This is a genomic window from Pedobacter steynii (assembly GCF_001721645.1).
GTDB lineage: Bacteria > Bacteroidota > Bacteroidia > Sphingobacteriales > Sphingobacteriaceae > Pedobacter > Pedobacter steynii_A.
Genome location: NZ_CP017141.1, coordinates 519044 through 634386 on the forward strand (window position 1 = coordinate 519044; position 115343 = coordinate 634386).

At 41.8% G+C, this 115343-nt stretch carries 89 protein-coding genes (1 of these 89 cut by a window edge); 30 read left to right on the forward strand and 59 right to left on the reverse strand.

The window, feature by feature from the left end; all coding sequences use genetic code 11:
• Together BFS30_RS02275 and BFS30_RS02280 are read right to left on the reverse strand one after the other, a co-directional pair.
• Positions 1–171: the 5' end (the start) of a glycoside hydrolase family 25 protein gene (locus tag BFS30_RS02275; RefSeq protein WP_069377793.1), read on the reverse strand. 750 nt of this gene lie to the left of the window's left edge; only the first 171 of its 921 coding nucleotides appear in the window; its start codon is at positions 169–171; the stop codon falls past the left edge of the window.
• Between the two features lie 77 nt (positions 172–248).
• Positions 249–1619, reverse strand: coding sequence for a dipeptidase (locus BFS30_RS02280; protein ID WP_069377794.1), 1371 nt, complete (start codon positions 1617–1619; stop codon positions 249–251).
• A 173-nt stretch (positions 1620–1792) separates the two neighbouring features.
• On the opposite strand from BFS30_RS02280, the gene BFS30_RS02285 reads away from it, so the two are divergent.
• The 5 genes from BFS30_RS02285 (at position 1793) to murA (ending at position 8468) form a co-directional block, all read left to right on the forward strand.
• Positions 1793–2308, forward strand: a complete 516-nt coding sequence (locus BFS30_RS02285; RefSeq protein ID WP_069377795.1) for a PH domain-containing protein — start codon at positions 1793–1795, stop codon at positions 2306–2308.
• A gap of 1 nt (position 2309) precedes the next feature.
• Positions 2310–3815, forward strand: a complete 1506-nt coding sequence (locus tag BFS30_RS02290; RefSeq protein WP_069377796.1) for a PH domain-containing protein — start codon at positions 2310–2312, stop codon at positions 3813–3815.
• A 119-nt stretch (positions 3816–3934) separates the two neighbouring features.
• Complete coding sequence (locus BFS30_RS02295; protein ID WP_069377797.1) at positions 3935–6244, forward strand: ATP-dependent helicase; 2310 nt, start codon at positions 3935–3937, stop codon at positions 6242–6244.
• Positions 6245–6426: 182 nt separating this feature from the next.
• A complete protein-coding gene (locus tag BFS30_RS02300) occupies positions 6427–7104 on the forward strand; it encodes a DUF4290 domain-containing protein (protein ID WP_069377798.1) in 678 nt (225 codons plus the stop codon).
• A gap of 38 nt (positions 7105–7142) precedes the next feature.
• Positions 7143–8468 (forward strand): UDP-N-acetylglucosamine 1-carboxyvinyltransferase, encoded by a 1326-nt coding sequence (gene murA / locus BFS30_RS02305; RefSeq protein ID WP_069377799.1) that lies wholly within the window; start codon positions 7143–7145, stop codon positions 8466–8468.
• Between the two features lie 71 nt (positions 8469–8539).
• Here murA and BFS30_RS02310 read toward each other — a convergent pair whose 3' ends face one another.
• The 4 genes from BFS30_RS02310 to BFS30_RS02325 form a co-directional block, all read right to left on the reverse strand.
• Complete coding sequence (locus BFS30_RS02310) at positions 8540–9901, reverse strand: pyridoxal-phosphate dependent enzyme (RefSeq protein WP_069377800.1); 1362 nt, start codon at positions 9899–9901, stop codon at positions 8540–8542.
• 125 nt (positions 9902–10026) lie between these two features.
• On the reverse strand, positions 10027–11115 hold the full coding sequence (gene dprA / locus BFS30_RS02315) for a DNA-processing protein DprA (RefSeq protein WP_335645352.1): 1089 nt from the start codon (positions 11113–11115) through the stop codon (positions 10027–10029).
• Positions 11116–11593: 478 nt separating this feature from the next.
• Positions 11594–12226 (reverse strand): 16S rRNA (guanine(527)-N(7))-methyltransferase RsmG, encoded by a 633-nt coding sequence (gene rsmG / locus BFS30_RS02320; RefSeq protein ID WP_069377802.1) that lies wholly within the window; start codon positions 12224–12226, stop codon positions 11594–11596.
• Positions 12217–13338 carry a glycosyltransferase gene (locus tag BFS30_RS02325; protein WP_069377803.1) on the reverse strand — a complete coding sequence of 374 codons (1122 nt, stop codon included), beginning with the start codon at positions 13336–13338 and terminating at the stop codon, positions 12217–12219. The genes rsmG and BFS30_RS02325 overlap by 10 nt, the downstream gene beginning before the upstream one ends.
• A 130-nt stretch (positions 13339–13468) precedes the next feature.
• On the opposite strand from BFS30_RS02325, the gene tgt reads away from it, so the two are divergent.
• The 5 genes from tgt to BFS30_RS02350 all read left to right on the forward strand — a co-directional run bounded on the left by tgt (position 13469) and on the right by BFS30_RS02350 (position 20407).
• Positions 13469–14599, forward strand: a complete 1131-nt coding sequence (gene tgt, locus BFS30_RS02330) for a tRNA guanosine(34) transglycosylase Tgt (protein WP_069382244.1) — start codon at positions 13469–13471, stop codon at positions 14597–14599.
• Positions 14600–15703: an LptF/LptG family permease gene (locus tag BFS30_RS02335; RefSeq protein WP_083251914.1), complete on the forward strand. Its 1104-nt coding sequence runs from the start codon at positions 14600–14602 to the stop codon at positions 15701–15703. It begins immediately after the preceding gene.
• A complete protein-coding gene (locus BFS30_RS02340; RefSeq protein WP_069377804.1) occupies positions 15704–16597 on the forward strand; it encodes a DMT family transporter in 894 nt (297 codons plus the stop codon).
• A 909-nt stretch (positions 16598–17506) separates the two neighbouring features.
• On the forward strand, positions 17507–20122 hold the full coding sequence (locus tag BFS30_RS02345; protein ID WP_237028698.1) for a TolB family protein: 2616 nt from the start codon (positions 17507–17509) through the stop codon (positions 20120–20122).
• 3 nt (positions 20123–20125) lie between these two features.
• Positions 20126–20407, forward strand: coding sequence for a LapA family protein (locus BFS30_RS02350; protein WP_069377806.1), 282 nt, complete (start codon positions 20126–20128; stop codon positions 20405–20407).
• 104 nt (positions 20408–20511) lie between these two features.
• On the opposite strand, the gene BFS30_RS02355 is transcribed toward BFS30_RS02350, so the two are convergent.
• The 4 genes from BFS30_RS02355 to BFS30_RS02370 form a co-directional block, all read right to left on the reverse strand.
• Complete coding sequence (locus BFS30_RS02355; RefSeq protein WP_069377807.1) at positions 20512–20928, reverse strand: OsmC family protein; 417 nt, start codon at positions 20926–20928, stop codon at positions 20512–20514.
• A 7-nt stretch (positions 20929–20935) separates the two neighbouring features.
• Positions 20936–21739, reverse strand: coding sequence for a 4-(cytidine 5'-diphospho)-2-C-methyl-D-erythritol kinase (ispE, locus tag BFS30_RS02360; protein WP_069377808.1), 804 nt, complete (start codon positions 21737–21739; stop codon positions 20936–20938).
• A gap of 412 nt (positions 21740–22151) precedes the next feature.
• Positions 22152–23054: an IS3 family transposase gene (locus BFS30_RS02365; protein ID WP_157262844.1), complete on the reverse strand. Its 903-nt coding sequence runs from the start codon at positions 23052–23054 to the stop codon at positions 22152–22154.
• Positions 23051–23416 carry a helix-turn-helix domain-containing protein gene (locus BFS30_RS02370; RefSeq protein WP_069377809.1) on the reverse strand — a complete coding sequence of 122 codons (366 nt, stop codon included), beginning with the start codon at positions 23414–23416 and terminating at the stop codon, positions 23051–23053. Before BFS30_RS02370 ends, BFS30_RS02365 begins: the two co-directional genes overlap by 4 nt.
• Before the next feature lie 219 nt (positions 23417–23635).
• Between BFS30_RS02370 and BFS30_RS02375 the strand changes: the two genes are divergently transcribed.
• The 5 genes from BFS30_RS02375 (at position 23636) to BFS30_RS02395 (ending at position 30215) form a co-directional block, all read left to right on the forward strand.
• On the forward strand, positions 23636–24430 hold the full coding sequence (locus BFS30_RS02375) for a thymidylate synthase (RefSeq protein WP_069377810.1): 795 nt from the start codon (positions 23636–23638) through the stop codon (positions 24428–24430).
• Positions 24427–24912 carry a dihydrofolate reductase gene (locus BFS30_RS02380; protein ID WP_069377811.1) on the forward strand — a complete coding sequence of 162 codons (486 nt, stop codon included), beginning with the start codon at positions 24427–24429 and terminating at the stop codon, positions 24910–24912. Before BFS30_RS02375 ends, BFS30_RS02380 begins: the two co-directional genes overlap by 4 nt.
• 114 nt (positions 24913–25026) lie before the next feature.
• A complete protein-coding gene (gene secDF / locus BFS30_RS02385) occupies positions 25027–27987 on the forward strand; it encodes a protein translocase subunit SecDF (RefSeq protein WP_069377812.1) in 2961 nt (986 codons plus the stop codon).
• An 82-nt stretch (positions 27988–28069) separates the two neighbouring features.
• Positions 28070–29374, forward strand: a complete 1305-nt coding sequence (locus tag BFS30_RS02390; RefSeq protein WP_069377813.1) for an NAD(P)/FAD-dependent oxidoreductase — start codon at positions 28070–28072, stop codon at positions 29372–29374.
• Complete coding sequence (locus BFS30_RS02395) at positions 29352–30215, forward strand: hydroxymethylglutaryl-CoA lyase (protein ID WP_069377814.1); 864 nt, start codon at positions 29352–29354, stop codon at positions 30213–30215. The genes BFS30_RS02390 and BFS30_RS02395 overlap by 23 nt, the downstream gene beginning before the upstream one ends.
• A gap of 28 nt (positions 30216–30243) precedes the next feature.
• On the opposite strand, the gene BFS30_RS02400 is transcribed toward BFS30_RS02395, so the two are convergent.
• Positions 30244–30669: a GNAT family N-acetyltransferase gene (locus BFS30_RS02400; RefSeq protein ID WP_069377815.1), complete on the reverse strand. Its 426-nt coding sequence runs from the start codon at positions 30667–30669 to the stop codon at positions 30244–30246.
• 319 nt (positions 30670–30988) lie between these two features.
• On the opposite strand from BFS30_RS02400, the gene BFS30_RS02405 reads away from it, so the two are divergent.
• The gene (locus tag BFS30_RS02405; protein WP_069377816.1) at positions 30989–32899 is read left to right on the forward strand and encodes a gliding motility-associated C-terminal domain-containing protein; all 1911 of its coding nucleotides are present in this window, start codon (positions 30989–30991) and stop codon (positions 32897–32899) included.
• Positions 32900–32960: 61 nt separating this feature from the next.
• Here BFS30_RS02405 and fbaA read toward each other — a convergent pair whose 3' ends face one another.
• Positions 32961–34040, reverse strand: a complete 1080-nt coding sequence (gene fbaA / locus BFS30_RS02410; RefSeq protein ID WP_069377817.1) for a class II fructose-bisphosphate aldolase — start codon at positions 34038–34040, stop codon at positions 32961–32963.
• Positions 34041–34148: 108 nt separating this feature from the next.
• Here fbaA and BFS30_RS02415 point away from each other — a divergent pair, with 108 nt between their 5' ends.
• On the forward strand, positions 34149–34412 hold the full coding sequence (locus BFS30_RS02415; RefSeq protein ID WP_069377818.1) for a CBU_0592 family membrane protein: 264 nt from the start codon (positions 34149–34151) through the stop codon (positions 34410–34412).
• On the opposite strand, the gene BFS30_RS02420 is transcribed toward BFS30_RS02415, so the two are convergent.
• Positions 34402–35007, reverse strand: a complete 606-nt coding sequence (locus BFS30_RS02420; RefSeq protein WP_069377819.1) for a TetR family transcriptional regulator — start codon at positions 35005–35007, stop codon at positions 34402–34404. The two genes, BFS30_RS02415 and BFS30_RS02420, sit on opposite strands and share 11 nt — an antisense overlap.
• Positions 35008–35201: 194 nt before the next feature.
• On the opposite strand from BFS30_RS02420, the gene BFS30_RS02425 reads away from it, so the two are divergent.
• The 3 genes from BFS30_RS02425 to accD all read left to right on the forward strand — a co-directional run bounded on the left by BFS30_RS02425 (position 35202) and on the right by accD (position 41244).
• Complete coding sequence (locus BFS30_RS02425; RefSeq protein ID WP_237028699.1) at positions 35202–38465, forward strand: SusC/RagA family TonB-linked outer membrane protein; 3264 nt, start codon at positions 35202–35204, stop codon at positions 38463–38465.
• Between the two features lie 34 nt (positions 38466–38499).
• Positions 38500–40290, forward strand: a complete 1791-nt coding sequence (locus BFS30_RS02430) for a RagB/SusD family nutrient uptake outer membrane protein (RefSeq protein WP_069377820.1) — start codon at positions 38500–38502, stop codon at positions 40288–40290.
• Between the two features lie 108 nt (positions 40291–40398).
• A complete protein-coding gene (accD, locus tag BFS30_RS02435; protein WP_069377821.1) occupies positions 40399–41244 on the forward strand; it encodes an acetyl-CoA carboxylase, carboxyltransferase subunit beta in 846 nt (281 codons plus the stop codon).
• A 63-nt stretch (positions 41245–41307) separates the two neighbouring features.
• Here the strand turns inward: accD and BFS30_RS02440 are convergent, their stop codons facing one another.
• The 4 genes from BFS30_RS02440 to glmM form a co-directional block, all read right to left on the reverse strand.
• Positions 41308–43605 carry a GH92 family glycosyl hydrolase gene (locus BFS30_RS02440; RefSeq protein ID WP_069382247.1) on the reverse strand — a complete coding sequence of 766 codons (2298 nt, stop codon included), beginning with the start codon at positions 43603–43605 and terminating at the stop codon, positions 41308–41310.
• A gap of 281 nt (positions 43606–43886) precedes the next feature.
• Positions 43887–44420: a GNAT family N-acetyltransferase gene (locus BFS30_RS02445; RefSeq protein ID WP_069377822.1), complete on the reverse strand. Its 534-nt coding sequence runs from the start codon at positions 44418–44420 to the stop codon at positions 43887–43889.
• 12 nt (positions 44421–44432) lie between these two features.
• On the reverse strand, positions 44433–45581 hold the full coding sequence (locus tag BFS30_RS02450; protein WP_069382248.1) for a cysteine desulfurase family protein: 1149 nt from the start codon (positions 45579–45581) through the stop codon (positions 44433–44435).
• Positions 45582–45586: 5 nt separating this feature from the next.
• On the reverse strand, positions 45587–46975 hold the full coding sequence (gene glmM / locus BFS30_RS02455; RefSeq protein ID WP_069382249.1) for a phosphoglucosamine mutase: 1389 nt from the start codon (positions 46973–46975) through the stop codon (positions 45587–45589).
• Positions 46976–47150: 175 nt separating this feature from the next.
• Between glmM and BFS30_RS02460 the strand changes: the two genes are divergently transcribed.
• Genes BFS30_RS02460 through BFS30_RS02470 form a run of 3 tightly spaced genes read left to right on the forward strand, consistent with a single transcriptional unit; the run spans position 47151 to position 49170 of the window.
• Positions 47151–47882 carry a class I SAM-dependent methyltransferase gene (locus BFS30_RS02460; protein ID WP_069382250.1) on the forward strand — a complete coding sequence of 244 codons (732 nt, stop codon included), beginning with the start codon at positions 47151–47153 and terminating at the stop codon, positions 47880–47882.
• Positions 47879–48442, forward strand: a complete 564-nt coding sequence (locus BFS30_RS02465; protein WP_069377823.1) for a phosphatase PAP2 family protein — start codon at positions 47879–47881, stop codon at positions 48440–48442. Before BFS30_RS02460 ends, BFS30_RS02465 begins: the two co-directional genes overlap by 4 nt.
• Positions 48442–49170, forward strand: coding sequence for a ZIP family metal transporter (locus tag BFS30_RS02470; protein WP_069377824.1), 729 nt, complete (start codon positions 48442–48444; stop codon positions 49168–49170). Before BFS30_RS02465 ends, BFS30_RS02470 begins: the two co-directional genes overlap by 1 nt.
• A 5-nt stretch (positions 49171–49175) precedes the next feature.
• Here the strand turns inward: BFS30_RS02470 and BFS30_RS02475 are convergent, their stop codons facing one another.
• The 9 genes from BFS30_RS02475 to BFS30_RS02510 form a co-directional block, all read right to left on the reverse strand.
• Positions 49176–49625, reverse strand: coding sequence for a MarR family winged helix-turn-helix transcriptional regulator (locus BFS30_RS02475; RefSeq protein ID WP_069377825.1), 450 nt, complete (start codon positions 49623–49625; stop codon positions 49176–49178).
• 14 nt (positions 49626–49639) lie between these two features.
• Positions 49640–49801, reverse strand: a complete 162-nt coding sequence (locus tag BFS30_RS27910) for a DUF5522 domain-containing protein (protein ID WP_167353116.1) — start codon at positions 49799–49801, stop codon at positions 49640–49642.
• Position 49802: 1 nt separating this feature from the next.
• Positions 49803–50744 carry an exonuclease gene (locus tag BFS30_RS02480; protein WP_069377826.1) on the reverse strand — a complete coding sequence of 314 codons (942 nt, stop codon included), beginning with the start codon at positions 50742–50744 and terminating at the stop codon, positions 49803–49805.
• Positions 50745–51341, reverse strand: coding sequence for a dephospho-CoA kinase (gene coaE / locus BFS30_RS02485; protein WP_069377827.1), 597 nt, complete (start codon positions 51339–51341; stop codon positions 50745–50747).
• The gene (locus BFS30_RS02490) at positions 51341–52288 is read right to left on the reverse strand and encodes a CdaR family protein (RefSeq protein WP_069377828.1); all 948 of its coding nucleotides are present in this window, start codon (positions 52286–52288) and stop codon (positions 51341–51343) included. Before BFS30_RS02490 ends, coaE begins: the two co-directional genes overlap by 1 nt.
• Before the next feature lie 81 nt (positions 52289–52369).
• On the reverse strand, positions 52370–52711 hold the full coding sequence (gene yajC, locus BFS30_RS02495; RefSeq protein WP_069377829.1) for a preprotein translocase subunit YajC: 342 nt from the start codon (positions 52709–52711) through the stop codon (positions 52370–52372).
• Between the two features lie 28 nt (positions 52712–52739).
• Positions 52740–53198, reverse strand: coding sequence for a DUF1573 domain-containing protein (locus tag BFS30_RS02500; RefSeq protein ID WP_069377830.1), 459 nt, complete (start codon positions 53196–53198; stop codon positions 52740–52742).
• Between the two features lie 5 nt (positions 53199–53203).
• A complete protein-coding gene (gene nusB, locus BFS30_RS02505) occupies positions 53204–54097 on the reverse strand; it encodes a transcription antitermination factor NusB (protein WP_237028700.1) in 894 nt (297 codons plus the stop codon).
• A gap of 103 nt (positions 54098–54200) precedes the next feature.
• A complete protein-coding gene (locus BFS30_RS02510) occupies positions 54201–55289 on the reverse strand; it encodes a Glu/Leu/Phe/Val family dehydrogenase (RefSeq protein ID WP_069377832.1) in 1089 nt (362 codons plus the stop codon).
• Positions 55290–55402: 113 nt separating this feature from the next.
• Here BFS30_RS02510 and BFS30_RS02515 point away from each other — a divergent pair, with 113 nt between their 5' ends.
• Both BFS30_RS02515 and BFS30_RS02520 read left to right on the forward strand, forming a co-directional pair.
• On the forward strand, positions 55403–57205 hold the full coding sequence (locus BFS30_RS02515; protein WP_069377833.1) for an ABC transporter ATP-binding protein: 1803 nt from the start codon (positions 55403–55405) through the stop codon (positions 57203–57205).
• A 177-nt stretch (positions 57206–57382) separates the two neighbouring features.
• Complete coding sequence (locus BFS30_RS02520) at positions 57383–57712, forward strand: DUF3276 family protein (RefSeq protein ID WP_069377834.1); 330 nt, start codon at positions 57383–57385, stop codon at positions 57710–57712.
• A gap of 91 nt (positions 57713–57803) precedes the next feature.
• On the opposite strand, the gene BFS30_RS02525 is transcribed toward BFS30_RS02520, so the two are convergent.
• From BFS30_RS02525 to BFS30_RS02545, 5 genes are read right to left on the reverse strand one after another with little or no spacing between them, the layout of a single operon-like run.
• The gene (locus tag BFS30_RS02525; protein WP_069377835.1) at positions 57804–58931 is read right to left on the reverse strand and encodes a TlpA disulfide reductase family protein; all 1128 of its coding nucleotides are present in this window, start codon (positions 58929–58931) and stop codon (positions 57804–57806) included.
• A 15-nt stretch (positions 58932–58946) separates the two neighbouring features.
• Positions 58947–60131 (reverse strand): thioredoxin family protein, encoded by a 1185-nt coding sequence (locus tag BFS30_RS02530; RefSeq protein WP_167353117.1) that lies wholly within the window; start codon positions 60129–60131, stop codon positions 58947–58949.
• Positions 60132–60170: 39 nt separating this feature from the next.
• Positions 60171–60350 (reverse strand): hypothetical protein, encoded by a 180-nt coding sequence (locus BFS30_RS27915; RefSeq protein WP_069377837.1) that lies wholly within the window; start codon positions 60348–60350, stop codon positions 60171–60173.
• Between the two features lie 22 nt (positions 60351–60372).
• Positions 60373–61818 (reverse strand): RagB/SusD family nutrient uptake outer membrane protein, encoded by a 1446-nt coding sequence (locus BFS30_RS02540; protein WP_069377838.1) that lies wholly within the window; start codon positions 61816–61818, stop codon positions 60373–60375.
• Between the two features lie 11 nt (positions 61819–61829).
• Complete coding sequence (locus BFS30_RS02545; RefSeq protein WP_083251915.1) at positions 61830–65444, reverse strand: SusC/RagA family TonB-linked outer membrane protein; 3615 nt, start codon at positions 65442–65444, stop codon at positions 61830–61832.
• A 41-nt stretch (positions 65445–65485) separates the two neighbouring features.
• On the opposite strand from BFS30_RS02545, the gene BFS30_RS02550 reads away from it, so the two are divergent.
• On the forward strand, positions 65486–65686 hold the full coding sequence (locus tag BFS30_RS02550; RefSeq protein WP_069377839.1) for a hypothetical protein: 201 nt from the start codon (positions 65486–65488) through the stop codon (positions 65684–65686).
• Here the strand turns inward: BFS30_RS02550 and BFS30_RS02555 are convergent, their stop codons facing one another.
• The 17 genes from BFS30_RS02555 to BFS30_RS02635 all read right to left on the reverse strand — a co-directional run bounded on the left by BFS30_RS02555 (position 65687) and on the right by BFS30_RS02635 (position 94945).
• Positions 65687–66850, reverse strand: coding sequence for a FecR family protein (locus tag BFS30_RS02555; protein WP_069377840.1), 1164 nt, complete (start codon positions 66848–66850; stop codon positions 65687–65689).
• An 81-nt stretch (positions 66851–66931) separates the two neighbouring features.
• On the reverse strand, positions 66932–67510 hold the full coding sequence (locus BFS30_RS02560) for an RNA polymerase sigma factor (RefSeq protein ID WP_069377841.1): 579 nt from the start codon (positions 67508–67510) through the stop codon (positions 66932–66934).
• Positions 67511–67622: 112 nt separating this feature from the next.
• Positions 67623–68750 (reverse strand): TlpA disulfide reductase family protein, encoded by a 1128-nt coding sequence (locus tag BFS30_RS02565; RefSeq protein ID WP_069377842.1) that lies wholly within the window; start codon positions 68748–68750, stop codon positions 67623–67625.
• Positions 68751–68788: 38 nt separating this feature from the next.
• A complete protein-coding gene (locus tag BFS30_RS02570; RefSeq protein WP_069377843.1) occupies positions 68789–69718 on the reverse strand; it encodes a hypothetical protein in 930 nt (309 codons plus the stop codon).
• A 21-nt stretch (positions 69719–69739) separates the two neighbouring features.
• Positions 69740–71194 (reverse strand): RagB/SusD family nutrient uptake outer membrane protein, encoded by a 1455-nt coding sequence (locus BFS30_RS02575; protein ID WP_069377844.1) that lies wholly within the window; start codon positions 71192–71194, stop codon positions 69740–69742.
• Positions 71195–71205: 11 nt separating this feature from the next.
• Positions 71206–74715, reverse strand: a complete 3510-nt coding sequence (locus BFS30_RS02580; RefSeq protein WP_069377845.1) for a SusC/RagA family TonB-linked outer membrane protein — start codon at positions 74713–74715, stop codon at positions 71206–71208.
• A gap of 205 nt (positions 74716–74920) precedes the next feature.
• Positions 74921–76099 (reverse strand): FecR family protein, encoded by a 1179-nt coding sequence (locus BFS30_RS02585; RefSeq protein WP_069377846.1) that lies wholly within the window; start codon positions 76097–76099, stop codon positions 74921–74923.
• 58 nt (positions 76100–76157) lie between these two features.
• Positions 76158–76751 carry an RNA polymerase sigma factor gene (locus BFS30_RS02590; protein ID WP_069382252.1) on the reverse strand — a complete coding sequence of 198 codons (594 nt, stop codon included), beginning with the start codon at positions 76749–76751 and terminating at the stop codon, positions 76158–76160.
• A gap of 189 nt (positions 76752–76940) precedes the next feature.
• Positions 76941–78743, reverse strand: coding sequence for a cellulase family glycosylhydrolase (locus tag BFS30_RS02595; RefSeq protein WP_083251918.1), 1803 nt, complete (start codon positions 78741–78743; stop codon positions 76941–76943).
• Positions 78744–78753: 10 nt separating this feature from the next.
• Positions 78754–80196 carry a glycoside hydrolase family 30 protein gene (locus BFS30_RS02600; protein ID WP_069377847.1) on the reverse strand — a complete coding sequence of 481 codons (1443 nt, stop codon included), beginning with the start codon at positions 80194–80196 and terminating at the stop codon, positions 78754–78756.
• 67 nt (positions 80197–80263) lie between these two features.
• Positions 80264–81799, reverse strand: a complete 1536-nt coding sequence (locus BFS30_RS02605; RefSeq protein ID WP_069382254.1) for a RagB/SusD family nutrient uptake outer membrane protein — start codon at positions 81797–81799, stop codon at positions 80264–80266.
• A 22-nt stretch (positions 81800–81821) separates the two neighbouring features.
• Entirely contained in the window at positions 81822–84914 is a 3093-nt protein-coding gene (locus tag BFS30_RS02610) for a SusC/RagA family TonB-linked outer membrane protein (protein WP_069377848.1), read from the reverse strand.
• A gap of 216 nt (positions 84915–85130) precedes the next feature.
• Positions 85131–88064 (reverse strand): triple tyrosine motif-containing protein, encoded by a 2934-nt coding sequence (locus tag BFS30_RS02615; RefSeq protein WP_069377849.1) that lies wholly within the window; start codon positions 88062–88064, stop codon positions 85131–85133.
• 162 nt (positions 88065–88226) lie between these two features.
• Positions 88227–91106 (reverse strand): TonB-dependent receptor, encoded by a 2880-nt coding sequence (locus tag BFS30_RS02620; RefSeq protein WP_069382255.1) that lies wholly within the window; start codon positions 91104–91106, stop codon positions 88227–88229.
• A gap of 103 nt (positions 91107–91209) precedes the next feature.
• Positions 91210–92079, reverse strand: coding sequence for a hypothetical protein (locus tag BFS30_RS02625; RefSeq protein WP_069377850.1), 870 nt, complete (start codon positions 92077–92079; stop codon positions 91210–91212).
• Between the two features lie 513 nt (positions 92080–92592).
• Positions 92593–93612, reverse strand: coding sequence for a cytochrome d ubiquinol oxidase subunit II (locus BFS30_RS02630; protein ID WP_069377851.1), 1020 nt, complete (start codon positions 93610–93612; stop codon positions 92593–92595).
• 4 nt (positions 93613–93616) lie between these two features.
• On the reverse strand, positions 93617–94945 hold the full coding sequence (locus tag BFS30_RS02635) for a cytochrome ubiquinol oxidase subunit I (RefSeq protein WP_069377852.1): 1329 nt from the start codon (positions 94943–94945) through the stop codon (positions 93617–93619).
• Between the two features lie 204 nt (positions 94946–95149).
• On the opposite strand from BFS30_RS02635, the gene BFS30_RS02640 reads away from it, so the two are divergent.
• Together BFS30_RS02640 and BFS30_RS02645 are read left to right on the forward strand one after the other, a co-directional pair.
• Positions 95150–96088, forward strand: a complete 939-nt coding sequence (locus tag BFS30_RS02640) for a GLPGLI family protein (protein ID WP_167353118.1) — start codon at positions 95150–95152, stop codon at positions 96086–96088.
• On the forward strand, positions 96085–98760 hold the full coding sequence (locus BFS30_RS02645) for a carboxypeptidase-like regulatory domain-containing protein (RefSeq protein WP_083251920.1): 2676 nt from the start codon (positions 96085–96087) through the stop codon (positions 98758–98760). Before BFS30_RS02640 ends, BFS30_RS02645 begins: the two co-directional genes overlap by 4 nt.
• Here BFS30_RS02645 and BFS30_RS02650 read toward each other — a convergent pair.
• Together BFS30_RS02650 and BFS30_RS02655 are read right to left on the reverse strand one after the other, a co-directional pair.
• A complete protein-coding gene (locus BFS30_RS02650) occupies positions 98738–100180 on the reverse strand; it encodes a M56 family metallopeptidase (RefSeq protein WP_069377855.1) in 1443 nt (480 codons plus the stop codon). The genes BFS30_RS02645 and BFS30_RS02650 overlap by 23 nt on opposite strands.
• Positions 100181–100184: 4 nt before the next feature.
• Positions 100185–100547: a BlaI/MecI/CopY family transcriptional regulator gene (locus tag BFS30_RS02655; RefSeq protein ID WP_069377856.1), complete on the reverse strand. Its 363-nt coding sequence runs from the start codon at positions 100545–100547 to the stop codon at positions 100185–100187.
• Positions 100548–100721: 174 nt separating this feature from the next.
• Here BFS30_RS02655 and BFS30_RS02660 point away from each other — a divergent pair, with 174 nt between their 5' ends.
• Positions 100722–101522 carry a hypothetical protein gene (locus BFS30_RS02660; RefSeq protein ID WP_069377857.1) on the forward strand — a complete coding sequence of 267 codons (801 nt, stop codon included), beginning with the start codon at positions 100722–100724 and terminating at the stop codon, positions 101520–101522.
• On the opposite strand, the gene BFS30_RS02665 is transcribed toward BFS30_RS02660, so the two are convergent.
• Positions 101523–104090, reverse strand: coding sequence for a M1 family aminopeptidase (locus tag BFS30_RS02665; protein ID WP_069377858.1), 2568 nt, complete (start codon positions 104088–104090; stop codon positions 101523–101525). It lies immediately after the preceding gene.
• A 116-nt stretch (positions 104091–104206) separates the two neighbouring features.
• Here BFS30_RS02665 and BFS30_RS02670 point away from each other — a divergent pair, with 116 nt between their 5' ends.
• Complete coding sequence (locus tag BFS30_RS02670) at positions 104207–105055, forward strand: DUF2911 domain-containing protein (RefSeq protein WP_069377859.1); 849 nt, start codon at positions 104207–104209, stop codon at positions 105053–105055.
• A 51-nt stretch (positions 105056–105106) separates the two neighbouring features.
• Here the strand turns inward: BFS30_RS02670 and BFS30_RS02675 are convergent, their stop codons facing one another.
• From BFS30_RS02675 to BFS30_RS02710, 8 genes are all read right to left on the reverse strand, one after another.
• Positions 105107–106810, reverse strand: a complete 1704-nt coding sequence (locus tag BFS30_RS02675; RefSeq protein ID WP_069377860.1) for a sodium:solute symporter — start codon at positions 106808–106810, stop codon at positions 105107–105109.
• Between the two features lie 88 nt (positions 106811–106898).
• Positions 106899–109337, reverse strand: coding sequence for a PIG-L family deacetylase (locus BFS30_RS02680; protein ID WP_069377861.1), 2439 nt, complete (start codon positions 109335–109337; stop codon positions 106899–106901).
• A gap of 94 nt (positions 109338–109431) precedes the next feature.
• Positions 109432–110031 (reverse strand): hypothetical protein, encoded by a 600-nt coding sequence (locus tag BFS30_RS02685; RefSeq protein ID WP_083251921.1) that lies wholly within the window; start codon positions 110029–110031, stop codon positions 109432–109434.
• Between the two features lie 102 nt (positions 110032–110133).
• Positions 110134–110760 (reverse strand): FMN-dependent NADH-azoreductase, encoded by a 627-nt coding sequence (locus BFS30_RS02690; protein WP_069377863.1) that lies wholly within the window; start codon positions 110758–110760, stop codon positions 110134–110136.
• A 56-nt stretch (positions 110761–110816) separates the two neighbouring features.
• Entirely contained in the window at positions 110817–111410 is a 594-nt protein-coding gene (locus tag BFS30_RS02695; RefSeq protein WP_069377864.1) for a Crp/Fnr family transcriptional regulator, read from the reverse strand.
• Between the two features lie 262 nt (positions 111411–111672).
• The gene (locus BFS30_RS02700) at positions 111673–112569 is read right to left on the reverse strand and encodes a M57 family metalloprotease (RefSeq protein WP_069377865.1); all 897 of its coding nucleotides are present in this window, start codon (positions 112567–112569) and stop codon (positions 111673–111675) included.
• A gap of 166 nt (positions 112570–112735) precedes the next feature.
• Positions 112736–114226 carry a tetratricopeptide repeat protein gene (locus BFS30_RS02705; protein WP_069377866.1) on the reverse strand — a complete coding sequence of 497 codons (1491 nt, stop codon included), beginning with the start codon at positions 114224–114226 and terminating at the stop codon, positions 112736–112738.
• 235 nt (positions 114227–114461) lie between these two features.
• Entirely contained in the window at positions 114462–115292 is an 831-nt protein-coding gene (locus tag BFS30_RS02710) for a M57 family metalloprotease (protein WP_069377867.1), read from the reverse strand.
• Positions 115293–115343 lie beyond the last annotated feature (51 nt).

The following is a 115343-nucleotide window of genomic DNA, read 5'->3' on the forward strand; positions in this document are numbered from 1 at the left end:
AGAAAGGAGGATGAGAAAAAGCCCCACAATAGCAAACTTCCATTCTATTGCCATTGGCTTTTTTTTCTTCGTCACCTTTCTTTTTGTCGCAGGTTTTCTGCCGGGAACAGCAGGCTTCGCAGTTCTGGTTGTTTTCCTGGGTGTCGGAGGTTTAGGGGGGACTAATGGCATGCCGTAAAAATACAAAAGGACAGCCGATTTGGGCTGTCCTTTTTTGAATAAAACTTATTCCTTTTAAAATCAGGAATTTACTTACTTAATTCCGCAAAATATTTATGAAATAAAGGTAAAGTTTCAATCCCTTTATAGTAATTGAAGATATCGTATTTCTCATTTGGCGAATGTAGTGCATCGCTATCCAAACCAAAGCCAAATAATACCGACTTAATACCTAAAGCGCTTTCAAACAAGGCAACAATCGGAATACTTCCACCCCCTCTTGTAGGGATAGGCTTTTTGCCAAATGAGTCCAGAATAGCTTGTTCTGCAGCACGATAAGCAACACTATCAGTTGGCGTAACTACCGGCTCACCACCATGATGCGCGGTAACCTTTACCTTTACATAGTCAGGGGCAATGCTTTCAAAGTGTTTAGTGAAAATTTCAGAGATCTCCTCAGAAGTCTGATTAGGTACCAGGCGCATAGAGATTTTAGCATTTGCTTTTGAAGGCAATACAGTTTTAGCTCCTTCACCGATATAACCACTCCAGATGCCATTTACCTCCAAAGTAGGCCTGGTTCCGGTACGCTCCAAAGTAGAGAATCCTTTCTCTCCCCACTCTGCATTGATATCCAGGTCTTCTTTATATTCAGTCAGGTCAAATGGCGCTGAGTTTAATGCTTTTCTTTCCTCATCAGACAACTCCACTACTTTATCATAAAAGGCAGGAATGGTAATGTGGTTGTTTTCATCGTGTAGCGAAGCAATCATTTTACATAAGATCGTTGCAGGATTTGCCACCGCACCACCGTATACACCCGAGTGTAAATCGCGGTTCGGGCCCACCACTTCCACTTCCATATAGGCAAGACCACGTAATCCGGTTTCAATGGAAGGATTTTCCATACTGATCATAGAAGTATCAGAAATCAATACCACATCTGCTTTCAAACGCTCGGTATTTGCTTCCACAAACAGGCCAAGGTTTGCCGAACCAACTTCTTCCTCTCCCTCAATCATAAACTTAACGTTACAAGAAAGGGTATTGGTTTTCATCATCAGCTCAAAAGCTTTTACATGCATGTAAAACTGACCTTTATCATCACAGGCTCCACGGGCATAGATTTTACCATCACGTACTGTAGGCTCAAATGGAGGGGTTTTCCAAAGCTCCAGCGGATCCGCGGGCTGCACATCATAATGTCCGTAAATTAAAACCGTAGGTAACTTTTCATCAATGATCTTTTCACCATATACAATCGGATAACCGGCGGTTTCACAAATCTCTACTTTATCGGCACCTGCGTCCTTCAGTTTCTGGGCAACAAAATCGGCTGTTTTAAGGACATCTCCTTTATATTTAGGGTCTGCACTTACCGATGGGAAGCGTAATAGTTCAAACAACTCATCTAAAAAACGTTGTTTGTTTTCTTCTACATATTTTTTGATCTCTTGCATAACAAATGATTTTGGACAAATATACAAGGTAAAAGATAAACGGAGGTAACGATGTCATCATTAAGCGGCAAACCGTAAATCATAGCATCCCACCTCATTCCAGGGCACTTCGCAGGCTGGTCTGAAAAAATAAATCCTTAACTTCGTTTCGAACGTCATCATAGCGAAACGAAATGCAGGATTTTACCAATGAAACATTAGACATAGACGCACTTCCAAAGTACGAGCAAGTGACCTTAAACGTCCTGAGCAGGAAATATTGGAAAGTAGTGTTATTAAATACAAGTATTTTTCTGCTCATCCTGGCAGCCGGAATAGCCCTTTTGTTGTTTTTTGCGGAAGAACTCAGACCTTATATCTATATATTTATTGGAACCTATCTGTTATTCGGCATCCTCCTGATCCTGCTTTATCAGGCCAGAATTAAAAGAACGGGTTATGCCATCAGAGAAAAGGACCTGATTTATAAAAGTGGAATCATTTCTATATCTACCTCCATTATTCCCTTTACAAGAATACAACACATCACCTTAAATGAGGGGATTTTTTCCAGGATGTTTCAATTGGGCTCTTTACATGTGTTTACTGCCGGTGGAGCTTCCGGAAGCATCACTATTCCAGGACTGGACATCGGGCTGGCCAGGACCGTTAAAGAAGAACTGACCAGGCAGCTGGGCAAAACTGATTAAGATGGGGACCGATTTTTCTGAACCTAAAAGACAGTCTGCCGCAGGTGTGGCGGTTATGTTTGCCAATCATCTTCAGCGCAGCATCAGGGTGCTGATCTTTCCAATCATCCTCCTTCTTGTACGCAGTCAGGGAATGAACCATTGGTACCTGATTGCCGGTTTTCTTTTTTTCGTATTCCTTATCGGTATCTATTCCTATCTCAGCTACCTCAGGTTCACCTTTTTTCTTGATGAAGAAAAACAGGAATTTGTAATCCAAAAGGGAATATTGAACAGAGAACACCTCAGCATCAGACTGGATAAAATCCAACAGGTAAACATCAATCAATCGTTGGTTCAAAGGGTCATTGGCGTTTACAGCCTTGATATTGATACTGCAGGGAGCGATAAGAAAGAAGCGAGCATCAAAGCTATCGATCACCCAACGGCAACCCTGTTAAGAGAAAGGCTTTTGAACAGGGAAATTGCCGGCACCACAACAGATCAGCCCGCACCGGAACCTGGCGCAAAATCTGCCCCTTTACTAAAATTAAGTACACCAACACTATTTAAAGTGGGTTTAACTTCCAATTACGGTGCTAGTATTGCCCTGCTCACCGGTTTTATTTTCGCCATCATGGAGGCGCTCAAAAACTATACAGAGGCCTTTCAACTGGAAGAAAACCCCATCCGGGAGCTCTCTGCCAAAGGATTAAACCTGATTTCGGTCTGTGTGCTCATTTTCCTTGCATTATTGATTGTTCTGGGAACGAATATCGTCCGCAACTTTATTAAATATTTCGACTTTGAAGTCATTAGAAAGGGAACAGTACTGGCCATTACTTCGGGACTTTTTGAAAAGAAACATACCTTACTAAAACCGACAAGGGTACAGATCAGCAGTTATAGTCAGAATTATTTTCAAAAAAAACTGAATCTGCTGAATATGAAGTTCAAGCAGGCTTCCTTTGGTTCTGCAGACGAGGATGATGAAGACAACAAGAAGCATGACATTGAAATTCCCGGATGTGATGAAACCGAGCGGGATGAAGTGCTACAAATGATTTTTGACAAGATCCCTCAAAAAGAGGCTGTTTTTATTCCTAATTACCGTTTCCTCTTTCTCACGATCATGTTACGGGTAGTTTTTCCGGTAGCACTCTTTCTACTGTTCAGCGGGGTCCTATCCTATCTCCGCCCTTATTTTTGGTGGATTATCCCCTATGTTATTTTGGTAGTTATCCTGCTTTATTTTGAGTTTCGCCATCATCGTTTATACCTTTCTGAAGGATTTATCATCAAGAAAAGTGGCATCTGGGATATCGAACACCAAATCCTGGAGCCACATAAAATCCAAAGTATCACGACCAGGCAGTACTTCTGGCATAAAAAGGCCGGTATCGGGCATCTGATCCTCCATACCGCTGCGGGTACCATTCATTTTAAATACGGTAACTATGCCGATATCCAGCTTATGGTGAACTATTGCTTGTATAATATAGAATCGGGGAAAAAAGATTGGATGTAACTCCAATAAAAGACATAGTTTTCTTATTTTTGTCGGCATGTAGTTTCATTTACTCTGGTACAATGAGGTCAGCTACATGGTTTAAACAATACCTTTAAAAAGCAGAACAGGATAGCATTTTGGATTATTTAGCAGGATTAAACCCCCAACAACGCGCAGCAGTAGAAAATACCCAGGGACCGGCAATGATTGTCGCAGGTGCCGGCTCCGGAAAAACACGTGTAATTACTTATAGAGTAGCTCACCTGATAGAAAAAGGGGTTGATGCCTTTAACATCCTGGTACTTACCTTTACCAACAAGGCCTCAAAAGATATGCGTGAGCGTATCTCGAAAGTGATTGGCGCTGAAGCCAAGAACATCTGGATGGGTACTTTTCACTCCGTATTTGCCAAGATCTTAAGGGTCGAAGCCGAAAAAATCGGTTACCCTTCTAACTTCACCATTTACGATACTGACGATAGTAAAAGCCTGATCAGGGCGATCCTGAGAGAGATGCAGCTGGACGACAAGCTTTATAATGCCAATTTTGTTTACAACAGGATTTCTTCTGCGAAAAACAATCTGGTTTCTCATACAGAATACCTAGAGAATGCCGAAATTCAGGCAGAGGATGTCAGCAATAAACGGCCGTTAATCGGGGTAATTTATGAAACTTACACCAAACGCTGCTTCAAAGCCGGAGCAATGGATTTTGACGATTTGCTGTTCAAAACAAATGTATTGTTAAAAAATCATCCTGATGTATTGAACAAATACCAGCAGAAATTCAAATACCTGATGGTAGATGAGTATCAGGATACCAACTTTTCACAATATACCATAGTAAAGAAACTGGCTGCTGCCTATCAGAATATCTGTGTAGTAGGTGATGATGCACAAAGTATTTACGCCTTCAGGGGGGCAAACATTCAGAACATCCTGAATTTCGAACGTGATTATCCGGACTTAAAAGTTTATAAATTAGAGCAGAACTACCGCTCTACCCAGAATATTGTAGAAGTTGCCAACAGCATTATCGCCAACAATAAAAATCAGTTGGAAAAGAATGTGTTCTCCGACAATGAGTCCGGCGACCGCATTAAGGTACAACGCGCTTTCACAGATAATGAAGAAGGTAAAATCGTAGCTGAAGCCATCGTTCAGGAACGCAGTTCCAAAGGATATAACTACAATGATTTTGCCATTTTGTATCGCACCAATGCCCAGTCAAGGGCAATGGAGGAAGCTTTAAGGAAGTTAAACGTACCTTACAAAATTTATGGGGGCCTCTCTTTCTATCAACGTAAAGAGATCAAGGATTTAATAGCTTATTTCCGGTTAACCTTCAATCCTGCAGATGAGGAAGCTATAAAAAGAGTAATTAATTACCCTAAAAGAGGGCTTGGAGATACTACAGTAGAAAAGATCCTGGTTGCTGCAGATCAACATGACATCACCATGTGGCAGGTAATCTGTGACCCTCAGCAGTATATCGCCGGGAGGATTGCCAATCAGCTGAATGATTTTGCTGTGATGATTCAGAGTTTTGCAGCTGAAGCAAAAAAACTAGATGCCTATGAAACGGCTTTATACATTGCCCAACATTCAGGAATTTTAAAAGAATTACATTCAGATACTACCGATGAAGGTCGGGGAAGACATGAAAATATACAGGAATTATTAAATGGTATCAAGGAATTCGGTGAACGTGAAGACATCGAAGACCGGAGTCTTGCGGTATTCATGCAGGACATCGCCTTGCTGACCAATGATGATAAGACCGAAGACAAAAATAAAGACACCGTTTCCTTAATGACGATTCACTCTTCTAAAGGACTGGAATTCAAGAACGTATTTGTTGTAGGCCTGGAAGAAAACCTCTTCCCTTCACAAATGTCGCTGAACTCCAGAACGGACCTGGAAGAAGAGCGCAGACTGTTTTATGTGGCCGTAACGCGTGCAGAAAAGAAACTGACGCTTACTTATGCAACTTCCAGATACAGATGGGGTACACTCACGAATTGCGAACCGAGTCGTTTTATCGATGAGATCAATGCCCGTTACCTGGAAATTGAAGTGGCGAAACCTGCTAAAAGCACCTTAAACGAAGACAGTTTCTCTTCAGAAAGAAGAAGCTGGACACAACAAAGAGATACTTTCAGTAAGCCGAAACCGGCATCATCATCCACCACCAGCAGTACTTCTACAGCACCGAGACCAAAAACAACGTCCATGCTGCCAAAAGCGCATGTTCCTACACCGGGCTTTGCTCCTGATGCAGCAAATTTATTCCAGAATGGAATGGAAGTAGAGCATGAAAAATTTGGATTTGGTAAAATTGTGAGCCTGGAGGGTATACTTCCGGATGTAAAAGCAACGGTATTTTTTCAGGGTCTGGGTAATAAGCAGTTATTATTAAAATTTGCTAAATTGCGAATTGTTAAATAAAATATATCTTTACAGAATCTGCATGAGTTTTCACATACATAATCTGGTTTTATTTCGTTATCTCCTGATACGACAAACCTTTAGCAGAAAATAGCTTACTCAATAAGATTCAATATGCCCAAAAGGGCCGGCCTGAAATAAAGAAATGGTCGAATATTAAAATAAAAAGTATAATTATACAGATGAATTTCGATTATAATACCACAAGAAACGAGTTAATCCTTGCCGAATATGGCCGTAATGTACAGAACATGGTGAAGTACATTATTGAGTTACCCGACCTTGAAGAACGCAATAAATATGCTCAGGCAGTGATAGATCTGATGGGATTTTTGAATCCACACTTACGTGATGTCGCTGATTTTAAGCACAAACTATGGGATCACTTACACATCATTTCGGGTTATAAGATTGATGTAGACAGCCCATATCCAAGGCCTACCCCGGAAGATGCCCTGGTAAAACCACAACACATCGGTTATCCTCAGCAAAAAATCACCTATAAGCATTATGGCAAAACGGTGGAGACCATGATCGAGAAAGCGAAGGCAGTAGAAGAACCGGAACGCAGAGCCGCAATGGTCCAGGGAATAGCCAATTTCATGAAAATGGCCTATGTAACCTGGAACAAAGACAGTGTAGCAGATGAGACCATCTTAAAGAATTTACGCGAATTATCAGGCGGACAACTACAATTGGACGACAATATCAATTTGAATAAAGTTGAATTCAAACCGGTAGCTGCCAGACCTGCAAACAACAATAATAACCGCGGAAGGAACAATAATAACGGTAAAGGCAGACAAAATAACAGCAACAACCGTACTCAACGCAACAACAACTCCAAACAAAGACACTAGATTTTACCAATTTTAATACTATACAAGCTTATTACAACATGAACGCATTCGAAATAATTGGTGGAAAAAAGTTAAAAGGTGAAATCCAGCCTCAGGGAGCAAAAAATGAAGCCCTGCAAATTATCTCAGCAGTTTTATTAACCGACCAGAAAGTGACCATCAGTAATATCCCTGATATTAAAGATGTAAATAAACTGATCGAACTTTTAGGAGATTTAGGAGTAACAGTAGAACGCTTATCTAAAGACACTTATACTTTTGAAGCAAAACACATTAACCTGGATTTCTTCCAGTCTGATGTATTTAAATCTAAAGGAGGTAGTTTAAGGGGCTCCATTATGATCGTTGGACCTCTTTTAGCCCGATTCGGAAAAGCAGCTATCCCTAAACCGGGTGGTGATAAAATTGGCCGCAGAAGACTGGACACCCATTTTCTGGGTTTCGAAAAGTTAGGTGCCAAATTCGTATACGATCCGAAAAAAGAATTCTTTAATGTAGATGCAACTAACTTAAAAGGCGCCTATATTTTAATGGATGAAGCCTCGGTAACAGGTACGGCAAACATTGTGATGACTGCAGTAATGGCAAAGGGAACAACCACCATCTATAATGCAGCCTGTGAGCCTTACCTACAGCAATTGTGTAAAATGCTGAACCGTATGGGGGCCAAAATCACTGGAGTAGGCTCTAACCTGCTGACCATCGAAGGCGTAACTAAATTAGGTGGAACAGAACACCGTATGTTGCCTGATATGATTGAAATAGGTTCTTTTATTGGTCTTGCAGCCATGACGGAATCAGAAATCACCATTAAAAATGTATGTTATTCTGAACTGGGAATTATTCCTGAAGTATTCAGAAAGCTGGGAATCAAATTTGAATTAAAAGGTGATGACATCTTTATCCCTTCTCAGAAACACTATGTAATCGAATCATTTATAGATGGTTCTATGCTGACTATTGCAGATTCACCATGGCCTGGTTTCACACCGGATTTATTGAGTATCGTGCTTGTGGTAGCGACTCAGGCTAAAGGATCGGTATTAATTCACCAAAAAATGTTTGAAAGCCGCCTGTTCTTTGTCGACAAACTGATCGATATGGGTGCACAGATTATCCTTTGCGATCCACACAGAGCCACAGTAAACGGAATTAACAAACAGTATAAATTAAGAGGAATCAGCATGACTTCTCCAGATATCCGTGCGGGAGTTTCATTGTTAATCGCTGCTTTATCCGCTGAAGGAACCTCAACCATCTTCAACATTGAGCAGATTGAACGTGGCTACCAGGATATTGATACCCGTTTACGCGCCTTAGGTGCCCAGATTAAGCGTGTGGAAGCATCCAGCCCAAGTCATTAATAGATAATAAGTGCATAAAAAAAGTCCCGGAAATTCCGGGACTTTTTTTTATGATTAAAATATTGGATCAGCTATCCTGAGATGGCATTGATGATGTCATATTGAGTAATAATTTCGATTTTACCTTGTTCATCTTCCACCAATACTGCACTATTTTCCTTGTTAATCAACGCAGAAATCTTATCAATTGATGTATTCATATCAACAAATGGGAACGTACTTGACATGATTTCCTGAACAGGCGCAGATTTCAAGGATGGATTTTCCAGCAGGGCCTTAAGGATATCACTTTCCGCAACCTTGCCTACTACCATCCCCTTTTGAGTAACCGGAATCTGTGAGATATTCAACGTGTTCATATTGTTGATCGCCTCCAGAATCGTCTTCTCACAATCGATCGTAATGATCTCTGTTGTTTCCTTTTTAGCCAGGATTGTCCTTGCGGTCAATTTCTCATCGGTAAGGAAACCACGCTCTCTCAACCAGTCTTCATTATACATTTTCCCCATATAACGGCTACCATGATCATGGAAGATCACCACCACCACATCCTCAGGTTTCAATTTATCTTTTAACTGAAGTAACCCTGCAATTGCTGATCCGGCCGAATTTCCAACAAAGATTCCTTCTTTTCTGGCAATGTCGCGGGTCATCAGTGCAGCATCCTTATCCGTTACCTTCTCGAACAAATCGATGATATCAAAATTTACATTCTGAGGCAGAAAATCTTCCCCGATCCCTTCTGTAATATAAGGATAGATCTCATTTTTATCCAGAATCCCGGTCTCTTTATATTTTTTAAACACAGAACCATAGGTATCGATTCCCCAAACCTTGATATCCGGATTTTGTTCCTTCAGGTATTTACCCGTACCCGAAATCGTTCCACCAGTCCCTACTCCAACCACCAAATGGGTGATCTTTCCTTCTGTTTGTGCCCATATTTCAGGACCCGTCTGCTCATAATGTGCCTGTGAATTGGAAAGGTTATCGTACTGATTTGGCTTCCAGGAGTTCGGAACTTCACGTTCTAAACGCGATGAAACGGAATAATATGACCTCGGGTCTTCTGGTTCTACGTTTGTCGGACAAACAATAACTTCAGCACCAAAGGCACGCAACGCATCTACTTTTTCCTTGGATTGCTTATCAGTTGTCGTGAAAATACACTTGTATCCTTTAATAATAGCAGCCATAGCAAGTCCCATTCCTGTATTTCCGGAAGTTCCTTCTATAATTGTACCACCCGGCTTCAGCTTTCCGCTTTTTTCCGCATCTTCAATCATCTTTACTGCCATACGATCTTTAATCGAGTTACCAGGGTTAGTGGTCTCAATTTTAGCCAGCACTGTAGCCGGAATTTCTTTCGTAATGTTATTCAATTTTACCAGTGGCGTATTACCAATGGTTTCCAAAATGTTATTATACCACATGACACAAAAATACAAATTGAGGCTTAGAATTCTATTTATAAATAATAAATCGATATTTAATTTTATTTTTTAAAATTAAACAAAATAACATTTTATTCTACCAGTCCTATAGACTTCTCCGCAATCTATTTTATAGGTAAACAGGAAATATCCTGATTGAGCTGATACACTTTTCCGGGCAAAGCAATTAAAATTCCTTTCATTTCCAGGTTCAATAAATGCAGGGCGAGCTTACTTTTTGGAAGCTCCGAACATACAGCCAGCTCATCAATAGCAAGTGCTGAATATTGCAAAACCTGAAGAATCCGCTGCTCTTCCACCGTCATTACACCAGGAAGTTCAGCACCTGGATCCAGCTCTTTCTCCTGGCAAACCTCCCAGCCCAGATAATCGGCCAGATCACTCGCATGGCTGATCAATCCTGCCCTATTGGTCTTGATCAGGAAGTTACATCCCTCAGAACTCAAATCAGTAGTCCTTCCCGGAAATGCATAAACATCCCGGTTATAGGAATTGGCGATATCAGCAGTAATGAGTGCCCCTCCTTTAGATGCAGCTTCCACAACGACTGTAACATCCGATATTCCTGCAATGATGCGGTTCCTTCTCGGAAAATTTTCCTTATCCGGATTGGTATCAGAAGGAAATTCGGTGAGTAAACCACCATTCAATACCATTTTGCGCGCAATATGACTATGTACCTGTGGGTAAATCCGGTCCAGACCATGTGCTAAAACACCTACTGTAGGAATTCCATTCTGCAGACTTTCCTGATGGGCAGTCACATCTATTCCATAAGCAAGTCCGCTGATGATCAGCACCTGATAAGCTGCCAGTGTCTCTGCAAGCTGCTTACAGAGCATCTTTCCATACAATGTAGCTTTACGCGTTCCCACCACACTGATGATCCGTGGATGATTTAAATCAGCATTTCCTCTATAATATAATACAATAGGTGCATCGACACAGTTCTTTAGCCGGGCCGGATACCGATCGTCTGTAAAGAACAATACCTGAACCTGATATTTTCTGATGAACTCCAATTGTGCTTTAGCTTTCTTCATCGACTCTTTACCCAGGATCATATTTGCCGTTTGTATGCCAATTCCCGGGACCTTCATTAATTCCTTTTTACTGGCATCAAAGATGGCTTCAGGGGTGATAAAATAGGATAGCAGATGTTTGGCAGTGATATGCCCTACGTTTTTGATCATAGTAAGGGCAATTTTGTGAATTAAGCTCATTAGCTAACTTATAGCTTTATCGCTTGAATAACCACTATTTGAGAGAAATATCTTGCTGAAAAAAGAAGCATTACCGCTCAAAGGCTGAAATCTTTTGGGCTGAAGAAGCCCAAAATTTTCTATGCCTTTTCCCGGAACGCATCTTTTTTTTGGAAAAATATTGCTCCGGATGAAGTGTTAAGGGCGCTCCGCCTCAACATCAGGTGTTCTAATTAACAGAGAGTGGAGAAAAACTACAAATGGACTCAATAACGATGCGGCATCCTGGTTAATTATAATGGATTACAAGAGAATGGACTGGAAGCAGGATTCCCGCTAGTAATGGTATGCAGGATTTCATAAAAAAAGCAGATGTACTTTGAAGACATTCGAATATTTGCCCTTCAGCAAAGATTCGGGGATGAAAAGTATATCTGCTTTTTTATAGCATTCTTAAGAGAAGAATCCGTTATTGAGGGATATAAACCACAAATTTGGTTTCGAAAAAATCTTCTTTGAAATAATCTGCAAGTGGATAGAGCTCCGCTTTTAGTCTTGATTCTGCGATTTCTTCTGCAAGATCACCACCTTTAAGATACAGGATGCCGTTGGCAATTGCATTTTTTGAATCTTTATTAAACTTGCCTTTCACCCAGGGATAAAAGTCAATCAGACGGGTAACGGCTCTGGAAACTACGAAATCGTACTTATCGTTCACCTGTTCAGCTCTCAGGTGACTGGCCTTCACATTTTTCAGTCCAAGACCTGCCGCGACTTCTGTAACCACTTTAATCTTTTTCCCTATAGAATCCACCAGATGAAACTGTGTTTCAGGAAACAAAATAGCTAGAGGAATGCCCGGGAAGCCTCCTCCTGTTCCTACATCCAGCACTTTTTCTCCAGGTTTGAAAGAGCAAAACTTCGCAATACCGAGAGAATGAAGGACATGGCGAACATACAGTTCATCGATATCTTTCCTGGAGATCACATTGATCTGGGAATTCCAGAAACTATATAAATCATACAACCGATCAAACTGAGCAATTTGCTCCTCAGTCAGATCCTTAAAATATTCTTGTATTAGCGTTGATCTTATTTCCACTTTACTTTTTTAACAAATATAGACAGAATGCCATTAAACACGAGAAAAATGAACAGGAGAATGTCCAGAATAGGAAACCACCACCTCAAGTCACTATAATTTAGCCGTTTTAAAATCCGCGGATAAATGAAACATCTGATGATAATACTCAACAGAAAAATGCCCAAAGCAAGATATAATGTAGCTTTAAAGAACAATAATGCAGCAAAGAAGGCATAAAACAGGAACTGAAAGATGATCTGGGAGGAAAGGATAAATTTATGTTTTCCTTTATACAACTTTCCGGCACCAAAATGCCTCTTTTTTTGTCGCAGGTAAGCGCCAAAACTGGTATTCGGCTCAGACCATACCTGGCTTTCTTTATTAATTCTGATTTCTGTGTTATGAACATGCGCGTTGGCATTGACAAATAAATCGTCATCACCTGAAGGGATATGCATATGTGCAGCGAAGCCTTTATTTTTAAAGAATAGCGTCTTTTTATAGGCCATATTTCTCCCTACCCCCATATATGGCATCCCTTTAATCGCATAAGAAAGGTAATTTACTGCAGTAAAAAAGGTTTCAAAACGAATCAAAGCATTTAGAACACCTCGTTTTTTAAGATAAGGGGAATAGCCCAAAACAATTTCTGTTTTCGGGATTTCCGATTGCTGCATACCTAGCAACCAGTTTGCTGAAGCAGGAACACAATCCGCATCAGTAAATACCAGCCAGTCGTTGGAAGCGGCTTTAATCCCCATTGTAACTGCGAATTTTTTACCGGCAATGAATTTTTCACCCTCCGTAATGGTGACGATCTTAAGGTGTTTATATGCTTTGGCAAACTCTTCCAGAACCTGCCTTGTTCCGTCCCATGACCTGTCATTAACCACAACCACCTCAAAATCAGGATAATTCTGATTCATCACGGCAGGCAGGTATTCCCTCAGGTTATCTGCTTCGTTCCTTGCGCAAATGATCACACTCAGCGGAGCTGTAGCGGTCTCAGGGATAGGTTCCACCGGAAAAAAAGCCAGTTTCAGATGGACAAACAGACTAAAGTATAATTGTATTAAGAAACAGAAGATCAATGAGCCGAGCAGGCAACTCTCAAGTAAGGTTAATTCCACGATGTATTTTTGTAGCCGTCAAATTTCTGGTTTTTAATCTGTAATGTTCCTTTTTGTTGATAAAAAATTTAGCCCATTTATAGCGCTATTTTTGCTACTTTTGGCAGATTTTAGTGGAGCATACAGATTTATGAAATTTACCTTACAGGCAAACGATACACATTCAAAGGCAAGAGCAGGAACAGTAACAACAGATCACGGAGAGATACAAACTCCTATTTTCATGCCTGTTGGCACTGCAGGAACCGTAAAAGCGGTTCATCAACGCGAACTTAAAGACGATATAGATGCCAAAATTATATTGGGCAATACCTATCATTTATACCTCAGACCAGGCTTAGACATTATAGAACAAGGCGGTGGATTGCATAAATTCATTGGCTGGGACCGTCCGATTTTAACTGATAGCGGAGGTTATCAGGTCTATTCATTGAGTAAAGTAAGGAAGATTAAGGAGGAAGGGGTAACTTTCCGATCTCATATAGACGGCTCAAAACACCTTTTCACGCCAGAATATGCAATGGATATTCAGCGTACAATTGGTGCTGACATCATTATGGCTTTTGATGAGTGTACACCTTACCCATGCGATTATAAATACGCAGCGAATTCTATCAATATGACCCATCGCTGGTTGAAACGCTGCTGCACCAGATTTGACACAACCGAACCAAAATACGGATTCAATCAAACCTTATTTCCTATTGTACAGGGTTCTGTATATAAAGATTTAAGGGTTAAATCCGCTGAATTTATTGCAGGAATGGGCCGTGAAGGAAATGCCATCGGTGGATTATCTGTAGGCGAACCTGCTGAAGAAATGTACGCCATGACAGAAGTGGTTTGCGACATTCTTCCATACGATAAACCAAGATACCTGATGGGTGTAGGAACACCGATTAACATCCTGGAAAACATCGCCTTAGGCGTAGACATGTTTGACTGTGTAATGCCCACCAGAAACGCCAGGAACGGAATGTTGTTTACCAGAAATGGAATCATCAATATAGGAAACAAAAAATGGGAGAATGATTTTTCTCCGATTGATGCGGAAAGTGACCTACATGCAGATCAGGTTTATTCTAAAGCCTATTTAAGACACCTTATGCACTCGAAAGAAATGCTTGGCGCGCAAATTGCAACTTTGCATAATCTTCACTTCTACCTCTGGCTGGTTAGAACCGCAAGGGAAAAAATCATCAGCGGTGAGTTTTACGCCTGGAAGAACAAAATGGTGACTATATTAGGTAATAAATTGTAAATGAACTTCATCAAAGGCAGGATTAAGATTATCGACTGGTACATCATCAGTAAGTATCTGGGTACATTTATATATACCCTGACGCTGTTTGTGGTCATCATTGTGATCTTTGATCTTTCTGAAAAACTGGATGACTTCCTCGGTAATAACCTGACCTTCTGGCAAGTCGTATCCCTATATTATGCGGGTTCCATTCCTTTTTATGTGAACATGCTTTCTCCGCTGATCAACTTTATTGCGGTGATCTTTTTCACCGCAAAAATGGCCGATCAAACGGAAATCGTGCCGATATTGAGTGGTGGAGTAAGCTTTAACCGCTTTTTATTGCCTTACTTTATATCTGCATTTATCATCTTTTCGGTCAACCTCGCTTCCAATTTATATATCCTTCCTTATACCAATCAGGTTAAAAACAACTTTGAGAACACGTATATAAAGAAGAACGACCCGACCAGTAAGAGCGATATCCACATGAAACTGGATGAGCGTACTTACATCTATATGAGGAGCTTTGACAACAAGAGTAAAATTGGCTCTCAGTTCTCATTAGACAACTTCAAGGGAGATGTACTGACTAAGAAAATTGTTGCTGATGAGATCAAATGGGACTCTGTTAAACGTTCCTGGAAGCTAACCAATTACTCTGTAAGAGAGATTGACGGTTTAAAAGAGACGATGATCAATGGTGCTTCCAAAACTAAAGATACCATTCTGGATATGCGTCCTGACGACTTTTCAGCCTACGACAATGTCTTCGAAAACCTTTCCAACAAGGACCTTTCAGATAAGATAAAAAAGGAAAGAATCCGGGGCTCGGGCATTATGAACGACCTCCTTTTTGAAAGATATAAACGCTATTTACAGCCCTTGTCGGCTTTCGTACTCACCCTTATTGGGGTAGCCTTGTCATCCAGAAAGGTTCGTGGAGGGGTCGGACTTCCATTGGGAATAGGCATAATTTTAAGCTTTTGTTACATTGTATTGAATCAGTTTGCTAAGATGTTCTCTCTTAAAGGTGGCATTTCACCACTATTTGCTGTACTCGTACCCACTATATTTTTTGGCCTTCTGGGGTATTATTTACTTAGAAAAGCGCCAAAATAAATGGACAATCCGGCCAGTATTCATCCAAACCGAAATCTGTTAATCTTACATTTTACTGTTTTCATCTGGGGATTTACCGGCATTCTTGGCGCACTGATTTCTATTAATGCGGTGCAATTGGTCTGGTATAGGGTATTGATTGCCAGCCTTACTTTACTCGCTTATTTTACTTTTAGCAAGACGAGTTTAAGGATTTCAAAGAAACAATTCTTTCAATTTTTCTTTACGGGAAGCATCGTAGCGATCCACTGGATTCTGTTTTTTTATGCGATAAAGGTCTCCACTGTCTCCGTTACACTCGTTTGTTTGTCGTCTTTTACATTATTTACCGCAATATTAGAGCCCCTGATCAAGAAAAAATCTATTTTGATACCAGACGTCATAATCGGGTTAATCATCATCCTGGGTATCTATATGATCTTTAAATTCGAATCAGGGTATACACTAGGCATCATATTGGGTCTTTTATCCGCTTTAGCCTCCAGTTTATTCTCTACAATTAACTCTACTCTAGTTCAGAAAAGTGATCCTAAAATCATCGGATTTTATGAAATGGCCGGTGCATTTTTCTGGATTTCCTTATACAGATTATGCGATCAATCCTTACTTTCAGAGAGCTTTAATCTCAGCTTTAAGGACTGGTCTTACCTCCTTTTATTAGGCACAATCTGTACCGCTTTAGCCTACGTTGCAGGCGTCTCTGTGATGCGTACTTTATCTGCTTTCCGTGTTGCATTAATCACCAATCTGGAACCCGTTTACGGCATCATTCTGGCGTTCATTTTCTTTGGAACAAAGGAGACCATGTCGGTTGGTTTTTACCTTGGAGCAACTCTAATTATCGGAGCCGTATTCCTCTATCCGATCTATAAAAAACGTAAAAATTTAAGCTAAAGATTTCAGTCAGAATCCACACTGTCCCGCTCCCCTATTCACTCAAAAACCAACACTAAAAACACCTCGGCTCATCCTGAAAAGCAAGCGCAATCTGACCTGTTTTTTATCCCGGCTCAAAGTAAGATCACATTCAAAGATGCGGCAAAAAAGGGGACACTCGTCCCTCTTCAACTGTTCCGTAACACGACGTAAATTTTCCCCGATCTGATTCAGAAAACCTGCGCAAATTCCATCCGGCAAAAAGAAAAATTGTAGCTGAAGAATGTAAATCCAGAAGCAAAAACGCAGTAGGTAAATCAAGTTAAAGGAGTAGAACAAGACTACATTTTCGATCAGAATCTTAATATGATAGGGGTAGGGGAGAGATGAAATCCCAAAAAAAAGAGGCCAACATCCACCATAATCAGGAAACGAAAATCATACATTCAGCCTGTAAGATCAAACTTTAATACCGATTTTTGTATTGTAATTCAGCATCAAATAGTGTACCTTAACCGCAGATTCAAGGCAACGATCTGCATCCTGCTAAAATTCACAAACAAACGCTGATTACCACTACAAAAAAGGCCTTAAATGAAAACACAAAATTTTAATGATAAAAACAAAAACAACTGATAATCAAAGCAAATACAAGATTTAATTAAAATTACAGATTAAATAAAAAAGGCCATTAAAAATTTAAAAAACTAATTATTTTAGCATAGTATCATAATGATAATTTTAAAACAAAATAAAAACCTACTAATCAGCATAATAACAGCATCAGTATTAAGTTTAATTTCACATAAAAGTTTTTCACAAATATTTAACGCTGAGCAAAACCCACTTAGTGTAAAATGGAGGCAAATTAACGCTTCAGGGTTTCGCATCATCTATCCGGATGAGCTCGAGAAAGAAGCACAGAGAATGACCAATACCCTTAGGCACATCTACCCCTACGTCGGAGCCAGCATCGGTCGTCAGCACACCAGCATTCCGATCCTGCTTCAGAACCGTGGAGTAATCGCCAACGGCTTCGTTCAGCTCGGCCCTAAGAAATCAGAATTCTATACCACTCCCCCACAGCAATTCGACAGTCAGGACTGGCTGAATAACCTCGCCGTTCACGAACTCCGTCATGTTGCACAGTTCGATAAACTGACCGGCGGGCTGGCCCATCCTTTTCCGGAACAGGTATACCTTGCCTGGTTTGGGGTAAGCATTCCATTGTGGTTTTTTGAAGGCGATGCCGTAAGCACTGAAACGTCCTTAACCAATGCCGGCCGCGGAAGAATCCCTTCCTGGATTATGCCCTACCGCACCCAGCTGCTGGAGGGAAAAAAATTCTCCTACAGCAAGGTAAATTTCGACTCGGAAAAGGACCTCACTCCAGGCTATTATCAACTCGGATATGTCATGGCTTCCAACCTTAGAAAACAATCGGGAAAGAACATTTTTGACAGCCTGCTTACCGACATCAAACAGCGGCCCCTCCGCCTCTACCCTTTCTCCGGAAGTCTGAAAAAATTCACTGGAAAAAGAAGCCGGGAATGGTTCAGTAATACCACCGAAAATCTTCGCCGGGAATGGGAACTTCAGGCACAAAAATCACCAGCCAGAAACTACCCTTCCCTGAACAAAAAAGCAGACTATGCCAGCAGTTGGTTCATGCCGGTAAAAATCGCTGACGACCGGATCCTTGCTTTGAAACAAAGCAAGGCTGAGCCTGCACACTTCGTGATCATCAGCCCGGATAAAAAAGAAACCAGGTTACTTTCCATCGGATACCAGGAACAACCCTGGTTCAGCTATGCCAACGGAATACTGGTATGGGATGAAGTAAGGTACGACCCGAGGTACAGGCAGCGAAGTTACAGTGTCATTACCAGTTATGATCTCCAAAGCAGACAAACTAAAAAGCTGAGCTCGCGAAGCAGACTCTTCTCCCCTGCCCTATCGGCTGATGGAAAAAAGATCGTTGCAGTGAGATTTGACCTGAGCAATCAGTGCAATCTGGTAGAACTGGATGCAAAAACCGGCGGGATACTCCACACCTATCCGAATACAGAAAACCTGATCCTTCAAACTCCGGCCTATAGCCCCGATGGAGAGGAAGTCGCATTTGTCTCTGTCAGTGAAAAAGGAAAGTCTTTGAGGAGCATCGACCGGACCGGAAAAGTCAAGGTCCTGATCGAAGAAACACAACAGCAACTGAGCAGGCCGGTTTATATTCCTCAGGGAATCGCTTTTAACGCTCACTACAATGGAATCGACAATATCTATTGCATAGAACCCGTCAGCAAAAAGATAAGCGCTCTGAGCGCCGCAAAATACGGAGCCTTCAACCCAAGCCTTTCTCCGGATCAGCAATCCATCTTTTTCAACAATTACGGATTGCAGGGTTATGAGATTGCAGAAAGCCCGATAGAACTTCAGGATCCGGGAAAAAACAATTTCGTCTTTCTAGGCGAAGCTGCAGCCCTACAGGAGAATTCAGGAAATGTGTTTTCTCAAATCCCGGATAGCAGCTTTACTTCCAAACCCTATCGGGCTTTTGGAAATCTGTTTAATGTTCACAGCATCATCCCGGTGATTGAAGATGAGTATCGCGGGGGATTACAGATCAACTCAGACAACCTGCTGAATACCATGAATGTTTTTGCCGGAGTAAATTATTTCCGGGACCTCAACCGCTTCGAGTACAATGCCGGGCTAAACTACAAGGCATGGTACCCGGTACTCAGCGCAGTTTACAGAAACAGACCAAGACGCACGTTTTACAATAGCAAATCAGGCGTACAGCAAGGTGACTGGAGAGAAAACAACATTCAGCTCAGAGCCAGCCTGCCGATCAGCCTGAATGCCCTGAACCACACTTATAATTTCTCCCTGAACACCTCGACCAGCTATACCCAAAGGTATCTTCCCGAGAATATGCCGAAGGACTATATCACCACGCTTAAATTCCCAATGGAATACAGCTTCACTTTTACCCACACTACCCGTCAGTCTGAAAGGGATGTTGCCCCTAAATGGGCTCAGATCCTCAGGTTCACCTATCTGCATCAACCATTCGACCAGCAACTGTCAGGTGAGCTTTTTGCTGCGGAGAGTTTTCTTTATTTTCCTGGCATTGCCAGAAATCACTCTTTCCTGGCCAATTTCAGTTATCAGAAAACTTCAGGAATCAGAAGATATGACCGGGAGATCAACACCGTCTATGGGTACAGCAATATTCCTGCAAAAAGCAATTTAAAAAATACGCTGCTGCTCAATTATCGTTTTCCTATCGTCTTTCCTGATGCAGAGATCGGACCATTGGCTTACATCAGGAATCTTCGGGGAGGACTTTTCTGCCATTATGAAAATCTGGGTGACGAAACAAATCTGGCTGAACCTAAAACTTTTGGCTTCGAATTACGTAGTAGTATGAACCTGCTGCGTTACAAACCTTTGGTAGATGTTGGAGGAAGGGTCGTTTTTGTGAACAAAATGTATCACCAAAACCCTATATTAGAACTAATTTTAAATTATAGCTTTTAAGTCATGCGTACTAAAACAATTTTCATTATCGTCTTTACGGTGCTCATTACGATCTTTTTAATGATCAACACCGATGTCGTAGAGTTTAACTTTATATTCGTTAAAAAAGACATATCTAAACTACTGGTAGTCGGAGTCTGTACTTTTATCGGCTTTATCCTGGGCTACTGGGTCGGAAGGCCAAAGGTAACGGTAAGCAGCTATGACCATAAAGAAAATCCCCAGGTAAAACCTGAGGACCATAAAAAATCAATCAGCGATTCAGATCGCGATTATATCAGTTAAGAATTTCTATTACCCGCTGCAATCTTTCCCTGACTGAAAAAGATTGCAGCCATTTTTCCACCTGATACAGAAACATTTTTTTTCTGAGACAAATGAAATCAGGTTTATTGATGGATGTTATAACTAAAGTTTATGGTTGCAGAACGCCCCAGAATATTAGATACCGAACAATATTTCTCAAAAGTAAGCGCCAGTGCACGCTCTACCTTTTGAACATTTAAAGCACCATACAATTCAAAATGAATATCAATCACCTCGAATATCGGCGGCATTTCTTCTGTTTTTCTGGTTGCCTTAATTTTGATCTTCACATCGTTTAAAGGTTCCTTTTGCTTGTTCAGGACATTGACCATGTCAATTCCACTACAACCACCGAGACCAATCAATAACATCTCCATGGGTCTGAAGCCCTTTCCCTCTCCACCGATTTCAGGTTTGGCATCAAGTTCAACCGTATGACCTCCGGAGTTTTCTGCTTCAAAATTAAATTTACCGCTTTTTCTTATCAGGTTGATTTCCATAATTATATTAAACGTTGTAAAATACGTTATTTGTTCTTTCGAGTTCAGGAAGTTTTACCGCTGATCCAAAAATAGCATACACACAAGATCCGCTTCCACTCATCGAAGCATAAATTGCACCGCTTTGGTAAAGATTGTTCTTGATGACTTCAATTTCCGGATATTTTAAAAACACAGAGGTTTCAAAATCGTTTCTCAGGTTTGCTTTCCATTCGCTCAAAGGCAAATGTATTAAATCTTTTAGCGATGTAATAGGATTAGTAGACTTTATTCCATCGTAGGCCTCAGCCGTAGAAACATGAACATCTGGTTTTACAAGTACCAGAAAGTACTCCCTGAGGTCAATACTGATTTCAGTAAACTCATCCCCCTTCCCTTCTGCATAAACAGCCTCATTCCTGATGAAGAAAGCACAGTCTGCTCCAAGTTGCCTCGCATAGTTTTCCATCTGTTCCTGCGAAAGGGACAATTTGAATTTATCGTTGAGCAGCTTAATCAGAAAAGCAGCATCAGCCGAGCCACCTCCCAATCCGGCACCTATCGGAATATTTTTTAATAAGCATAGCTGCTGCGGAGGAAGATCAAAATCTCTTTTCAACAAATGATAAGCTTTAAGGCAGATGTTATCCCCGGCATTACCCGGAATAGCCGTACCGCGAATGGTGCAGCTTAAAACATCAGCATCCAGTGTCTCTACAACATCATAAATTTTTACCGGATAAAAAATGGTTTCTATATTATGATACCCATCTGCACGTTTTCCGGTGACGTGTAATCCAAGATTAATTTTGGCGTTGGCAAATGCAAGCATTATTTTCAGTTTGTATTGCAAACTTACACAAATGAAGACAAAACACTAATTTGATTAGTCCCCCCGATCTTTTATCTATAAATTAATCACAGGAAAAAGCAGGAGTAAATGTCTTCGGGGATCCTCCATACAGACTCCGGGGTTGGAAGGTAGTTGCGAGGTAGTTGACCGGTATCTGGGAGGTAGTTGCATTATTGTTTTAACCTTTCAAGTACCTCGCAACTACCTCGCAACTACCTCCCGGATCAGGACTCATTACAGAGTGTCTTATACTGCAATAAGTTTACATACAGAAAGTAAATTACTGATTAGTGTTTACGTAGTTTTTTTGTTTTACTGATATAGGTTTACAATGATAAATTTTATTACTGATATAAGTTTACCCAAAAATGCTGATTTTCCTGTTTTGAGTTTACATAGGCAGTAAGGATTGTGTTTTTTGTTGTTTTGGAACGATATTCTCCACCATGTGAGTCAGCTGTGGGGTTTGGAATTCGCAACTGGAATGCATTCTTAAATTATTGTATTTATCCATAGCCAGTTCTACTGATACTTTCGCCTGGGCTACATTTTTAAAGGTCTTTTCCAACCCTAGTTCCATTTTCAGTATTCCATTCACTCTTTCTGCTATTGCATTATCATATGGACTGCCTGTCTGAGTCATACTGATTTGTATTCCATTGTCTTTAAGCATGGTCACATAGTCATCGCAACAATATTGAGTTCCTCTGTCTGAGTGATGAATAAGGGGTCTGTTTGGATACAATCTTCCTTTTAAGGCTAGATTTAATGCTTTAATACATCCGATTGCCTTTAAATCAGTCGCCAAATGATGACCTACGATCTTTCTTGAATAGGCATCTGTGATTAGTGATAAATAAAGAAAACAAGTACTGGTACGCAGATAAGTAATATCGCTTACCCATATTTCTTCAGCATGTATCGCTGGCCTGCGCTGCACCAGATCAGGATGAACTTTAAACCGGTGAAAAGAATTTGTTGTACGAACCCATTTCTTTTTTGTCTTGATCAACATTCCATTAGAACGTACGAATTCAAATACCGCATCTCTTCCCATAGTGATACCATGGGCCTGTAAAAAGCCATTATTGAGTTCTTTATACAACTTTATGCATCCTGTTTTAGGAAGCGCTTTACGGATCTCAATGATTTTTTCAAGTACAATATGCTCCTCCAGAAGATGCAATTCAACACTTTTTAGATGATTATACCAGGCTTGCCTGGTATAATCAAATGTGGCGCAAAGAAGAGCTATGCTATAGTATTTGCGGGTGCCTCTGAGTTCTGAGATCACTTGGTAGCAGCTTTTTTTTTAAGATCTGTACCATATTCCTCATTAGCAATGGCAATCACTTTTTCCAGCACGGCGACCTTCAGTTCTGATAAGGCCAGCCGCTTTTCCAGCTCTCTTCGTTCTTTAGCGCTGAAAGGCAGCTCTTCAGCTACGTTGACGGCTTCTGGCATAAGATGGTTATGATTACTTTTGTACCAAGATACGAATCTATAAACCGTATTGGGCGATAACCCATACTTACGTTCTATTTGAACCTGGCTAAAATCACCATCAAGATACTCTAAGGCGATCTGTACTCTAAGACTCTCGGAATGATTCCACTCTGTGCCTCCTTTTCTTTTGTTTGGACGTTCATTTTTCATACTCATTTTTCTCTCTTGAAAAACTTTCTTATGTAAACTCAGGGCAGGAACGGACAGAGGAATCCCGAAGACAACCGAAACGCATTGCACAGAAAAAAAGAACCGATTTGAACGATGCTGATTTTTTATTTTTTAATTTTGCAGGACCTCTATGAAAACCGGGAGAACGTAGTATCTTGCAGGGAAGCACAGGAGAAAGAAAAAGGAGCTTAACAATACATGAAACAATATTTAGATTTAATGCAGCATGTGCTGGATCATGGCACACAAAAGCATGACCGGACAGGAACAGGAACGATTAGTGTATTTGGCTATCAGATGAGGTTTAACCTTCAGGAAGGCTTTCCGTTGGTAACTACCAAAAAATTACACTTAAAATCCATTATCCACGAGCTGATCTGGTTCCTGAGTGGAGATACCAATATAAAGTACTTAAAGGATAACGGGGTAAAGATATGGGATGAATGGGCAGATGCAGATGGAAACCTCGGGCCGGTTTATGGCTCACAATGGAGATCATGGCCTACACCAGATGGCAGAAAGATTGATCAGATCAGTCAGATCATCAACAGCATTAAAAACAACCCTGATTCAAGAAGGATCATCGTGTCTGCCTGGAATGTCGCAGATATTGAAGAGATGGCCTTACCTCCATGTCATGCCTTTTTCCAGTTTTATGTAGCCGACGGCAAATTAAGCTGTCAGCTTTATCAGAGAAGTGCAGATATCTTTTTGGGAGTTCCGTTTAATATTGCATCTTACGCTTTATTGACCATGATGGTTGCTCAGGTATGCGGACTTCAATATGGAGATTTCATTCATACCCTTGGCGATGCCCATTTGTACAATAACCATATTGAACAGGCAAAACTGCAATTGAGCAGGGAGCCAAAAAAATTGCCCACAATGGAAATTAACCCTGAGGTCAAAAACCTCCTTGATTTTAAATTTGAAGATTTCAGCCTGCAGGGTTATGAGCCACACCCTCATATTAAAGGAGCCGTTGCCGTATGATCCTTTCCATAGTAGTCGCCATTGCCGAAAATAACGCCATCGGCAAAGACAACCAGTTATTATGGCATCTTCCAGCAGATTTAAAACATTTCAAAGACATCACCAGCGGGCATACCATCATCATGGGTAGAAAAACCTATGATTCTATCGGCAGGCCTCTTCCCAACCGACGTAATATCATCATTACCAGGAACAGCGGCCTGGATCTTCCCGGAACAGAAGTAACCCATAGCCTCGAAGAAGCCATCAGACTTTGTGCTGCAGAAAAAGAGGTATTCATCATTGGTGGTGCAGAACTCTACAAACATGCACTGGAGGCCACAAACAGGATTTATCTGACCAGGGTACATCAAACCTACGAAGCAGATACCTTTTTCCCGGAATTAGTTCCCGGAGAGTGGACAGAAACAAGTATAGAAAATCATCAGCCAGATGAAAAAAACAGGGTTGCTTACACGTTTTCAACGCTTGAACGCAAATAGTTAAGCCCCCATAATAAAAACTTTAATAACGTGGCCTATTATTTAAAAAAATAATTAGATTTGCCGACTTGTTAAAAAAATATATAGCTTATATAGACTAATAATTACAAACAAATGCAGGGTAAAGGTTTTATTAAATTTATGGCAATACTATTGGGTATTGTCTGTGTGTATTCTCTCTCATTCAACTTTGTCACATCGAAAGTTGAAAAAGACGCAAAAGCTTATGCTAAAGGGAATGTGGATAAGGAAAAAGCTTATTTAGACTCCATGGCCACAGTGCCGGTTTATCCTGTTTTTGGATTTAACTACCAGTTCTGTAAAGAAAAAGAAATTAACCTTGGGCTAGACCTTAAAGGTGGTATGAACGTAACGATGGAGATCTCGTTATCTGAATTGGTTAAATCTTTAGCCGGCAATACTGATGATGCGAACTTCAACAAAGCATTGTCTGCTGCACAAACACAACTAAACGCTGGTGGAAAAGATTTCATCGCTTTGTTTGTAGATGAATTCGAAAAACTTTCTCCAAATGTGAAGCTTGCTGATTTCTTCTCTAATCAGGATAACGCTAAATTGCTTAAAGCCAATGCGAGCAATTCAGAGGTAAAAAGTTATTTATCTAAAGAAGCGACAAGTGCGATTGACCGTTCCTTCATCATCATCAGAAGCCGTATCGATGGTTTCGGTGTGGTAAGTCCGAACATGCAGAAACAAGAAGGTACCAACCGTATCCTGATTGAGATGCCAGGTGTTCAGGATAAAGAAAGGGTTCACAAATTATTGCAAGGTTCTGCAGAATTACAATTCTGGCAGGTATACAACAATGAGGAAGTGTACTCGATCATGGAGAACATTAACAAGACACTTGCTTCGACGTTAAAATCTACTGAGCCTGCTGCTCCTGCAACAGCTACTGATACCACTGCTAAATCTGAAAGTAAACTTGCAGGTCTGGCTAAAAATAAAGACACTAAAGATTCTGCCGCTACAAAAACTAATGAGCTGTCAAAATCAAACCCATTATTCGCGGTATTAAATGTTCCTACCTATCAGGAACAAAACGGACAGACTTCATTACGTCCGGGACCAGTTGTAGGTTGGGTAGCTCAAAAAGATACAGCCAAAGTAAACTCTTATTTCAAAAGACCTGAAATTGCTTCTATCATTCCTCAGAGCTTCAAGTTCATGTGGAGCGTTAAACCAATGGATGTAACGACTACTGGTGGTGCTAAGGTTTTTGAACTGTATGCCATTAAGGCAACAGCGATGGATGGCAAACCAGATTTAGGTGGTGATGCGATCAGCGATGCCCGTCATGATTACGATCAGAAAGGCAGACCGGAAGTAACCATGTACATGACTGGTGATGGTGCTGCAAAATGGAAAAAAATTACTGCGGAAGCTTCTGCAGATCCAAACAATAAAAAATCTATTGCTATTGTCTTAGACAATACGGTATACTCTGCTCCTACGGTACAAAATGAGATCCCTAATGGTATTTCATCGATCACCGGTAACTTTACCGTAAATGATACCCAGGATTTAGCAAACATCTTAAAAGCAGGTAAACTTCCTGCTCCTGCAAGAATCGTTGGTGAGTTCGTTGTTGGTCCTTCATTGGGTCAGGCAGCAATTGACAATGGTTTACTCTCATTTGTCCTTGCATTTATCGTGATCTTAGTCTTCATGGCTCTATATTACAATAAAGCAGGATGGGTAGCTAACCTTGCCCTGGTGATCAACTTATTCTTCATCATGGGTATCCTGGTTTCACTAGGTGCAGTATTAACCTTGCCTGGTATCGCAGGTATCGTATTGGTAATCGGTTTATCCGTAGATGCGAACATCCTGATTTTTGAACGTGTAAGAGAAGAGCTGACTTTAGGCAAGCCAACACCGGTTGCCATCAAAGAAGGTTTCAAACATGCCATGTCTTCTATCATTGACTCTAACGTTACCGTATTGGTATTGGGTGTGATTCTTTTCATCTTCGGAACAGGTCCGGTTCAGGGTTTTGCAACCACGCTTTGTATTGGTATCCTTTCTTCCCTATTCTGTGCGGTATTGATCTCACGTCTGGTATTCGAATGGTTACTGGAGAAAAAATCAAACATTACTTTCGGTAACAAACACACGATCCACGCATTCAAAAACATTGCGTTTAACTTCGTTGGACATAGAAAAGTTTACTATGCAATTTCTACTGCGATCATCGTTCTTGGTTTCATCTTCTATTTCAAAAATGGTGGATTAAACCTGGGTATCGATTTTAAAGGTGGTAGAACTTATATCGTTCATTTTGATAAAGGAATGCAAACTGAAGATGTTAAATCTAAATTAGCAGAAGTATTCCCTGAATCTGAGACCATCGTTAAAACTGCAGGTGCAGATAATGAATTAAAAATCACTACTACTTATCACATCACAGATCAGAATACCGGAGCAGACAAACTTGTAGAGAAAGCACTGAAAGACGGTCTGGCTAAAACCGGTGTTAAATATACCATCGAAAGTAATGAGAAGGTAGGTCCGATCATCGCAAGTGATATCGTTACCAGAGCTTATGGATCTATCCTGTTCTCTTGTTTGGTGATGTTCATCTATATCGTAATCAGATTTAAGAAACTGAACTACGGTTTAGGTGCGGTAATCGCCTTGTTCCATGATGTGCTTCTGGTACTTTCATTCTATACCATTTTAGATGGTGTGCTACCATTCTCTTTAGAGATCGGACAGGATTTCATTGCAGCGATCTTAACGGTAATGGGGTATACCATGACAGAGACGGTGGTTGTATTTGACCGTATCCGTGAAAGACTGGCAGAAAGCGGTAAAGAAGACCTTCATGGTGAAGAGCGTAATAAACTGATCAACTTTGCCCTGAACAGCACGTTGAGCCGTACTATTTTAACTTCATTAACGGTATTCTTTGTATTACTTGTCATCTTCATCTTCGGTGGAGCAAGTATCCGTGGATTTATCTTCGCCTTATTAATCGGTCGTATCATCGGTACATATTCTTCATTATGTATCTCTACCCCGATTGTAATTGACTTAGGAAAGAATAAGTAAGAATTACTTACAAATGATAATTAAAGGCACCCTTTTTGGGTGCCTTTTTGTTTGTTATGTATATTTACGAAAACACATCATTATGGAGCAGCATTTCCCAAAAGGCAACAAAACCAGAATAGTAATTGTAGGCGGCGGATTTGGAGGGATAGAATTAGCGAAGAAACTAAGGAATAAAAATATTGAAATCATTATGGTAGACAAACATAACTACCATACTTTCCAACCCCTGCTCTATCAGGTAGCCACCGGCGGACTGGAAGCTGACTCCATAGCTTTCCCACTCAGAAAAATCTTTAAGGGGCAAAAGAACCTGACTTTTCGGGTAGCAGAAGTGAAAAAAGTAAGCCCGGAAACCAACTGCATTGAAACTTCTATCGGTACCATAGATTATGATCACCTGGTGATTGCCACAGGATCCACCAGTAACTTCTTTGGGAATACGGAGATTGAGGGCAATGCGATGCCGATGAAATCCATTCCTGAAGCCTTAAATCTGAGAAGTCTGATCCTGCAGAACTTAGAAGCGGCCCAAATTGCTCCGGATCCCCTAACGGCAAATGAATTGCTGAGTTTTGTAGTCGTTGGTGGTGGACCTACCGGTGTAGAAACTGCGGGTGCGATTGCGGAACTAAAAAAACACGTACTGAAAAGTGATTATCCTGAATTGGATATTGACAAAGTACACATTTACCTGATCGAAGGATCTCCGGAATTATTGGGAGCCATGTCCCCTCAGGCTCAGAAAAAAGCGCATGATTTCTTAACAGAACTTGGGGTTAAAATCATGACAGAGTCCAGGGTTCAGTCTTTCGATGGAAAGGAATTATCGCTTGCTGACGGCCAAAAAATTCCTTCTTCAAACGTCATCTGGTCTGCGGGAGTTAAAGGTGTCGTATTAGATGGACTAAGTCCTGAGGCCGTAGTGAGGGGCAACAGACTTAAGGTGAATGAAATCAATAAGGTGGAACACTACGAAAACATTTATGCCATAGGCGATGTGGCTGCAATGATCACCGATGAATTCCCTAACGGACATCCTGGTGTGGCTCCTGCCGCAATTCAACAGGGAAAGCTGCTGGCTAAAAACCTGCTGAACCTCATAGAAAAGAAACCTACTGAAAACTTTAAATATTTTGATAAAGGAGCAATGGCAACTGTGGGAAGAAACCGTGCGGTTGTTGACCTTCATAAAATCAGATTTCAGGGAGTATTCGCGTGGTTTACCTGGATGTTTGTACATTTGATGACCCTGGTAGGATTCAGGAATAAACTCGTGGTTTTTGTAAACTGGGTATGGAGTTATTTCAGCTATGACCGGGGAACCCGATTAATCATTCGTCCGTACCACAAGAAAGAACAACATGAACCAGCAAAAATCGATTAAACTAGTAGAATGCCCGAGGGATGCCATGCAGGGCATTCATCATTTTATTGATACCGACCTAAAGGCAGAGTACATCAATTTATTACTGCAAGTAGGCTTTGATACCATCGATTTTGGCAGTTTTGTTTCCCCAAAAGCCATTCCCCAACTCAGGGATACCGCAGAAGTATTGTCTAAACTGGACCTCAGTCAGTCAAAATCTAAACTGCTGGCCATTGTAGCCAATTTAAGAGGCGTAGAAGAAGCGGTGAAACATGAAGAGATCAGTTACCTCGGTTTTCCTTTCTCTATCTCTGAGACCTTCCAGATGCGTAATACCAATTCCAGTATTGCCGCCTCGCTGGACACGGTAAAACAAATGCTGGGATTTTGTGATCAGCACAACAAAACAGCAGTCGTTTACCTGTCTATGGGCTTTGGAAATCCTTATGGCGACGAATGGAATGAGGAGATCGTAGAGAAATGGACAGATATACTCGTAAACAACGGTGTCAGGATTTTGTCCTTATCTGATACCATTGGCGTCTCTTCTCCGGAAAGAATAAAAACAATTTTACCAGGACTTACCGCAAAATTCCCTCAGGTAGAGATAGGCGTACATTTACACAGTACTCCGGAAACAAGGATCGAAAAAATAGCCGCTGCTTATGAAAGTGGTTGCTTCCGTTTTGACAGCGCACTGAAAGGCTTTGGAGGCTGTCCGATGGCAGCCGATGACCTCACCGGAAACCTGGCCACAGAAGACCTGATCTGGTTTCTGGAAAGTAAGGGCGAAAAGTTAAATCTGGATATGGAAAAGTGGAAAGCTGCGGTACAGCTCTCCTCAAAAATCTTCCTATAGTTATATTTCGGGTAGATTCTACTGGCTTCTACCCTTTCTTCACCATTTTAAAATGCTGGATTCCTGCTTCTTCAAATTGATCGCCTTCAGCTATAAAACCAAATTTAGCATACAAAGGCATTGCATCTAACTGGGCATTCAGATAAATATAGTCTGCACCGGCGGGAAGATCGGATAATGCTGCAGCAACCAATGCCTGCCCAACCCGCTTTCCTCTGAATTCCTTTAGTACCGCAAACCGTTCCAGTTTATACCCATTTTCTGTTTTTCTCCAACGACAAGCGCCGCATGGCTGATTATTCATCAATGCCAAAAAATGAACCGATTCTTCTTCATATTCCCATTCCAGTTCAGGCGGACAGTTCTGTTCCTCTACAAATACCAGTTTTCTGATCGCAAATACTTTTTCCAGCTCTTCTTTGTTCGTTGCTTTATTTACAAATAGTGTTTCCATGTCGAATCGATTTGTACAAATATGCTAAATTCTAACGGATTAGATAGCCAAGCCAATCCACATTTAAACCCCCAAAGAGAGATAATTGGATGTTATTTTTACAATTTTTTGCAATTAAAATAAATATGAAAATAGTATTTACACAATAATAAAATTAACAGCAAATAATTGTCATTCAAATACTTGTGTAACAAAATACAAGTATTTAGATTAGTCATATATCTTTAAATCAGAGGGGGGATACCTCTGTAATTTTCGTCTTTTTCAGGAATAAGTTCCTGATGGACCTAAATTGATATTGGACTGACTGAAATAAAGAATGAACAAGACCATTTATATTATTTACCTGAGTTGTTTTTTAATTTTTAGCAACAAAGCCATTTCACAGATCTGTCAGGGAAGTTTTGGTGATCCTGTCGTACAGATTGACTTTGGAAGAGGCAGTAGTTTCTTTGGCCCATCATTGGGTACAAATACAAATTATACCTACATGGCTTTCGGATCACCACCTGATGGTTCTTATACCATCGAAAAGAGTGTAAATAGTGGGGGGGCCTGGCATCTCCTTCCAGACCATACACCAAATGATCCTGATGGTTACCTGATGATGGTGAACGCCAGTTATGCACCCGGTATTTTTTATGCAACTGATGTTACAACCGATTTATGTCCAAATACCACTTATGAATTTGCAGCCTGGGTATCAAATCTGCTCAAATCCCCAGGAATCAAACCGAATCTGACCTTTATGGTTCTTACTATGGACGACCAAGTGTTGAGCAGCTACAGTACCGGCGATATTCCTGAGAGCTCCCAACCGGCCTGGAAGCAATATGGATTTTTATTCCGCACCACAGGTAATGTAACCCGGGTTAAAATTAAAATCATTAACAACGCACCCGGTGGAGTCGGAAACGATCTTGCTTTGGATGATATTACCTTCAGACCATGCGGCCCGAAAATCACTGCCGATATAGATAACTCGGGACTAACAGAAAAAACAATTTGTGAGAATGAAAATACTGCGGTAAGTATTTCTACACAGGTAGCAGGATCAGCAAGTCTTCGTTACTTATGGCAGAGAAACAGTGGTACAGGCTGGGTTGACCTCAATAATGAAACAACCAGACAACTAACCATTCCACCTCAATCTTTACCACCCGGGAAATATGAATACCGTATGATGGCTGCAGAAGTAAACAATTTCAACTCTCCTGCATGTAGAACAGCCTCTCCTATAGTGACCCTTAAGGTAAATCCCGCACCAAAGCCAGGCCTGACTAGTCAACAAAGCGTTTGTATAGGAAACAAGATCAATTTAAACGTGGATGGAATAGCTGACACCTATTTATGGACAGGTCCGGGTAATTATCGCTCTAATCTTAAATCACCGGTCATTGAAAATGCCAGTCTGGCCCATGCAGGAACATATCAGGTAACCATGGTCAACTCCGGAACCTGTTCAGCTGTGGCACAGATTAATGTTTCTGTTATCCCCCCACCGGTAGCTGCAGTCGATGCTCAATCTGTTTCTATCTGCGAAGGAGCTTCAATTGCACTTAAGGCTTCCGGAGGCACAACCTATAAATGGACGCCATCTGTAGGTTTATCTGCTGCTAATATTCCCAATCCTATTGCCTCCCCTACAATCACAACCGTTTATAATGTAGCGGTTTCTAACGGTGCCTGCGAAAGTACCACATACGTCATTGTAAATGTGCATAAAAAAGCAACAACTGATGCAGGGAATAACCGGTCAATTATAGAGGGGCAGCCCATCACACTTGAAGGCAAAGTCTCCGGTGACCACATTACGTATTTCTGGACCCCCTCCAATTATCTGGATGATCCTGCCAAACTTAATCCGGTAGCCAGTCCGCCGGAAGACATCACCTATACTTTAAATGTCTGGTCGGAGAAGGGTTGTCCCGGTTCCAGTTCCAGCGTTTCCATTAAGGTATTCAAAAAACTGAACATTCCGAATACCATTACCCCTAACGGTGATGGAATCAATGATGTATGGAATATCGGCGCATTAGAGGCTTATCCTGATGCAGAAATCAAAGTTCTTAACCGGTATGGTGAACGTGTATATAGCTCCACATCTGCTCACAAAACCTGGGATGGAAGGTACAAAGGGGTAAATGTGCCCGTTGGTACTTATTATTATTTGATTAACCTTCACAACGGACAGAAAATCCTCACAGGACCTATTACTGTTCTGAGGTAAGGCTACAAAAAAAAGCGCCACAGAAAAGTTTCTGAGGCGCTTTCAGGATCATCAATAAAACTTATAGTTTATCGCTTGCGTCCTTACAGTTTAAGTCTTCAAAAGCCTGAGTTAAACGTTTAACAAAAGCTTCTTCACCCTTACGCAACCATACGCGCGGATCATAATATTTCTTATTTGGTTTATCTTCTCCGTCAGGGTTACCGATCTGACCTTGAAGATAAGCTTCATTTGCAGTGTAATAATCTAAGATTCCTTCCCAGAATGCCCATTGCATATCAGTATCAATGTTCATCTTGATCGCTCCATAAGAGATGGCCTCTCTGATTTCTTCCTGAGAAGAACCTGATCCACCGTGGAATACAAAATTGATTGGTTTTTCTGCAGTCAATCCGAATTTCTCTTTGATGAAATCCTGAGAATTTTTAAGGATTACCGGCTGCAATTTCACGTTACCTGGTTTATAAACACCATGAACATTACCAAAAGCTGCAGCTACAGTAAATTTATCACTTACTTTACTTAGTTCCTCATAAGCATAAGCTACTTCTGAGGGCTGCGTATATAATTTTGAGCTGTCGACATCACTATTGTCAACGCCATCTTCTTCTCCACCGGTTACACCAAGTTCGATTTCAATGGTCATACCCATTTTAGCCATGCGTGCAAGATATTTAGCAGAGATTTCCATATTTTCTTCAATAGGTTCCTCTGACAAATCCAGCATATGAGAAGAGAACAATGGTTTACCGTGCTCAGCAAAAAATTTCTCTCCATGATCCAACAAACCGTCGATCCATGGTAATAATTTTTTAGCGGCATGGTCAGTATGTAATACAACTGCAACACCATAATGTTCTGCTAATAAATGAACGTGTTTAGCCGCAGACACAGCTCCCAATACGCAGGCATTTAAATTGTCATTATTCAATGTCTTTCCTGCATAAAATTGGGCACCGCCATTTGACAGCTGAATCATAACAGGTGAATTAACCGCTTTAGCTGTTTCCATTACCGCATTGATCGTGTTGGTACCGGTAACATTAACCGCAGGTAATGCAAACTGATGTTTTTTAGCCTGTTCAAATAATTCCTGAACGGCATCTCCGTAAATTACGCCTTTATAGCCTTTTAAACTCATTTTTTATTTTTTTTTATATGCCGAAGTTATGAAAAATATCACGCTGACCAAATCTGTGGCCAACAAATTATAAACTAATTTAATAACTTTAAGCCGACACACCTTACTATGCTACAGACTTTATTTACTTGCATCGGCTGGCTTGGAGTGGTATTCTGTACCCTCGGCTATTTCCTGTTGAGCGTTAAAATCATCAAGGCAGATTCTCTTATTTTTCAATTGCTGAATATTATCGGCGGCTTATGTCTGGTCACTATCGCATTGGAAAGTGATGATATGCCCAATGCTGTTGCCAATCTGCTTTGGATGTTTATCGGTCTCTATGCCCTGGGACGTCAGTTAAGGACTCAGGCAAATGCATCTAAGAAATAATGGGTGTGATGCCTAATATCTGATACGCATTACGCTTATAATCATCGAGTTTTTTCTGATAGGCCAGTTTATCACTCTCCATGGAAAGATAAAAGTAAGCTCCGTCCACCAATACAAAAATCAGGTCGGCAGTGCTCTTCGGATCTGAAATTTTTAACTCATTTGTCTGATTACATTGTTCAATGATCATAGCAAGGGTGAAACGCAAAGAATCCAAAATGGCCTTATATTTTATCTTGATCTTTTTCTCCCGGAAGGCCAGCGCATAAAAAGTATAAAAAAGCCCGTCATCGAACAATAGGTTCCACTTCTTGGAGAAAAGCATTTCTATTGTTTTTTGCAAATCGGCAATCGTTACTCCTTTCTTCTGCTCTACTGTAAAAATAAGCAGATACCTTTCCAGTATATAATCTATTAATGCATAAGTAAGGTCTTCTTTAGTCTCAAAATAATGGATAACCAGGCTTGGATTGATATCCATCACTTTCGCAATCTTTGCAATTGAGGTATTTTCATACCCCTCTTTCTTGGCAACCTTATAAAACACTTTTATAATTTCCCGTTGTCTTTCTTCTTTAAGACTTTTTCTACCCATACTTCTTAATGGTTCTTAATACGGCAAACTACTCAAAAGTAATGTTACAACGCAAATTTATTTTAATAGATTGAATGAATGTTCAATTAAATTATTAATTTGATATTAACATTACAATAACATGAGCACCAGAACTTAGCGCCGCCTTGAAGGGGATAAATTTCTAACCAAACCAACTTAATATTAATGTTATTATGAAAAAAAAATTACCATTTTCTCCACAATGGAGGAACAAGGTGTATCCATTATTTTGGATGATCTGCCTCCTGTTCAGCACCACCATTAGTTTTGCACAGGACATCGCCTTAAAAGGAGAAGTCCTTGATGCGGAAACAAGGGGACCTATTCCCTCAGTCAACGTCAGTGTAAAGGGAACTTCCCAGCGAACCAGTACGGATGCAAACGGAAAATATACCCTGAATAAAGTACCTTCCGGATCAACAATTGTGTTTACCTATATCGGGTATAAACAGGAAGAAAAAAAACTTAGCGGACAAACACAACTCAATATTACCCTAAGTCCGGATTACGGGAAACTGGACGAAGTGGTCGTAGTAGGTTTCGGAAGCAAGAAAAAAATAAACATTGCAGGAGCAATTGATCAGATTTCCGGAAAAGCACTGGAATCCCGCCCCTCAGCGAATGTGATACAGGCGCTTCAGGGACTGAGTCCTGGCCTGAACATCACTTATGGAGGTGGTGCACCGGGAACACTACCTGTCATTAACATCAGGGGCTATACTTCCATCAACGGAGGATCTCCTTTAGTTGTTATTGATGGGATTCCGGCCACGAGCACCGACGATATGCTCCGTTTAAACCCTTCGGATATCTCTTCATTTACGGTACTTCGAGATGCGGCTTCTGCAGCCATTTATGGCGCCAGAGCAGCTTTCGGGGTGATCCTGATCACCACAAAACAAGGGGCTGTCGGTAAACAAACCATCAGCTATAACACTTACGCATCCTGGGGGAAACCTACCCTCCTTCCTAAACCGGTAACGGACCCTTACATTTTTTCGAGAGTTTTGGAAACCGCTACAGACAACACCCCATGGGATTATGTAAATTATTCAGACGAACATTACCGATGGGCAAAAGAAAGGTCAGAAAATCCGTCCGTAGCAGATACCAGAATAGATCCCAAAGATCCCACAAAATGGGCATACATGGGCAGCAATGACTGGTACGATTACTTCTTTAATAAAGCCAGCTTCTCTCAAAACCATTCTCTTGCCTTTTCAGGTGGGGTCAATATCAACGACAAGCCATTGAGCTACTACCTTTCCGCTGATTATACCAAAGAGAATGGCCTGAATAAGCTAACTGACGATTTCTGGGACAGATATGGACTTCGTTCAAAACTCGGGTTCTCTCCGTTAAGTTGGCTTAAGCTGGACAACAACCTCAATATTTACGAAACAAAAAAGGCATTGCCAAACGCCAGCATTACCGATCTCTATTATTTAAGGCCCACTGATGTGGCTAAAAATCCAGACGGGACCTGGGCAAATACCGCGGCAGGCACCCTGGCAGCCCGTTTAACAGATGGAGGAAAGAATATAGAAAATATGATCGGATTCCAGAACATCACCAGCGCAACCGCTACATTTTTAAATGGCGACCTGCAGGTAAATGGGGATGCTTCATTTAAAAGAGAACTTTGGAAATATCACTTCGACTCCAAGAAATACAATATCGGCTACGGCCCGAATGATGTACGGTTAGAGGGTGGAAACGGCTTTGTTACGGAAAACAATGGCTATCTGTACACCAACGCGTTTAACTTATACACGACCTACAAAAAAACCATAGGCAATCACTTTTTCAGTGCCATGGCCGGTTACAACAGCGAAAACTATAGATATTCGACAATAAATGCGTCAAGACAGTCGCTTATCTCCTCTTCATTGCCATACCTGAGTTTAACTAACGGAGAAATGAGCGTCGGAGCAGGCTATGAAGCCTATGCGACAACCAGCGCATTTGGCCGCTTAAATTATACCTTTAAAGATCGTTATATTTTAGAAGCAACAGGAAGATATGATGGGTCATCCCGTTTTCCTATTTCCAGACGCTGGGGATTCTTCCCTTCGGTCTCCGGAGCATGGATTGCAAGTGCGGAAGAGTTCTTTCAACCGCTTTCCAATGTTCTTTCCACTTTTAAACTCAGGACTTCTTATGGTAATCTTGGAAACCAAAACCCATCTTCCAATGCTTATCTGAGGGATTTCGGATACATTCAAACCCTGCCTGCAGGAACTTCCCCTTATCTGATTAACGGTGCTCAGCAACAAGTCATCACAGGTGCTCCTGCATTAGCTGTAGATCCAAACACTTATACCTGGGAAAAAGTATCCACTTTGAACATGGGAACAGATATTGGCCTGTTTAAAGATAAGTTCCTGATCGCATTCGATTATTTTATAAGAGATACCAAAGGAATGTTAACCGCCGCGCAGGAATTACCAGGAGTTCTGGGTACTGCCGTTCCCAAACAAAATGCGGCAGATTTAAGAACAAAAGGATGGGAACTTTCGGTTACTTACAGAGACCGTTTTGACCTGGGCTCCAAACCTTTTAGTTTCGAAACTAAGTTTACCCTTGCCGACTCCCGCGCTAAGATTACCAAATTCAAAAATAATCAGAAGCTCTTTTCAAATTATCGGGAAGGCCAGTACATTGGTGAGATCTGGGGCTTGGAAAATGATGGTATGTTTGAAAATAAAGAACAAATTGCCGCTTTGGATCAAAAGAGCATCGTGCCCTGGGCAGCCCTGGACATCGTTCCCGGCTGGCCAAGATATAAAGACCTGAATGGAGATAAGAAAATTGAAAAAGGTCTAAGCAGTGAAGACCCGAAAGACCTCAGAATTATCGGCAACAGCACAGACCGTTACACGGTTGGTGCAAACCTGAATATGGACTGGAACGGTTTCGATTTGGGCATATTCGTTCAGGGCGTCCTGAAAAGAGATTTTTACCCGCACCATTACCTTTTCTGGGGACCATACCAGCAGCCTTATGCCAACGTATATCCATGGAACCTGAACTTTTACAGGGGAGCAGCTGATTCTCCGGAGCAAAGGGCAAAACACTCTGCCTCCTATATTGCTGCTGGTCTGGCAGATGCAAATCTTAATTCAGAATATCCGGTATTGCAATCCTGGCTGGCAGATGCCAATAATGGTCAGGGCTTAGACATCCCACAAACAAAATATCTGTTAAATGGTGCTTACCTGAGAATTAAAAATGTATCTCTGGGTTATACCTTGCCTGCGCAATTAACCAAACGTCTTAAACTTGGTCGCCTTCGTGTTTATGTATCCGGAGAAAATCTTTATGAATTCTCTTCGATTAAAAAATATGTAGACCCGGAAGCGGTAAACCAGGGTTCAAGTGCATGGGCATATCCTTTTCAGAGAAAGTATGCAGTTGGTCTAAATCTGGACTTTTAACCATCAGGTATTCATCATTATTAAAAAATCAGTCATGAAGAAAAACATATATATTGCATTCATCGTCATCATAGGTACATTAGTGGCCTGCAAAAAAGGAGATCTGGATCGTTTTCCACAAACACAAATTGCCCCTAATCTCTTCTTTAACTCAGAAGAGGATCTGGCTTTGTATGTCAACGGTTTGATCTCACAGCCAGACCGGAACAGTTACCTGAACGACCAGAGTAGCGATAACGTCGCAACCACTGCTGCGGTCGAAGTAAAAAACATTATGGGGGACAAAGCAAATGCACAAAACATTACCGATGGATGGAACTGGGGCAGGTTGCGAAACATCAATTATTTTCTGGAAAACTACAATAAAGCTAAAGTCAGTAATGAGATCAAAAACCATTACGTCGGTTTAGCAAGATATTACCGTGCCGAATTTTATCTGGAGAAGATCAAACGCTTTTCGGATGTTCCATGGTATTCAAAAACCTTAAATCCGGACGATGCTGAATTATTCAAAGGACGCGATCCACGCGCGCTGGTTATCGATAGCATTATGGCCGATCTTGATTTCGCCTATAAAAACACACGGGAGAAAGTTCCTAGCGGAACGCCAGGCAAGTGGTCAGTGGCCACCTTTTATGCCAGAGCGGCATTGTATGAAGGTACCTACCGTAAATACCATGCTGAACTTAACCTGACCAGTTCTGCCAATGCTTTTCTTGAAACTGCGGCAAAAGTTGCCGGAGAGGTCATGGCTTCCAACAAATTTTCAATCTACAATACCGGTAAGCCACAGGAAGATTATGCGGCCTTATTTGGAAGTCAGGACCTGACCTCGAATCCGGAAGTGATCCTGGCTAATGTTTTTGACATGAGTAAGAGCAGAAGTCAGAATGTAAATTCTGTTGTTTTTGGAGACTATGAACAGGCTCCTGCCAAAGATCTGATACAATCTTATCTGATGAAAGATGGTAGCCGGTTCACAGATCTGCCGGATTATCATAAAATAGGCTTTGTAAAAGAATTTGAAAACCGGGATGCACGTCTTTCACAGACGATGGTATACCCCGGCTGGATAAGGGTTCCGGATACGAAACCTTACATTCAAAGCTTAAATAAAAACTTCACGGGTTACCATCAACTGAAAGGTTATGTCAACAGTACTGAAGCGAGCATCCTGAATGGCGTAGACTTCCCGGTTTACCGCTATGCAGAAGTCCTGCTTACCTATGCAGAAGCACTTGCTGAACTTGGAACGTTAAATCAATCCCAATTGGACCAGTCGGTAAATCTGCTTAGAAAAAGAGCCGGGCAACCCAATCTGAATATGGGTATTGCAAATGCAAACCCAGACCCGCTGATGAAACAACAGTTTGGGAATGTGAGCTCAAACATAGGCGTTATTCTGGAGATCAGAAGAGAACGCAGAATAGAATTTGCTTTTGAAAACAGCAGATATGATGACCTGATGAGATGGAAAGCAGGTAAACTGCTGACCAAAAGTCCGGAGGGCATGTATTTCCAGGGTTTAGGTAAATACGACCTGACAGGAGATGGAGTGGCAGACATCATTTTAATCGATCGGTCAATGACCATTCCCGCGGAAGAGCAAAAGGAAATCAATTCTCTGGGTGTAAAACTCATCTATTACCGTACAGGCACCATTGGTTCGGATGCTACGGTCTATCTCAAAAATGGAACTAACGGCGGTCTTATTGTCACCGAATCCGTTACCCGTAATTTTGAAGAACCAAAATATTATTACCGACCAATCCCACAACAACAGGTGCTCTTAAACGAGAATCTGAAACAAATATTTGGCTGGTAAATACCTGTTTTTTAACTGCCTCATCATAAAGTATGAGGCAGTTAGAAACAAGGGCTTCTGTTCTGATTTTTTTTTGTTTCTTTGTACTCGCATTTTTCAACAAATAACATGGCTTGGTTTAAGAGAGAAAAAAAAGGTATCAGTACACTGACAGAAGAAAAAAAAGAAGCGCCGGACGGTTTATGGAACAAGTGTCCTAATTGTAAGAAAGCACTCCACAGTGCCGATCTGGTTGAAAATAAATACGTTTGCCAATATTGTGATTTTCATTTAAGGGTAGGATCAAAAGAATATTTTCAGGTATTGTTTGACAATGATGAGTTCAAAGAGCTTTTTCCAAACCTGACTTCAGGTGACCCTTTGAATTTTACAGATAGCAAACCCTATGTTGAACGATTGGCAGAAAGTCAGGCTAAAACCGGCTTAAAAGACGCCATCAGAGCTGCACATGGTAAAATCGAAGGTCAGGACCTGGTTATTGCCTGTATGGACTTCAATTTTATCGGAGGTTCTATGGGTTCAGTAGTGGGAGAAAAAATCGCCCGTTCTATTGATTATTCTATCAAACATAAAATTCCATTCCTGATGATCTCCAAATCCGGAGGGGCCAGAATGATGGAAGCCGCATTCTCTTTAATGCAGATGGCTAAAACTTCGGCTAAATTAGCCCTGCTAAGCCAGGCTAAAATTCCATACATCTCTTTACTTACAGATCCGACAACAGGTGGCGTAACGGCTTCCTATGCGATGCTGGGTGATATTAATATTGCTGAACCTGGCGCGTTAATCGGTTTTGCAGGCCCAAGGGTAATTAAAGAGACCATTAAAAAAGATTTACCTAAAGGATTTCAAACTGCAGAATTTGTGCAGGAACATGGTTTCCTTGATTTTATTGTGGACCGCAGGGCAATGAAAGCTAAACTTGCAGCTTTCCTTCGAATGCTCAACAACTGATAAAATTTTACACATAAAAAAGCGGGAGCAAAACTCCCGCTTTTTTTATAGATCTCTTTCCCGCTATTTATGATCCGGATCTGTGGAAAAGGAATAAGGAAAGTCTGTTTCTTTCGTTCCTCTTTGTTTATTCGGGGTTGCGGACATGTTAAAATCCAATGTTCCTCCCTTAGTCAGCTCTTTATGGCTCAACCAGTTTTTAGGATAAGCAACACCATTGTATTTAAGCCCCTGAACATACCTGTTATCTGCACTGTTATTGGCTGCATTGATGGTAACCGTTTTTCCATTTTCCAGGTTCAGGGTTACCTTCTTAAATAAAGGAGCTCCCAATACGTACTGATCTGTTGCCGGGGTTACCGGATAGAAGCCCATTGCCGAAAATACATACCAGGCTGAAGTCTGTCCGTTATCTTCATCACCACAGTAACCGTCGGGTGTAGCTTTATACATGCGGTCCATTGTTTCTCTTACCCAATATTGGGTTTTCCATGGCGCACCTGCATAATTATACAGATAAATCATGTGCTGAATCGGTTGGTTACCATGTGCGTATTGTCCCATATTGGCAATCTGCATTTCACGGATCTCATGGATCACACTTCCATAATAGCTTTCATCATAAGTGGGAGGCAGACTAAAAACTGAATCCAGTTTGCTGACAAACTTTTCTTTTCCACCCATTAATTTTGCCAGACCGTCAATATCCTGAAAAACGGACCAGGAATAATGCCAGCTGTTTCCTTCTGTAAATGCATCTCCCCATTTGAAAGGATTAAACGGAGACTGGAACGAACCATCTTTGTTTTTCCCCCGCATTAATCCGCTGGAAGGATCAAACAGGTTTTTATAATTCATACTGCGCTTCGCATACAGGTCGGTTTCTGCTTTAGGCTTCTTCAATGCTTTACCCAATTGGTAAATGGTAAAATCATCATAAGCATATTCCAGCGTACGTGCCGCGTTTTCATTAATTTTCACATCGTAGGGTACATAACCCAATTCATTATAATATTTCACTCCAGCTCTTCCTACAGCTTCCAAAGGCCCTTCATTATTTGCGCCATGAACCAGGGCATCGTATAGTGTATTGATATCATAACCCCGAAGTCCTTTAATATAGGCATCAGCGACTACAGAAGCAGAATTATTCCCCACCATCACATTTGCATATCCAGGGCTGGACCATTCCGGCAACCATCCGCCTTCTTTATAATCATTGATCAATCCTTCATGCATCTCTTTATTGATCGATGGATAAACCAGGTTAAGGAAAGGATACAATGCTCTGAAAGTATCCCAGAATCCGGTTCCGGCAAACATATAGCCCGGCAGGATTTTACCATTATATGGGCTCCAGTGTACAATTTTATTACTTGCATCCAATTCGTACAACTTATTAGGGAAGAATAAAGTCCGGTAAAAACTGGAATAGAAAGTCCTGGTCTGATCTATGGTTCCACCTTCTACGGCTACTCTGCTCAATGTTTTATTCCAGATGTCTTTTGCTTTTTGTTTGGTTGCCTCGAAAGTATCATTGGCAAGCTCTCTACGGAGATTCAGTTCTGCCTGCTCAAAGCTGATGAAAGAAGAAGCCACTTTCATGGTCACCTTTTCTCCTTTTGTCGTCTTAAAACCAATAATGGCACCCGAATGATCCGCTTTCACTTCCAACTCTTCTTTTAACAGCTCTTTTCCTTTCCAGGCATTTGCAGAAGAAAAGTCTTTATCAAAATAAGCTACAAAATAGTTCTTAAAGTTCTCTGGGGTCAGCTTATGACTATGTCTGGTTGTATATCCAATGATCTTTCTTTCTTTTGGAAAAATCTTAATGTAAGATCCTTTGTCGAAGGCATCCAACACCACAAAAGAACTGTCGGATTTTGGAAAAGTAAACCTGAACTGAGCTGCCCGCTCTGTCGGAGTGATTTCTGTCGTCACATCGGCATCGGCCAGATAAACGCTATAATAATAAGGTTTTGCAACTTCCGCCTTATGAGAATACCAGCTCGCACGCTCGTCCTGCTCAAATTTCTTTTTACCGGTTACCGGCATGACCGAGAACTGTCCGTAATCATTCATCCATGGTGAGGGCTGATGGGTTTGTTTAAAACCCCGGATTTTATCTGCGTCATAGGTATAAGCCCAGCCATCTCCCATTTTACCCGTCTGCGGAGTCCAGAAGTTCATTCCCCAGGGTAAGGCAATGGTTGGATAAGTATTGCCATTAGACATGGAAGGTTTACTGGCGGTTCCCATTAATGGATTAATCCATTCTACCGGATCGCTCAGTTTGCCAACAGTTTGCGCAAACGCTGAAGAGCAGCCTGCAATTAATAATGCGGTGAGGTATCGTTTCATCATCTTGGTCTTGGATAAATAAAATTATAATATTTGGTTCAAAATCTCGCTTCTTATAGTCTCCATCAGTCTGCCTGAAAAATCCATATGCCTTCATTGGAATTCTGCATTGATACCTTCAGAGCTGCTTTTTTATTTAAAAACGTTTTAGCAAACCCTAAATTAATAGATTTTTGCCAGATAACTAAATAAAAAGCATAACATTTTAGTTAAAGAGTCCTGAAAATAGTAAAACGTTTTATTTACCAGCCCTAAAGGAGCTATAATATGGGTGGAAACCATTAATGAAGCGATGCCAGGTAAACCTTTTCCTTAATCTTTTCCGCCAGGGGTTCAGCTTCCTGATCAGACAGCATCCTGTTACTCATCAATAGAAAAGGAAAAGATTGGTTGGGATCAGCATAGGAAGGCTGATGGTAAGGGAGTGATAAGGTATGGTAACCCAATCGTTCATAAAAAGCGATCCTTCTGACCGCAAAAGAATCTTCCGGGTGTTCGACTTCGAGAATAATCGTCCCCTGCAACAGTTCCTGATAATGTTTTAGCACAAGCGCACCATAATTCTGCCCCCGAAGTGCCGCATCAATTGCAAAATGTTCTATGAAATGACAGCCTTCTATTTCCCACCAGGTTATCAAACCAATATTTTCATTGGCAGTAAACACCAGATCCAGATGCATTTCTTTGGTAGCAGGAATCAGCTTTAGAAGAGTAGCCCAGTCCCTCCGCTCATGCGGAGGGAAGGCATCCTCATATAATTTTTTTAGGAAAGTCAGCGCCGGATCATTTACAGACGTGATGCGTCGAAACTGCATAGAAAGATTATTTTATGCAGTAACGTTCTGACTTACAATATGTTTTACTTTATCGATCACGATATCCAGTTCTTCCTTCGTATTGTACTTACTGAAAGAGAACCTCACCGAAGGCCGGTTTGGATCAGCATTAATGCCACTCAGTACATGTGAACCGATGTTGGAACCGGAAGAACATGCACTACCACCAGAAGCAGAGATGCCATTGATATCCAGGTTAAACAACAACATATCAGACATATCCATGGCCGGGAAAGAAACATTCAATACGGTATATAAACTTTTATCCGCATCCGTTTCTCCGTTAAAATTAACATCTGCAATTTCTGCACTCAATCTATTCTTAAGGTAATCTTTCAGTTCCTGAATATGGTTCTGGTGGCTTTCCATTTCTGAATAAGCGATCTCCAGTGCTTTTGCCAGACCAATTATCCCATATACATTTTCTGTTCCTCCACGCATATTACGTTCCTGGGCACCCCCATGAATGAATGGCCCGATCTTGATGTTATGGTTCACAAAAAGAAAACCTACTCCTTTTGGCCCATGTAATTTATGCGCTGCACAAACAATGAAATGTGCTTTTAGCTTTCTTACATCATGCACATAATGTCCCATAGTCTGGACCGTATCACAATGATAAATCGCATCATATTGCTCACAGATCTCTCCAACCCGAACAATGTCTGTCAGCGTTCCCAGTTCATTGTTGGCATGCATCAGGGAAACAAAACTACGGCCATTCTCCTTCAGCAATTTCTCCAGATGATCGTAATCAACATTTCCTTTTTCATCGATATTCACAAAGCTCAGCTTTTCAATCACTCCCTGCTTCAACAGCATGTTTAAAGTATGCTCTACCGCATGGTGTTCAATTTTTGAAGTGATGGCATGCTTAATATTATAGGCCGCAATCCCACAACGAATTGCAGTATTGTCCGCTTCTGTACCTCCAGAGGTAAAAAAGATCTCTGCAGGAGTCGCATTTAAAAGACCGGCAACTGTTTTTCTTGCTTTTTCTACCAATGTGCGCACTTCCCTACCCTGAGCATGAATTGCAGATGGATTACCGTAATAGTTAGTCATTACGTTCACCATCTCTGCGATTACCTCTTTATCAAGAGGTGTCGTTGCCGCATTATCCAAATAGATCCTGTTCATCTGCATTAGTTCAATTTTAAAATTTCTTTAATATCTGATATAATTTTTGAAGCCAGGTTTTCTGCAACGGTCTCGCTTCCAGCCTCACTGTAAATACGAATGATTGGTTCTGTATTTGATCTTCTTAAATGAACCCATTCTTTATCAAATTCTATTTTCAACCCATCAATTGTACTGTTCGGTTGATTTTTATATTTCTCCTGAACTTTCAGCAATAAAGCATCAATATCCATTTCAGGAGTTAAAGTGATCTTATTCTTAGAAATATAATAAGCAGGATAGCTGCTTCTCAAAAGAGAAATAGACTTACCAAATTTAGCCAGATGGGTCAAAAATAATCCTATTCCAACCAGCGCATCACGACCGTAATGTGATTCCGGATAAATGATCCCGCCATTACCTTCTCCACCGATGATTGCATTGCTCGCTTTCATCTGATTCACAACATTCACCTCGCCAACGGCCGAAGCATGGTATTCCGCTCCCGCTCTTTCCGTCACATCTCTCAATGCTCTGGTAGAAGACAAATTGGACACGGTATTTCCAGGAGTATGCTTTAATACATAATCTGCTACTGCAACCAGGGTATACTCCTCACCAAACATCCCACCGTCTTCGCATACGAAACATAAACGGTCTACATCCGGATCCACTACAATCCCTAAATCTGCATTTTTCTCTCTTACAACTTTCGCAATTTCAGTCAGGTTTTCCGGCAAAGGTTCCGGATTATGAGGGAAATGACCATCAGGAGTACAATACAATTCATATACGGTTTCTACGCCCAGGGCTTTTAATAAAGCCGGTACAAAGATTCCACCTGTAGAGTTCACACAATCAATCGCAATCTTAAAATTGGCTGCCCTGATGGCCTCCACATCTACCAATGGTAGCGCAAGGACTGCATCTATATGTTTTTGCAGATAAGTATCATTATTGGTTACTTTTCCCAGATCGTCTACCTCAGCAAAACTGAATTCGGCTTTCTCAGCGATCTCCAAAAGTTCTTTTCCATCAGCATCACTGATGAATTCCCCTTTTTCATTCAATAATTTTAAAGCATTCCACTGTTTTGGGTTATGACTGGCAGTTAAGATGATTCCGCCTCCTGCTTTTTCAAGCGGAACAGCAATTTCAACTGTCGGTGTAGTCGATAAGCCAAGGTCAACGACTTCAATTCCCAGGCCCTGAAGTGTGCCAATCACGAGGTGGTTCACCATTTCTCCGGAGATCCTGGCGTCACGACCGACAACAATTTTTTTAATGTTCGTTTTATTGATAATCCAGGAGCCGTAAGCTGCCGTAAATTTAACGATATCAATAGGAGTCAAACCATTACCGGCAATTCCACCGATGGTTCCTCTTATTCCAGAGATAGATTTTATTAGTGTCAAGTTATTCGGTTTTTTTTCCAAAAATAGCAAAAAAACAACATAATGATTGATTTTTAAGGCACCGAATCGTAAAATTAACATCATTAAAATTGCTGATGAAGCTCAAATAATCCTCTTTGTTGCATTTGAAAATACTATATTTGTCTTTTTCCTAAACATCAAAAATTCTGGCTCTATGCAGCGTAAATGGTTTCAATATTGGTTCAACTCCCCCTATTACCATATTTTATATAGTCAACGTAATGACGCTGAGGCAGAATTCTTAATTGACAACCTTTCGGCTTATTTAAAGCCTGCCGCAAACTCCAGAATTCTGGACATTGCCTGCGGCAGAGGACGTCACTCCATTTACCTGAATAAAAAAGGCTATGATGTAACCGGAATTGATCTTTCTGAGCAAAGCATCAAATATGCTCAGCAGTTTGAACAGAAACACCTTCATTTTTTTGTTCATGACATGCGTAAACTGGCCTTTATCAATTACTTTGATATCGCCATGAACCTGTTTACCAGTTTCGGCTATTTTGAAACGGAAAAAGACCATGTAAATGCACTAAAATCTTTTAGAAAAGGAATTAAAGCGGATGGTACCCTGGTGATCGATTATTTCAACACGCAGAAGATCGTCAAAAACCTAACCCAGCAGGAAACAAAAACTGTGGAAGGCATAGAATTTCATCTCCATAAATTTGTAGCAGAAGGGAAAATCATCAAACACATCAATTTTGAACACCGCAACAAAACCTTTGCTTTTGAAGAACGGGTTCAGGCCTTCCAGCTGGAAGATTTTGAAAGAATGTTCGAAAAGAGCGGCTTACAGATTACCGAGACTTTCGGGAGCTATGGCCTGGAGCCCTATGACGAAATTAAATCTGACCGTCTGATTTTAATCTGCAAAAAAATATGATGGAAAGCCTGCAGCAGTTTGATGTTGAATTGTTCCTGAAGGTACACAGAGGTCTTGCAAATCCGTTTTTTGACTGGTTATTGCCGCTCATGAGAAACCGTTACTTCTGGGCTCCACTGTACTTGTTTATCATCATCTTTTGTCTCAAAGAGTACAAGAAAAAAGGCTGGTATATTATAGGGATGCTACTTTTCACTGTTGCAATGGGTGACTTATTATCCTCAAGGGTCATTAAACCATTGGCTGCCCGCATCAGGCCATGTAACGACCTCAGTCTGGCTGATGAGCTGATCCATCGCGTACCCTGCGGAAGCGGATATAGCTTTCCTTCTGCTCATGCGACCAATCATTTTGCCATCGCCGTGTTTCTCATTTTTATCTTCTACGACAAATGGAAACCTATTCTGCCCATTGCATTAATATGGGCCTTTATCATTTCCTTTTCACAAATCTATGTTGGGGTACATTACCCGATTGACACCATGGCGGGCGCCCTACTCGGCAGTTCAATTGGTCTCACAACATCGCTTATCTACAAAAAAATACAACCACAAGTATAATGGAAGTCTGGAAGCTGTTTATTTTATTCTTTAGTGCTTTTTTAGGGGGCACAGCTATCTTTCTGGTGAAGAGCGACAAATCCCAGCTACTAAAGTTAATCCTCTCCTTTAGTGGGGCCTATTTATTTGCCATTACGGTATTGCACCTGATTCCTGATGCTTACAGCGGACCTGATCATGCAGAAATCGGAATTTTTATCCTGATTGGTTTCCTATTGCAGATCCTTCTGGAACAGTTTTCTGAAGGAGTAGAACATGGGCATATCCATAAACACGGAGATTCCAAAGCCTTTCCCTACGGCATCATGATCAGCTTGTGTTTACATGCTTTTCTGGAAGGGATGCCTTTGGCAAAAGATCAGCATAATGCTTTGATTTTCGGCATCTCCCTGCACCACATTCCCGCGGCCTTTGCACTGGCCAGCATCCTGATGCAAAGCAAGTTCAATAGAAATAGTGTGTTGTTTTACATCAGCATCTTTGCGATTATGGCGCCTCTCGGTTTTTACGTAAGCTTTGGGCTGAGCAATGGTACCATTGGTGGTGTAGAGAATTACTTCAACAAGATTATGGGAATTGTAATCGGGATATTCCTGCACATCTCTACAACCATCCTGTTTGAATCCAGTGTCGACCATAAGGTCAGTAAGCGGAAAATGATTGCGGTCCTATGCGGCGTAGCAATCGCCCTGATCGGTTATTTCTCTGCAGGCGGACATAGCCATTAAGCACGTTATCCCCGCATTTTATCTAACAAATGGTTCAAAAGTGTGGCTTCTTCTTCCGTCAGGTTTTGAGAAACCGGTGCGGAAAGGTCAAGCTCTTTATCCATCTTTTTTAACAGGGAAAGTCCCTTATCGCTGATCAGAATATCTACGGCCCGTTTATCGTTTGGATTTACCTTTTTGACTACCAGTTCTTTTTGAACCAGACGTTCTGTAATTCTGGAAGCATCACACATCTTATCCAGCATCCGCTCTTTTAACAGGTTGATCGTAGAAGGTGCAGGATACTGCCCTCTCAGGATCCTCAGGATATTGAATTGCTGCGGCGTAATTTCATAAGGCTGAATCAGCTGCCTGAAATGTTCATTACACCAACTGTAGGTAAACACGACATTTACAATAGCCTGCTGGTAAATATTCTCAAATTTTGATGTTTCTATTTCTTTCTGCAACTGCATCTCCTGGCTTTTTATTAATTATTACGCTCGTCTTTGGGTCTGGTCTTCTTTTTGCCATATCCCCAGGGGCAATGTCTGCATTTATTTTTACAACAATATCCTCTTTTCAAATGATATGCGGCTGTGAAAACCATCAACCCATCCTCATTAAGATAATAGTCTACCCCTTCTTCCATTTTAAGTCAGCAATTTAACTACCAAACTTTTTTCATAATGATTTTTTAATTGCAATCCATCCCCATGATTTGTCCATACCTGAACAGGTTTAACCTGTCCGATGGTATAAATGATGTCTTCCCAATCGGCATGATCGGATACATACAACTGGATTTCATGGTTATTCTGAAGGTGTTTCCAACCGGTAGCAAACACCCTGATGACGTTAATTGCCTTAAAATAGCTTCTGAATACCATCGGAGGAACCAGGTACACCATATTTGCAGGATTATTCTTCATTACCTTTCTGTCGTACATCTCGTACTTGCCCATATCGATCCCCTTTTGTTCGTAAATTTTCACAAAAGGCATCATACTATGGTGTACCAATATCCTCTTTTCCGGACAATATTTATTCATCAGGCTGATCAGCCGCTGACATTTGCCCAGGGCGTATGTACCCAGCATAATGTTACTCTGAGTCGCATTCAGCTTCAGGATCTCTTCTTCCGCTGCGGGATGTCGGGTATCCGGATCAGCAAAGGTGGTCTCTGTAATCAGCACATCTGCCTGTACATACTCAATAGGCTCACAGGTATCATCAGGCTGAAGTTTATAATCTCCCGTATACAGGTATTTAACCCCTTCATACTCCATCAGGACCATTGCAGAGCCTAGAATATGCCCCGCCGGAACAAAACTGATTTTAACTTCATTTAAAATAAAAGGCTCCTCATAAGCTTTCAGATGGAACGCTCCGCCTGCGAATTTTTTATACCGGTGTTTCATAAAGAGTGCAGTTGCCTCTGTACAATACACATTCAGATTACCCCCGATGGCGTGATCTCCATGAGCATGGGAAATCACCGCATCTTTTACTATTTCCTTAGGATCAAGATAAAAATCGCCATATCTACAAAACAAACCTGTTTTTGTAGCCACTATAAAATCATCTAATATCATTTAAGGAAGTATATTTAAAAACTGATGGTGGAGTTCCATCACTTGCACAATTAAAGAATCTGTTTCATTATTGCGGACTACCATGTCCGCCATTTTAGTCTTTTCCTCATCGGAGAGCTGTTTATCCATCCGTGCCCGGACTTGTTCCTCTGTTACTCCGTCGCGCTGCATGACACGCTGTAACCTGACTTCCAGAGGAGCAACCACCAGCACATTTTGGTCACACATCTGATAAGAACCGCTTTCAAAAAGCAAAGCTGCTTCCTTAAGTACATAAGGCACATTTTCAGGTATGTCTTTCAACCAATGGTCAAAAGCCCGGAAGACGGCTGGATGTACCAACTCATTTAACCTGGCCAGTTCCTCGGCCTGATTAAAGACAATGGCAGCAATGTGTTTATTGTTCAGGGTCCCATCTGCTGCATAACTCTCTGCACCGAAAGCCTCTTTAACTCCTTTTACGAGAATCGGATCGGTCACCATAATCTGTTTGGCTACTGTATCCGCATAAAATACCGGAATGCCCAGGGTTTCAAAAACCTTACACACAGTGGTCTTTCCACTTCCTATACCTCCTGTTATTCCTATTTTCAACATTATTTTTCTATGATAAAATCTATCTTGTCCGGCTGCACCTTAACCAGTCTGCAATAATCCGGAAAGCGCGTCAGCTTCACCGTCAGCTCATTGTGTTCAAAAACTTTCCACTCATTCATGTCTACTACCGCCTCTATAAACTCTTCATTAATCTGCGCATATTTAGAGAGGGCAACAAGCAGCGTTATTTTCACCTTTTTAGGGTAAAGTTTAACGTCATAATACTCCTTGTTATTGATCACTTTAAGAGGAACTTCTACAATTTTTTCCGTAAACTCATCTACCGGCAGTTTGATCTCCACGCTTGTTGGAAAGATATTTACGTTCTTCATTTTGTTCTGAATCATCGCCACTCTCGCCACGGTTGTGGCCTGAATCTGTTCTATTTTGAGGGTATCCGTATTCCATTCGCTGATGTTCCTGATGTCCTGTTCCGGTCCGGAAATGGTGACATAACTGGGGTTGATCTGAACCTCGTTGGAGAGCCCGTACTGCGGCATATACCTCAGGTCAGAAATCAGGTTCACAGGAACCCGTTTCACCCTTCTTTCGGAAAAATCAAAATAAAGGGTATCAGGTTTAACAGAAATGATCTTTTGAGAAGTCTCCAGTTGCCGGTTTACATTAAACAGCTGCTCAGAGAAGAGTACAAAGTTCCGGTTATTCAGCTTCTCCAGGCTGATGGAAATAGATTGTGGTTTAATGCGCAAACGGGCAAATAACAATTGCCAGCCAGTTCCCTCTACCTGCAGGTCTACGGTATCCGACTGTAAAGGATGGAACGCTTTCTTCTGCGGGAAATTTTTATAATCCAGGACCGTTTTTGCGGTATACACGTATTTATTGTTCAAAGCCATGAACAGCCATGCACCAACTGCCATGAACAGGCAGGTGACCAGCACAAGAAAACGCTTTCGCTCTACTTTTGTGAGTTTAATGATTGGCATGGCGGTAAAGTAAACAAATATACTGAAATGCAAAAGCCGCACCAAACAAGGATGCGGCTTTTGCCAGTATCGATGAAAAGTCTAAGCTTTTGCAGCGTCAGTTTTTGCAACATCTGCTTTAGGAGCTGCAGCTTTCGTTGCATCTAAAGAGATCGCAGTTTTATCAAAACGGATTTTAGTACCCCCCTCTACTTCAATTAAGAAAGTAGTATCGTTCATGTCAACGATTCTTCCGTGAATTCCGGCAGTAGTTACGATTTTATCACCTTTTTTCAAGTCTTCAACCAGTTTTTTGTGGTCTTTTGCTTTTTTAACCTGTGGTCTGATCATAAAGAAATAAAATACGACCATGATTAAAACCATCGGTACCAGGGTACCTAGCATACCGCTGCCACCTGCTTGTAAGATTACTGTTGATATCATATTATTGTTTATAAAGTTCTGTTATTATTTATTTTGCTTCCTGAATCTCTCCGGTCAGGTGTAGTTCTGCAACAGATGGATTGGCATTAGAAGTCACTGTAATTACTTTATCCTGCATACCAAATTTACCCATGCTATCGAATACCACTTTGATCTCTCCTTCAGCACCTGGCTGAATCGGTTCTTTCGGTACTTCCGGAATGGTACAGCCACAAGTAGCCGTAGCATTGCTGATGATCAGCGGGCTTTTACCGGTATTTTTAAATTTATAACTGTAGTGAACCTTTTCTCCGGTAGTTATTTTACCAAAATTGTAAATTCCGTTATCAAAGGTCATCACTGCTGCATCTGCTGCCGCAACAGGAGTTCCGGTACCTTCAGCTGTTGTACTTGTTGCCGCTGTGCTTTCTGCAGGTGTTTTTGCTGTGTTTTGCTGGCATGATGCAAATGTCATCGCTGCAATTGCCAATAACAAGATTTGTTTCATATTCTCTATTCTTCTATAAGTCCGCGACCGATTTTATGGATACTGTCTGTCCTTTTCAGGTCACCTAAAATTTTATCTAAGATACCGTTAATAAATGAATTACTTTTCGGAGTACTGTAATCTTTTGAAAGATCCAGATATTCATTAATGGTTACTTTAACCGGTATCGAAGGGAAGTTTAGCAGTTCACAAATCGCCATCTTCATTAAAATGGTATCCATTAATGCAATCCTTTCAGATTCCCAGTTTTTGGTACGCTCGGCAATCAGGTCCTGATATTCTTTGTTGTTTTTCAAGGTATAAACAAAAAGATCTTCGACAAATTTCTTGTCTTCTTCCCAATCCTGACTGATCGGAGTCAGTTTATTTTTACGGGGATCCTCAGATGTAAAATTCTTCAAGGTCTTCGCCACCATACCCTGCATCACTTCTTTATCAACCGACCAGTTGATAAATTTATCCTCAAAAGCCTGAATAATGTTGTGACTTTTCAAAATAATCTTTCTGAAGATGTATTTAATAATGGTTTTGGATTCTTCTAAGCTATTGTCCTCATCGCTAAGGTAAGCCAGGTATTCAGGAGTAGTCTTTAAGGTATTGAAGATACCTTTTACAAATTCCGGATCAGATAACCAGTTGATCTGGTATTTGTTCACCATGTCAATAAAGGCTGGGTTCTCTTTCAGAGTTACCGCAAACTTATTGTGGAGCAGTTTCATGTTCGGATTGAGATCCTCTGCTGTAGGCAAATGCTTATTTGCCCTTTCAGTAGCATCAATGCTGGTGTATTCTGTAACCTCAACAAGGAGCGAAAGCATCCAGATGTACATTTCGTACACACTGTCAATACTCTGCATTAGTGCTTTCTTGGAAGAAGCTAAATCTCTCTTGTCTGTCATTTGCCATGCAAAAATGTTTTGCAAAGCTTTAATTCTTAAGTGCCTTCTGTTTAACATGAATGTAAGAACGAGTGGTAAATTACCGGTTTATTAAAATTGTTTATTAGAATGATGATTTTATTTTTTTGATGTCGATGATTCTTTGTTCAGCAATGCGGTTCGCGGCCCATATCGTCGGGATATTGTCTTTTTTAGACATTTTAATCACATCGCGTGTGGCATTGTAAATATTCTCTGTAAGTTGAATGGTCCGTTTCTTTCCAAAACCGGTTAATTCAGAATAACAACTGATTAAACCACCGGCATTGATCAGGTAATCCGGAGCAAACAGGATGCCTTTATCTAATAACAGTTTTCCATGTATCTGCTCATCTGCCAATTGATTGTTTGCAGAACCTGCAATAATTGCAAACTTCATTTTAGGAATGGTTTTATCATTCACAGTAGCTCCTAAGGCACATGGCGCATAAATATCTGCATCAATTCCAAATATTTTATCCGCAGCAATAGGTTTCGCCTTATAAGTACGTGCTACATGTTGCAGACGGTCTTCATTGATATCACTGATATATACTTCTACATTTTCGGCTCTCAGCAATTCTACCAGATGCTCTCCTACGTTTCCGATCCCTTGCACAACTACCGAGCGTCCGGCCAGCATATCAGTTCCAAACACCTCTTTTACACAGGCTTTGATTCCCAAAAAAACACCTTTAGCCGTATGTGGTGCCGGGTTTCCTGCCCCACCTAAAGATTCAGGAACTCCGGTAACATGACCGGTTTCCATACGGATATATTCCATATCCTTGGTGGTCGTACCCAAATCCTCAGCAGTGATGAATTCCCCGTTCAGGTTTTTAATGAACCTGCCGTAGCTGCGCATCATAGCTTCCGATTTTCCTTTTCTGGAGTCCCCGATAATCACGGCTTTACCACCACCGATATTCAATCCGGTGATCGCCGCTTTATAAGTCATCCCTCTCGATAATCTGAGTACATCTTCCAGTGCTTCAGCCTCTGTAACGTAATTCCACATCCTTGTTCCGCCCAAAGCCGGACCTAAGGTGGTATCATGAATGGCTATAATTGCTTTTAAGCCAGTATCGGGGTCATTGCAAAAAACGACCTTTTTATGCCCTGCGGCAGTTAATTGGTCTAAAACTGAATTCACAAGAGTACTATTATCAGGCATATAATTTTGTTTATCAGATATGTCGCAAAACTAGCATAAAAAAAACATTATTTACACTGTTTTAACCAAACTCGTAAAAAAAATTACCTTCATTTGGCTAACTTTACCAACTCATGAAACACCTCAGATTCTTAAACAAATACTTCTATAAATATAAATGGTGGATTATTCCGGGTGTATTTTTCGTGATCATCTCCAATATATTTGGGGTAATTCCTGCACAGGTTATTGGTCATGCCTTTAATTTAATTACCGAAAACATACAGATATATGGTTTATTCGAAGGTTTCGAACGCCGCAACATCATCTATGATATCTTTAGCACCAGCCTGTTTTATTTCGGGTTGCTGGTACTTGTACTTTATTTATTAAGAGGTCTCTTTCTGTTTTTCATGCGTCAGACCATTATTCTGATGTCCAGACATATAGAATTTGACATGAAGAACGAGATTTATGCTCATTATCAGGAACTGAGCCTTGGTTTTTACCGCAGGAACAATACCGGAGATTTAATGAACCGGGCTACAGAAGATGTAAACAGGGTCCGCATGTATGTAGGCCCCGCAATCATGTATACCATCAATACCGCGGTACTCTTTATCCTGGTCATCTATGCCATGTTTTCGGTAAACAGCACACTGGCCATTTTCTCCCTCCTTCCGCTCCCGGTACTGGTGGTCATCATTTATTTTGTCAACACCCTCATTAATAAGAGGAGTGAACAGATTCAGGAACAGCTTTCCAGACTGAGTAGTTTTGTTCAGGAGAGGTTCTCGGGAATCCGCGTCATAAAATCTTATGTCCGGGAAGGCCATACCAAAGCCGTATTTGCAGCCGAGAGTCAGGGTTATAAAGACAATGCAATGGGCCTGGTGAAAGTACAGGCGCTATTTTATCCTACGATGTTATTATTGGTTGGGCTAAGCACCATCCTCACCGTTTACATCGGTGGTAAGCAAGTGATCGAAGGATCGATCAGCGCAGGAAATATTGCAGAGTTTATTGTCTATGTAAATCAACTCACCTTTCCCGTATCTATGTTGGGATGGGTCACCACCCTGATCCAAAGGGCTTCTGCCTCCCAGAAGCGGATCAATGAATTTCTTCAGCTACAGCCAGACATCGTTTCGGGCAATGCTCCGATAGTCCCGGTCAGAGGGAATATTAAATTTGAAAATGTGAGCTTCACCTACCCGGACACCGGAATCCAGGCGCTGAAAAACATCAGTTTTGAAATAGAACAAGGTCAGTTTGTAGCCATTATAGGCCGTACAGGATCAGGAAAATCGACTCTCGCAAATCTGCTCATGCGGATGTATGATGTCAATCAGGGAAAAATAAAAATGGATGGGGAAGCTATTGACTCCCTTGATCTCAGACATTACCGCAGTCAGTTTGGCTTTGTCCCACAAGAGGTTTTCTTATTCTCTGATACGATCAAAAATAACATCGCTTTTGGTTTAGACAAGGTGAATGAGGAAGAGGTGATTGAAGCCGCTAAAAATGCTGCAGTATACCAGAACATCATCAACTTTGACCTTAAATTTGAAACCATGCTTGGCGAACGTGGGATTACCCTTTCCGGCGGACAAAAACAAAGGGTATCTATTGCCCGCGCCCTGATTAAGGAACCTAAAGTCCTCATCTTTGACGATTGTCTTTCTGCAGTTGATACCCGCACAGAAGAGGAAATTCTGACTAACCTCGGAAAGGTGATGAAAGGAAAGACAAGCATCCTGATCGCACACAGGATATCGACGATTAAAAATGCCAATAAAATCCTTGTTTTAGAGGATGGAAGGATTATTGAACAGGGAACACATCAGGATTTACTCCAATTGGGAGGTGCCTATGCAGAAATGTATCAAAATCAATTATTAGAAGAGGAAAGTTCCGGTAATTCTCCTCTTGTCTGATGTTAAAAAAAATGAAAAGAGGCGTTCTTATATCCTGAAGCCCGCAAAAAGCAATAAAATAACGATAAATTAACATTTTCACACTGATGAAAGACATTGTGTGTAATTTTCTATTTTGAAGTTTAATAATTATTGCTTTATATTTACCCGAACCAAAAACCAAGATCAATACCAACCATGGGAGAATTTGACAACAAAGAGAGAGAAGAGGTTTTTTCGAAGAAAGTAAGGGCCGGTAAAAGAACGTACTTTTTCGACGTAAAAGCAACAAGATCAGGAGACTACTACCTAACTTTAACTGAAAGTAAAAAAAGACTGGAAGACGGTGTTTTTGTAAAACATAAAATCTTCTTATATAAAGAAGACTTTGAGAAATTTGCGGAAGGATTAAATGAGACTGTTGACTACATTAAAAGCCACCAGGATGTTGTAGAAAAACGCTACGAATATTCTGAGAACCACGAAGGCGCGGGAAACAAGAATCACAATGACGATTTTTCTTTCTAACATATAAAGAAACTTGTGAGGCCCCTGATTTATCAGGGGCTTTTTTGTGCCATGAAACGACCTGGACGTATGGAATTACACTTATCGGGTCTTATTTCAATAGCTCTTCGAGCTTATCATGCAGCGCTTTGCCCCGCAGGTCTTTCGCAACAATTATTCCGTTGTTGTCCACCAAAACGGAATGCGGGATTCCCCGCACCGCATACAGCTTCACCATCGGGCTTTCCCAGTATTTTAAATCTGAAATCTGATACCAGTTTAACTGATCATCTGCGATGGCTTTTTTCCATGCTGCGGCACCATCCGCTTTATCAAAAGATACTCCTAACACGTTTAGTCCTTTCTCATGAAACTTTGCATAGGCTGCAACCAGATTCGGGTTCTCCTGTCTGCATGGTCCGCACCAGGAAGCCCAGAAATCAATTAAGGTATACTTTCCCTTTTTCAGCACCTCGTTTAAGGAAAGTGTTTTTCCTTCAGGGGTTAATGCACTAAAGTCAGGCGCTTTGATGCCTACCGCGACTCTGGAAAGATCCGCAAGACGCTCTTTAACCTTAATCCCATAGGTGCTGGCTTTCACTTCTTTTGAGAGGGAGTGATACACAGGTTGCGTAACAGAAGGTTCAATATCCCCGTTAAAAATCAGATAAGGACTATAATAAGATTGCGGGTTTTTACGGATAAAATCTGCAGTAAGTACTGCCTGCTGACCTTCCAGCTCATCAAATTGCCGGCTAATAGACTTAACCAGTTCTTCGTTCTTCGCAGTACTTGCGTCCCGGTATTCTTTATTAAGGGCCCTGATTTTCGCCGTTGTCGGAGCCATTAATGCCGTAAATTTCAGGTAATCGTCGTGAGATGGAGAACCGGATAAGCTGACTTTAGAAAGATCATCCGCATCTCCTTTCAATATCATGGAAGAATTGTCCAGAAAGGCATTGTACCTGATCCGCTTATTTTCAACCCTCAGGCTATAGAACTCCGCGCCGTTCTTCACCTGCCCTTTCAATTCAAACCGATTGTTCTTTACAACCTGGGCAATGGTATCCATCTTGCGTTGATCTGCACTATAAATCAGCATCACCTTATCTCCGGCTTTTAAGCCATTTAGTTCCCCTTTTATCGTAAACCCCTTCGTACTTTGTGCATTTGCTCCTGCGATACCCAGCAATGATGCGATGGCTAATGAAAGCATAGATACTTTTACTGTCTTTTTCATTTTGTCTTTATAAACTTATAACAATTCAATTTTATCAATTAATTCCTGCGCCAGTTTCTGGATTTTTGAGGTTTCTGCTTCAGCAAGCAATCTCGATTTTTTTGCTGCAGTCAAAGCTTCATCTTTCTTTTTCAGGGAAAGACATACTTTAGCAAAAGTGCTTTGGATCGAATATTCTTCCGGCTCCAATGCAACTGCATGTTTTGCCATCAGGTAGGCTTGCGCTAAAATCGCTGGATTTGAAGCCGCCTTATAATCAGCCCTTCTGGCCAGAAAGCTCAATTTCTCTGCATCGGTTTTCAACACTCCTGCCATTGCTTCATCAGTGATCTTTTTATAGTCTGCCGTTCTATCCTGCTCCAGGTAAAAATCGGCCTCCAGCATTGCGCCCTGTTTTTTACGGTCGGTTTTATCAGAGTTCTTGAAAAAGGCTAGTTTCTTCATAAAGGCAGTTTCATCTTTTGCATAAATGTATCCGTACATGCTGCTGCTTACCAGTCGGTCGGTCAGCTGTTCCCTCTCCTCCAGGCTGCCCCATGCGGCATACTTTGAGGCGTTCGCCATGAAATAAGCCCCCAGGCGATCCGTTTCTGATCTGGCCAGCGCCTTTATTGTTTTCCAGCCCAATGCAGAATTCAACTGCTCTTCTGTAATTTTTGCAGCAATATCTTTTCCGATATTATCCGCAGCCCCGCGTTCTGATTTTTGTAAAGTCAGGTAATAGTCCAGTAAAAAAGAGAGGTCTCTCTGTCCGGACTCGTATTTCTTCTTCATGGAAGAAAAATTCCTGCCCGGATCCGATGCCATTCGCCCTTCCTCCAGAAATTCGGCAACAGACATTTTTGAAGCTGTTCTATGGACGACTTCACCTTTATGATTTATAAACAAAAAAGTCGGAAAAGACTGCACATTGTATTGCTTACGGAGCACTATTCCCTCTCCTTTTTCCATATCAATCTTGGCATTGATAAAATGTTCATTGAAAAAACCGGCAACTGAAGGTTCTACAAATACATTTTTATCCATCCATTTACAAGGAGCGCACCAAGAGGTATAGCAATCCACGAAAATCAGTTTATTTTCGGCTGCCGCCTTTTCCGTTGTTTCTTTCCAGTTGGAAGTCTGGTTAAATTTAATGCCTTCTTGCGCTTTTAAGCTTCCGCAAATCAGCAGAAACAGAAATAGAGTTATTTTTTTCATCAGCATATAATGGTTTTTTTTCGTGTTTTTTATTGATTCTTAAAGGTTCTCAAGAACCCCTAAACTCGGTTTAGCGGTTATGAAGCTATCATAAGCATATTCATTACTGTTTGTAAGCGGAATGCTTATGATGGTTTCATTGACGTATTTCTTTTGTGTATGAAACTGCATCAACTTGTCGCTGATAAACAGACGGCAAGCCGATGCATATTTCTTCATTTGATTTTAGATAATAGATAGTTTAGCGATCGTACACAGGTATCGAAGGATTGAATTCCAATACATTCGGTGGCAATGGCAAGATGTATCGCTTATCATTGGCAGGTAAAGAATAAGTTTCAGTCCCATTCTTATGGGTCACTGTTTTCGCAAAACGAGGGTCCTTATTCAATCTTTTCAAATCGATCAGACGCGTGCTTCCCTGGTAAGGCGTTTCTCTCCTTCTCTCTTCCAGTGCCAGCTGCAATGCTTCGTCTTTGCTTGCCGCAACCAACGGTTGATTGCCCACAATACGCATATCCCTCAATTTGTTCAGGTGTTGTACAGCCAGATCTTTACTCCCTACCCTGGCTTCACACTCTGCGGCAACAAGATAAAGTTCCGGAGTGCTGAAGCCCAGGTTGAACTCTACATAAGGCGCCCATAGCTTTCTTCCTGGAAAAAGGGTTATGGCCCCGCCAAAATTAGCCTGTCCGTCGCAGAAGAAAAGTTTTAAACGCTGATCCGTGGCATTTACCGGTAAATCCTTCTGATAAACATCCAGCAAATCCTTACTCGCATATAATTCCGTAAACACATGTCCGTAACTTGATGCACCAAAGCGGATCCAGACGCTTTCTTTACTTTTGTCTGCATCAGGAAAAAGTACCGCCTGATCAGCAATGGTACAAACTCTGCCCCAGGTTCCCTTTTTATTGGTATAAATGCTGTAGTCGATCAGATTACTGTTTAATTTCAAAGCCTCATTTGCATTCTTCAACGCCTCGGCATATTTACCCATATACAAATACATCCTGCTTAAAAATGCATAACCCACACTTTTTGTCGGATGGAAATTATTTGCCGTCTTCACTGCCAGATGAGGCAAAGCTTCATCCAGATCCTTCTGAATCTGTCTATAGACCTCTGCAACAGTACCTCTGGTATATTTCGCATTGATATCTTCCGTCAATACCAGCGGTACGCCAAGATCCGTTTCAGCTGTAGCCGGATCATAATGGGCAGCATAGGCATTTACAATAGTCAGGTACTCAAATGCCCGTCCGATTTGTGCTTCTGCTTTAAGCTGCATCCGGTCGGCCACCGTTCTGTCTTTCACTTTTTCGATGTTATTGATGACGGTATTGTACACATAGATGTGCTCATAAGCGGGCTCATAAAACCGGTCTGATTCTGCAGACTCGAAAACACGTCCGGGTTTAAACTCATACAAATTGCGTTTAAACAGCGCATATGATGGATAATCAGCTGATTTGTTGGGGTCCTTTACTTCTCCTGCCTGCGCATCATCAGTTAAAAAAACGGGATAAGCAGAAGAAACCCTGTACAGAGAGGAACTATTTAACAACTTCTCATAATCCTCATAAAACTCCGGAATGGTGTACCCTTTTGGTTTTACATCCAGGTAATCTTTACATCCGGACAGCGCAACTGTTGCTATAAATATAATGGTGAATATCTTTTTCATGATTGTTGGAATTAAAAGTTAGCGGACAAACCGAAGGTATAAGTCGGAGGAAGCGAGTTTCCTCTGGTAGGCGCTCCGTAACTGGAAGAATAGTGTGTCGTTCCTACCCATACTTCAGGGTCCAGGTTCTGCTTATTTGCGGCCCAGCTCCAGGCATTCTGTACCTGAAAACTAAATCTTAACCGCTGAATATGATTTTTTTTCAGTAAGTCATTAGCCAGATTATAGCTTAAAGTAATGTCACGCAACTTGATGTAGTCGGCTCTTTGAATACCATGGCTCCCTGCTTCCCAGATATTTGTGATCGTACCACTGGCGGCAGTATAGAAGGCCGGCGCCATTCCGGGAATAAGTTCATCTCCCGGTTTTTTCCAGTAGTTTAAGGCATTCCTGTCCATATTACTGGTATAGTTTAACTCCGCATATTTAGTTAAATAAGGAGAAAGGATATCCCGCATCACATGCCCGCCATAATAAATAAACATAAAGAAAAGGTCAAAATTCTTATAGCTCATATTATTAGCCACAGAAACCGCATAAGGAGGCGTTGCAGTGCCTTCATAGATCAGATCTGCCGGGGTTAGCTGATCCGTACTTTTCACTTCCATTCCGTCCTTAGTTAAAGCAATAGGACTTCCCTTTTCATCTAAGCCTTTATACCTGATGCTATAAATGGCGTTCATAGGTTTACCCACTCTGTTTTGTCCGCGGTCAAGGTAATAGCCAATGCTATTACCCGCATTCTCTAATTTAGTGAGTACGTTCTTGTTATAATTGAAATTCAACGTGGTATTCCATTTCAAATCATTTGTAGTCAGATTCAGACTGGTCAGGGAAATATCAATTCCTCTGTTTCTCATGCTTCCGTAATTCCGGTATACCGAATTCCAGCCAATCGTAGGATCGGTATTTTCTTTACCCAAAAGGTCTGTGGTAGACTTATTATAGAACTCTACTGATCCTGAAAGGCGGTTCTTGAATAAACTAAAATCAAATGCAAGATTGGTCACTCTTGTTTTTTCCCAACGCAGCCCTGAATTTGGCGGACTGTCCACATAGGCCTGGGATTCATTGGTATAAGAGTTAGGTCCCTCATCCTTGGTAATCATATAGGGTCCACTCAGCTTGGAAATATTCCCATTGATCCCATAGGTGGTACGAACGCTAAGACGATCGAGCCAGTCGTTTTGATTTTCGGCGATCAGGTACATCAAACCGGCAGACCATAACGGCTTATACTGATACTTCGGATCTGTACCAAATAAGTTAGACTGATCCATACGGATACTGGCCGTTGCAGTGATCTTATTGTCGTAGGTATAAGAACCATTACCATAGAAAGACACAAAGCGGTTATCTGTGTAAATAAATCCTCTTTCCTGACGGCTTAACTGAAAACGTCCGTTAATGGATTCGGTATTCAATGTTGGCGAGGCCAATATAGCTTCATTAATAAATTTATAGGTAAGGTTAAAGTCATCATAACCATATTTGTAGACATTCGTACTCGAGCCCACAATTTTGCGTTGTTCAGCACCAGCAATCATTTCCACACGATGTTTGCTGTCAAATAACTTGCTGAAGTTTAGCTGTGCCCTCAGCGTATGAGAATTTTTATCACCTCGTGTCTCACTCAGCTGCCCGCCAACAGGAATGAGATTGCTAACGATCCCATCCTTTATTAAAGTGGCATCATTGATCTGTGTTTTTACATTGTAGGCATTTTTATTATAATACTGTTTGTTATACTCATCCGTCCTTTCTTTCTGATAAAGCAGGTTCAGGGATAGCCCATCTATGATTTTAATATTCGTTCCTATATTGAGGTTCAGATAATTGCTGTCATAATTATAATGTTTGGTATTCATTTCATTTGCAGGAGCAAAATTTTCGTCCTGTAAGCGCAATCCGTTCAGACGGTCGATCTCAAACTGTGATTTGGAGTTTAGCCAGTTTACCGCGTTCCCCTGTGCATCTCTCAGCATAAAATAAGAAGCTTTACCCGTATTCAACATCCCCACTCCACTTACTCCGTTATCGTAGTCTTCTTTCTGCTTGCTTCCCAATACGCCAATATTCAATTTTAACCATTTAGTCAGATTTAGGGTATTGTTCAGGTTGAACCCGATGCGGTTGGTACTTTGCTCCCGCTCATAAGGATTCGAGCCCATATAGTTACCACTAAAATTATAAGTATAAAAGTCTGATCCTCCGGATAAAGAAAGGTTGTGTTGCTGATCGATTGCTGTCTTTCGGATAAACTCTTTGACCACCTGGTCATAACGATCGTTGTTCCGGTAAACATCTAATGCCGACTGTAGTTCTGCTTCCGTCATGTGCTCTTCTCTACGTTCGTAGAACAACTTGTAGACATCGTTCATTGCCTTGCGCGGATCTATTGCAGAATAAGAACCGGAGCGATAATTGAACATTTCCCTTTGAAAATCTACCAGTTCAGCACTACTCATTTTGTTGGCATAGCTGCGGTCAGGAAGTGGGGTAAATTTAATGGTTCCATTGTAGTTAATCTTTAAAGGACCTTTTTTACCTCTTCGGGTATTGATCACAATCACTCCGTTTGCTGATCTTGCTCCATAAATAGAAGCTGCAGTGGCATCCTTCAAAACCGTAATGCTTTCCACATCAGAAGGGTTGATGGATTGGGGATCTCCTTCAAAAGGGGCGCCGTCAAGTACATAAAGAGGGGCCACTTCTCCACTAATGGTCGATACCCCACGGATCTGGATTTTTCGGGATCCTCCAACCTTATAACTCGTCAATCCCGCAGACATGCCCTCAATACGATCCAGAATGTTGGCCTGCAGCTTCCCTCCAAGATCTTTATCTGCATTAATGACACTGATTGAACCTGCAGCACGTTCTTTTGGAATGTCCTGATAACCGGTAGAAACCACTGCAATTTCTGACAATAAAGCCGGGTTAATTTCCAGTACAATGGTTATCGGGCTTTCCTGATTTGCGGGTACCTCTTTCGACTTATATCCGATATAAGAAACAACCAGGGTCGCCTTCTCCTCTACCGCACTCAGCTCAAAATTACCTTCTGTATTGGTAACCACCGTCTTTCTGGTATTTTTCACCTGCACGGTTGCACCAGGCAAAGGCCCCCCGTTTTGATCCAATACCTTTCCTTTTATCTCCATAAATTTGAAATAATTTTTCATCTGGTCGAGTACCGAGAATTCCCTCTTCTTAATCACGACTGTATTTTCAATGATTTTAAAGCTGAGGTTCTGATCTTGAAAACAGGCTTCCAGCGCCTCCTCCAGTTGTACATTTTCCAGATTCAGATTTACCTTTTTTGCTGATTTAATCAGGTCGCTATTGTATAGAAAAGTGAATTTTGTCTGTTTCTTTATCGACATCAGTACCTGCTGCAAGCTGGCATTTTTTTCCCGCAGCGTAACCCGCTGTCCAAAGGTATTGGCCGAAGCCTGTACCAGCGATATGGTGATCAATAGTGCTATCAGATTTATCCGCATAATGACTTGTCTTCTGGTTAAGGAATTTATATGGAAAAGGCTCCTGTAAATGGCCTGAAATTGTTTAAAATATGGGGCAAGGCGTAGCCTGTCCATACCTGTTGAAGTATTAATAAAATACATACATTTGTAAGGTTGGGTTAAAATAGTAAATCTGTTGCTACATGTTTTTCATCCCGGTTATCACCGGAACAAATGGAAAAATGGTTAACCCAATATGGATCCCGGGTACGACCAGGATCATCGACCGGGTAAGTGCTTCAACACTTTCCCGGTTATTTATGGATCAACATTTCAAGCTCCCCTATTCCCTGGCTGGTAAATTTCTCTTCATTTTCTTTTGTTTATGGTTTATGATCAGTTGATTAAAGCGATACCACAATTTTATTTCTGGTATTGGTTTGCTTTTCGATTTTAAATTTCACGTTCAGGTAGCCCAGCATATCCAGGAAAGCGCCGGCATTGACTGTCCTGGGAACATCTCCGGTAAAGAATGTGGGCGGAATATCCCCCTCGTAGACTACATCTACATTATACCATCTGGAGGCCTGTCGCATAACGCTTTTTAAGTCCGTCTCGTTAAAACGGAAGAATCCGTTTTTCCAGCTCATGACCTCTTCAATATCTACTTTGGCCATCGTAAATTTGTCTTTTAAGATGGCTTGTTCTCCAGGTTTAAGCACCATATGCACCGCTGCGTCTGTTTTTTTGGAAACCCTTACGCTTCCTTCCAGCAAAGTGGTTCGTCCGGCGGGTTCGTCGGCATAGGCATTCACATTAAAATGAGTTCCCAATACTTCTACATCCTGTGTTGGGGTCATGACGATGAAAGGCACCCTTTCCATCCCGTTTTTTTGTTGCTTCAGCTGCCTGGCGACTTCAAAATAGGCCTCCCCTTTCAACTCCACCTTTCGTTCGCTGAGCTGATCAAAGGTCAGTGGAAACCTTAAGGAAGATCCTGCATTCAACCATACCCTGGTGCCGTCCGGTAAAACAACCTGATATTGTCCACCATTAGGGGTACTAATGGTATTGTACGTATTTGGTTTGTTTACATTCGAAAGGTGATACACCAGTTGCCCGTCTTTGGATTTGGAAATCTCCACTCCAGACTGACTGGCAAGAGTTCCGTTTTTGGCATCCGACAAAGAGATCCGGGTTCCATCATCCAGGGTCAGGATCGCTTTATTTCCACCGGGTCCAATAGACTTTGCGATGGCGCGCTGTGCGGCTATACTGCTTTTTTGAGTTTTGGATACATAAAAGAATACTGCGGCAGAAAGACTGAGCAGAAGTACTGCGGCAGCCGCAATCCTTGGCCATAAAGAAATCCGACGGGGCTCTTCTTCAGAAAGCTGCAGCCTTTCCCATACCTCATCTATATCCTGGTTACGCTCCTCCATGCTCAAATCACGATTTAAACCAGCTGTTCTGTCGAGGTGCCAGCTTTCCAGTAAAGCCCGCTCTTCTTCAGTACAGTTACCGGCAAGGTACCTGTCCAATAAATCTTTTGCATTTAGTTTTTTCATAGTCAAAAAAGGACTGCTTTGCCTTTATAAAAACAACAGACAGTCAGGTCGGCCGGATGGGGTAAATAAAAATGATTTTTTTTAATAATGGGAGATAAAGATCAGAAATACCACCAGTCCGAGTTTAATCCTCAATATTTTCAAGGCATGTTGTACATGTTTCCTTACGGTTTGCTCAGAGAGCTGTAGCTGCTCCGCAATTTCCTTATGGCTCAACTGCGATTTCCTGCTCAGTTCAAAAACTTCACGCATTTTAGGGGGTAAGGAAGAGATTTCTTTTTCGATCAGCGCAGTCAGCTGTTTTTCCCTGACCAGATGATCCGTTACACAAGTCCCCTCATCGATAAAGTGTTGCAGGGAGCTGAGGTATTCAGATTCCACCTTTTGATGGGAGATCATGTTAAAAATACGGTTTCGCACCGCGGTGTATAAATAAGCAGAAAGGTTTTCAGGGAAAGACAAACTTTCACGTTTGGTCCACAGACTGGCAAAAAGCTCATGAACAATGTCCTTTGCCTCTTCACGATCCTGCATCCATTTATAGGCATGAACATGCAATAACCACTTATACCTGTTGTAAATTTCCGTGTAAGCTTTTCTATCCCCGGACTTTAACAATCCGGCCAGTTCATGGTCCGATATTGTCTGATAATTAAGCATTTTGTAACCTCCCCTGGGCGAATATAGTAATTATGGACTTATTCAAAAGAAGAACTCCCATATCCGAAGTCGAATATGGGAGTTCATGGAATACTTTAATCCATTCCGAAAATTATTTCATTAATTCTTCAAGTTTTTTATGCAGTTCTTCCCCACGCAAATTCGCAGCAACAATTTTCCCTGCCGGATCAATCAGGTAATTCTGAGGAATCCCTTTTACACCGTATAACTTTGATGCGGCATTGTTCCAACCTTGAAGATCGCTCAGTTGCGTCCAGGTCAGACCATCAGTTTTAATTGCATTTAACCAGTTGTCTTTCTTGCCTGGCTGATCCAGCGAGACACCCAACACGGTGAAATTCTTTTCTTTATATTTGTTATAGGCAGCCACTACATTCGGGTTTTCCGCGCGACAAGGCCCACACCAGGATGCCCAAAAATCCAGTAACACATATTTTCCACGGAAATCAGAAAGCTTAACGGCCTTATCATTTACATCATTTTGTGTAAAATCAGGAGCTACAGCACCAATCGCCGTCGCTTTCGCAATTTCAATTTGTTTCGCGAAGTCCAGGCCAGCTTTACTTTCCCTCAGGCCTTTGCCTAATGCCAGAAACTTAGGTTCTACGGTAGCGACCTCCATATCGTATTCTGAAGATTCCCTTAATGCAAGCAGGCTAAAATACGAATCGGGATGCGCTGCAATAAACACTTCCTGAATTTTCAGCTTTTCAGCAGCAGCCGGTTTATGCCTGCTTTGCAAACTCTTCACAAATTCTTCTTTTTGCTTTTGTTCATTACTTGCTGCTGCCCATTCCGCATTCAAACCATTGATCACTTTCTCAGGAGCTGCAATCGCTTTCAAATAAACCGCATGTTCTGTATTGATCGGAGATCCCGTGATCGTTGCATTTTTTATAGAATCTTTGGCTTTAACCGTAATTTCTCCTTTATCCAGATACAAGGATAGCACATCTGGGTTCTTTGTCCCCGTACCTGCTCCCTGCTGGTCAAAAATAATTTTAGCAGCAGTAGGTCCGGATACTTCACCTTTAAAGGTAAAAGCCCCATTCTTTAATACGATGGAATCTTTTACCATCGCCCCATCCTTACGATAACTCAGGTAAACTTTTGATTTGGCCCCACTTTTAGCTACAGCTCCTCTTAAATTGAAAGCCACGTTTTGCGCATTTGCCAATACCGGAACAGCACATATTAGTGTAAAAACTAATTTTCTCATTTTTAATTGATTTGGTTGATTTATTGATTTTTTAATTGTTAAAGCCTGGCTTTGTAAGCGTCAAATTTTTCTCGGTAGGTATTGCCCATTGCCTGGATATCCCAGCCCTCTGATTTGAGATACTTTACAAACGCCTCATATTTTTTAGCCCGGACCGGACTATTATCGAGGTATTTCTTTTTTATATTTTCTTTTGACTCCAGGGCCAGCAGCTTCATCCAGGAGGAAAAATCACTCTCGAAAGAACTCGCTCCTGAAACACCAATGAATCCTCCCGTAGCCGCCAGCAAGTCATAAGCCGCATCCCGCTTTGCTGCATCCTGATCTTTGTCGTACTCCTTTCTGATCTTATCCGCCGCAGCTCCATTGTCATAAGCTTTCCCCGCATCCACAAATTCTTTTACCGGTTCTGGAATACGCATCGTCACCATAGCAGAAAGTTCTGACCATATGGCCGAACTCAGGACCGAGTCCTGATAATAATGTTGTTCGGGCTCCAATACCGGCAAGGCATCCTTCATTTGATTAGGCCAGCATACGACCAGCCTGCTCCGCCCTATTCTTTTAATGTCTTTCGCAAAATATCCTCTCCCATAGCTCCTGACGAAAAACAGCTCCAAGGGGAAGAATGATCGGGAGTATTTTGGCGCAACCCCGGACATCAATGTCTTTACATAGCTAATTGCACTCTGCCTGTCCTGATCCGCAATTTTCTCTACGCCAAAACGATTGGTGGGGTCACTCTCTAAAATCGCATTGGTCACTTCCTTCCAATCTTTAAAATCCATCCTCATCCAGACATTATAACTTCGGTACAGTTCCTTAACCACTGGGTCAGCATCTGCCGGAGGCGAAAATGTTTCTTCAAATTTTAAATCTTCCCTATTGGTTAAGGTTTCTTCTTTCCGGCATGACCAGACCAGAATGGCCAGACCAAAAGCAATAAAGTATATCTTTTTTAAGTTCATATCTTTTAAATTTAACTCAGCTTATCTTTTGTTTAATGGCATCTCCGGACTATTGATTTGCTCCGACAACGGAATTTGCAGGATATAGCGCGGGTCTTTTTCTTTAAGGGTATAAACTTGTCCGTTCTTATACACATGGGTTAAAGAAGGTTTACCCAGTCTTCTCAAATCAAACCACCTCAATCCTCCCTCGAAAGCAGTTTCAATTCTACGTTCTTCATAAATGCGTTTCAATAGTTCCTCCTGATTTGCAAAGTCTGCAGACTTTAAAGGGACAAATGTTCCCTTCTTAATCCGCTTCACAAGAAGAAGATTCAAATCATTAACCGCCAGATCCTTACGTCCTGTTTTGGCATAAGCCTCCGCACGGATCACATAGGCTTCGCTTACCTTCAACCCAATGTGGTAATTGGGATTTTCCTGTTTCGCGAACATATTGTAGATCGTGGGGCCGGTCTGAACACCGTCTGCAGTATTCAGATCTGCATAGGAATCGAAAATATATTTACGATAATCCATCAGCCCGTTACGCTTACACAAATCCAGCAATTCAACCGCCGGTTTAGCTGCTCCCATTCCATGATAGAAAATATTGTTATTCGCTTTCCCCGCCATAAAGAACAATACTTCATTCTTATAATCAGTGTCAATCATTCCGTAATTACTGGTAAAGGCGTACCGTTCGGTTTCTTTATCAATATGCGACTGGGTCTCATTCATATCGAATAACCCTTTGGTATTCATCACGATGGTTGAAGCTGCAACAGCCTCTTCATAATCCCCCATAAAAAGGTTTACCCTGGCCTTAAACAATTGAAGGGAATTGTAATTTAAACGGAACTTACTTTTCTCCGCCTTGCCTCTGAGCAGTAAGGATGCCTGATCAATATCCTTCAGGATTTGCTCCCAAACTTTCGCTATCGGTTCTCTTACGTTATTTTGAGTATTTTCATGTACATCCACTGCCGTTAAGGGCATGGGTACCCCATGATCATTCAGCGTCTCCGGAGCATAAACGTCTGCATACAGGTTCAGCAGATAAAAATAACTAAATGCCCTCAGGGCATAAGCCTCCCCTTTGACGGTCTCGAAAAGCACTTTATCCGCAGCAGAAGGATTACGTTTTGAGAATTCGTCGAGCACCGTGTTTGCATAGTAAACTGATTTATACAACTGCCCCCAATAAGGGTCATCGGCAACTCCTTCCATCTGATGACTCGAAGCCCAGACATACCAGGGTTCATTCGAACGTTCCAGGCTGTTTATGGTCTGCAGGTTAACGAAAGCATTGTCCGTCATCAGTTCCGTTTTGAAGTAAAAATCCTGCTTTGGATATCCCCCAAGTAAAACAGACTCATAGTCGGCAATGGTGACTGGCATCATGCTGTTTACCGGTTTGATGTCCAGCATTTTTTTACAGCTGGAAAACAGCAGTACCAGCATCACTATAAAATTTAAATAAAATATCTTTTTCATAATTACGGGCTTTAAAACTGTACAGATAAGGAAACCGAATAAGAACGGGGTAATGGAAGGAAGGTATTTCCGAAGGAAACATTTGCATTCCTGGTGTCATTGTAGTTCATCACAGAACCTGTAGATTCCGGGTCCTGCCCTTTTAGGGCTTTGTTTTTCCATACATGAAGGTTATTTCCCTGCAGCATCAAACGGATATTCTGAATTCCCCTGGCCCGGAGTGCCGGAGTAAAAAGATCATAACTCAGGGATAGGTTTTGCAGGCGGACAAAATCTCCTTTCACAGTTCTCAGGTCACTGTTATCATACATATTTCCATTATAGGGGCTGGATCCGGTTACCGCAAGGTCCCATGGATCAGATTCCAGTCTTGGAACATTTGTATACTGTTCATCTCCTGCCTGCCTCCATCTGCCCGCCCATTCCTTTGACATGTTCTGGGTCGCGTCAGGGAAGCCGAGTGCATAGCCCTGAGAAAGATTACGCAAACGGATCACATTCCCGAAATTTCCGATCAGTAAAGCGGAAAGCGTAAATTTCTTATAGGAAAAAGTATTGGTCAGACCACCTTGCACCATTGGCATCGTAGTACCGGAGTAAGTCAGCCCATCAATTTTATTCATCCCATACAAGACCTTCTCCCCTTCTTTTGTGGTATAAAAAGAAGCCCTTCCATCAGCATTCAAACCTGCATAACGATAAGACCAAAGTCCGTTTATCGGCTTTCCTACCACTGCAGAGGCAGCAAAATTAGTACGCTGCGCATTGGTAAGGCTATTGACCGTTGGCACAGAATAAACTTCCAGCACCTTATTCTCATTATAGCCCAGGTTAACATTTGTAGACCAGCGGAAATCTTTTCCGTCGATGTTAATGGAATTCAAAGACAGTTCAAAACCTCTGTTCTTCATCGAAGCCCAGTTCACCTGAATGGAATTGAATCCGGAAACCTGTGACACCTGTTTTGTCCCTAAAAGATCTTCGCCTTTTTTGTTATAGTACTCGATCGTACCACTCAGCCTGCGTTTCCACAATCCAAATTCCAAGGCCAGGTTAGTGGTATAATTCATCTCCCATTTCAGATTTGGGTTTTTAGGGGCTGAAATGACCAGATAGCCTTCTTTATTGATCACATCCGTTGTTCCGATCCTTGCCACTAAATCCGAATAAGCCTGTGAGGCCACGTTCCCCTGACTGCCATAAGAACCTTTTAAGGTGAGGTAGGTGAGCCAGTCTTTGTCCTTCAGAAAATTCTCCTCCTTCATCTGATAGTTTAACCCCAGGGCCCAAAGTGGCTGAAAAAGCTTATTGGTCTTAATCCCAAACCGGTTTGATCCATCCGTACGGGCATTCAGACTCATCGTATAACGGTTTTTATACGTATATCCGGCTACCCCGAAATAAGATACTGCTGCGGTTTCGTTCAGGCTTTCCGTCCAGTACGGAATACCCATGGTTTCCATGAACTCAAATTGCGGAACCTGCTGATGCCCCCTGTTGTGTACGTATCCGTAGATGTCTGTACTCACCTCTTTGTATTTCGAGGTCCGGATTTCCTGTCCCGCCATCATATCCAGACGATGATCGGTACCGATTACCGGCATATAAGAAAGTTGATTCCTGAAAGTTAGAGAATGGTTATTGTTAGACCGGTCCTGCCTGAAACCTCCATCAACCCATACCGGAACACTAATGTAATCAACGGTTTTGGTCATGTCCCTTTTTCTTGCTCTAACAAAATAACTGTCCTCGGTAGCGATATCTTCATCTACCGTATTCTGTTTTGAAAAGGAGAACAAACTGGTAAAAATCAGGTCTGGAATTAATCTCCATTCCAGATCTACTGTCCCACGCATGCCAAAGTTTTTTGAAGTTCTCCATCCTTCTTCCCTATTTTCCAGGAAATTATATTTAAGGCTGTTGTAATACATGTGGTTATAGCCTCCGCTTTCATCAAAGGCATTTTGTGCAGGTGTGGTATATATCGCCCATTCATAAGGATTCTCCCGGGAATCTGTAGCAAAAAAGCTGTTATTTTCCCGGGCATTGATATCCAGCATTCCTCCTATACGGATATTATCCCTCAGTTTAGTATACACTTTTACCGATCCGGTATAGGTTTTCTGTCCGACTTTTTTGGCGGTAGCCTGATCGTCCATCATGCTTCCCGATAAATAAAAAGTTGTTTGCTCAGTACCTCCGGAGAAATTCAGGCTGTGCTTATGACTCAGCGAGTTTCTGAACAAATGTTTAAACCAGTCTGTATTTACCGTTTCCAGTTGTTTCACTTTATCCTGAAATTGTGACCAGCTTAACTTCCTGTCGTGTACATCGATAAAATAGCGTTCAAAATCTGATGCAGTTCCGTATTCACCAGGTTTGTAAGTACTCGCATTCAGTATTCCCCTGGAAATCATTTCCAGGTTCACATCAGTCCGCTCTTTTGAATTCATCATGTATGCATCAGCAATCTGAGGACGCATCCCCATGGAAAGGTGACTGGAATAACTGATTCTGGTTTTACCCGAAACTCCCTTTTTTGAGGTAATGACAATCACCCCGTTTGCAGCTTTTGTACCGTAAATCGCAGTGGCTGCAGCATCCTTCAATACGTTTATCGATTCGATATCATCCACATTAATTCCTCCTATCCCGGAAGCAATCAGGTTTCTGTTGTTCATAATGTCGTCCACCGATACATTCATCGGATCGTCCAGAATGATCCCATCTACAACCCAAAGGGGCTGAACATTACCGCTGATCGTAGAGGTTCCCCGAATCCTGATCTGGGGGATCGCCCCCGGTGCGCCTGATGTACTCACAATGGTTAATCCGGGAACCTGTCCCTGCAACAACTTATCAATATTAGGCTGATTAATGGTTTTCAGCACATTCATATCTACGGTAGTGATAGAAGAGGTTAACCGGCGCCGTTCAATTTTCTGATAACCACTCACGACCACCTCAGAAAGGTCAGACATATCTGCCTTAAGTTTAATAAGGAGGTTGTTCCTGCCCCTTAATGCCTCTTCTCTGGTGATAAATCCGACACAGGAAAAAATCAGCACGGCATCTCCATTGGGGACAGTAACTGCAAAACTTCCATTCTGATCCGTTGCCACCCCTACCTTGCTGTCTTTAATGCGGACATTGATGCCAGGTAATGGCCCGCCGCTTTCATCGGTAACCTTTCCTTTTACCTCCAGGGTTAACCGGACAGGAGCCGGAATTTTTCGTTGTATCACCACCGTATTCTGCTGAATAACATAGGTAATCGGCTGGTTTTCAAAACAGGCTTCCAGGGCCTCTTTTAAAGAGACATTTTTGAGTTTAACATTTACTTTTTTTACGCCTTCCAGCGTTTGGGCAGTATAGACAAAGTTATAGCCACTTTGTATCCGCAGTTCTTTAAAAATTTTATCCAGAGAAGCATTTTGCTCAGAGATGGTGATGTTCTGGGCAACACTTTTCGCAGCGATCTGGAAGAAAATGGTCGTCATTAGAAGGATGGTCAACTTCATGATTCGCAGTATTTTATTTTGGGCATAAGCAGACCGCTTAGACCTCAGGAGATCGTAAATATTCATTACATTTGGGTGGTTTGGTTTGTTGATTGATTGTTTTCTGCAAAATATCGGGTAAGCCAGGCCAGCGTCAGACCTCGATGGCAGTCGGGTCTGACCTATTTATTTAAGCCATTCAGCTTCCCTAAAACTGTGAGTAGATTTATGGCATAACTATAATTTTCCTCCCTTCGATTTTAAAGTGTACCGTCTTCGTTAATTCTAAAATATTCAATACTTCGGATACCTCTTTAAACCGTGATACCGTCCCTATAAAAGTATTATCTGTTATTTTTCCCTGATAGATGATCTCCAGATCATACCACCTGGAAATTTTTCTCATGATGTGCTGAAGGTCCTCATTGGCAAACATGAAATAACCATTTTTCCAGGCAATCGTTTCTTCCGTATCTGCCGGAACTACATGAAAATGATCATGAGCAAAAATGGACTGCTCACCGGGCTTCAGCGTCAGCTGATGGTTGAGGCGCACGCTCCCTTCCAGTAAAGTAGTCCGGATACTTTCTTCATCAGCATAGGCATTCACATTAAAATGGGTACCCAGCACCTCCAGCACCTGAGTACGACCACCTATGGAGGCGGATGTGCTGATGACCTTAAAAGGCTGATGTTTGTTCTTTGTCACTTCAAAGTAGGCTTCACCGCTCAATTCTACCATACGGGTCTTTTGATCCGTAAAGCTCAGGGGAAACTTTAGAGAAGAAGCGGCATTAAGCCATACTTTGGTGCCATCCGGCAAATTGACCTGATACTGTCCTCCCCTTGGTGTCGTGATGGTATTATAGCCTTCCGGACTAGTTTTTGAAGGATTGATATGATATACCAGCTGACCATCGGCAGCTTTTACAATATTGATTCCCGCCTGCTTTACCAATGCACCATTTTCCGCATCAGTCAGGGAAATCTCCGATCCATCAGCCAGCTTAAGGATTGCTTTGTTTCCGCCGGGAGGAACATCGGTGGCATAGCGCTCCGGATTAGAACCAGGCCTGCCCTCTCTGACCGCACTGTAAAAATAGACACCAAGGCCGAAGGTGATTAAAATCACCGCTGCAGCAACCCAGCGCAAAGGAGTAAAAGAAGGAGCCATTTTTACCGGCAAAGGTTGATCAACGGATACAATTCTGTTCAGCACTGCAGCCCAGTCCTGATCGTCAGAGGGCTGCTGCTCAGCCGGGGCCTGCAGCTCCATCATTTCCAGAATTCCTTCTTCAACGGCCGATGCTTCTGCTCCGGTCAGTTCCCAAAGCATGTCGGTCTCTTCCCTGCTCAGCGTTCCTTCTTCAAACTGCTCCAATAAATGTTTTATTCGTTCCTTCATAGATTCAGATAGTAAGAAGCAGCAAAAGGAATTAAGGACTATCGGGAATTAAAAAAAATTATTTTAACAAAGCGATATAAGCCAGCAGGCCTAACGTAACACCATGGTGTTGCAAATGTTCCCGGATAGATTTCAGGGAAATCACGAGGGCATTTTTTACGGTATTTGGAGAGAGGTCCAGCGAAGAGGCAATTTCCGGAATATTTAAGCCCTGCCCTCTGCTCATCAGGTAAATCTTTTTTCTTTGTGCCGGCAGGCGCTCCACAGCTGCGCTGATCAGCTGATTAATTTCATTCAAATGAATGGTATCAGTAGTCGTATTACTTTCATGGGCCTGTTCCTGCTTTAAATTGTCTATCGCTTTAGCCTGCTTCAGGACTTTTCTCAAATGACCAAGACATTCATTTGAAGCATATTTATACAACCATGCTTTTACATTCTCTACCTCTGTTAGCTTATCCCTGTTTAACCAGACCCTTAGAAAAGTATCCTGAATAATCTCCTCAGCGGCAGCGGGAGATTTTGTAAAACGTAAAGCGAAAGCCTGTAATACAGGAAGGTAATGATAGAACAAAATGCTAAATGCATGCTCATCCCCTTCTGAGATTTGCTTCAACAACAACCGCTCATTAAAAATTCGCTTTAATGTCATACCCTTAATTTCCCCTACATATCCTAAAAAGCCGATTTTAATCAGCTGGAATACGCACTGTAATGTTAAATAATTATTTTGAAACCATTGGCATTGTATAAAACAACCTTGGCAGATTAAAAAATAACCCATAAAAAAAGATGGCCTCTTCAGACCATCTTATCAATTGACAATTAAACACGAGCGCGTTTATCTTCCAAAGCGGAGGTCACTAAAATTAAAACCTCCTTTATTGATATAAATTTTTAATTGCTGTGTACCTTCAGACAATTGAATCCCCTTTATCATCAGCGGTTTGAAAACGTGCATTCCACCTGTATGCGGGACGACTTGATTTTCAAGCTGCTTTTTTCCATTAACCAGCACAGAAATTTCACCCTTAGAATCCGCTGAAGCAACATTTAGAGATAAAGTATACCTGCCTTTCTCCTTTACATTAATGGTGTATTGCAACCATTCTCCAGGCTCGGTATCACTCACAAAATACCCCTGTTCCGGAGCTATATGTCTGCTGATATCTACCCCATCGTTACGATAAATCCGCCCCCGGTTTCCCAGCGTTGTTTTTTGCGTAGAAACGTGATAATCTGCCGTATCCAGATCAAAATACGCCTGTCCGTTGATTCCTAAATCATAATCCACTGCTGCCAGTACACTCCCTGACTGGATAATATGGTCTTTAAAAGGTTTCGTTTCTGAGCTAAAAGGCTGACGGAACATGGCATCCACTACATCCTGATGAAAAATATTATGTTCTGTTTTGAGGTCTTCCGCCAGTTGCATCAATCCTTTTTCGGCTATAGCTGAAGAAGGCCGCTCTCCGGCTCCGTTCCAATACTTCAACACGGCATCATAATCCGGATTGCTCCTTACCTGCAGCGGATTGTTGTTGCCCAGTTTTTTCAAAGGCCACCATGCCCAGCCAATGTTGTTTCTTTCAAAAAGACGGATCGCCTCTGTAAACCATACGTTAGAATTCTCTCCGGTCTCTCCCAGCCATACGGGAACATTCTGCTCTGTTCTGGCTTTTTCCATGCCTGCTACTGAAGCCTGATCATTAAAAGCCCAGTATTTATGAAAGCTCAACACCATATTTTTATCCCATAGCGGAAAGATTCCGTTGTAATTATTTCCCCAGCCGTTTCCTTCAATAATGACCATATGCCGCTGATCTACTTCCCTGATAGCGCTGGTAATCTCTACCATCAGCTTTCTCAACGCGATATTCTTCTGTTCCTTTATCCCGTTTTTATCATTTGCAAGGTCTTCAAATCCCCAGTTAGGTTCATTGATGATATCGTAAGCACCAACCCATGGCTCATTAACATATCGTTCAGCCAGCTTACGCCAGAGTGCAACAGTTTTTTGCTGATTGGCTTCGCTATCCCATAAAGAAGAGGCATTCGGATCACGGTCTGAAATGTTCAGGTCATTGCCTTGCCCGCCAGGTGCTGCATGCAGATCCAGAATCAGGTAAAGCTGATACTCCTTGCACCAGGCCAGCAAACTGTCCGTCATGGCAAATCCCTGCTCAATCCAGGTTTGTTGCCCGGCTACCGGCTCCTGAGCCACCGGTAAAGTGTAGAGGTTAAAATGCATCGGAAGGCGGACAGAATTAAAACCCCAGTCTTTCATGGCCTTAATGTCCGACTTACGGGTATGGTTCTTAAGCCAGGATTTATAAAATAACCGGGTTTTATCCTCGCCAATCAAATCCTTAATTTTCTCACGGATCACAAACTGCTGCCCGCCGCCATTCAGGCCCAGCATATAACCTTCCTGAACCATCCAGCCCCCGAATCCCATTCCTCTTAAAAGCACATTTTCGCCTTTTTCATTTACAATTTTTTGCCCTTCAGCCTTCAGGAAACCCTGTGCAAAAGTAGGTTGAGTACTGATACAAATCAGGAGTAAACACAGGCTGGAAATGAGCAGCGTTAATTTTAGTTGAGGCGAAGGATACGGCTGTACAGCTATCGTTACTGAGGTCATACTGAATATATTAATTGATGATGATCGTTGAAATTGAATGGGCTAAACTATTAGTCCCGACTGATTTTCCGTCGATCCATAAATGGTAAGGAAGGGCGACTCCGGTTTTGTTCATCACCACCACGACAATTTTTCCATCAGGATTGATAAAGGCAGTACTGATCAGCCGGTCGCGGTTTGACGAGCAGGCAATCCGCTTCGCACCAGGAAGTACAAATTTGGAGAAATGCCCCAGGTAATAATAGGAATTGGTATAGATCAGCTTTCCTGTTTTCAGGTCCGCATGAACCGGAGCAAAACAAAAATTACCAACATGATTAGGTCCTCCCTTTTCATCCAGCAGCATATTCCAGTCTGTCCAGGCAGATACACCACTGTTAAAATCATTGATCAGAGAATAACCATAGCGCTCACCCAAAGCCCAGTTTTTCACACTGTCCAGATCAAATTTTTCTACACATCCTTCGGTAAAAATGAGGTTCTTATCAGGAAAGGCCTCTTTCACCAGCCTCACATTATCGAATAACATATTGCTGCCGGTCCAGGTTTCATACCAATGAAACCCAATCCCCCATATGTATTTCGCCGCTTCCGGATCAGACAATAAGGTATTGGCCCGCTGAAAAACCTGATCACGGTTATGGTCCCAGGCAATCAGTTTCTTATTCCTCATCCCATTTTTCTCAAGAGTGGGTCCGAGGTAAGCTTTGATAAAGTCCCTTTCTTCTTCTGCAGTATAAATACAGGATTCCCATTTCTGGGTGGCCATGGGCTCATTCTGAACCGTAAGGCCCCATACCGGAATACCTTTTGCTTCATAAGCATTGATGAATTTCACATAATAATCTGCCCAGTTCTGACGAAATTCTGGTTTTAATTTCCCTCCCTTCAGCATGCTGTTATTCGTTTTCATCCAGGCCGGAGGACTCCATGGACTAACATATAAAGGCAATTGGCCACCCGCAGCAAGGATTGCTTTTTTGATCAGGGGGATGCGGTATTGCTCATCATGGGAAACATCGAATGTTTTCAATTCAGTATCCATATCAGCTACATAAGTATAACTTCCACTGGAGAAATCACTGCTATGAATGCTGGTTCTGGCCAGTGTATAGCCAATTCCCTTTTCCCGGTCATAATAAGCCTCCAAAAATTCCTCTTGGCTTTTCTCCGGCAGTTTAGCGAAATTTTCAGCCACCGCGTCTGTAATAGAACCACCAATACCAATCACAGATTGGAAAGTTTTAGAGGGGTCCACAAAGACACACACCTCCGTCTCCAGAGGTTGAGGCATACTTTTAAAGGATAGTGATCCCGTTTTGCTAAGCCGCAGGTCGGTCCCGGCCGCAGTAGTATACTGAATGATTGTTTTGGCAACCGGTTTCCCTTGTTGACCATGAGCACATAAAACAGGTAAAAAGAATAAAAAGGGCAGGAATTTCTTCGTCATCATTGATTGGTATTGAGCGATTAAACCTGCTTACCGATCCCGGGACAGAGATCAGTAAACAGGCTGTAGTTTAATTATATCCCGGATTTTGGGCCAGGTGAGCAGTAATCACATCATTGTAAGGAATAGGAAGTAATTCATGTTTTCCTTTCACAAAACCGAGCGGCCCCAGTTCCTGTTGTGCAAGGTCCCATCTTACCAGGTCTAACCAACGGAAGCCTTCAAATGCCAGCTCCAGCTGTCTTTCCAGAACAATTGCCTTAAATAAAGCGTCTCCGCCCAGGCCAGACAATTGCGACATATTTCTTTTCGACCTCAGCAGGTTCAGGAACCCAAGTCCTTTGGATTCAGCTCCTGCACGGAAGTTTGCTTCGGCAGCCATCAGCACCACATCGGCATACCGGATAAAACGCCAGTTTGTTCCGTAATTCACTTCAATCACCGCATTTGGTGTACTCGCTGACTGACTGATATAAGATCCATATTTACGTTGGAAACAACCATCAAAGTCATATACTCCTGTTGCCGGGAATTCACCTCCACCAGCAATCAGTTCTTCTCTGGACATGATGATTTGTTTTCTTCGCACCACATCACCCGCATTCACATAGGCATCAAAAAGTTTTCTTTTGGCAAGATTCATTCCCCAGCCTCCGACCAATGAATCTGCAGTTGCTTTTTTATATCCGGCATCAGATCTTGGTCCCCATAGCTGCACATGGATATTGCTTTCAGGAGTGTCTCCCCATGGAAAGTTACCATAGTCATAAGCAGCAGTACTGGTATAAGAAATTTCGAACAAAGATTCTTTTCCGAATTCCCCCGCTCTGGAAAATGCATCTCCAACAGACTCCGCCAATTGGTATTGCCCGGAGTTGATCACCAGGTCAAATTGCGCTGCAGCATCCGCCCATTTCTTTTGATACAGGTAAACTTTACCTAAAAGCGCCTGGGCAGTTCCTTTAGCCGCACGGAAACGATCTGCTTTGGAATAAGCACTTTTCAATGGCAATACGGCAATGGCTTCTTTCAGATCGGATTCAATCTTTTCATAAACCGCTGCTTTCGGAGTACGACCAACAGAAGAGTATTGGTTCGGATCAATTTCATCCGTAACCAACGGTACATCTCCCCACATGCTTACAAGTTCAAAATAATTATAAGCCCTTAGAAACTTCGCTTCAGCGATAATCCTTTTACGGATATCCGATTCAGGACTAACCTTGTTAATGATCTTATTGGCCCGATACACTGCGATATAGCATTTTTGCCATACCACAGATACCTTATCGTTCTGAGAAGTAGCTGAGTATTTATCCAGCTCCTGATAACCAGGCTGATCTCCACCATTTGCACCACCTGCATTACTTTCATCTGAAGGCATAATCTTCAGCATTAACATGCTGTTCCAGCCTCCTTTATAATAGTCAGATTGCATGATGTCGTAGGTTCCTACTATGGCCAGATTGGCATCTGCATCGGTCTTGTAAAACTCCTTCTCATCCAGTCGTCCGGGAACTTCCTGATCAAGAAACTTTTTGCATCCGGAGGCTAGAAAAAGTGTAGCCATACCTAATATTGCCGTTTTTATAATAAATGTTTTCATCAGATTATATTTTGAATATTTACTAAAAGCTAAATGAAAGTCCAAATAGCGCTTTTCTTGGGGTTGGATAAACTCCTCTGTCTATACCGATGCTATTACCTCCGCCGTTCCCTCCTTCAGGATCAAGCCCTTTATACTTAGTAAAAGTGAAATAATCGTCCAGAGAGACATACATACGCACATTCTGCACGCTGATCTTTTTGGTGAAGGAGTTTGGAAGGGTATATCCCAATTGTAACTGACGGATTTTTGCAAATGAGCCATCGAATACCATCAGGTCACTATTGTAAGATTTTGCATCTGCACCTGCTGAAAAGAAAGTATTGGTACTGCCCTCGCCATTCCAGCGGTCATTAAAGAAGAAATCCGGTTTATTCGCCGTACGACGGTCATTACGAACAAATCCCATCAACACATCATTCCCCTGAGATCCCTGTAAAAAGGCCAGCAAATCAAATCCTTTATAGCTCATGGTGATTCTTGCACCATAAGTGAAATCAGGAAAAGCATCTCCGATATTGGTCTGATCAGTCGGACCGATCGCGCCATCTTTGTTAACGTCTACAAATCTCGGATCACCTGGTTTTGGAGCATAGCCTGTAAGTTTGTTATCCGCAATATACTTATCAATCTCTGCCTGGTTCTGGAAGATACCATCTGTCTGATATCCATAGAAATACCAAAGTGGCAGGTCTTTCTCAAAACGGGTGGCAGACCAGCCTGTACCCACACCTGCACCGGTGATAATCGGATAAAGTGGATTGGTTTTAGTCACCTTATTATCAAGAGCGCTCAGGTTTAGCGCAATCTCATATTTAAAAGCGCTCTCCCTGCCATTGTTATAAGCCAGTTCAAACTCCCATCCTTTATTCACCACATTTCCGCTGTTTACATCATTCAGTCCGTTCCCGGCAATAAATGGGGCCGCTCCGTTGGTAATCAGGTCTTTGGTCGTTTTCTTAAAGTAGTCGGCAGTCAGGGTAACCCTACTGTTGAACAAACTCAGATCCAATCCAAAATCCAGCTGCTCACTGGTTTCCCAGGTCAGAAAGGGATTCAGTAAGTTTGTCGGCGCCGCACCAAGCACAAAGTTTCCTTCAGCATCGGTATACTTCTGCCCCTGGCCAACAAAACTTTGCCATGAACCGATAGGAACATTGGATAAACTACCATTCTGCCCCCAGCTGGCCCTTAATTTCGCATAGTTCACTACATTAGAAATACTGGAAGTATAGAAGTCTTCCTTAGACATTACCCATCCTGCCGATACGGAAGGGAAAGTCCCCCAGCGTCTGTCTGACGGAAACAGAGATGATCCATCGTATCTTAGCGTAGCTGCAAACAGGTATTTATCTTTATAGTCATACATCAGACGTCCGTAGTACGATTGTAAAGTACTGGCGTCATACCTTCCTGTAAAAGTTGATAGTTTTTCTTTCGCCTCCAGAACATATTCCGGATAGGCCCATTTATCTTCATTTCTGAAAATACCGGAATACGAGCCTTCGATGTTGTTGTACATTCTTTTAATAGCCGATGTACCTGCAAGGACGCTGAAATTATGATCTCCTATCTTTTTATTGTAGGTGAGGTAATTCTCCCATTGCCAGTTGAAATAATTCCGCTGATAATCAGATCCGTTAGCAATCGGGGTTGTTTTTTCGCTGGAATACCAGGAAGTAGGGTTCCAGGCATGGTTTCTTACAAACGCAGCATCAATACCGAAACGGGTGGTAAATTTAAGACCGGCAATTGGTTCCACATCAGCAAAGACATTACCTACCAGTTTATTCTGATTGGTTCTGGAGTTGGTGGTGGCAATCATGGCCAATGGATTGCCGTATTCTCCCTGCACATATGGAGAGATTCCATAATAATTTCCTTTTCCATCTCTTACCAGCGGAAAGTTACTGGCCAGTGCATTCTTCACATGAGCAGGCAACTCTCCGGTATAAGTTACGGGAGTAAGCGGATCGTAAGCCAGCATACTTCCAACCACAGAGCCATATTCCGTATTTTCAGAAATGCCACGGTTGGTAAAATTAGAGTACGAAAGACGCTCGCCGATATTCAGCCATGACTTCATCTTATGGTCGGAATTGATCCTTACAGTAACCCGGTCGAATTTAGATTTATCGCTTCCGATAATCCCCTTTTGCGTGAAATAATTCATGCCGATCAGGTAGGTCGACTTCTCAGAACCTCCACTAAAATTCAGCGTGTGGTGTTGCAAAGGTGCGGTATCAAAAACTTCATCAACCCAGTTTGTTCCGGTACCTACAGCCTGCGCCTGGGCAAGAGTAGGCCCGGTAAGCTTAGCTTCAGCCAGGTATTGCTGATATTGCAGCGCATTCATTGGCTTTACGTTATTTCTGGCCGATTGTGAGCCGTATTGAAAGCTGTAATTGATGACCTCGGTATTTGCCTTTCCTGATTTTGTAGTGATAATAACTACACCATTGGCACCTTCAGCTCCATAAATTGCTGCTGAAGCTGCATCTTTCAGAATTTCAATATTGCTGACCTCCGAAGGATCAAGAAATTCAATTCCTCCGGCACGAACCCCATCTACGATATATAAAGGATCAGATTTTCTGTTGGAACCGGCTCCCCTTACCCTGATGCTCATTCCTGCACCCGGTGCACCGGAACTTGGAATCACATTTACGCCTGCAGTTCTACCCTGCAGGGCCTGGTCAATCCTGCCGGAAGAAACCGTTTTCAGGTCTTCAGCTTTTATAGAGGAAATTGCCCCGGTTACGAGACTTTTCTTTTGTGTTCCATACCCGATGACCACAATTTCACTGAGTGCCGTCTCATCTGATTCCAAAGCTACATTGATTGTGTTTCCTGATACGGTAATGACCTGGGCTTTCATTCCTAACTGACGGAACTCCAGCTTTGCGCCGTTAGGGGCAACAATAGCATACTTTCCAGATCCGTCTGTACTGGTCGCTTTGCTGCTGCCTTGTATTGTAACGGTAACTCCCGGCAAAGGTTTCCCATCTGCTTTCTCGGTTACCCTGCCCGTTACTGTGAGCTCCTGTGCCTTGGTAATAAATGGCAGGATCAACAAACAGCATACGAAGAAAATAAGAGTAATACTTCTTTTCATACGATTTAATTTGGTTGGTTAATATTTGGTTAGCTGGCCTGAGCATCTTGCAAAGGCAACATCAAATCTATACCAGGAGCAAATTATTTGTACAAACAGATAGGCCTACACAGCCACTACAGCGAGGTTTAGAGTGCCTGCAGCGCCTCGAAAAAGGCCCTACATCACTACTACAACAAACAATCAACACGCTATATATCAATAATTTAAAATAAATCAACCCGCTACATCGGATCTGGAGATCGTAATCAGAAAATCATACAGATTGGTTTCCGGCATCAGGCGTAGTTTTTTTCTCAAACGGTACCGTCCTACCTCTACTGCTTTGATGGTAATGTTCATAAGTTGTGCAATTTCCTTGGTAGATAAGTTCATCTTAAGGTAAGCACTCAGCTTGAGTTCATTTGGAGTAAGATCCGGATAAAGATCTTTCAGCCGGTTAAAGAAATCGGCATTTACAGAGTTGAAATGCATGGAAAAATTATCCCAGTCCTGATCGCTCTTTTCCACGTCCCGGATCAGACGGATCAGGTGCCTGAAACTTGGAGAACTGTCGTTAATGTCGTGATTCTTGATGACCGTAGAAATCACATCTTTAATTTTTGCCAATACCTTCCCTCTTTGCACCAGGTGCATGGTCATGGTAGACAGCTCCCGGTTTTTGTAATCCACATCTGCCTCCAGTTTTTCATACTCCAGACGAACAATCTCCTTTTCGGAACGGTCCATTTCCAATTGATGCAGATAGCTCAGTTTAGCCTGCGCAAGAATGTGCTTCTTTTTCTGCCATTTAAAGAAAAGGTAAATGATTAAGCCTACCAGCAACAAATAAAGAATATAGGCCCAGACACTCTGATACCAGGCAGGTAACACTTCAAAAGAATAAGAAACCGGTTCAGATTCATTACCCACGCTATTTCTTGCCTTTACCGTAAAAGTATACTTGCCGGCCGGGAGATTGGTATAATCTTTTTCTGTTTTTTGTGCCCAGGGCGACCAGCTTTTATCAAAACCCGTCAGCTGATAACTGAATTCAATGTTTTTCTGATGTTCAAATAAAGTAGATGAATATTCAAAATGCAGGGAATTGAAAGTATTGGACAACCTCAGGGCAGAAGCAGGATCCTGCGAAGTACTGAGGTCATTCTTCTTCATATAATAACCTCCAAAAATAACACTGTCCGTCTTCCCGATCAGGCGAATGGTACCCATCACCAATTTAGGTCTGGAAATGTTCTCCAGATATTTGGTATAGTTGAGGTGATAGGCCCCTTTATTCGCCCCGATAAATACATTCTCCGCATTCATGACATAGATGGACTCAAAACCGCCCACCACCTTGCCATCCAGCTGCGGAAAATAGTGAACAGAAAAAGGAAGGTTTCCCCGGGGCCTGGTAAAATCGAGTACCCCCACCTTTTTATTGGAGACAAACCAGACATTCCCCTTACTGTCTTCCTTCAGGTATTGAATGGGCATCCCCTTTAACGCAGTGTTGAGCAATGGAAACGGTTTAAATTTATTCCCTGCGGCATCGTATTCATAAACTCCCTGTTCTGTAGCAATAACCACCCTGTTTTTCACTTTAAAAACATAGTTGTACATCCAGGAAGGAAGACCTTGTTTGTCGGTGTAAAGCACAGATTTAGTGATTCTTTTATAATCCGGCGACAGCTCGATCTTATAGACCCCATGATAAGGATGAGAAGCCCAGACCTGGTTGTCGTTATCAAAAGCAATAAACCTCAGGGATTCCGTAATCCCCTCCACTTTATTGCCGTTTATAAAATTACCGTTCTGGTAACTGATTTTCTGAAGCCCGAGATAAGAACCTGCAATGATATCTGCTGAGGGAAAAACATTGGACACCGGTTGAAATAACCAGGTCCCCGGAACACTGTATATCTGTCGGGCGATATCCCGTTCAATTACGGAAAAACCGTCTTCATGTCCCATCAGCAGGTGACCATTAAGTTCTGAAAGGCTCCAGACCTGTCCTTTGGTATTGCTGACCTCCCTGAACACTCCCTTTGAAAGACTCAGGTCTTTTAACCCAGACTCTATCGGGGCCACATAGAGCCCGTTTGAAGTACCAATGTACAAATGGTTATTAAACCCGGCAACAGCATAACTGGTGATCTGTTTATTTTTGTCAGGAAAGATATTTTTTACGGCACTATTGATGGCGATGTAGTCAATCCCATCATCCAGGGCGAGCCAGAGATTTTTGTTGTTATCAATGATACAACCCCTCACATTATTGTTCTGAAGTCCTTGCTTATACGTGTACCGCTGCACCAGTTTACCTGATTTGCTGAGGATCATCACCCCTCCGGAAGTGGTCCCGATCAGGTATTTATCGCCTTCCATTTCTTTTGCATAATAAATCCGGTCATTATAAAAAATCCCGTCCAGACTGGTCTTCTTAGCAATGAGCTTTTTATCCTTCATGAGGAACAAGCCGTTCTTTAAGGTAGAAACCAGTAAAGTGTCTTTACCATACTTCATAATTGCGGTTACAGCAGAATTGTTCAGCACCGGATCACTGCAATAAGGCTTCCATACATTGTCCTCGTAAACCATCAGCCCCTTACCTTTGGAATGGGCAAACAACTGTCCGTTTGCCTGTCCGGCAAACTCCCAGGAGACCTCTGGTTTATACACTTTTACCGCTCCGTCTTTATAATGAATGATGGCTGTTGTGGTTCTGAAAATAACCTCGTCATTCAAAATCGACACATTCCATATGTCTGCAAACTTGCGGTACTTTTCGGGAATAAGGGAAACGATAGAGTGGTATTTAAGCACCCCATGATCATCGGGAAAGAAGTACCCGGCCTCATCCTGCCCACCAACAAAAATCCGGTTCTTCGAATCAATTTCAATGGAACGCACGGAAGTGAAATTAGGCAGTCGGACGAGGTTCCAGAATGCCCCGTTAAAACTGAGCAGGCCCTCATTATTTCCGAAATACAAAATCCCGTTTTTATCCTGAGCAAGGTCCCAGTTCTGAATTCCTGCCTTATATTGCTCATTGTTATAATTCACAATCTGCGGACTCGCCATTTGATCCTGAGCCTGACTAAGGAAACTAAAACCCGGAAAAAAACTTAGAAATGAAAGTGTAAACAGCAGTAAAGGTTTTCCCATAAATGATCGCGCAAAAAAAATCCGTATAATGACTAATAAGCCAAAATACGGATTTTAAGGTAGATAACATTGCTTAAATTCAACTCCTGCCCCTCCCCAGGCATTGCGGGAGTTGAGTCAGAATTTCCAAATCAGAATCAGAGTTCTTGATCTAAGAATTCCCTACATGAAACTACCATCCCCCCTACGCATAATTCCTCTTCCATTCTTTCCTTTCGCACCTGTCCATTTCTGTAACCTCATGCTCAAACGAACCATAAAGTACCTGCTCAATGCATTAGATCTGGTGTCAATAATCGCATTATCAGATACATCCTGGTTCACAAAATTATTCTGGTTCAGTAAATCGAAAGCCTGGAAAGTGATCTTTCCTCTACGATCAAACAATTCCTTCTCTACATACATATTGATCACAAAGGGGTTGCTGGTCAGGTTAGAACTGATCCCCCTTACGTAATTTTTACTTGCACTATAACCAAACAGGTAAGTATCCCACAGGTACACCCTTCCATCTACGTTCAATGCCAGTGTATTGGTATTGCTGTTGGCATTGGTCAGCAGGCTATTGGTCGATTTGGTATGGTTATAAGAAACATTCGGATTGATTTCAAACCATTCTGTCGGATTGATCCTTGGCCCGAAACGCTCTACCATAGTCAGTACATTGGTATTATTCTGCAAACCATTGGTCATCGACATGCGGTGATCATAACTCACTGAACCGCTTAAAGCAAGATTATATTTCCGGTCATTCAACTGTTTGTTAACGGAATAGTTTGCATTGATCCGGTATATTCCGTTCTGATTCAGATACCTGGTTTCATTGATATAATTGGTAACGCCACCGGCAAGTGATTGTTTAATCTGCACGGTGTTCCTGATGACTGCATTATCCGTCATTGTACCATTCAGATTAACCGAGTAATTGAGTTTAGAGTTGGCAATATAGTTGTTGTAATTGGCATTGATGGTATGCGTAAAAGCAGCCAGCAGGTCGGGATTACCGACTATAGGATTCTGAGGGTTAGACACATCTCTTACCGGCTGAATCTGATCAAATGTCGGTTCTACCGCAGTTCCGGAATAGTTGATCTGCAGTTTATGTTGTCTGGACCACAAATACTCGAAACGGGCAATCGGGATCATATTAAAACTGTTTCTCTGGGTAGTCGTGCCCAGGCTCAGCTTCGTTCCGGAAAGTACCGCAGGCACCGCTGTTAATCCTAAGGAGAACCTGACTTTAGAGTTCCGGTCCATACCATAACGATAATTCAAGGCGATACGCCCCTGAGTAAAAGAGTAATCATAGATATTGCTAAGTGAATCAATTACAGCCAGATTCCCGTTAGGCCCGATATTTCTTGTTGTTGCGGTATTGTCGTACCCGTTATAGTTAATCTGTGCATTAAATTCTAACTGAGTATTTAAACTCAAAGGCTCTACATAAGTCAGACTTCCCCTGTAATTGTCCTGAAGATTTTTTCGGGCAATAATCCTGTTCACTAAAGAATCCCTGCGTTGAGTTTCTGCAATATCTGTATAAAATATATATCTGGAATCCTGAACCTGTTCCGCATCCTGGTTATTGCTATTCAGCTCTACCTGAGCGGATATATTCCTTCTTGGCTTACTAAATAAATGCTGGTAAAAGATCGTTGCGCCTACCTGTGGTCTGGTATTTTTACTTGAATTTTTACTGAATTCATCCCTATGGTTAAATCCATCCTGAAAAATAGTATCCAATCTTGAATTATTGGTTGAATTATACCGGAATGTCGGAATCACCTTCAGAAAGTTATTACTATCCAGCTCTGCTTCAATTTCCAGACGAATGTTATGGCTTTTAGTCAGGTTATCTGCAATACTGTTTTTCACCTCATTGGTCACATTATCTACCGGCGGAGCATCACTATTAGGATCTATCGCTGCAAATCTCTTCGCAGTACTGTTATTGAGGGAATTCACATCTGTAGAGCTAAAGCCATAATTTAAATTCACCTCTACCTTTTTGCTGACTTTATCCCTATAACTAAAAGAGCCATTTCCCGCCTGCGTAGTTCCGCCGCTTCCGCTTGAACTGCCACTATTCGCATTGGTATTTCCTCCATTATTACCACCTCTTCCACCACCGCCGGAATTCCCACCGCTATTTCCTCCGTTGTCTCCGCTGGAAGCAACACCGTTCACTGTATTGTTGAAACGTCCGTTTACACCGATGGTCTGATTCCCGCTCACCCTTGTCGCAAACAGTCCGGACTCAAATCTTTTGTTATTTCCTGCACCAACATTAATATTGGCCATGTTTCCAACCGATTTATCCGTCCGGGTTGTAATGTTCAGAATTTTCTCCGGATCTCCGTCTTTTACCCCGGTCCTTGCCGCCTGATCTCCGTAATCATCCACCACCTGAATCTTCTCCACAATCTCTGCCGGTAGATTTTTTATGGCATTTGCCAGATCACCGCCGAGGTATTCTTTTCCATTTAACTTAGCCTTGGTTAAGGTTTGTCCCTGATGAGTAACTGTCCCGTCGGTACCCACTTCCATTCCTTCCATTTTTTTTAGCAATTCATCAACTGTAGCGTTCTTCCTGACGATATAATCGCTGGCTTTGTATTCAACGGTATCAGTCTTATAGGTAATAGAGGGCGTACCATTGATCACCACTTCATTCAGCTGGTTCTTTTCCTCTTTCAGGGTGATGGGGTCCATCACGATTCTTGGAATGGCATCATTTTGTTTATAACGCACCGGTTTGGAAGCCGTATAACCAATGCTCTGAACTAAAAGTGTATAGGTAGCTGATTTAACATTCTTAAAAATAAAGATCCCATCGGCATTGGTACTCGTTTTTAGGGTGTCTTTATCCGAAGTCAGGCTTACGGTAGCGCCAATCACACCCAGATCTGTGGAATCTTTTACAATTCCGCTGATTTCACGTGTAGGAAGTGGCGGAGGAGGATTCTGCCCCTTAGGCGAGTCCTGTGCAAAAAGAAAAACTGAACTAAAAATAAGGGTCAATAAGAGGGTTATTTTCTTCAAAGCTCCAGAATATCGGGTGCGATGGACTTGCTGCAGCCGGAAAGCTGTAAGCTTGTAAGAATGGTTCATGTTTTGTATATGGTTTGGTTTGTGTGTGTCTCTCTTATTTTCTGACTAAACTGTATTTACCCCAGAAATCTGTTGGGCTGATCAGTGCCTGAAAATCTATACCGGAATTTCCTCCCCCTCTCGGTCCGAATCCACCACCACCAAATCCTGCTCTGCCACCACCGCCACCGCCGAAACCACCGCCATCTAATCCTGGTATTTGTAATCCGTTCAGCTTAATGTGATAAGCAAACTCTGTATTGCTGTCTTTGGAAAGGCCGAAAGCAGCCAATGGAATAGCGATCTCATAGAAAAAGGCATGGTCATTCCCGATGGATGCAACCGCCTTAATTCCATGTTCATTATAGATAGATACCAAAGTATCCGTTGTATTCTTAAATCCGCTGATTTTAATTTCTTTGACCTGCGCCAATTGTGTCCTCTGCATCGCAGCCATCATAGAATCCCGCTGTTGCTTATTCACCTGCTGGCCACCACCACCGCCTCCCATAACGGTCATCATCTGTCTGCGGCCTCCGCCCTGTCCGCCGCCACGATTCATATTTCCGCGGTTTACAATCGGGTAAGTCAGGCTGATGCTTTCTTTCTCTTTCTTTTTACCATCAGGGTTTACAGAAAAGGTAATCCCACCTGCCATGATCTTGGTATTATTGGCAGCATCTGTCGACCTGATCGCTACATAAAGATTCTGATCGTCATTGCTGATGGTATAATAGATATTTGTCCGCTTGTTCAAAGCCTGAAAATTGCCATTCCACTCCTTATCCTTGCCATCCGCCCGAATTCCTGTAGGAGCAATCAGCCCTTTTTCCTGTACATCTGGTAATTTCTGTGCATATCCTGATAAGCTGAAACCGGCAAGTAGAATCGAATGGAAGGTGAATTTGAAGAGTTTTGCATTCATAACGGGTCAAATTAATGGCAGTATTTTATATGGTTGATGTGGTTAAGACATGATAAACTGATTTAGGTTTAACGGCTATAATTAATTTTTTTCTTCTTCAATCAGTTTGTTACAATAGACGATTGCTGCTGTTCATCAAACCGGCTCATTTAAGCTGTCTCTGATACAGGCGGATAACTGGAACACCCCAAATACCTCACTGAAACGTACCAGGAACGTCTTCTCGATCAAAAAGACGTTCCTGGTACGTTCCTGATACGTTGATGGTACGTTCCAGTTATCCGTTTACCCAAAAGGCTAACCGAACATCAGGCGAATATACTCGCTGCCGGAACAGCATATGGATGTTTTCTGATAAAAACCGCTCATTTGGCGTTTTTATTTTATACCTTGAAAAAAAGCAGAGACAATGATATATGGAGTAAGAGTTGGAATTTCAGAAATCATGATCATAATCATGGGTTTAATTATCATTTTCCTGGTGATCCGGGCCTTTATTTTTCAACCCAGAGGCTAATGAGCCGAGGAGACATCTTTTCGTTTCGTAAAAATGTAAATCAGGTAAAACAAAGCCGGCAAAATGAAGATACTCCCGATCAGCAGTGCATACGCCAGGGAATCTATCGTTTTCGTTTGCCCCTGATGGGTCAATAGAGAAAGATTCGTTCCGTTTTTCAATAACACAATGTCCGGAAAGTGGCTGTAAGTAGCTGCAAACAAAATCATAGAAACCTGAAAACCGGCCAGCAACCTCAGCATAATTGGCTGATCGCGTTCCAGAATAAAAAACATTATTACCAGGGAAATACTGGCCGCAATAATGGCAATCAATCCCGGAGTATCTCCGAATATCCAGCTAAATAACGGAATCTGCTCCAGGTAAGCTGCAAGGAATACCAATGCTCCACAGGCCATCACGATAAAAATTGTTCTGCGGGCTTTTCTGGTAAAATGCTTTCTATCGCTTTCATTGTCCGTCTGTCCGATGATAAAAATGGTCGCCAGAAATCCGCAAATGCTGACTGTAAAAACACCTACCGCTATAGAAAACCAATTGAGCCAGCTGAAAACATAAGCCGATAAGAAATCATTTGCCTGAAGGTCTATCCTTCCAGAAACAGCACTTGCAGCAATAATTCCAAGAAAAAATGGGGTGATCAGACTCGAATAGACAAATATCGGTGTGTATATTTTTTGCATGTCGTCTTCTACCGCATCATAGTTTCTGAAGACAAAAGCTGTTCCGCGGGCAATGATACCCAGCAACATGCAGACAAGGGGAATATGAAGGTATACAGAAACAGTAGTGTATATTTTAGGAAAGCCTACAAAGAGAATCACAACGGCGATAATGAGCCACATGTGATTGGCTTCCCATATCGGGCCAATCGCATCGTACATTGTTTTTCTGGTTCTGTCTTTATTTCCTTTAGCGGTAAATAACTCAATAATTCCGGCACCGAAATCGGCTCCTCCCAGAAGGATGTACAATAAAATGGCGGTCCAGAGAAAAATAATAACAACGTATATCATAGAACTAGCTTTTAGGAACTTCAGTTGAAGAATCGTATAACTTACCCACCATGGCAATCTGGCGGTATAACAATAAACTCACAATTACAGAAAGCGAAATGTACACCCCGGTAAAAAGGTAAAAGGAATACGCAATTCCCGGCATGGGGGTAACCGCATCGGCAGTCCTCATGATCCCGTTAATGATCCAGGGTTGTCGCCCAACCTCAGTAACCGTCCAGCCGGCTTCCAGCGCAATAAAGCCCATAGGCGTAGCCATCACAAATAATTTCAATAGCCAGCTGCTGGTCTGCCATTGCTTCTTCTTCCAAAGCGCAATAAAATACAATAGTGCCAGACCAACCATAGCCATTCCCAATCCAACCATTATCTGAAAAGCGTAATGTGTTACTGCAACCGGAGGTTGGTTTTCTTTGGGCACACTATCCAGACCCTTCACTTCGCCATTAAAATCGCCGGTCGCCATAAAACTAAGCAAGCCAGGAATTTTGATGGCATAATCTACTTTTTTTCCGGCCGTATCAGGAATACCTCCAATAATCAGCGGCGCATTTCTTTCGGTATGAAAATGAGCCTCCATGGCTGCCAGTTTAGCCGGCTGACGCTTTGCTACGTCTTTAGCGGAGATATCGCCACTGATGGGCTGTAAACAGGCTGCAATTGTTCCGAACACTGCGGCAATCTTAAATGCCTTACTGTGAAAGGCTACATTTTTACCCCTGAGGATCATTAAGGCATGAATCCCGGCAACTGCAAAACCTGTCGACACAAAAGCGGCTACTGTCATGTGCAGTGCCTGAGAAAACCAGGCATCATTGAACATCGCCTTTATCGGATCAATATTAAGGTATTGTCCGTCTATATAATCAAAACCTGCCGGACTATTCATCCAGGCATTCGCAGCGACCACCAGGATCCCCGATAACAATCCGCTGATACCAACCACCACTCCTGTTGCCCAATGAAACCAGGGATTGATCCGGTTCCAGCCATACAGGTAAAATCCAAGTGCAATCGCTTCAATAAAAAATGCCGTTCCCTCTAAAGAGAAAGGCATTCCGAATATAGGGCCCGCATGCTCCATAAATTTAGGCCAGAGCAGGCCCAGTTCAAAAGACAGTACTGTTCCTGAAACCGCACCCGTAGCGAAAAAAATAGCCACTCCCTTACTCCAGGCTTTTGTGACATCACGGTAAACTACATTTTTGGTTTTAAGCCAGTAAAAGTGTGCCAGAGACATAAAAAATGGCATCACCATTCCAATACAAGCAAATACAATGTGAAAGCCAAGAGAAAAGGCCATCTGAAGGCGGGCAGCTAAAAAATCGTCCATATTAAAGTTTTAATAAACGGTAATGGATAAAAGAAATCTTGCCCGCTAAGTTAAGGCTTAATGACCGCAGAACATATTTTTTCCCAATTAATTAAACATAAAGAAGTAAAAATAATCTACGAATAAATTGTATTACTACGATACTTTCGTATGTTTACAATATTATCGTAGATGAGCCTGATTATTGAACCAAAAAACAACAACATGAAAAAACAGATTTTGTTATTAAGTGGCATTACGGCCTTACTTTTCAGTACTGTCAAAGCACAGAAAGCAGATAGCATCCGGGCAAAAGCAATTTATGCATTTACCCATATCAAAGACACCACTCAGCGCGATAAAACGGTCAGCGAAGAAATGGTTCTGCTTCTCGGTAGCAAAACCAGCGCCTACCTGAGTATGGATAAAATCCGTTTTGACCTGCAGCGTAAAAAAGATATTGAAGAACAGATCAAAAACTCGGTTCCGGGAAAGCTGAGCATTAACATCAAAGCCAATCCTAAAAGTGTAACCAATGATGAGTTCTATCAGTATCCGGCCGACAAAAAAATCATAATCAAAAAGAAACTGGTCAACAACTACCTCATTGAAGAACCGCTTCCCGAGATCAATTGGAACATCAGCTCGGATACGATTACAATTTCCGGTCTGAAATGTCAGAAAGCAATCGCTCATTTTAAAGGCAGAAACTATACCGCCTGGTTTTGTCCGGACCTCCCTTTTCAAAGCGGCCCCTGGAAGCTCAATGGCTTACCTGGATTAATTCTGGAAGCCTATGATGCTAAACAAGAAGTAGTCTTTAAGTTTCAGGGCTTTGAAAAGGTGCACAATACCACTCCTGTAAATGAGGAAGCAGAATCAGCTATTGGTGGGATCAGCATCAGTGGAAAAGTAAAAATCTCCGGATTAAGTAGTGCGGAGTTGCTGAACTCCCCGACATTTTATTTACCCAAAGGCAGCATAAAAACTACCCAGAAGGAGTTTGACAAACTCAATGAGGCGATGAAGAAAGATCCTGATGGTTTCATCAATTCTTCAATGGCTGCTGAAGGCCGGATGACAAGCGGACGAAGGACCACGAGTAAAACCACGATCATCACGGAAACGGAAAACAATCCTATAGAATTAGCTGAGGTAAAATGAAAATAGCTATTTTTTGGATCAGTCTCCTTTGGTGTTTGTTTTTCATGAAGCAGGCTATGGCGCAAAATCAGATCACCGGACAGGTCAAAGACCAAAAGGGAAAAGCTGTAAATGCAGCTACAGTTACTTTGAAAAGCGGTGATGGAAAGATTATCGCCTTTACCCGAAGTAATGAAAATGGAGCTTATCAGCTTAAGCTTCCGGCAGCACAAACTACCGGGTTTTCTATTGAAGTAAGTAGCCTGGGCTATAAACGGGAAGTACAATCGCTATCCGACCAGAACAAAGGATATGATTTTGTACTCAGTGAATCCACCATCGCCCTACCCACGGTCGTCATCAATAACAGACCCAGGTTAAGGCTGGATGGCGATACCCTAAACTACAAGTTATCAGATTTCAGTAATCCGCAGGACCGGGTATTGGGTGATGTATTGAAAAAAATGCCGGGGATTGAAGTGGCTAACGATGGCAAAATCTCCTACAATGGCAAAAACATCTCTAACTTTTACATTGATGGCGACAATCTCCTGGATGATAAATACAACATTGCGACGAAAAGCATACCTAAAGAAGCGGTAGACAAGGTCCAGGTGATTCAGAATGACCAACCTATAAAAATGCTCAGGAATAAGACAAACAGCGATGACGTCGCCCTGAACATCACTATAAAAAACGAGGCAAAACTCAGACTGATGGGCCAGGCCAGCCTCGGTGCCGGTCTTCCAAACCGCTTCGATGAAAATATCAATGGAATGATGTTCAATAAGAAATATAAGGGCATCAATTACCTGAAAGGGAACAACATCGGAAATGATCCGGCCAGGGAAATCACTGCCCATAATTTCTCAGACCTGAATGAGCGCCTGAACAACAATAAACCAGGCGCGCTTTTATCTACAGGAGCCGCCGGCGTACCAGACCTGCCCCAGAACAGATACCTGTTTAACCGGGCCGCCCTACTCAACGTCAATAACCTCTTTAACCTGAAAAAAGAAGTACAATTAAAAACAAACCTCTATTATCTGATAGACCGCCAGCAAAGGGATTATGATAAGTTTACAGAATATTACCTGCCTTCAGGAAATGTAAGCTTTACAGAAAAACAAAACAATACGGCAAGACCAGATCAGCTCAGGGCGCAGGCAAGCCTGAACATCAACCGGGAAAATTCCTACCTCGACAATACTTTCATCAGCAATTATAAACCGACGAAATATCAGGTGGGCTTAACCACAAATGGAATTCCGTTCGGGCAGCAACTGCAACAAAGAGCATTTGACATTTCGAATGAATTCAGTTACCTGAATACCCTTAAGAACGGGCATATCTACAACCTGTATTCTTATTTAAGTTATAGCAATCAACCGGAAAAACTTCAGGTCAACTCTGGTTTGAATGAGGAGCAATTTAACAATGGAATCCCCTATTCAGGATTAATCCAGCAAAGCAATACCCCGGCCTATTTCTCGAATAGCTACCTCTCCTTTAAAAAGGTATCATCCGGAATTATTCAAACTTATAAAACCGGTTTTAGTTTCCAGGATCAACAATTAAATTCAGAACTCCAGACCATACAACAGAATTCACAGGTCCAGCCGGCTGCAATTGATGCGGTTAACGATCTTCAATGGAAGCGTTCCAACCTCTACGCCGAAGGATTATATGAATTTGAGACGAAAAATGAAAAATTAAAAGCGAGTCTCAATGTACCGTTGAGCTATCAGTACATTCATTATCAGGACCCAGGCTATGCATTGGATAGAAAAATGAACCGTTTCTTTGTAAACCCGGGATTGAGGCTCAAATACCAGACTGGAATAGAAAACTATTTACAACTTTCCTATACCCTAAAAAATGAGCTGGGCACGATGGACGACGTTTACCGGGGGGCTATATTGAGAAATTATCGCAGTTTGTACACCAATAATGCCCCTTTGTCTGAACAAAAAAACAATACGGCTGCACTTAGCTTCACTTACAGAAAGGCCATTACCCTTTTCTTTTTCAATCTGCAGGCGAGCTACAGCAACATCAACCTGAACACCATCTCTTCCAGTATACTGACCAACAACCTGCAGGAAAGGATTGTATTACCTTATGAAAATAACATCAACGCTTATAATCTGGCGGGAAATGTCAGCAAATACTGGTTTGAATTGAGAACGACGTTCAGCATGGGATTAACCTGGTCAAAAACCAGGAGCAACCAGTTTCAGAATAATGAACTACTTCCTTACAATGCGATTAACAATGGAATAAAAGCCGGATTCCAAAGCAAAATCAGCAGCACGACCAATTTCAATTATGCTGTAAATTATAACGTGATGGAAAGTAAAAGCACGCTAAATAAAGAAGAATCTATAAAGTATAAACAGCTGAGACAACTGGCAGAACTTTCGTTTATGCCGGTCAAAGATCTTTTCCTCAACTTATCTGCTGAACACCTTTATACCAAACAATCCGGGCAGGACAGGTTGAGCTATATTTTCTCAGACCTGAGTGCCAGGTATAAGGTTAATAAGATCAATACCGATTTTGAATTTGGAATCAGCAATCTTGGAAACATAAAGACCTATAGAACGGTATACCTGTCGGGAAATGCCTTTACTTCCGGAACTTATCAGATACCGGGAAGGATTGCGATGTTTAAAGCTGCCCTGACTTTTTAAAGATCTTGGTATAAATACGAATCCCTTTGGTTTTTGGGTACTGGTCGTTCTTCTGAATATCGACCCGCTCAATATCAAGGGGATTCAGCTCTTTCATCCTTTCTTCAGAAACTTCTATATCGTCGATATAAGTTTTAATATCCTGATCCTTTCCGGGAAATACTCCTTCCGGCGACCTGGAGTCATTGCTCTTTCTTTTAATAATCAACACCCTTACGGAATCTGGGTTACCGGAAGGTACCGCAGCACCGATCTTGAAAACCGACATTCTCACCTTTCCCGGAGCATCATCCTCATTAGCCGCTCCGGCATTTAGGCGCCTGATGTGTACAGTGGTCAAACGTTTTCCACTATCTGCTTCTTTGATCTCCATAGCCATTTCTTCTGCGGAGTTATAGCTCATTTTATCTGGCCGGGGGCTAATTTCCTGAGCTGCATTTTTATTTTTTCTCTTGACCACTTTCTTCTTAACTGCTTCAGCTGGTTTTTCTGTCACTAAAGAAGGAGACTGCCTTGTTTTGGTTTGAAGCCTCTCCTGAAGGCCAAGGTTCTCTTTGAGTTCCGTTTTAAATAAGGTAAACGCAGTCGTCAGCACCAGGAGCACTGGCAGTAAAAACACGTACCGGATCAACTGAACATCAGATGATTTTTTTGAATTCATCATGATAATCCGCCTTTTTATTCCGGTAATATTGAAATTATTCATCAATACTGAAGGGGCGCTGGCAGTTAAAGTATGAATCATACTATATTGATAAGCCCTACGGTCTACTCCTCTCTGCAAAATCCGTTGGTCTGTGATGAACTCCACATTTTCTTTAATTGCCTTCCTCATGTACCAGACTCCCGGATTAAACCAATAAAAAACAGTGGTCAGCTCTGCCATCAGAATATCGATGGTATGCCATTCTTTCACATGAACCTCTTCATGTGCCAATACCGCATTCAGCTCCAAGGGCTGGTGAAGCTGCGGATTGAGGTAAATGTTTTGCCAAAAAGAAAAAGTATTGATGTTTCCATTCAGAAAGCGGACCTGATACTGACTAACCTCTCCTGGAACAGAGCTTCGATGCACCCGATAAAGCGAATAAAATCTGATCATCATCCGGAACGCCATAAACAGTACCCCTGCCCAGAAAATAATTCTGGCAATTAACCAGTAATCAAGGCCGGGGGCATCGGTACTCAAAATATAAAAGGTAGGCAAAGCGGCGGCTATAGGTTTTACCAGAGCCTCATTTTTTGCAAAAATGACTATAGGATCCACAAATGGATATAAAGAAGAGAACACAATTCCAGCCAGTAAAAAGAACCTGTTCAGGGTATAGAAAGTAAGTTTACGAAGAATCAGGTAATACGCCAGACAAAAAACGATCAGCGCAGCATTTACTTTCAACAGAAAAACAAATAATTCAGGCATCACATCAGTCTTTAGGATTTTCTATGAGGTTGATAATTTCTTTCAGTTCATCCGCACTAATCTTATTGTCTTTGGCAAAAAAAGCCACCAGTTCTTTATAGGAATTTTGAAAATAATCATTCACAAAGCCACTCATAAAGCGCTTTTTATATTCAGCTTCCTTGACTTTAGCACTGTAACGATAAGCATTAGCAAATTTCTCGCTTTTTAAAAATCCTTTCCGTTCCAGGTTTTTAACGGTTGAAGCCAGGGTAGTGTAAGGAGGCTTAGGCTCATGTAACAGCTCCATGAAATCTTTGATGAAACCTGCACCAAATTGCCAGACTGCCTGCATGGCTTCTTCTTCCTGTATAGTTAACTTTTCCATAATTACGATATTATCGTAAATATACGAACTATACGTTGACTATTCCAAATTCATCAGCTCACAAAAGCATCGCCTTCGATAGACTAATTTCAACAATAAATTAATTTATAGTTACAAATTCAACCAAACAAGAAAAATACTGCATAGATTCATCATTCATTAATTGATGCAACTATGAATCTAAAAACCATTCTGCTCGGGTTCCTCCTGCTATCCTCAGCCTCCGGCTGTAAAAAAACAACTTCATTAACTAGCCCTCCAAAAACGGAAGAAGAACAGGAATCACCCGAAACTCAGCTTCTTCCCGTAAAAATTGAAAGAGGAAAAGCCCTGATCAACCTGAAGTACCTGGACGACAAACCTGTATTAACTGAAATTACTTACCCCAATGGAGAAGTGGCAAAACTCATTTACACGAAAACCGGATACCTCTCCAGATTGGAACATTACAAGAACAACAAAATCGTTCAGTATTTCAGCTATGCACTGGATACAGAATTTAGGATCAGCAAAATACAAAGCTGGAATCTTAAGGATGAAAGTTTCAGCCTCAGCCATCAATATACCCTTGCTTACGACAAGCAGCATGGCATCAATAACCTGAAGAAGTATGACCTGGCTTCCGATCTTCTGGAAGAAAAAATACTGGACTATTCTGCCCAGGGCAATCCTGTAGCCATTACCCTGATCAAAAAGAGCACGAGTAAGGAGAGCATCTGGGCATATGATGATCGGGCCGGGATATTTTCCAATCTTCCTTATGCCTCATTACTGTTCTTAGAGCAGGAAAACCAGGATATCTGCATGGGAAAAAATAATCCGCTCAGTTCCATTACGCGCCGGTCGCCTTCAGAAAACCAAACGTTTAGTTATACCTATAACAACACCGGTTATCCTTCAGAAATTATCCGAAAAAAAGGCAGCATTTCAGAGACCATAAAAATCACCTACAAGGCAATCAAACGGACAGATTAACTATTTTTTGAGCAAGCGTTCAGCCCGGTACAGGTAATCTACTGCCTGCAGAATTTTTGCTTTCAGCTTAGGATTGTAATCAGGATGGGCTTTCAGAAAGTCCGTTACCACCTGAACAGCCTCTGTGCTTTGATAATTGCTAAAGGTAGATTGCAGCCAGTTCTGTGGAAAGAAAATATCTCCGGTAGTTTGAATCTCAGTCAGCATCTCCAGGCTCTTAGGCAAGTACTTCACAGAAGTAGCTTGTCTGAGCGGATGGTGCAAATAATACAAAGCCACACCAACATTGGATTCCTTTGCCCTGTTTTCTTTCCGTTCCATACTTTTAAAAAAAGCCTCCCGTTCAGTAAGCTCCGGGGAGACCGCAGGCATGATAAATTCAAACCGTTTTCTCCGGTCTTCATTACTGATTCTGTTCAATTGCTCTTTCAGTATTGCTGATCCGTTTTCCTCCCGGAGTGCTAAAGAAAAAGCTAAAGAAGTATAGTCATCTTCAGAAAGCTTAAGCCCTTCCGGTGCCTTCCGGTTTTTCCAGATCTGAAACAGCTGACGCCCTGCTTCCTTAGATAAAAAGATATCCTGATAAGCCTTAAATAACAGCTTCTTATGATTTGAAGCAGATTGTCCAAGCATGGCCTTCCATAAGGACTGTTCTAATGTGGAGGCCTGCAAAGCTCTTCCTTCCGCATCTGTAAACTCCCAGAAAATCGAAGCAATATATCCGGTAATCAGTTTAAGGTTTAGCTCTTCCTTTTCTTTATCCAATCCTGTGATGAAAAGGTTCAGTAACTCAGCCGGCTTTATCGCCCTTCCGCTAAGCATATTCTCATACAGTGAAATATAAGCCGAAGCCCTATCCAGTGGCTTGTTAATTTGATAAAGGTTCTTAAACATTCCCTGATCCAGCGGCCATAATCCATAACCCTGACCGGAAGAGTTAAATTGAACAAATAGCGGAGCTTCTAATCCAATGGCTTCCTTCAATTCTACTTCCGCCCTATCCAGGTTTACGGTAAGTTCTTTAACAGCACCAGGATAATGTAAAGTAAGCTCAAAGAGTTGAGGCCATACTTTATCCTTTCCATATTCCGGTTTTTGCTGAATGCTGAACCTGCTGATTTTATGATCTTTCTGCTCCAGGACATAATCAATTACCGGCCTGCCGGTATCATTTACCCAAACCTTGTTCCATTCCTGTAAATCCGCATCTGCATAGTGATCCAGAATGGTAATCAGATCCGGCCAGGAAGCATTACCATTGGCAAACTTCTTCAGGTACTCCCTTACCCCCTGCTGAAATTTGTCTTTACCCATCAGGCGTTCCAGTTGCCTCATCATGATTGGTGCCTTATGATAAATGATATTGCCATACAATGTGCCGGCGTCTTTTAAATTGTCCAGGTCCTGACGGATGGGGTTTGCACCAATACTACGGTCTACCCCATATGCTGCGGGAAAATGGTCGACTAAAAACTTCAGGTCAAACACCTCTTTTCCGGTGATGGCTTCCGTACTTTTATCTGCCATAAAGTTAGCAAAGACCTCTTTCATCCAGACGTCTGTAAACCAGTTCATGGTCACCAGATCTCCGAACCACATATGCGCTGTTTCATGGGCAATGAGGTTGTTTCTGGAATTCCACTGGTCTTTTGTTGCTCCGGCATCAAGAAACAATGCAGACTCTTTATACTGAATTGCCCCTACATGTTCCATTCCCCCAAATTGAAAATCAGGAATAGATACGAAGTCAAACTTCTGAAACGGATAGGGAATTCCCGTCCATTCTTCCAGAAATTTCAATGAGCTTCCGTGGATTTTGAAGACTTCGTTAAGGCTATGGTTGATCTTGGCAGTATCTGTTTCCCGATATAAAAAATTTGCCTGTAAATGGTCCATTCCAGCTCTTGCAGATTTGAATTTGCCTGCAGCAAAGGAGAAAAGATAGGTACTAATGGTATCTGAAGTATGAAAACGATAAGTTTTACGGAGACCATTTAGCGTAGAATCTTTGAGGCTCCCATTGGCTATGGCCTTCCAGTCTGAAGGCACTTGTAAAGTTAAAGTGTATACCGCTTTCAGGTCTGGCTGATCAAAACAAGGAAATACTGTTCTTGCCCTGTCGGGTACAAACAAGGTATAAAGGTAATCGGCGTTGCGGTTTAATGCTCCATTCCCCGCAGTAAATTCCAGATCTACAACATTCTCCCCCTGTTTTAAGTATCTGGTTGCAATAACCAGATGTTCATTTACATGTACCATCTCTATTTGGCTTCCATTAACAGCAATACTTTTAACCTTTGCCGGGTCCTCCCTGAAGTCAAGTTGCAGCGGGTATTTGTTTGATTTTAGCTGGAAGGAAACCTTTTCCTTAGCACCAATCTGCTGACTTTTCTCTGCCGGGATGTCCAGATCCAGTTGATAATGGACTTTACTGATCGTTGCCTTTCTATAGCGGGCAAGCTGATGAGAAACACCATTTTCAGGATTTGCACCCGGAATGGATTTAACCGCAGAACAGGAAAAAAATAGGGCAGCAAATGCCGGAAGAAGGTGACGTACATGAAGCATCTGGCTAATTTAGGGAATGATTTTCTAATTTATTCGTCAAGTTTAATAACTACGAATGTATTTATCTGAAATAAGCATTCTTTAATGTAATTTAGTAGCAACAAAACTTAAATCAGATGAAAACAACATTAAAAACGGTGCTGCTTCTTGCTTTAGCAGTATCATTAAGCACTGAACTTCAGGCCCAGGGCGTTAAATTGCCACAGGCAAGTTCTGCTCAGACCATCACACAAAGCTTTGGATTAGGAAAAGTAACCCTCTCTTATTCTCGTCCCAACACTAAAGGCCGTAAAGTTTTCGGTGCAATGGAACCTTTTGGTCAGGTTTGGCGTACCGGAGCAAACGGAGCAACTTCAATCACCTTTACAGATGCCGTGAAAGTTAACGGACAGGAACTTGCTGCAGGAACTTATGGTGTGTTTACCATTCCAGGTAAAGACGAATGGACCGTAATATTCAATAAAGACGCCAAACAATGGGGTGCTTATGAATATAAAGAAGCGGAGGATGTATTGCGCATCAAGGTTAAACCGGTAAAACTAAAAGACAAAGTAGAGACATTTACAATGCAGTTTGCCAACGTTTTTCCTACTACAGCTCAATTGCAACTGGCATGGGAGAATACAGGAGTAAACATCGACCTGTCTACAGAAATTGATGCCCAGGTAATGGCAAGCATCGAGGAAGCGATGAAAGGCGAGAAAAAACCATATTTCTCCGCAGCACAATACTACTTTGAAAATGGTAAAGACCTGAATAAAGCATTGGAGTGGATCAACGCTGCTGAAGCAGCTGATGGTAAAGCACCATGGGTGAAATTATGGAAAGGCCGTATTCAACTGAAAAAAGGTGATAAAGCAGGTGCCATTGCGACTGCAGAAGCCGGAATCAAATTGGCTGCAGAAGCTAAAATTGATGAGTATGTAAGGTTAAACAGCGCATTATTGGCTGAAGCTAAGAAATAAGCTTTCCTTAAAAAAAGAAGCCCTGTTGTGATCACAACAGGGCTTCTTTTTTTAGTTTATAACCGTCTTTTTATCTTTTCCTATAAGCTGTTGTAAGATCAATGCCACGAGTATCACCAGCAGACATCCAATCACATTGAGCCATAAATAAGCTACCCATTCCTGCTGACCAATCAGAATAACGGCAATTTCAGCTACGATGGCTGCAAGAAATACCGCTCTTCCGTTTACCTGCTTCAGGTAAAAGGCAACCAGAAATACGCCTAATATGGTTCCATAAATATAAGAACCCAGGATGTTCACAGCTTCCAGCAGATTCCCGATCTTACTGGCATACAAGGCCATAATGATACAGATCACACCCCAGAATACAGTGGCCAGCCTGGAAGCCTGTAAATATTCGTGATCCGAACCATCTTTCCTGATCAGCCGTTTATAGATATCAATAACGGTAGTAGAAGCCAGGGAGTTCAGTGCACTGGCCGTTGATCCCATAGAAGCCAGGAAGATAATGGCGATCAGCAGGCCAATCAACCCTTTCGGCAGGTATTGCGTAACAAAACTCAGGAATATATAATTGTTGTCGTTAATATCCGCGGCTTTATCGTTCTTCGTCATCAGGTTTGTCACCTCTTTTCGAATCCCCTTTCCCTTTTCATCGGCATTCTGCAAGGCTTTCCGCTGCAGGTCAATTTCGGCTTTATTGTCCTGATCCAAAGCCAGGTTCATTTTATCAACAACCAGCTGTTTTTCCTTAAAGGCTGAATCATATGCGGCCTTTAGCTTGTTCAGTTCCGGATTATATTCACTTTTCTCCAGCTTGTTTAATTCAAAGCTATTGAAGAAAATCGGTGGGCGGTTATACTGATAAAATGTAAATACCAATACCCCGATTAATAAGATAAGAAACTGCATGGGAATCTTCACCAGGCCATTCATCAATAAGCCCAACCGGCTCTGATTAACAGAGGCGCCGGATAGATAACGTCCAACCTGACTTTGATCGGTTCCGAAATAGGAAAGCTGCAGAAAGAAACCACCAATCAATCCGGACCAGACCGTATAAGGATTTTGAAGATCAAACTTAAAATCGATTGCGTTTGTTCTTCCCATTTTTCCGGCAATACTGATCGCTTTGCCGAAACCAATATCCCCGGGCAATAGATGAACCACCATAATTCCCGCAGCAAAAAGTCCGCAGAAAATAATGCTCATCTGCAGCATTTGAGTATAGGATACGGCTTTAGTTCCTCCATAAACGGTATAGAAGACCACCAGACTCCCCATAAATAAAGTGGTATAAGTGGTATTGATGTCTAAAATCGTCGAGAGAATGATCGAAGGTGCATAAATGGTGATTCCGGTAGATAAGCCCCTTTGGATCAAAAACAGAAAAGCCGTTAAAGCCCTGGTATTTAAGTCAAATCTTTGTTCCAGAAATTCGTAGGCTGTATACACTTTCAATCTGTGGTAGATCGGGACAAAGGTGATACACAAGACGATCATCGCCAGCGGCAGACCGAAGTAAAACTGCACAAAGCTCATCCCCGAAGAATAAGCCAGGCCCGGGGCCGATAAAAAGGTGATCGCACTGGCCTGGGTTGCCATCACGGAAAGGCAAACATGATACCAGGGTAAACTTTGGTTGCCCAACAGGTATCCCTGAATATTCTGGGCCCCACGACTTTTATAAACGCCGTAAACCACAATTACCACCAGTGTGAGGATCAGAACTCCCCAGTCTACATTACTCATTCAAAATATTTAGTAAACACGTAAAAAATGACGATTAAGAAGACCAGCCATGCAATCAGAAACCTGTAAAATGTCCGGTAGTTATCCATTATTTCTGTTTTGAAATTAAATTCACAAACAAGCGGTAGGCTCCGGGAACACCGGCAGGTAATTGCCTGAAGAAAGAAAGAGAAGTATACACAAATCGTCCTTTACCGTAATCAGAAACAATTAAGGATCCGTTTTTCTCGGGTTCCCCGGCATCATGCATCCCAAGAACAGGGGTGTATTTAGGGTCAATATTCGTTGCAAAATATAAACCTCTTTCCTGTACCCAGCCATCGAAATCTTTAGCGCTGATTTTATTCGGATAATTTAACACCGGATGTCCTGGATTCAGCAGGGTCACTGCCGCATCTTCTTCCGTTACACGGTCTCTTGATAAACTGAAAGGGTAAGGTCCCAGATCATTCCGTTTTAACGGACCGTTTACGTTGTACTGGACTAGCAACACCCCACCATTTTCTACGTATTTCATCAGCTTAGGCTGCATAGCATTAACCTGCTCATTGACGTTATACAAACGAACCCCGGTAACAATGGCATCAAAGGCCGAAAGATCAGAGTTGATCACCTGCCGCTCGGAAAGCTGTTGTACCTCAAAACCAATCTGTTTTAAAGACTCTGGAACCAGGTCACCCGCTCCTGCAATAAATCCAATTTTTTTACCGGCGATCTTCAGATCGGTATGGTCTATCCTTGCTTCAGAAAAAGGGAATAAGGTCTGTACCGGAATATGATCATAATTCAGTACGCGCAAACCCTGATGATAGCTTTGACCATCAACCATTACCTTCAGGGCAAAATCACCACCAATGGATTTTGCTCCGGGGTTGAGCTTAAATGATACCGTTTGCTCTTCTCCTTTTTTATCCATTGAAAAATCAATTTTCTGCGGACTGATGCTCCATCCCGAAGGCAGCTGAGGAACCAGCTCGCCTTTCACCCGGTCCCGAAAACTCTGTAGCTGAATGGAAATAACCTTGCTTTCATTTCCGTTAAACAGGAATGCTTTTTCGCCCAATGTTGCCGTAACCGGAGGCGCAATCACCAAAGGTTGATATACTTCCCCTTTTACCGGATCAGTAAATTTATAGACTACAGGATATTTTTTCTCGATCAGCGTTTCAGCAATTCTGATCCTGAATACTCCATTTACCAGAGCAGGATTCTCCGGAAGTCCGATAAGCTGGAGCTCTTTCACTTCAAAACTTCCCTGCCCATGTTTATTTTCCAGCCAATGGGGCTGAGTATTATGGTTGGCACTGCCAAATATTTTACGTTCTGCAGAAAGCAATTCATTAGGTCGCAGATCGGCTGAAAGCCCGGTTTGGACCTCTTCGATATGAATGGGATAAGGAAAATCAGCTTTGATCCTGGCAATTGCCTGAATTCTTACCCCAATGGAATCATGAAGCGCGTAAGCCTGATTTGCCGCAGCAGCTTCAATCCAGATTCCCGAACAAGCCAGAATCAGGTTGTCCAGCAACTCATGTTTAAAAGGCTTTCCTTTTACCAGTGTTCTTAATTTCAGGAGCTTGGCAACAGATGCTGAAGGGTTTGAAACCTGATATTCTTTATTGATCTCCGTAACTATTTTTTGGATTTCTGTATTTCCGGAATTTCTGTTTAAGGTAAAATCCACTCCCTCAAAAAGGTCTGATTTTGCCTTTTCACCAGCCACTGGGCTAAAATATTCAATAGCCTGTCCGCGTTGTCTGGAAGAGCCAAAACCCTGGCTTTTATGATTTGATCTGCTCTCCGCAGCAATTTCCCCGTATCCTTTTCCCAATAAAGCATTATATAATCCTACATCAATTTTTAGCTGATCCTCTGACGTCGTATTGTTCCCTCCGAAATTAAAGGTATTCCAGACGATACGTTTCGCCTGCCAGGGTTTCACAAACGCCAGTTGTTCCGGAAATTGTTTGGGATCTGCAGCAGCCGAAAAGGCTTCCCGCGCAAGAATTGCAGAACCGGAATGGTGTCCATGTCCGGCACGTGAATCTTCAGGGAAACGGGTAATGATGACATCAGGTTGAAACTTACGGATCACCCAGACCACATCAGAAAGAATTTTTGCTTTATTCCAGATCTTAAAACTTTCCTCAGGGTTTTTGGAGAAACCAAAATCATTGGCCCTGGTAAAAAACTGCTCTGCGCCGTCCGTTCTTCTGGCAGCAAGCAGCTCTTGCGTACGGATCAACCCTAAAAGCTCTGCCTGTTCCGTACCGATGAGGTTTTGCCCCCCATCCCCTCTGGTCAGCGAAAGATAGCCGGCACGTACCTTCTTTTCTTTAGCCAGATAGGCTAAAAGGCGTGTATTTTCATCATCAGGATGCGCAGCAACATATAAAACGCTTCCGGTTACATTTAAACTTTCCAGCCCTTGTTTTATTTCAGCCGAATGGAGTGGCGCCGCAAACTGTGCCTGTAAAAATAAAGGAAACACAGCCGGCAGCAAAAGCAGGTATTGACGAAATTTCATAAACAGATCTTAATTCTCGAATGTAAATAAAACATCCCCAATCTGAAACTTAATTCCGTCAATAACCGTAACAATCCTGAAAAGTACGACGAATTTACAGGAGAATTTTGCTGCTTACTTCTTTGTCAATGGTAATAAAGCCAGGATACTTAATCAATGCTCCACCTACTTTGATACTTGGTCTGATCTTTAAAGTCAGAATTCCTTTTTTCTCTCCCCCATTCTTGTTGCCTTGTAGAAATTCCGTGATTTCATTCATCACTTTGCTGTTGGTTACAAAAGGATAGATGTTTGCAACCATGTCCAGAGGAACGATGGTAGATCGTCCTGGTTCAATATTGACTTCCTGGTTCACAAAACCATTTACCAGTTCCTGTCTGTTGATGAGAATCTTGTACTCAAACTCATTAATTGCAGCAGCGTTACCACTTGGGTTAGTGATCTCCAGGTTTAATCTTGCCTTTAGTGGAATGTCTTTTCTTAACAAACCCAGAGCCAGACCAGGAAGACTTGCCAGGTTGATATCCTGATTGTTGATCAACCTTTTAACGTCTGTACCTGCCAGGGAAATCTGATCTGCAGAATGGATTTTGTAAGTGCATTTTTCCAATGCTTTTATTTGATTGGCTTGCTTACCGATGCCACAGCTCTGAATAATAATTGCCGTCAGGCAGAAGAAAATGATCTTTTTCATGGTATTTATGTTGCTTTCTTTGTGTGCAGATTTAAAGGTACAATAATAGCGCCATTTAGCTATAATGGTTTAAAAAGTCAAATGATAACAACTCATCACCGTTTAGTTGATTCCATTAATAAGCTGAAAAATCTCCTGTTTTGATTTTTCAAATATCTCTCCTCCAAACTCTTCGTTGTCCAGTGACATCGTGGTTACATCATTGACCCCCATCATTCCGAAAACGAACTGCAAATAGCTGGTTTGAAAATTCATATGTTCATTTTTTTCATGCTGCCCATAGCCGGTATCTCCTCTGCTCGAAAGGATGTACATCTTTTTGTTTTCCAGCAACCCGACGTAATCCCCGTCCGGTTTACCAGACCGGAACTTCCAGGTTTCATTGATCCGCATCACCTGATCGATATATGATTTTAATCCGCTGGGTATTGACCAGTTGTACATTGGAGTTCCGATGACATAGATATCGTTCTCCTTCAATTCCTGAACCAATTCGTTGCTGAATTGTAATTCGGCCTGATTTTCAGCATTCTTGTCCTTTGGTTTTAAAAAAGCACCTGCAATCCATTTTTCATTAATTGCCGGTACAACTTCTAATCCAATCTCCCGGAAAGTAAAACGATCCTCCGGATACCGGCTTGCCCAGTTGTCCATAAATGACTGGGTCAACATTCTGCTATACGACCGTTCTGTTCTTACACTTGCATTAATTATCAATATTTTTTTCATCTGCTTTAAATTTTGAGAAAGCAAAACTCAGCATAACGAACATCAAAAATATTGACCTAGTTCAATGACTTTTTATTTTTCCGCCTGATCCTGCTTAAAAATTCAGCAGAAATCCCCAGATAGGAAGCGATGAGGTATTGTGGGATTTTGGCCGCAAGCTTTGGATAACTTTGTAAAAAATCTACATACCGGTGTTCGGCATTATAGACATTGTTCATCACAATCCTCTTCTGCAAAGTGCCCAGATAACCTTCCAAAATGATTCTGAAATATCTTTCCATAGCAGGGATCTGCTCCAGCATGCTTTGAAAAGAAGCAAAACTGATCTGCAAAAGTTCGGTCCTCTCCAAGGCCTGGATGTTGTAGATAGAGGGCATTTGCTTTCGAAAGCTATCTATATCTGTCGCCCACCAGTCATCTGTTGCAAAATAAAGAATCTCCTCTTGTCCGGTATCCGCGTTGATATAGAATGCTTTCAACGTTCCGGAGATGATGTAATTGTCCTTTCGGCAAATCTCTCCATTTCTCAGCAGGAAGTCGTTTTTCTCCAATACCTTTTTGGTCCAGAACGAATTCAAAAGCAGGATCTCCTCTTCGCTGAGCCTGACATGCTTCGAAATGTTATCGGTTAATTGATGTGTTGAGTTCAAATCGATCCTTTAAATTTATTTTATCAATAAGAACAATTTGCAATATATTTCCTTATAAAGGTTGAAAAATCCAATTATAATTGATATAAAGAGTCAATTCCCCCTCCATCAGGCAGCTTTGTTCCGGCTCTTACGCTGTCTTTTTGTACTTTCCAAAGACAACACCAATAAAACTGAAAATAGCATTTCAGACAAGGAGACCTCATGTAAAAGGCTGCCCGAAATTTGGGGCAGCCTTAAAAACCAATTAAATACGGTTAAATTAGTTTACCGGATAAAGTGCTTTGATTGCAATCTTATCATTTGCTGTAAAAGGACGATTATTTGCACCCATACAGGCCAGCATCCATGACTCAGGATCTGCGCCTACTGGTGTACCAGGAATATGAATCGCACCTACTCCTGCCTGTCCTTCGTTAGCAGCCATAAAGTAATCCATAAATGACTGTATGCCACAGCTATAACGTCTGTCTGCATAATCCGTATGTCTGAAGCCTATCGCATGTCCGATTTCATGGGCAACAACAGTGGCTAACAAATTATTACTGGCATAGTTAGGACCATAAACTACATTGCTCAGTTTAATCGGGGAAGCAGGATTTCCGTTAGTCGGGAAGCCCGCAGACTGGCCTAATATGGTTTGTCCGCTTGGTGTTTTCCCGAGGTCGGCACCCTCAATCAGAATGTCTTCTTTTTCTGTAGAAGTTGAGCTCAGCAATCTTAAACTAAGTTTAAGCCCCAGGTCATTGTAACGTTTGATGGCTTCTATTGTCGCATTATCAAATACGTTTTGTGAAGCACCGGCTACCACTTTTATTTTTAATACCCTGGGCAGCCCGGTAACCACATTGGTAGTCCGGTATTGTTCATTCTTAGGCCCTTTATTAAAGGCCTCCGCCACAATACCCTGTTGATAGGCAATATCCTTTGGTGTCAGAAAGACATCCCCTTCTACAAGGTAACCGCCGTTAATTTTAAACGCATCGGTTGGAGAAAAGCCTGCCTTAGCAATGCCGTCAATTTCTGCCTTTGTTAATTTTTCATGTGACGCAGCCGCAGTTACATCTGACTGGTTGTTTTTTTTACAGCTTGCCATAGCAATACCGGCTAAAAGTAGCAGATAAGCAGCTTTTGATTTCAGTAGGGATTTTGTTTTCATGTTTAGTTAGTTAATAGTTTTGGTTGATGATGATTTAATTGGTTTTATCGCTCAAAAACAGCAACACAAATAAAATCTTTAGCCTACACAATTAACCATTAAATAAATACTCACATCTACTCAATATAGCCTGGAGTACCAATAAACGAGATTTAAACCCTTTTCATCAGAGCCTGGTCATCCAGATATTGATGTCTTCTTCCGAAGAAATTCTCAGTTTCTTACGGACACGGTACTTCTTTCCTTCAACCGCCCTTACGGAGAGCCCTGTATATCTGGCAATTTCTTTTGTTTCAAAATTGAGCCTTAATAAAGCGCAGAATTCAAGTTCTGATGCCACCAGATTCGGTGCAATCTCCAGGACCTTTTTTGTGAAAGCCTGATCAAACTTATTAAACTTGGTGAAGAATGCCGGATCATTTGCAATAGCCATCTGTACCACCGTTCTCATCTCCTCTTCTTCATTTTTTTGTCCCGGAACTCCTGCCTGCTCCAGCATCTGTACTTTTTCCTCCATCAGGCGACCTTGCTCCAGGCTTGCCAGCTGCGTTTTTCTATACTTTCTGAATAAGATAAAACCAGTGTACAGGCTCAGGAAAAACAAGGGTAAAAAGATCAGCAGAATTAAGGTATACCTTCCTGATTTATGTGCATTATGCAGCTCTTTTTCTTTAAGTAAACCGGCCAGCGGTTTTCGGATGGCCTCCTTCTCTACCCTCGCCAGACTATCAGAAATCGCAGTGTATTTAAGCAGAAAGACTTTTTCCTGATCCGCGTCATTAAGCTTGGCATATACTTTTGATAAGCTGTTATAGGCAAACTTTTTTATATACACTGCGTGTAATGAATCCGACAGAAAAAGCACCTCTTTAAGGGTTTTAAGAGCCTTTTTGTAATCGCCATTTTCGTAATACAGCGTCGCGAAATTCCCCAGTTTCAACATCTCGGTTTGCCTGGATTTGAATTTACGTTTGGCTTCCCCCTTTACTTTCAGGTATTTTCTGGCAGAATCGTACTGTTTGGCATCCAGAAATTTACCGGCAATATTACTTTCAGACAGGCTAAGTCCAACGATATATTTGCTGTCGTTGCTGATCTTTTTGTATTCTTTATAGCCCTTTTTATAATAATACAATACAGAATCCAGTTTTTTTTGATCACTTTCAAAGCCAAAAGCCAGGCCTGTATAAATCTGACCAAGCCGGTAATGACGACCATTGAGATCAGCAATCTGTTCTGCATGAATTTTGGCGAGATCATACATTTTCCGCCCCTCTTCACAAAATCCGAGCGCCATATAACTTCCCGCCATCAATGTGAATAAATGGGTGGTAAAAGTTTTATTATTCAGTTTTAAATTAACGGCCTTTGCCTGGGTTCCTATTTCCAGCACCCGCTCAAAATTCCCGCTGTCAAATGCCAGTCCGGCCATGGCATTGTAGCTCCAGACCAGCATCTTGGTATTCCCTGTTCTTTTCGCTTCCTGATGAAACTTATTTGCGAGCTTGATTGCCGATTTTACATTGCCTGCCTGATCAAGCAAGGCACATAAACGGTCTATTTCCGGATCGTTATCCCTCGCATAGGTTTTGGAAGGCAAAGTGATAAAAAAGAGTAGGTTTATAAATAAGTATAAGAAAAAAAGATTTTTCTTCATATCTGTTCAGCTCGTTTATATCTGGTTTTAAAGCGATTAAAGTAACATTTTATCTCTAAAATTCAGGCTTAAAATCCATCAATTTAAAAAACAGTCCGGATCAGGATTTGCTTAATCGCTATAGCAACGCTTAAAGTCGTATCTGCTCTGGATGATAAAGACCATATATCCGGAAATCAAAAAATACCGGATGTATACACATCCGATATCTCCACCACCCTTTACCTTGATTTTTTTATTTATACAGATAGTTTAAAGCAACCACATCATTTGCATTAAATGTGCGGGGATTACTTCCTACACATGCAAGCATAAATGATTCTGAATCAGGAGCGGATGGTGTTCCCGGAATTCTGATGGCACCAACACCGGCCTGTCCTTCATTGTCACGTGATCCGCCGCAGCTATAAGCGCGGTTTGCATAATCGGTATGACGGAATCCGATGTTATGTCCGATCTCGTGTTGCAATACGCCCGCAATCTGCTCCAGGCTTTTAGAAGAATAACCTGCAGAGTGGGTATTGAAAAGAATTTGAGCATATGGGTTTCCTGAACTGGTTGGAAAACCACCACTGGCCAATACAATCCTGCCCAGGAAATCAGGCCCCTGATAAAATCCTTTGATGTCAATGATGCCCTTTGTTCCTGTTGTAGCACGTTGAAATTTAAGTTTCAGTCCCAGGTCATTGTATCTTTTGATGACAATATCCAATGCCTGAGAGAATTTGATATCCAGGCCGGTAACAGAAACGGTAATGGTTCTTGGGAGGTTCTTCACGATATTAGTAGTCCTGTATTGCTCGGTTTCTGCAATATTCAGGTTGGTATTTACTGCAGCTTCATTCAGGTGAGCTTCAGTTAACAGGATATCACCTTCTACAAGGTATCCATTTTCCATTTTTTGAACTTCATGGGTGTTGAATCCCAGTTTTTTAATCTGAGCCAACGTAGAGGCAGAAATTTCTTCCTGTTTTTCAGCAACTTCCGCATTCTTTTCTTTTGAACAAGAATAGATGCTACTGATCAGTAAGCTAAGCACAGCCAGGGATAAGATTCGGTTTTTCATAGTTTAACAATTTAGGATGTTTTTTTAGTTTGATTGAATTCGTAAATAGGT

Excerpts from the sequence above, each read along its gene's own strand:
- BFS30_RS02280 (WP_069377794.1), bottom strand. The coding sequence starts at position 1,619 with ATGCAAGAGATCAAAAAATATGTAGAAGAAAACAAACAACGTTTTTTA.
- BFS30_RS02285 (WP_069377795.1), top strand. The coding sequence starts at position 1,793 with ATGCAGGATTTTACCAATGAAACATTAGACATAGACGCACTTCCAAAG.
- BFS30_RS02290 (WP_069377796.1), top strand. The coding sequence starts at position 2,310 with ATGGGGACCGATTTTTCTGAACCTAAAAGACAGTCTGCCGCAGGTGTG.
- BFS30_RS02300 (WP_069377798.1), top strand. The coding sequence starts at position 6,427 with ATGAATTTCGATTATAATACCACAAGAAACGAGTTAATCCTTGCCGAA.
- murA (WP_069377799.1), top strand. The coding sequence starts at position 7,143 with ATGAACGCATTCGAAATAATTGGTGGAAAAAAGTTAAAAGGTGAAATC.
- BFS30_RS02310 (WP_069377800.1), bottom strand. The coding sequence starts at position 9,901 with ATGTGGTATAATAACATTTTGGAAACCATTGGTAATACGCCACTGGTA.
- dprA (WP_335645352.1), bottom strand. The coding sequence starts at position 11,115 with ATGATCAAAAACGTAGGGCATATCACTGCCAAACATCTGCTATCCTAT.
- tgt (WP_069382244.1), top strand. The coding sequence starts at position 13,469 with ATGAAATTTACCTTACAGGCAAACGATACACATTCAAAGGCAAGAGCA.
- BFS30_RS02335 (WP_083251914.1), top strand. The coding sequence starts at position 14,600 with ATGAACTTCATCAAAGGCAGGATTAAGATTATCGACTGGTACATCATC.
- BFS30_RS02340 (WP_069377804.1), top strand. The coding sequence starts at position 15,704 with ATGGACAATCCGGCCAGTATTCATCCAAACCGAAATCTGTTAATCTTA.
- BFS30_RS02345 (WP_237028698.1), top strand. The coding sequence starts at position 17,507 with ATGACCAATACCCTTAGGCACATCTACCCCTACGTCGGAGCCAGCATC.
- BFS30_RS02350 (WP_069377806.1), top strand. The coding sequence starts at position 20,126 with ATGCGTACTAAAACAATTTTCATTATCGTCTTTACGGTGCTCATTACG.
- BFS30_RS02355 (WP_069377807.1), bottom strand. The coding sequence starts at position 20,928 with ATGGAAATCAACCTGATAAGAAAAAGCGGTAAATTTAATTTTGAAGCA.
- ispE (WP_069377808.1), bottom strand. The coding sequence starts at position 21,739 with ATGCTTGCATTTGCCAACGCCAAAATTAATCTTGGATTACACGTCACC.
- BFS30_RS02370 (WP_069377809.1), bottom strand. The coding sequence starts at position 23,416 with ATGAAAAATGAACGTCCAAACAAAAGAAAAGGAGGCACAGAGTGGAAT.
- BFS30_RS02375 (WP_069377810.1), top strand. The coding sequence starts at position 23,636 with ATGAAACAATATTTAGATTTAATGCAGCATGTGCTGGATCATGGCACA.
- BFS30_RS02380 (WP_069377811.1), top strand. The coding sequence starts at position 24,427 with ATGATCCTTTCCATAGTAGTCGCCATTGCCGAAAATAACGCCATCGGC.
- secDF (WP_069377812.1), top strand. The coding sequence starts at position 25,027 with ATGCAGGGTAAAGGTTTTATTAAATTTATGGCAATACTATTGGGTATT.
- BFS30_RS02390 (WP_069377813.1), top strand. The coding sequence starts at position 28,070 with ATGGAGCAGCATTTCCCAAAAGGCAACAAAACCAGAATAGTAATTGTA.
- BFS30_RS02395 (WP_069377814.1), top strand. The coding sequence starts at position 29,352 with ATGAACCAGCAAAAATCGATTAAACTAGTAGAATGCCCGAGGGATGCC.
- BFS30_RS02400 (WP_069377815.1), bottom strand. The coding sequence starts at position 30,669 with ATGGAAACACTATTTGTAAATAAAGCAACGAACAAAGAAGAGCTGGAA.
- BFS30_RS02405 (WP_069377816.1), top strand. The coding sequence starts at position 30,989 with ATGAACAAGACCATTTATATTATTTACCTGAGTTGTTTTTTAATTTTT.
- fbaA (WP_069377817.1), bottom strand. The coding sequence starts at position 34,040 with ATGAGTTTAAAAGGCTATAAAGGCGTAATTTACGGAGATGCCGTTCAG.
- BFS30_RS02415 (WP_069377818.1), top strand. The coding sequence starts at position 34,149 with ATGCTACAGACTTTATTTACTTGCATCGGCTGGCTTGGAGTGGTATTC.
- BFS30_RS02420 (WP_069377819.1), bottom strand. The coding sequence starts at position 35,007 with ATGGGTAGAAAAAGTCTTAAAGAAGAAAGACAACGGGAAATTATAAAA.
- BFS30_RS02425 (WP_237028699.1), top strand. The coding sequence starts at position 35,202 with ATGAAAAAAAAATTACCATTTTCTCCACAATGGAGGAACAAGGTGTAT.
- BFS30_RS02430 (WP_069377820.1), top strand. The coding sequence starts at position 38,500 with ATGAAGAAAAACATATATATTGCATTCATCGTCATCATAGGTACATTA.
- accD (WP_069377821.1), top strand. The coding sequence starts at position 40,399 with ATGGCTTGGTTTAAGAGAGAAAAAAAAGGTATCAGTACACTGACAGAA.
- BFS30_RS02440 (WP_069382247.1), bottom strand. The coding sequence starts at position 43,605 with ATGAAACGATACCTCACCGCATTATTAATTGCAGGCTGCTCTTCAGCG.
- BFS30_RS02445 (WP_069377822.1), bottom strand. The coding sequence starts at position 44,420 with ATGCAGTTTCGACGCATCACGTCTGTAAATGATCCGGCGCTGACTTTC.
- BFS30_RS02450 (WP_069382248.1), bottom strand. The coding sequence starts at position 45,581 with ATGAACAGGATCTATTTGGATAATGCGGCAACGACACCTCTTGATAAA.
- BFS30_RS02460 (WP_069382250.1), top strand. The coding sequence starts at position 47,151 with ATGCAGCGTAAATGGTTTCAATATTGGTTCAACTCCCCCTATTACCAT.
- BFS30_RS02465 (WP_069377823.1), top strand. The coding sequence starts at position 47,879 with ATGATGGAAAGCCTGCAGCAGTTTGATGTTGAATTGTTCCTGAAGGTA.
- BFS30_RS02470 (WP_069377824.1), top strand. The coding sequence starts at position 48,442 with ATGGAAGTCTGGAAGCTGTTTATTTTATTCTTTAGTGCTTTTTTAGGG.
- BFS30_RS02475 (WP_069377825.1), bottom strand. The coding sequence starts at position 49,625 with ATGCAGTTGCAGAAAGAAATAGAAACATCAAAATTTGAGAATATTTAC.
- BFS30_RS27910 (WP_167353116.1), bottom strand. The coding sequence starts at position 49,801 with ATGGAAGAAGGGGTAGACTATTATCTTAATGAGGATGGGTTGATGGTT.
- BFS30_RS02480 (WP_069377826.1), bottom strand. The coding sequence starts at position 50,744 with ATGATATTAGATGATTTTATAGTGGCTACAAAAACAGGTTTGTTTTGT.
- coaE (WP_069377827.1), bottom strand. The coding sequence starts at position 51,341 with ATGTTGAAAATAGGAATAACAGGAGGTATAGGAAGTGGAAAGACCACT.
- BFS30_RS02490 (WP_069377828.1), bottom strand. The coding sequence starts at position 52,288 with ATGCCAATCATTAAACTCACAAAAGTAGAGCGAAAGCGTTTTCTTGTG.
- yajC (WP_069377829.1), bottom strand. The coding sequence starts at position 52,711 with ATGATATCAACAGTAATCTTACAAGCAGGTGGCAGCGGTATGCTAGGT.
- BFS30_RS02500 (WP_069377830.1), bottom strand. The coding sequence starts at position 53,198 with ATGAAACAAATCTTGTTATTGGCAATTGCAGCGATGACATTTGCATCA.
- nusB (WP_237028700.1), bottom strand. The coding sequence starts at position 54,097 with ATGACAGACAAGAGAGATTTAGCTTCTTCCAAGAAAGCACTAATGCAG.
- BFS30_RS02510 (WP_069377832.1), bottom strand. The coding sequence starts at position 55,289 with ATGCCTGATAATAGTACTCTTGTGAATTCAGTTTTAGACCAATTAACT.
- BFS30_RS02515 (WP_069377833.1), top strand. The coding sequence starts at position 55,403 with ATGAAACACCTCAGATTCTTAAACAAATACTTCTATAAATATAAATGG.
- BFS30_RS02520 (WP_069377834.1), top strand. The coding sequence starts at position 57,383 with ATGGGAGAATTTGACAACAAAGAGAGAGAAGAGGTTTTTTCGAAGAAA.
- BFS30_RS02525 (WP_069377835.1), bottom strand. The coding sequence starts at position 58,931 with ATGAAAAAGACAGTAAAAGTATCTATGCTTTCATTAGCCATCGCATCA.
- BFS30_RS02530 (WP_167353117.1), bottom strand. The coding sequence starts at position 60,131 with ATGAAAAAAATAACTCTATTTCTGTTTCTGCTGATTTGCGGAAGCTTA.
- BFS30_RS27915 (WP_069377837.1), bottom strand. The coding sequence starts at position 60,350 with ATGAAGAAATATGCATCGGCTTGCCGTCTGTTTATCAGCGACAAGTTG.
- BFS30_RS02540 (WP_069377838.1), bottom strand. The coding sequence starts at position 61,818 with ATGAAAAAGATATTCACCATTATATTTATAGCAACAGTTGCGCTGTCC.
- BFS30_RS02545 (WP_083251915.1), bottom strand. The coding sequence starts at position 65,444 with ATGTATTTTATTAATACTTCAACAGGTATGGACAGGCTACGCCTTGCC.
- BFS30_RS02550 (WP_069377839.1), top strand. The coding sequence starts at position 65,486 with ATGTTTTTCATCCCGGTTATCACCGGAACAAATGGAAAAATGGTTAAC.
- BFS30_RS02555 (WP_069377840.1), bottom strand. The coding sequence starts at position 66,850 with ATGAAAAAACTAAATGCAAAAGATTTATTGGACAGGTACCTTGCCGGT.
- BFS30_RS02560 (WP_069377841.1), bottom strand. The coding sequence starts at position 67,510 with ATGCTTAATTATCAGACAATATCGGACCATGAACTGGCCGGATTGTTA.
- BFS30_RS02565 (WP_069377842.1), bottom strand. The coding sequence starts at position 68,750 with ATGAGAAAATTAGTTTTTACACTAATATGTGCTGTTCCGGTATTGGCA.
- BFS30_RS02570 (WP_069377843.1), bottom strand. The coding sequence starts at position 69,718 with ATGAACTTAAAAAAGATATACTTTATTGCTTTTGGTCTGGCCATTCTG.
- BFS30_RS02575 (WP_069377844.1), bottom strand. The coding sequence starts at position 71,194 with ATGAAAAAGATATTTTATTTAAATTTTATAGTGATGCTGGTACTGCTG.
- BFS30_RS02580 (WP_069377845.1), bottom strand. The coding sequence starts at position 74,715 with ATGAAGTTGACCATCCTTCTAATGACGACCATTTTCTTCCAGATCGCT.
- BFS30_RS02585 (WP_069377846.1), bottom strand. The coding sequence starts at position 76,099 with ATGAAGGAACGAATAAAACATTTATTGGAGCAGTTTGAAGAAGGAACG.
- BFS30_RS02590 (WP_069382252.1), bottom strand. The coding sequence starts at position 76,751 with ATGACATTAAAGCGAATTTTTAATGAGCGGTTGTTGTTGAAGCAAATC.
- BFS30_RS02595 (WP_083251918.1), bottom strand. The coding sequence starts at position 78,743 with ATGACCTCAGTAACGATAGCTGTACAGCCGTATCCTTCGCCTCAACTA.
- BFS30_RS02600 (WP_069377847.1), bottom strand. The coding sequence starts at position 80,196 with ATGATGACGAAGAAATTCCTGCCCTTTTTATTCTTTTTACCTGTTTTA.
- BFS30_RS02605 (WP_069382254.1), bottom strand. The coding sequence starts at position 81,799 with ATGAAAACATTTATTATAAAAACGGCAATATTAGGTATGGCTACACTT.
- BFS30_RS02610 (WP_069377848.1), bottom strand. The coding sequence starts at position 84,914 with ATGAAAAGAAGTATTACTCTTATTTTCTTCGTATGCTGTTTGTTGATC.
- BFS30_RS02615 (WP_069377849.1), bottom strand. The coding sequence starts at position 88,064 with ATGGGAAAACCTTTACTGCTGTTTACACTTTCATTTCTAAGTTTTTTT.
- BFS30_RS02625 (WP_069377850.1), bottom strand. The coding sequence starts at position 92,079 with ATGAATGCAAAACTCTTCAAATTCACCTTCCATTCGATTCTACTTGCC.
- BFS30_RS02630 (WP_069377851.1), bottom strand. The coding sequence starts at position 93,612 with ATGATATACGTTGTTATTATTTTTCTCTGGACCGCCATTTTATTGTAC.
- BFS30_RS02635 (WP_069377852.1), bottom strand. The coding sequence starts at position 94,945 with ATGGACGATTTTTTAGCTGCCCGCCTTCAGATGGCCTTTTCTCTTGGC.
- BFS30_RS02640 (WP_167353118.1), top strand. The coding sequence starts at position 95,150 with ATGAAAAAACAGATTTTGTTATTAAGTGGCATTACGGCCTTACTTTTC.
- BFS30_RS02645 (WP_083251920.1), top strand. The coding sequence starts at position 96,085 with ATGAAAATAGCTATTTTTTGGATCAGTCTCCTTTGGTGTTTGTTTTTC.
- BFS30_RS02650 (WP_069377855.1), bottom strand. The coding sequence starts at position 100,180 with ATGCCTGAATTATTTGTTTTTCTGTTGAAAGTAAATGCTGCGCTGATC.
- BFS30_RS02655 (WP_069377856.1), bottom strand. The coding sequence starts at position 100,547 with ATGGAAAAGTTAACTATACAGGAAGAAGAAGCCATGCAGGCAGTCTGG.
- BFS30_RS02660 (WP_069377857.1), top strand. The coding sequence starts at position 100,722 with ATGAATCTAAAAACCATTCTGCTCGGGTTCCTCCTGCTATCCTCAGCC.
- BFS30_RS02665 (WP_069377858.1), bottom strand. The coding sequence starts at position 104,090 with ATGCTTCATGTACGTCACCTTCTTCCGGCATTTGCTGCCCTATTTTTT.
- BFS30_RS02670 (WP_069377859.1), top strand. The coding sequence starts at position 104,207 with ATGAAAACAACATTAAAAACGGTGCTGCTTCTTGCTTTAGCAGTATCA.
- BFS30_RS02675 (WP_069377860.1), bottom strand. The coding sequence starts at position 106,810 with ATGAGTAATGTAGACTGGGGAGTTCTGATCCTCACACTGGTGGTAATT.
- BFS30_RS02680 (WP_069377861.1), bottom strand. The coding sequence starts at position 109,337 with ATGAAATTTCGTCAATACCTGCTTTTGCTGCCGGCTGTGTTTCCTTTA.
- BFS30_RS02685 (WP_083251921.1), bottom strand. The coding sequence starts at position 110,031 with ATGAAAAAGATCATTTTCTTCTGCCTGACGGCAATTATTATTCAGAGC.
- BFS30_RS02690 (WP_069377863.1), bottom strand. The coding sequence starts at position 110,760 with ATGAAAAAAATATTGATAATTAATGCAAGTGTAAGAACAGAACGGTCG.
- BFS30_RS02700 (WP_069377865.1), bottom strand. The coding sequence starts at position 112,569 with ATGAAAACAAAATCCCTACTGAAATCAAAAGCTGCTTATCTGCTACTT.
- BFS30_RS02705 (WP_069377866.1), bottom strand. The coding sequence starts at position 114,226 with ATGAAGAAAAATCTTTTTTTCTTATACTTATTTATAAACCTACTCTTT.
- BFS30_RS02710 (WP_069377867.1), bottom strand. The coding sequence starts at position 115,292 with ATGAAAAACCGAATCTTATCCCTGGCTGTGCTTAGCTTACTGATCAGT.